Genomic DNA, 114,678 nt, shown 5'->3' on the forward strand with positions numbered 1-114,678 from the left:
AAGGCCCTCAAAGTTCGGGCGGCTAGCCAAAAAACCGGCAATCTGGGTTTCTTCGCCCCGCATGACGTCTGCCGGAGACATTTGTTTGATGCCGGGAAGGATCCGGACGTCAAGGCGCGGATCATCGGTTGCAACCGTTGTCGCATCGTGGATGCCTGGAGGGGGGCAAGGCGCGGTTTTATAAGGCGCTTCGCTCCAGCCCTGCCGGGATCCGGCCATGCCGCAGACAATGATCGGTGTTGTTCGGCCGGCTGTCAGGCAGTCTTCGACCAACTCCAGCAATGCCGCTTCGAACTGATCTGGTGTGAGTGCGCCCATTCCTTTTTCAGACGACCGGTGCACGATTGGGCAATCGTCAGCACCGAGCGCCCAAATGCGGAGATTGGTTGTTCCCCAATCCGCGGCAATCCAGGCGATGTCTGCGTTGGAGGTCATCCCGTTACCACCACTCCACCGTCAACAACGAGCGATTGGCCGGTCATGGCCTTGCTGGCATTGGAGGCAAGGAACAGCACCGGGTCGATCATGTCTTCCGGCGCCAACTCGTCCTTCATGCACTGCCGGTCGATGTGGGCGCTCAAGGCTTCTGGTGTCACCCACATATCCTTTTGTTTTTGGGTCAAAACCCAGCCCGGAGCGACAGCATTGACGCGAATCCGATCTGGTCCGAACTCGCGCGCAAGGCTGCGTGTCAGCCCGTTGATGCCGGAATTGGCCGTCGTGTAGGCAGGATAACCCGCGTTGCCCATCATGTAGGAGATGGAGGTGAAGTTGATGATCGACCCGCCACCGGCAGAGCGCATTCCGGCAACAACGTGCTGGCAGGCAAAGAAATATGCCTTCAGATTGATCGCCTGAGCCCAATCCCAGAACTCTTCATCGACTTCTTCCGTCGTGTGTCGCTTGTCATTGGCTGCATTGTTGACAAGCACGCTGATTGCTCCGTGGGCTTTTGCAGCTTCGTCCATGGTGGCTTTTAATGCCGTCATATCGGTGATGTCGCACGGCAAAAACAGCGGCTTGTTGCCGTGTTTTGTTTCCATCTCTTCGCAAAAGGCTGTGGCATCAGACCGCTGGACAAAAGCGACCTTCGCACCTTGTGCTAAAAACCCGTCCGTTAAGGACGCTCCGATACCAGAGCCACCGCCGGTGATAAAAACCGACTTGTCCTTGAGATCTGGAAAATTCGCGTACATGAGACGCTTCCTTGTCTTGTTTGGCAGAATATGTTGCCGGAATTAGCTCTTCTGGCGTCAGGCTGACACCCTTTGACCTTCAATGACCCAGATTGTCTCCGGGAACCGCCAGGGCAGCGTCAGGCCATGCGACATCAAATATTGGCCGCTGACCGACATATCCTGGCTTTTGAGTAGAGGCGCGCCGCGCGAAAGGTGGTGTGCTTCATCGCGGTTTGCCAATGAGATCCTATAAAACGCTTGGGGGTCAAGACCTGCCAGCCGCACAGGGTAGGGTAGGATCTGGTCTGACGGCCTTGCCAGGGCCGCGAAAGCAGCGAATTTTTGATCGTCCTCCGCGACCTGAATTTCGGCGATGACGGCCGGATCAACGGTATCCAGGCGCAGGATGTCTGCGCTCATCAGCCAGTCCCGATTGGCTTTCCACCACTGGGTGACAGCCTTCAACGTTTCAGCTTCCTGGGGCGTCAGTTCGCGCGGATCCATCTCAAAACCCATGTGGCGCTGGGCTGCGGTCCAGGCGCGCAGGGACATGCCAATCACTCGGCCGGAGGTGTGGCAGTGGCGCGGGCCGACATGGGAGCCAGTAACAGATGCGGGCAGGAAGAGCGCTGCATCGTGCTGGATGCGTTGGCGCTCCAATGCATCATTGCTGTCCGACAGCCAAACGCGTTGAGTGCGTTCCAGAATGCCGAAGTCGATTCGTCCGCCACCGGACGAACAGCTCTCAAATTCGATATGCGGAAACGCCACTCGTAGCCGGTCAAACAGCTCATAAACACCGTCCGTCTGGGCAGCATCTACGATGGGCAGGACGCGGTTATGATCCCACTTCACATACCCGATCTTGTGGGCACCAAGGACAGCCGACATCTGATCGAACAGGTAATCGCGTACGTCGCGGCGCGCCATGTCGAGTACAAGTTGCTGGCGGCCACGTGTCTGGTCTGCCGGACCCAAAACCCATTCCGGATGCGCCCGGTAAAGGTCGCTGTCCTCATTGATCATTTCCGGCTCGTACCAGATACCGAACTCCATGCCCAAAGAGGTGACATGATCGATGAGCGGCGTGAGGCCGTTGGGGTACTTGCGCGGGTCTATTGTCCAGTCGCCAAGGGAGGTCGTGTCGTCGTCGCGTCTACCAAACCAGCCGTCGTCCAGAACAAAGCGTTCGGCGCCAAGCTCTGCAGCGCGATCCGCAATGGATTTTAGATCCTCAAGTTTGTGGTCGAAATAGATCGCTTCCCAGCAATTGTAATGAACCGGACGGGGTGTTCGGGCATCACGAACGATCTGCGTGCGCACATGACGCTGAAACCGGACTGCGGTTCCATTGAAGCCACTGTCGGAAAAGGTGGCATAAAGTGGGGCTGTTTCAAAGGACTTGCCTTTGGCCATGCTGCTGGTGGCATGACCAAATTGAACCTGGCGGCGCCCATCAGCCAATTCCTCAGCAACCATCTTGTGGCCGCCGGACCAGCCATAGTGAAAGGCGTAGGCGTCACCGGCGGTGTTGGACGTTGCCTTGCTGCAGACAATCAATCCTGGGAAATGTGCATGGTCTGTGCGGCCGGTCCGGTTGTCGCGGACCCTTGCTCCGGGCGCGACGGGCAGGCGGCACGTCTGAAACTCCGAACACCAGCGGCCGGAGAATTCGATCATCTCATTGGTGTGCGCCGGAGCGGGCAGAACCGGGGCTGCCAGCCAATCGACGATGATGTCGTCTTTGCTTTGAAGCCGGGTTTGGAGTCTGAGGAGCGATGTTTCAGCTGTGAGGCTCAAATCAAAGATGATGGTGAGACCGCACTCAGTATCTACAAACGTCAGGATGATCTGGTTGCCTGACTGTTCTTCTGAATGGATAACGAAGTTTGGACGAAGGACCGCCCCGTCCGCGTCCCGAACCGTCAAACCTGTTTGCCCTGGAAAGGTCCGAGACGCTTCCGGGCTCAAGCTGGTAGGCGCGTTTTCATCCACCATACCGCCGGTCACATCCATGATCGCGGCAGCAGCAAGGGGCTCCAGCGCTTCGCCGTCAGGCAGCGCAAGGCCCCAATAAACCACTTCCGGCAGTCTGCCATCGTGGCTTGCAAGAACCAGGCTCTGACGGTCATCGCCAAGGTGCCAGGTTTTGATCATTTGACGGCCCCGAGCGTCAGTCCGGCTATGAAGTGCCGCTGCATCAGGAAGAACATGGCAACTGGCGGGAGTGCTGCGACAATCGAACCGGCGCTCATCAGGTGATAGGCGGCGCGGTACTGCGCATTGAAAGAGGTAATGCCAGCGGTCACTGGCTGGCTTTCGACGCCTTGGGTCAGGACAATCGCCCAGAAATAGTCGTTCCAGATGAAAGTGAAGATCAAGACCGACAGCGCGGCAATCGCCGGTTTCATCAAAGGCAGCACGACGTACCAGAAGATCCGCCATTCCGCGACACCTTCCACGCGGGCAGCCTCGATCAGCTCAAAGGGCAGGGCGCGGATGAAATTGCGCATGAAGAGCGTGCAGAAGCCGGTCTGGAAAGCGATGTGAAACAGCACCAAGCCGGTGATGGTATTATAGAGACCCATCTGCAGTGTGAGATCGCGGACCGGAACCATTAGAATCTGGAACGGCACAAAGTTGCCGGCCACGAACATGAAGAAGATCCAAATGTTGGCCTTGAACTTATAGATGCCGAGGGCAAAACCGGTCATGCAGGAGAGAGCGACAGCACCGATGACTGTCGGGATGGTGATCTTGAACGAGTTCAAGAGATACTGCGGCATGTCAGAGCCGGTAAAGACCAGCCCGTAGTTGGTGAACCCCTCAAACGACGACGGCCAACCCCAATAGTTGGCGTTTGCGAAATCGGCATCCGGTTTGACCGAGAAAATCGCGACGGCGATCAAAGGCAAAAGCCACAAGATCAGTGCCAGCGGCAACAGCATCTTGTAGGTAATTTGCCAGGAGCGAGGGGTGCGTTCGATTGGCGTTGGAAACATGTCAGTTGTCCTCCCTTTGCGGAAGGCTTGCCTGGAGTTTTTTGGTCAAACTGGCGCGAATGATGTCGTAGGACACCGCTATTCTGTGTCGGAGTTCATCTTCAGGCGCATCCCATTCCAGCCGGACCCAGCTTTTGTGGAAGTAGGGCGCTCGAATCGCGGCACCGGCGTCGATCAATACACCGGCGGTTTCGATATCCGGGCACTTCACCGAGACACCGTCTCCTTTTGACCCGATACAAGCGAACATTTTGCCGTGGACTTTCCAGGCGTCATGCCCGCCGCCCCAGGGGTCTGATTTTTCAGCGCCAGGAAGTTTCGCGCAGATTTCATTGACGAGGTTCCGGCCGGTCATCGAGCCTTCTCCTCTTTGTATATGGACCAGAGGAAGTAGGCGATGAAAGCCAGCATGATCAGGAACAGGACAACGGCAATCGCCGCGCCATAGCCCATCCGGAAACCGTATTCGGAGAGCGCGACTTCAAACATATAGAAGCTGAGCACCCGGCTGGCGCCGAACGGGCCGCCGTTGGTCATGATCGAGATGAGGTCGAAAGAGCGTAATGCGCCGATGATGGTGACAACAAAAGCGATGAAGGTTGCGGGGCGCAACTGCGGAATGATGATGTACCAGAGCATGCGCCAGCCCTTGGCGCCATCCAGGCGTCCGGCTTCAATTTGCTCCGGGTCGACGGCGTTGAGACCGGTGAGATACAAAATCATGCAATAGGCTGTTTGCGGCCAGAGACCGGCCACGATGATGCCGATCGTGACGTAATCCTCGTCACCTAGCACGTTGATTGGTGGGATGCCGACAGATCCCAGAAGAACGTTCAGGATCCCGAACGTCGGATCATAAAACCAGGTGAACACCAGGCCGACAACCACTTGCGAAATCACGAATGGAAAGAAAAACAGCGATTTATAGAGCCGGATACCGGTGACAGTCTGGTTCAGGAAAAGCGCGATGAAGAGGCCGGCCGGAATGGCCGCAAGATAAAGAAGCAGCCAGATGACGTTATTTTTGAGCGATGTGTAAAACGCATCGTCCCAATAGAGTTCTTCGTAATTGTAAAGGCCGACAAATTCGGCCTGTCCAAGCCCGTCCCATTCATAAAGGGATAGGTTGAACGACTGGAAGATCGGAAAGATCACATAAAACAGGAAAAACAGGATGCCCGGCGCCAGGAAAAGCCATGGTGTCAGCTGCTGCTGGTTCTTGTGCCACCAGGAGCTCCGGCGGGTTTGGGCGTCAATCGTGTAGGCCATTTGAAAACTCACTTGGATGTGCCACTTGCAGCAATCCGGCTGGCAAACCGATCAGGAAAGACAGGGTGCCGTAGCACCCTGCCTGGACTTTCAAGTCAGTGCGATCAGTTGTCGTAGATACGCTTTGCGGAGCGGTCCAAACGGGCCAGGATCTTGTCCAGGTTGTCCGGCTTGACCATGAATTCCTGCATGCCCTCCATGGCAACTTTCGCCATTTCGGCCGGGGCGTCGCGATCAAAGAACTGGGCAACACCACCCGGGGAATTGGTCGACAGCATTTCAAAGCCCTGCTCAAGGAACTTGTCTTTGTCGACTGACGACTTGGCATTGACCGGCAGCTGGCCAAGATTTTTGCCGTCGTTGATCCAGGTCTGAACGTCCGCAGACACGACGTACTTTAGGAACTCGCGGGCGTTTTCCTTGTTGGTGGCGTTTGCCGGAATGTGGAACGTATCCGTTGGTGCGTCTTCTGCCTTTTCAACTCCCGGGGTGATTTCGACAAACTGATAGAAGTCGAGCTGATCGTCGGAGAGACCGGCATCGCGCAACGGTGCAACTGCAAAGTTCCCCATCAAGTACGCGGCTGCATCGCCCTTGACCATGAACGGCAGAGCTTCCTGCCAGGAATAGGTCTGGTGGTTGTCGATGAAGGCGCCCATGTCGATGAGCTCGCGCCAATTGGCAAAGGTCGCACGGACTTTTTCAGAATCCCATTTTTCCTTGCCAGTCAGCAGGTCCATGTGGAAGTCGAAGCCGTTGGTGCGCATGTTCAGGTAGTCGAACCAGCCGCCGGCAGTCCAAAGGAACTTGGTGCCGATCGTGTAGCACTTCTTCCCAGCATCAATGATTTTTTGGCAGTTGGCTTTTTCTTCCGCCCATGTTGCCGGTTCCGTAAGCCCTAGCTCGTCAAAGATGTCTTTGCGGTAATAAACGCCCCACTGATAGTAGGTGTAGGGTACGCCCCACTGCTTTCCATCAATGGTCATGGCGCCTTTGGTGGACGCAAGGTTCTCTCCAATTTCTGTCCCCTCCCAGAGATCAGAAACGTCTTCGAACAGGCCTGCCGCCACATAAGGCCGCATCCGGTTGGCTGCGTACCAGGTGTTCACATCCGGGGCATTCGCCGTCAGGAAGTTGCGGATCTGCGTTTTGTAGGCTTCCCGGTCAATCACCGTGGTTTCGATGTTGAGATCAGGGTTTTGAGCCTGAAAGTCCGCAATCATCTTCTCCATGGTTGCCCGTGGAGCTGGATTGGACGTGTCCAGGAATATTTTCAGATCGCCGGTCAGGCCATCAGCAAATGCGCCGCTGGTTGCCGTTGCCAAAATGGCAAGGGCTGCCGCGGACGTCTTCAACATGGAACGCATGGTTTCCTCCCTTAAGGTTCCATTATTTGAAACTTGGTTTTGTATATTGATACCTTGAGGCCGAGCGGTTAAGTTGTCAACAGGCTCGGCGCAAAGAAACGGGTTCGTGGAGGAGAAGAATGAACAAACAGGCCACCGGAGATGGAACGGTTGGGAAGGCGCTTGATGTGCTGGATATGGTGTCAGCCAAGGGCCGCCCTGTCCGGTTTTCCGAGCTTTTGAACGAGAGTTCCCATCCCAAGGCGACACTCTACCGGCTGCTGCAGACCCTGGTGAATCAGGGCATGCTGTCTTACGACGACATGCAGCAAACCTATTCTCTTGGCATTCGTCTGGTCCGGCTGGCTCATCAGGCTTGGCGGCAAAGTTCCATTGCACCGATTGCCCGGCCATTTGTCTCCGATTTGTCTGAAGCCGTTGGCGAAACGGTGCACCTGGCGCAGCTCGACAATGGCCAAGTGCTTTATGTCGACAAGCGCAATGCCAAAGACCCGATCGATATGTTTTCCCAAGCGGGCAAAGTTGGGCCGGGATACTGCACAGGCGTCGGCAAGGCCTTGATGGCGTATCTGGAGCCGGCGGAGCTGGACCGGGCGATCGCCAAACAATCTTTCTACAGATACACACCTGCAACATTGGCCGACGAAACGTCCTTGCGGGCGGACCTTGATAAAATCCGGGCAGAGGGTGTGGCCTATGACCGGGAAGAGCACGAACCGGAAATCATCTGCATTGCCGCTCCCGTTCTGTCACCAAAGGGGCGCCCGATCGGGGCCTTGTCCGTGACCACGTCGACCCGCAGAAAGAGCCTTGAAGAACTGGAAGAAGCGCGGCCAGCGCTTCTGGAGGCTGCCTCAAAAATCGCTGCTGCCGTCGCTGACTGGCAGTTCCCGGCTTAACCCCTTTCGTAAGGAAGAAGCGTTTTATGTCTGGTGTTACCCTAAGCAAAGCCGTGAAGCAGTATGGCGACGTCCAGGTTATTCACGGTGTGGATCTTCAGATTGACCATGGTGAGTTCTGTGTGTTTGTCGGACCGTCCGGCTGCGGCAAATCCACGTTGTTGCGCATGATTGCCGGTTTGGAAGAAACCACGGACGGCACCATCGAAATCGGCAAGCGGGACGTCACCAAAGTGGACCCGGCCGAGCGCGGTGTTGCCATGGTGTTTCAGACCTATGCGCTTTATCCGCATATGACGGTCGAAGAGAATATGGGTTTTGGCCTGAAGATGAACGGCCACCCGAAAGCCGAAATCTCAGAAAAGGTTGGTGAAGCGGCTCGTATCCTGAAGCTTGATCCTTATCTGAAACGCAAGCCGAAAGCGCTGTCTGGCGGCCAGCGCCAGCGGGTCGCCATTGGCCGGGCGATCGTCCGTGGTCCGGAAGTTTTCCTGTTCGATGAGCCGCTGTCCAATCTGGATGCGGAGTTGCGTGTCGACATGCGGGTCGAGATCGCCCGACTGCATAAGGACATTGGCGCGACGATGATTTATGTGACCCACGATCAGGTCGAGGCCATGACCTTGGCCGACAAGATCGTGGTGTTGCGCGCGGGCAAGATCGAGCAGGTCGGCTCACCGATGCAGCTTTATTCCGATCCGGACAACAAGTTCGTCGCCGGGTTCATCGGCTCTCCGTCGATGAATTTCGTAGAAGGCCTCGCGGAGGAGGGCGCAGTATCCGTTCCAGCTTTTGACGGCACGAAAGTGTCCACGTCTGTTGCTCTGCCGGCGGCTGGCCAGAAGGTTTTGGTTGGACTGCGTCCGCAACATCTTTTGATCGAACCCGCATCCGAAGGTGCCAAAGTAGACCTGTCCGAACAGCTTGGTGGTGTGGCTTATTCTTACCTGGTTTGTCCGACCGGTGAACGTGTAATTGTCGAAACCAAGGGTGAAGACGTTCCCGTTTCGGATGGTACGGTGTCTGTCACCTTCGATCCAGCAAATGCGTTCTTTTTTGACGCCAACACGGAACAGCGTTTGAGATGATCTGAAACGCGATTTAGATCAATTCGTTCCGCTATCAATAGGACCGGTCAGGTAGTCAAACTTACCGGTCTTTCTCACCGTTTGATAGGCCACAAAGAAACGGTCGATGATCCAATCAGCTGTGTTTCGATTAAACGCAAAACTCACGTGGGAACTGTCGGCAAGAAAGACCCGCTCGTAGTTTGACGGGTCAGCTCCAATGTTTCGGGCTTCGAGTTCAAAAGCGGTCCACCCCGTGACGACGAAATCAATTCGACCGGCTTCCAACATCTTCATGTTGATGTCAGCACGGCTATTTCGGGTCAAATGCTTCTGAGGAACCGCATGACGTTTTGCGAACAACTCGCTGGCGTCATCTATTATGACGCCAATTTGGTATTTATGCAGGTCTTTGGACGTTTGGATCTTATAATTCCGGCTCTTTTTACCAATGAAGTAGGTGCTGTTTTTTAAGATTGGTCCGACCCATTTGAAGAGATTTTCCCGCTCTGGGGTGCGCGTGGTTGAAAACAGAACCGTGTTTGGTTCGTTTTGCACCCTTAAGTATGCGCGTGCCCAGGGAAGCACTTGAACATCTTCTCGGCCCTGTTTGGAACCTGCCGCCTTGAGGATCGCCAACAGAAAGTCGACCGTAGACCCCTTGAGTTGACCGTTTTCAGTGTACTGGTAGGGTGCCCATTCTTCTGTCACGATATTCAGGTTCGGAAAAAGGTCCTCGGCTTGGGTGGTTGAAGTAAAGGGCAATTGCACCAGAACCAAACCACACCAAACTGCGACCACAGAAGCAGCCTGATTTAGAAAGGCATTTGCTCTCCCCTTGGGGCGCTCAGCAATGGTCACAATAACTCTCTCCAGTCTTCCGTCAGGATACATAGAATTATGTGATCGTTAAAAAAGCCTGTCGATGACGTTAGGCCTCAACATAAAGAATTTGGGTATCGGGCGATCCATACATTGCTAGAAAACCTAGGCCGCGCAGTTTGGCGGCGAAGACCTTATAAATCATGGACGTACGTTAGGGGGCGCGAGAAAACGCTGCATTGAAAACTGTGTCCCCAAAAATGCGACATAGCAGGCAATTTGTGCTTTTGTATTGTAAGTTTTATTTACATCGAAGGAATAAGGCGCATGGTGAAAATGGTGAGCTTGGGGCGTGTGCTCTCATTGATGGCTTTTGTATGTGTGCTCGCCGGAGGGGCGGGGCCGGTGTTGGCAGCCGATGTTACTGTTATCGAATTTCCGAGCGCATCTGCTCCACTAAGCAAGTTTAAAATCAGAAAGGCAAAGGCGAAAGGTATCGACCTGAAGCCCAAACCTGGTTTTCCAATTTCCGGCAAACTGCGCATACCAGAGGGCGAAGGCCGCTTTCCGGCATTGGTCTTGCTGCACGACTGCCAAGGTATTCAGGACTATCAGGACGCATGGGCCGAAACCTTCCGCCTTGCAGGATTTGCGACACTTCAAGTTGATAGTTTTTCCCCGCGGGAAGTGCAGGAGACGTGTGAAAATGTCTTGGGTGAAGGCGTCAGCGGCCGGGGAGGCGAACGGATAATGGATGCGTTTGGCGCGTTGTTCTACCTCAAGCAACACCCGAAAATTGATCCAGACCGGATCGGCGCAGTGGGATGGTCTCGCAGCTCAACCACGGGAAGCGCACTAAGGGATGGGTCACGCCAATTCTTTGATCATGGCTTCAAGGCGATCATATCATTTTATCCGAACTGTAAGTCGGTCGCTTCAGCGGTGTTCGCAGACCCAATCCTGATCCTGAACGCGGGCAAGAACGATTGGACCCAGCCCAGCCTTTGTACAAGTTTGGCGAATTCGGATGAAAATGTTGAGATTGTTGAGTTTCCGGATGCGCTCCAAGGGTTCGATGACCCGAAATGGGGAACTGAAACCGTTATGCCCGGATATCAAAACACCCTGAAGAGCCCAACCTTCGGCGTGACATTCGGGTTTGACGAAGTGTCTCGGCAAAAGGCCGAGGTCGCCGCCTTGGATTTTCTGAAAGACAAAATGTAGTCGGTTCTGTCACGCTGCTCAGGGGACGAGTATTTTGCAAGGTATCCGCGCGATCAGGTTGATCGCGCGGATACACGTTTTTGATTAGAGACGTTCGAAACTGCAGGTGAAGTGACGCATCAGTTTGGGTTGCCGGGAGATCCGGAAACCCTTGAGACTGTCCTTGATATCGACAAGTTCCTCAAACACTTCAATGATGTAATCTGCGTGGCTTTGCGTGTAGGTGCGCCGGGGAATGGCCAGACGCACCAAATCCATGGCCGCAGGTGCCTCGCTTCCGTCTGGGTGAGCGCCGAACATGACGGTTCCGATTTCACAGCCGCGAATGCCGCCGAGTTCATAGAGCGCAACTGCCAGTGCTTGCCCCGGATATTCCAGAGGCGGAATGTGCTCCAGCCATTTGCGGGCATCCACAAAGACTGCATGGCCGCCGGCAGGTTTGACGACCGGCACACCTAGAGCGTCCAGCCGCTCGATGATGTATTCGTTGGTGCGGATGCGGTAATGCAGATAATTCTCATCGACGATCTCGCTCAGGCCTTGCGCCAATGCATCCAGGTCCCGGCCAGCAAGGCCACCATAAGTTGGAAAGCCTTCTGTCCGGATCAGGTGTGTTCTGGCCTGTTCGGCAAGCTCATCATCATTGAGTGCCAGCCAGCCACCGATGTTGCCAAAAGCATCCTTCTTGGCACTCATGGTCATACCGTCGGCACAGGTAAAACAGTCTCGGACGATCTCCAGAATTGAGCGGTCCTGTTGGCCAGGTTCGCGCTGCTTAATGAACCAGGCGTTTTCGGCAAAGCGGCAGCCATCGATGAAAAACGGTTTGTTGTGGCGTTTGGCAAGCGCGGATACTCCGCGGATGTTTTCAAGGCTAACCGGCTGGCCACCACCGGCATTGTTGGTGATGGTGAGCATCACACAAGGCACGCTGTCGCGGTGTTCCTGAAGGTAGGCTTCCAATCGAGCCAGATCCATGTTGCCCTTGAAAGGATGCAGAGACGCCGGGTCGTTGCCCTCCGCAATCACAAGGTCGTGGCCCATTGCACCGGAAGATTCAATGTTGCCGCGGGTGGTGTCGAAATGGGTGTTGCTTGGAATATTGCGTCCAGGGCCGCCAAAAATCGAAAACAGAATGTCTTCGGCTGCGCGCCCTTGGTGAGTGGGGATCACATGCTTGAATGGGGCAAGGTTTTTGACCGCCGCTTCAAATCGGTAGAAGGACGGCGACCCGGCATAACTCTCATCGCCGCGCATCATGGCCGCCCATTGGGCCGAGCTCATGGCGCCGGTGCCGCTGTCGGTCAGAAGGTCGATCAGGACATCGTCGGAATGCAGGGCGAACATGTTGAAATGTGCCTCTTCGAGCAATCTCTGCCGTTCCTCGCGTGTGGTCATGCGAATGGGTTCGACGGATTTGATGCGGAAGGGTTCGATGATGGTCTTCATCAAAGGGCTCCTGATGTCGGCCCTTTGGAAATCGCGGCAACATATAACACGAGAGGGCCGAAGCGCCGCGGTTGCCCTTTAGAGGACCGCGCTCAGCGCCCAATCTGTTGCAAGGCCAAGCTATAAACTCCCGAGCTGGATAACAAGGCGCAAATTGGCGCAGCGGCAGTGGGCGAACAGGCACCAGAATTTGACCTGCCCAGACCAAACGAATGAGGCCTGGGTAGGTTCATGTCTGACTGTGGTCCGGTGGAACTCTTAAAAACCTTCGAGGACGAGTTTGCCTTTGGCCTTGCCGGTTTCCAGAAACTCATGTGCACTTTTCAGATTTGTTGCAGAGATGTTTCCAAGGGACTCCGTTGCCGTGGTTTTGATTTTGCCTGCATCCGCGAGTTTCGACACCTCGGTCAAGATATCGCTTTGGCGGATTATGTCTGCGGTCGCAAAGAGCGATCTGGAATACATGAACTCCCAATGGACCGAGATTGACTTGTGCTTGAACGGCATGATGTCAAAGCTTTGGGGATCGTCTATCAGTCCGAACCGTCCCTGAGGCGCCATGAACTCGGCGGCTTGAGCGGTGTAAGCATCGGATTGGTTGGTTGCGAAAACGAACGCTGGAGATCCAAGTCCAAGATCCGTGATTTGCCCGGTCAGATCTTTTGAATGATCCACCACATGGTGGGCGCCAAGATCCTTGACCCATTGCATGGTCTCGGGCCGTGAGGCCGTTGCGATAATCGTTACACCCGTTAAGGCCTTTAGCAACTGGATGGCGATGGAGCCAACGCCGCCGGCGCCTCCAATAATCACAATTGTGTTCGCTGCGCCTGGAACCGGATCGGTCACGCGCAAACGATCGAACAGCATTTCGTACGCGGTCAGGGTTGTCAGCGGAAGGGCAGCTGCCTCGGATGCTGAAAGCGATTCTGGCGCCTGGCCCACAATCCGTTCATCAACAAGATGATATTCAGAGTTGGTTCCCGGGCGGTTTATGGCACCTGCATACCAGACTCGGTCACCGGCGTTGAACTGCGTCGCATTGGCACCAGTTTCGACGACAGTCCCCACGGCATCCCAGCCCAGAACAGCTGGAGCGTCGCTTTCTGGGGGCCGGTTTTGCCGGATCTTGTAGTCTACTGGGTTTACCGAAACAGCTTCGACCTTCACCAATAGGTCGTGTCCGGTTGGGACAGGTTTTTCTGTTTCAAAATCAATCAGTGCGTCTGCGCGGTCGATTGGACCGGCAGTTCTATACCCAACAGCTTTCATGGGTGGTTCCCTTTATCTTGGAGACGGCAATTTGCCTCTTTTGTTCCGGCGCTCTAGAGAAAATGCATCTGCCGATACAGCGCAGAGATCCGTCGGGTCTCTTCAACCGATGTGCGTCATTTCATTTACGGTGAACTCGGCAACGGCGCCTTCGGTGGCCGCGAGATAGGCTGCCAGATGCGGAGCTTTCATATGGGCCTGCCACAACTCACGGGTTTCCCAATTTTCGTAGAACAGAAATTGGGCTGGATTTTCATTGTCCTGATGAAGGTCGTAATTGATACAGCCCGCTTCTTCGCGGGTGATGTCGATCAGTTTGAGGAGTTCCGTTTTCACAAGCTCTATTTTGTCTGATTGAGCCGTGATGTTAGCGACGATGGTCAGTTTGGACATTGGGCGGTCTTTCCGGTTCAAAATGTGTGGTGTGGAAATAGGAAATTGCCATTTCCGGATAAATGACTGAGTATCGGATTGTTAATCCGGAATATCCGCATAATGCTGTTAGATAACATCGCTCTCTTTTTGCTGATCGTCGAAAAAGGCAGTCTTGCCGCCGCAGGGCGTGAAAAAGGCCTGTCGCCGACAACCGTTTCTGAACGGTTGGTCGCGCTTGAAGCGCACTACGGTGTTGGTCTGCTGAACCGAACGACCCGCTCAATAAGCATGACTGAAGAAGGGCGAGTGCTTTTCGATGGGGCCAAAACAGTCTTGGCAGAGGTCGAAGATCTCGATACGCGCATTCGCCACGGCGCAGAAACCTTGTCAGGCCCGATCCGGATCAGTGCGCCGCTCGACACCGGACGAGTTGTCATTTCTGATGTTATTGCAGAATTTCTTGCCTGCCATCCGGCAATCACGATCGATCTGTCTTTGTCGGACGGGTATGTTGATATCGTCGGCCGCGGTTTTGATATCGCGGTCCGGTATGGGACCATCACGGACAGCACGTTGCGGATCCGGCCACTTGGACCAGTTCGCCGAATTGTCTGTGCCTCTCCTGCTTATCTTGAAAGAAACGGTGTGCCTGCGGAGCCACAGGATCTCCTTGACCACAATTGTGTCCTGATGCGGTTTGGCTCAGGTGTCGACAATATTTGGCATTTAGGATCCGGCCAGAACGAATATGTGATTACAGTCCGCGGCGACCGGGTGTCCGATGATGGAGGTTTGGTTCGTCAGTGGGCATTGTCGGGATATGGCGTTGCGATGAAATCGGAAATTGATGTCGGTCCGGACATCAAATCAGGAAAGCTGGTCGAGGTTTTGGAAGCGTATCGGCCTCCGCCTGCGCCTCTTCAGATCATGTTTCCGCCTGGGCGAGCGCAGCCACGCCGGGTAAGGGCCCTTGCCAGGGAAATCCAAAGGGCGGTCACAACGCGATTGTCAGATTAGCCGGTCAAGATTTCTGCGACCATTTTAAGCCACTCCGAAAACACCGTTCAGGTACAAGTCAGCCATCAAAGTGTCCAAACATCGATGGATGTTTTCCGGCCCCTCAGTTTTATTGCTTCTTTGGCTGAAAACTCCGTGGCGGGTTCTTCGGTGTTGTCATTCATATACCCGGCGCGTTTCATCAATTCTTCGCTGACCACGCATTTGCAGCCCAATTCGCGCGTTGACGCTTCCAAACGGCTTGCGACGTTGACCGTGTCACCGACCACTGCGAACTCCAGCCGCCTGGAGGGGCCGATATCACCCAGGATTACAGGTCCGAAATGAACACCAATGGATATTTGGACCGGGGCCAGCCCTTTTGCTGCTTGTTCGATGTTGAAAGCTTCTGTTTCTTCCAGTAGCTGCCTGGCGGCTTTCAGTGCATTGGCCGCATCACCTGGTTTGGTTTCCGGTGTGCCAAAGGTCGCCATCACGCCATCCCCGAGGTATTTGTCCAGCGTGCCGCCGTTTTGAAAAATGACCCGTTCGACCAAAGCGTGATAGTTGCGCAACAAATCCATGACCTGTTTCGGAGAATGCTGTTCGGCAAATTCTGTGAAGCCAACGATGTCTGAGAACAGCACGGCCACATCTTGAGTGCGCACCGCGCCAATGTCGCGTTCGGTGGATGCCAGAACATCAACCAGGCTGGACGGGAAGTAGCGCGAAAGATTTGCGCGCTCTGCCGCAATATCTGCCTGACGTCTCAAAAGCTGATTTGACCGCCATCCTTTAAGAGCCAGAATCGCGGCGACCATCAGAAAGATGATGATTTCCTGGGCCCGGACACCTGGCTGAACACTGTTGGGATCCAGCTCTCCAGCAGTGATCGGATAGCCTTCGAGTGCGGTTGCGGTGGCGGTGCTGAGCTCCGGGACCGTGTGGCCAAGCCAGGAAACGCCAAGCACTCCGATCAGCCAAAGCACGGCCACCCAGACGCCAATTGCCCAAACTGTCCGCCACGAATAGGCAAGCGTTCCAACAGCAAGGATGATGAAAAAATAAATGAAATTGTCGAACCGGTAGACAATGGCCCCTGGCAGGTCTTCGCTAATAAACGGATTTGTCGTTGAGAAAAGCGCCGTCAGAAGTACGAGATCCAAAAAAATCAGCAAAAGTTCTGACTTTGAGTATCCGACGCGCGCCATGCGCAGCTGGAGCCAGCCGAGTGCGATGAAAAGCAGAACCCAAGCTTGGTAATAAAGGGCGCTCCAGGTTGGATTGAGAAACGGTATCAGAAGGACAACCAACCCTAACGCGATTGTTCTGGCAATCACCGCCAGCCGGTGCCCTTCCATTTTTTCCTTCTCAAGGGCTTGTGACAGGAACTGGTTCGCTTCCGCTTGTTGGTCTTCCTCTTCCCGCAATCGACGGAGTTTAGCGAAAAACCTGAAGGGTGAAGGTGTTTTGAGAGCTGGCATACTCAATCCATGACGCTGCGGTCTATGTCGCGACTATCATTCAATTTGGGTCGATATGAAACCGGTTCAATCGGGCTTTTGAGCAAATTTACGAATGAGCCTTTTGTGCTGAGGTAATGGAGATTTTCTGAGGACGCGAGATTTTCCATAGAACGTTCCTTGACATGAATACTGATTCAGGTTTCATATACGGCAGTTGCGGGGAGGCGCTGGCAGCGGATGTCGGCTGCGTGAGGATGCGTCGATCGGAAGAGAGACCCTGCACCAACGGGAGGAACTTTTTATGACGATCCGCGTTTCACGCTGGGCCGTGCCGCTTGCGGCTGGGCTCGGGCTTCTGACTGCAACGTCCTTTGCTGCAATGGCCGAGGACATCAAGATTGCGCATGTCTATGGCAAGACGGGCCCGTTTGAGGCCTATGCCAAGCAGTCGCACACCGGCCTGATGATGGGTCTGGAATATGCCACCGACGGCACAATGGAGATTGACGGCCGCAAGATCGTCGTCATCGAAAAAGACACTCAGCTGAAGCCGGATATCGGCAAGGCTGCTCTTGCAGAAGCTTATGGCGATGACGAAGTTGATGTCGCTGTTGGGCCGGTGTCTTCCGGAGTGGCGCTCGCGATGCTTCCGGTCGCAGAAGAATACGAAAAGCTGCTGATTGTTGAGCCCGCCGTGGCCGACAGCATCACCGGTGAGAACTGGAACCGATATGTGTTCCGGACATCCCGGAACTCCTCGCAGGATGCGATCGCCAACGCAGTTGCGCTTGGCAAGGAAGGTGTATCCATCGCAACGCTTGCCCAGGACTATGCCTTTGGCCGTGACGGTGTCGCAGCGTTTAAAGAGGCTTTGGCCGGCACCGGCGCCAAGCTGGTGTTTGAAGAATATGCTCCGACCGACACGAAAGACTTCACTGCAAACGCGCAGCGGGTGTTTGATGCGCTGAAAGATGAGCCAGGCCGCAAGTTCCTGTTTGTCATTTGGGCCGGTGGCGGCAACCCGATCTCCAAGATCAAAGCCATGGAGCCGGAGCGGTTCGGTGTTGAGATCGCCACGGGCGGCAACATTCTGGCGGCGATGAAGGCCTACAAAGAACTTCCGGGCATGGAAGGCGCCACCTACTACTACCATGAGATCCCGCAGAATCCGGTCAACGACTGGCTCGTTTCTGAACACCAGAAGCGCTTCAACTCCCCGCCGGACTTCTTCACCGCTGGTGGCATGACAGCAGGTCTGGCCGTGGTGGAAGCCATCAAAAAGGCGGGCTCAACGGACACCGAAGAGCTGATCGCCACCATGGAAGGCATGGAATTTGAAACGCCGAAAGGCACTATGAAGTTCCGTGCTGACGACCATCAGGCTCTGCAGTCCATGTATCACTTCAAGATCAAGGTTGATCCGGATGTTGAGTGGGGCATTCCGGAGCTGGTCCGCGAGCTGAAGATTGAGGACATGAACATCCCGGTCCGCAACAAGTAAGCTGCCTCAACAAAGCTTAAGCAAAGTTGCCTCTCCCATTGGGAGGGGCTGGAGCGAAGCTCCGGGTGAGGAGATGTATCTTATCCTGTGTGATAGGCACGATCTTCTCAACCCGCCTCTCTCTAGTTTGGGGGGAGGTTGGCCGCTGAACAAAAAATCCGAAAACCTATTCCCGAAAAAAACGGATCAGTTCCCGTGACCAAAGAACATCCAATTCTGGAAACGAAAGAGCTCACCATCCGTTTTGGCGGGCATGTTGCGGTCGATCATGTGTCCTGCGCTTTTGAGCGCGGCACGCTGACCGCCATTGTCGGGCCCAATGGTGCCGGCAAGACCACCTATTTTAACTTGATGTCCGGACAGCTGCCCGCGACCAGCGGAACGGTGCTTTTGAACGGTGAAAACATCACCCGCATGTCGGTGCCGGAGCGGACTGACAAGGGCATTGGCCGCGCATTCCAGCTGACCAACCTGTTTCCGACCCTGACTGTGCGCGAAAATGTTCGTCTGGTGGCTCAGGCCAAGGCCCGCAAGGGGTTCGACATGCTGTCGATCGCTGAAAGCCATATTGAGCTGCTTGAGCGTGCTGATCATGTTTTGAACGAAGTCCGCTTGATCGATCAGGCTGATCAGGTGGTCTCCGCATTGCCGCATGGCGATCAGCGCAAACTGGAAGTCGCTATGCTGATCGCGCTGGGGCCTCAGGTGTTGATGTTCGACGAACCAACGGCTGGCATGAGCGTCGATGAAGTGCCAGTGATCCTGGAACTGATCCAGAAGCTGAAAGCCGACATGGACCGCACGATCTTGCTCGTGGAACACAAGATGGATGTCATCCGTTCGCTGGCCGATCGGATCATTGTTCTGCACAACGGCGCATTGGTGGCAGACGGAGATCCAGCCGAAGTGATCGCCTTGCCAGTTGTTCAGGAAGCTTATCTCGGCAAGACACCGGAGGCCGCGTAATGACCAACACGCTTTTGTCTCTTGCCGGTGTTCACACCCACATCGGCCCCTACCACATTCTTCAAGGTGTGGATTTGAAGGTGCCTGAGGGCGGTGTCACGGTGCTGCTCGGCCGCAATGGTGCGGGCAAAACAACGACCTTGCGCACCATCATGGGCCTTTGGACCGCGAGCCAGGGCGAAATCCATTTCGCCGACCACGATATCACCAAACTCGACACCCCCTCCGTTTCCAGGCGCGGCATTGCCTTCGTGCCGGAAGACATGGGGATCTTCACCGATCTGACGGTGGAGGAAAACATGATCCTGGCCGCCGCCAGCGGTGCGCTGGACGAAAAGCGCCTCTCCTGGATCAAGGAGTTGTTTCCACCAATTGGCAGCTTCTGGAATTCGTCGGCCGGAACGCTCTCCGGCGGCCAGAAGCAGATGCTGTCGGTTGCCCGGGCCATCATCGAACCGCGCCGCCTGATCCTGATCGATGAGCCGACCAAGGGCCTCGCTCCGGCGATCATCAACGCGATGACCGATGCGCTCCGGGAGTTGAAAGAAACCGACACCACGATCTTGCTGGTGGAACAGAATTTTTCCATGGCCTCCAGCATCGGCGACACGGTCGCCGTAATGGATGACGGCCGGATTATCCATTCCGGCGACATGGCGGAGCTGGCTGCCAATGCCGCCTTGCAGGAGAAGCTGATGGGACTGAGTCTGGAGGCGCATCAATGAGTGACACAACGATCAAGCCGCGCATCGAAAAGGTGCCGCTCAGCGAACAACTCACACAGAAACTTCCGGTCTTCCTGGTTCCGATTCTCGCACTTGCCGGGTTGATCGCGATTGGCAATCCAGCCTCATGGCTCACATTGACCGTGGCCGGTCTGGCGATGGGCATGATGATCTTTATCATGGCCTCTGGTCTGACCGTCGTCTTTGGGTTGATGGACGTCATCAACTTCGGCCACGGGGCCTTTGTGGCCGTCGGAGCCTTTGTTGGCTTTTCAGTTCTGGCATGGCTTGCCGGCTGGACGGCGTCGCCAAGCGTGATGCTGAACCTGACCGCTGTTCTGATCGCCATTCTGGCCGCGATGCTCGTCACGGGCCTTCTCGGATATGCCTTTGAACGTGTCATCGTCATGCCGGTTTATGGCGAACACCTGAAACAGATCCTGGTGACCATGGGCGGCCTGATTGTGGCCCAGCAGATGATCCACGTGGTCTGGGGCCCCGACGAACTCCACATTTCCCGCCCTGAAGCGCTGCAGGGGGCGATTGTTCTGGGCGAAGCGGCCATTGAGAAATACCGGCTTGTGGCCGTCGGCATCGGCCTCGCGCTGTTTGTTGGCATGCGCCACATCCTGAAGAACACCAAGATTGGTCTTCTGGTTCGCGCCGGTGTCGAAAACGGAGAAATGGTCGAAGCTCTTGGCTACAAGATTCGCCGCCTGTTTCTGATTGTCTTCATGACAGGCTCGGCGCTTGCGGGTCTCGGTGGAGTGATGTGGGGGCTTTATCAGGAGACAATCACCGCGCATATGGGCTCCGAAATCATGGTGCTGGTGTTCATCGTCGTCATCATCGGTGGCCTCGGATCCGTCGAGGGCTGTTTTATCGGCGCGCTGCTGGTCGGCCTGCTCGCCAATTACACCGCCTTCCTGGCGCCCAAAGTCGCATTGGTCTCCACCATCGCGCTGATGGTGGTGGTTCTGATGTGGCGTCCGCAAGGGCTCTATCCGGTCGTCAAGGCGAAGTAGGGACAAGAACATGCTCACCAAACTTCTTTCTGGCGACACACCGCGCAGCGGTCTCCTCACAGTCCTCCTGTTGATCGTTCTGGTCTCGCTCGCCTTTGCACCGTTCCTGTTTCCAGGCACCAAGTCGCTGGAAACAGCGGCCAAGATCTGTATCTTCATCGTTCTGGTTGCCAGCTACGATCTGCTGCTCGGCTATGCCGGGATCGTCTCTTTTGCTCACACTATGTTCTTCGGCATCGGCGCATACGGCACGGCGCTTGCTCTGTCCTCATCCGGCCCGAGTTATTGGTCGATGATCTGGGGGACGGCTGCGGGCGCGGGTATTGCAGCACTGTTTGCACTTGCCATCGGGCTCTTCTCGCTGCGGGTCAAAGCCATTTTCTTTGCCATGGTAACGCTTGCGGTGGCGAGCGCATTTGCCGTTCTTGTCAGCCAGATGTCCTGGCTGACCGGCGGCGAAGATGGGCTGAACTATAAGATCCCGCGTGATCTGACACCAGCCTTCAAGCTGGTGAAGGAGAAGGTGTTTGGGGTTAGGATCAACGGCAAGCTGCTTGCCTACTACCTGATTTTCTTTGCGTCTCTCATCCTGTTCCTGGTCATGCTGCGGGTTGTGAACTCGCCGTTCGGACGGACATTGAAGGCCGTGCGGGATAATGCTTTCCGGGCGGAAGCCATTGGTTACCGGGTGGTCTGGTACCGTACGACCGCAACGGTGTTATCCGCCGTCATGGCAGCACTTGCCGGGTCTCTTCTGGCCATCTGGCTGCGCTACACGGGGCCGGCGACAACGCTGTCCATGGAGATCATGATCGACATCCTGTTGATGGTGGTGATCGGCGGCATGGGAACACTCTATGGCGCTGTCCTCGGAGCAACGCTATTCATCCTTGCCCAGACATATCTGCAAAACCTGATGGGCGTTGCAGAAGAAGCAACAAGTATGGTGCCGCTGGTGTCGACACTGGTCGCGCCGGAGCGTTGGCTGCTGTGGCTCGGCGTCTTGTTCATCCTGTCCGTCTATTTCTTCCCGACCGGCATTGTCGGGCGCTTAAGGGCAGGGCGCGCGTGACACTCAAACACTTGCATATTCGTGATGAAGGCGACGGCCGCCCATTGGTCTTCCTTCATGGCTGGACGTGTCCCGGCGTGTTTTTTGATCCGCAAGTGTCGGCCTTGAAAGGTCACGCCCGCTGCATTGTTCCAGACCTTCCAGGACATGGCAGATCGGAGGATTGCCGGCCGCTCACGATTGAGGCATCTGCTGATGCCGTCTATGCCTATTTGGAAGAGAAGGACCTGACGGACGTCGTTTTGTGTGGCTGGTCCATGGGCGCGCTGGTTGCTTATTCGATGATCGAACGGCACGGCGCGGACAGGATTTCCTCCGTGATTGCCGTTGATATGTCACCGAAGGTCCTGAACGACCCAGGCTGGTCAAACGGCACTTTGAGCGGTTTGACGGCAGGCGAAAACGATCATTTCATAACCACAATTGCAAAGGATTGGCACCGCCTGCCGGGCCGGATCGCCCGGCGTCTCTTTGCACGCGGGCAGGAGCCAGAGCTGGAAAGCTTTACGATGGCCAAAGGCGAAATCGCGTCTGCTAATCCGGTTCTTTTGACCGATATGTGGATGTCGCTAACGGCGCTCGACTTTCGCAAGCTAATCCTGAGATTCCCTGTCCCCTTGCATCTTGCAGCCGGTGGCAAGAGCCAGCTTTATGGCCCGGGTGTGCATGCGTGGTATCAAGAGAATGTGTCGGATTTCCACCTGACGATTTTTGAAAACTCCGGCCATGCGCCGCATCTGGAAGAGCCGGAAAAGTTCAATGGGCTTTTGCGGCAAGTGATCGGCGCTGAAACTGTTGCGTAAGCTGTTTACATAAACTCTAGATTTCAAATTTTACTTCAACAGCTTGACAGCAAGTCCAGTGGTCATCTCCGACTCGATCGGGGATCCAATTCACTTTTCTGCAACGGCCAGAGCTTGGTGCGTTTGGAGGGAGTGGGAAGCCTTAAGTCCAATGTCGATCCGTTGTGCGGAAAGCGGCATTGGATCCCGCATCAGGTGCGGGATGACATCTGAGGATGGTGTGCGGCTGCATTCTTTGCTGTCCCGGCCATCGAGCCGGGACCTGTTGCCGCGAAGACGGGTCTCGGATCAAGTCCGGGACAGCTCTGGCAATAAATGGGCTGGACCTTAACCTTTCCCGACATCCTCAACATAGACCAGTGCACGTCCCTGGCAGATGCGGGTGCCGTCGGGTGTCTCGCAAATGGTTTCCAGATCGACCAGATGTTTTTCCGGGCGCAGGCGGGTAATGGTGACGGAAGCGGTCAGTTCTTCGCCGACGGGGGCAGGCTGCAAAAACTCCAGGCTTTGTTTCAGATAGTTCGTGCCGCGTCCCGGCAGTTTTACGCCCAGAAGATAAGAAAACAGACCGCCAATAAGCGGACCGGGCACGGCGTCGGGTGTGCTGGCATCTGGACCGGCAAGTGCCGCGAAATCCTGCATGTCACTCTGCGTGTAGGAGCGTTTGATCTCGTCGCGTTGTCCAACTTCAAACATCAGGCAGCTCCTTTGAGTGTGCAGCTTCCAGACAAAGTGACTGTGCCGTCCTTTGTCCGGGCGACTTCGATCAGGATTTCACCCAGTTGATCCGAGTTCTCTGTGAAGGTCAGGGTCAGTTCCTCATCGGCATAGGACGGGTTCGGAAACATCAGGTTTTGCACCGCGTGGTCCTGATCCGGATAAAGGTCCTGCAAGTGACCGAACACCCGGGTGTAGAGCAGCATGCCGTGGGAGACTGTCCGGCCGAAGCGCGTGCGCGCGGAAAATTCCGGATCGACATGGATCGGATTGTCGTCACCCGACAATTTGGCAAAGGCATCGAAGTCGGCCTGCGTCGGTGTCCAGGTGAATGTTTGTGTCGTTGGCGCGTCTGCGGTCAGGCTCATGGGTCAGGCCTCCTCCGGGAGTTTTTCTAAAAAGGTGTCTTTCAAAATGTTCTTGCGGACCTTGCCGGCGGCAGTGCGCGGCAGATCATCTGAAACGGTGAAGGTTTTTGGGATTTTGTAAGGTGCCAATTGCTCGCGGCACCAGACGGGCAGTGTAGAGGTGTCGATCTGTTCTCCTGGACGCGGGACCAGGAAGGCTGCGCCAACCTCACCCCATTTGTCGTCGGGAACTCCAATCACCACAGCCTCTAGAACAGCCGGATGGCTGACCAGGACCTTTTCGACTTCCGCCGGATACACATTTTCGCCGCCGGAGATGTACATGTCCTTGATCCGGTCGACGATGTAATAATATCCGTCTTCGTCGCGCCGGGCGACGTCACCGGACTTCAGCCAGCCGTCAACGGTGAATGTGGCGATAGTGGCCTCTTTGTTGTCCATATAGCCGGGCGTGATGTTGGGACCGCGAAACTGGACTTCGCCTTCTCCAGAACCTTCAATGGTCGCGCCATTCGCATCTTGCAGGCGAACGTCAGTCAGGATCTGTGCCTTGCCGACGGAGCCGATTTTTTCAGCAGCATGATCGGGGTCCATCAAGAACACGGTTGGGCCGGTTTCGGTCATGCCCATCCCGTTGCAGATGGTCACACCGCGCTTCTGGAAATCGAGAAGCAGATGTTTGGGCACCGGAGCGCCGCCGCAGCCGAGCGATTGGACCGCTGAGAAGTTAGTATTTGTGAGGGCCTCAGACAGAGCCAGCGCTTGATAGATTGCGGGTACTCCGAAAAAGCAGGTGACTTTGCCGGTATCGATCAGGCTCAGCGCGACATCCGGGTCGAACTTCCGTAAGACTGTCGACGCGCCACCATTCAGGAAGATCGGCAGGGTCGGCAGGTTGATGCCCGCCGTATGAAACAGGGGCAAAAAGTTGATGCCCAGTTCGCCCGTGCTGAGACCTGTCGCCTGGCTGTAGTTGATCATGTTGGCGTAGGCCATTCCGGCGGTTTGGATGACGGCCTTTGGAAGACCGGTGGTGCCGGAGGTGTAAAGCAGATACCAGGGGGCGCTCGCTTTTACGGCTGAGGTGGCCGGAGATGCCGACGTTACCGTTTCAAGCAGGGGATCAAGGGCGCTGGTGCCATTTGCTGCCTGTCCAAGTGGCAATAGGTCCAAATTATCACCTGCTGCCAGTTCATTTGCCGCCTCAGAAAAGGCCCCGTCATGAAACAGCAGCTTGGCTCCGGACGCCTCGAGAATGGGTTTGAGTTCGGCAACCGGCTGGCGCCAGTTCAAAGGCACCAACAGGACACCTGATTTCTGCGCGGCGAACAGCAGCACAAAAAAATCCGGGTGATTGTGGCAAAGGACTGCCATCCGGTCGCCGTGAGATAACTCTTTGTCCAACAGCAGATTGGCAAGCCGGTTTGCACGGACGTTGATGTCATTAAAAGTATAGCTCAGGCCCGTGTCGTGGTCGGTGAACGCCACAGCATCGGGTGTCAGCTCCGCCCGTTTGGCGGCCATATCGGTTAAAAACTCCATGTGTCCTCCCAACACCTGGGGTCCAGGTCAGTTATCACGCTGAAGGTTTATGCGCTTCGTTTTGCAAAGGTGGTCATGCCCGCAAATGTCTCCGGTCTGACGATCAGTTCCAGGAATTTGGATTTCTCATGATCCAGGCGCTGCTGGACCAGTTTGCACCGGGCTGCGTCCCAGATGTTTTGCCGGGTTGCGGAATGGGTTTGTGAAAACCGTTTGGAAAATTCAGAAACCCAGCTTTCGATTATTTTGTCGAGTTCAGAGGCTGGGCACAGTTCGGTCACCAGCCCTAAGTCTCTGGCATCAGCGGCCTTGATCCGGGTGTTTAAGTATTGAATTTCGAGCGCTTTGGATGTTCCAACTTTCTCCGGGAGCAAAGCAGTCCAGCCACCATCAGGACCAAAGCCAACTTCAGAATAATAGGGCTGAACGAAGGCGTGGTCGGCCATGGCAACCATATCCGCGGCCAACAGAAGTCCAGTCGATCCGCCGGTCACTGGGCCATTGATGGCGGCCAAGACAGGTGCCGGAAAGGCTAATAGAGCCATGATGACGTCGTGCAGCGAACCAACGAGCTTGTCGGCGTAAGACAAAAGCTGGTCTTCTGAAGTAGCATTTTCCAGAAAACTGCCAACATCACCACCCGTCGAAAAACTGCGTCCGCGCGCGGACACTACCAGCGCAGTGGGTTTGTGGGCTTTTGCTCTTTCGATTGCAGTCAGCATCTCGTCGAGCAACGGCTGGACAAGGGCATTGTGGCGCGCCGGTTTGTTCAGATAGAGCCAAATGGCGCCATCTCTGTCTTCCGTTTCAATGAGGTTCATGGTTTCAAGCCATTGACGATCAAATGGTGAGCACTGTCGACCAGCTCGGGAATGGTTTTTTTGGTGTGAAAAACGACCAGCTGCTCGCCGAGAGCGCGGCCGATCCCCATAAGAGCCCACGCACGAATTTCTGCATCGCCTTCCGAAATCTGACCCTTCTTGACGGCCGCAAGCAGACCGACCCGGTATCCGGTGACGAACTTGGAGTAATACTCCTGATATGCTGCAGGATCGACAAAGAGGGCTTCTTGAACAATTTTGTAGAGATTGGGATGAGCTCTAACAAAGCGCAAAAAAGCGGTGAGGCCGGCCTTCTCGACGTCAAGCCGGTCTGTCAGTGATACGGACGATTCGGAAATCGTATGGCGGACAAGGCGGCCCATTTCCAGAACCAGCTCTGAAAACACCTGCTCTTTTGTTTTGAAGTAAATATAGAAAGTGCCTTGTGCGACTCCGGCTTCGCTGGTGATATGGCCAATGGAGGCGTCGTTATAACCTTTTTCGCCAATGACCCGTTCGGCGGCAGACAGAATTGCCCGCCGGGTCGCCTCTCCGCGGGCCGTTTTGGGCTGCGGAATCGCTGATTTTCCGGTCGATTTGTTTTGTTTTTGCGAGTTCGGCGCGGAGGTGGTCACCATCGCATCCTTCCAAATTCCTGAAACATGAACCAGTATTCATGTTTTGTGGCTGCGCGCAAGCGGTATTCTGTTTTTAAGGTTTGGCGATCGCTTGAAGAAGGAACAGAAAACGGCCTATGTCGTATCGTCGCAGCGCCACAATTGATTTTTGTCATGGCCGTAAATTTGATATTCAGTTTTGAATGAATATAAGGTGGGCTGCAGGCCAATGATGGTTTGGTTGCTTGCGAATCGATATATGCGGAGCACGGACGCGGTGCTGCGCGCGGGTTTAAAGGAACGCTGGGCTGGCCTGGCGGATTGAGGGGAGCCGCATCATGGACGTGACTGCGTACCTGGAAGAGCGCTTAAGTAAACTGCACGACAACGGTAACTACCGTGTATTTGCCGACTTGGAACGGCATTCCGGCGATTTTCCGAAAGCGACGCGCTACCGTGAAGATGGCTCTACGCAGGATGTGACCGTTTGGTGCTCCAATGACTATCTGGGCATGGGGCAGCATGAAAAGGTGACCGGAGCAATGCAGGATGTGCTGGCCAAATGCGGTGCCGGCGCTGGCGGGACCCGTAACATTTCCGGCACGAATCACTACCATGTCCTACTTGAGCGCGAATTGGCCGATCTCCACGCCAAAGATGCTGCTCTGATCTTTACATCTGGATATGTCTCCAACTGGGCGGCCCTGGGCACACTTGCTTCCCAAGTCCCGGGCATGATCGTTTATTCCGATTCCCTCAATCACGCGTCTATGATTGAAGGTATCCGCCATGCGCGTTGCGAGAAGCGGATCTTCAAACACAACGATGTTGCTGATCTCGAGCGCCTGATGGCAGCTGATGATCCCAATGCCCCGAAGATGGTGGCTTTCGAGAGCGTCTATTCCATGGACGGCGATATCGCGCCGATCGAGGAAATCTGTGATGTCGCCGACAAGTTCGGGGCGATCACCTATCTCGATGAAGTGCACGCGGTTGGCATGTATGGCCCGCGCGGCGGCGGCGTCGCTGAGCGCGAAGGACTGATGGACCGGCTGACCATCATTGAAGGCACTCTTGGCAAGGCCTTTGGCGTGATGGGCGGCTACATCACCGGTTCTAAGACGGTAATCGACTTTGTCCGCTCCTTTGCATCTGGCTTTATCTTTACAACGGCTCTACCGCCGGCGCTGGCAGCTGGTGCTGCAGCTTCCATCCGTCATCTGAAGGACAGTCAGGAAGAGCGCGCTGCCCATAAACAGCGGGTAGCGCAAGTACGCGCAGCATTGGACAAACGCGGTATCCCGCACATGGAAAACCCAAGCCACATTGTTCCGGTGATGGTGGGGGATGCTAAAAAGTGCAAGTGGATCTCTGACATCCTTCTGGATACCTATGGGATCTACGTTCAGCCGATCAACTATCCGACTGTTCCGGTCGGAACCGAGCGGTTACGCTTCACACCGACACCATTGCACAGCGATGCCGATATCGAGCATTTGGCAAACGCGATCAGCGATTTGTGGTCCCAATGCGCCCTGGCACGGGCCGTCGCCTGATCAGAAAACTGGCTTGTTACAAGAAAACCCCGCGCTTTAGCGGAAGCGCGGGATTTTCTATATCGAGCTTGGTTTGGCAGCGGTGGTGCAAATCATCTGCTGGACAGGTGGCCGCAATGATGGGGCAAGCGAGCTTTTAAAGCCCCATTGAGCTGATCATCTCATCAAATTGGCGGGCGAGAAGTTCAAGGTTCACCTCGGTGCTTGCCGTAAACGCCCGGCCGCGCGGATTTTCCGTGATTGCCGAACGATATTCAAACTCCAGCTGATGGGCCATCATGGCGTAATGCGGGGTGCCCATGGCTGGACTGAAAAGCTCCAGAACACCGGTCTTGGCTCCGGCCCTGAAAATCATGTTGGTCAAAGCAGCGCCATGGGCGCCTGCAATGATTGGGGCTTGAGAAAACCTATCGGCCTGTTCCCTGAGCGTGAGCGTTGCCGGATCAATCAGTTCAAAGCCAGCGCTTTCTGCGAGCCGGCTGACACGATCTTGATTGCGGAACATCCGGCCGTTCGCCGCATTGCCTGCGCGCAATGTAAAGACTGGTTTTCCAGTGTTTTGCGGCGCTTTTTCCCGGAAAACATCGGCAATCCAGGTCATTGTATTTCCGCGGCAGAAATAGGGCAGGGACAAGTAAGCTTCGTCGACCTGAATGATTTCATTGCGTTTTTGAACCAGAATATCCCGGCCGAAAAAGGCGCCGATCTCCTGAGCTTGCTGGAAAAACGGTCTGTTGGCTGAAATCTCGTTGATGAGAAATGGGATCGATTTAGGCAACCCGTGTTGTTCCACGAGCCAGACCTTGTTCATGATGTACATGAAGAAATGGAAGTAGTTATCGCCGTAAACATGATGCAGCAGAATCGCGTTAGGTAACTTGCGTTCCGGTAGTTTGCGATGCGGCAGAAACAGGGGGCTGCGCTCGCGCTCCGGGAGATCGCTCGTGCCCCAGAGTACGCGTCCATTGTGAAACAAAACGCCAATTCTCGGGTCGACTGTGCAGGGCGCAAGGGCTTGGTAGAGGCCCTCGGTTTCGCAAATCCCTTTGCGTTCCGCAGCCCATTCCAGCGCTTGATCCGGCATAGGTGCATCTATTTCAAAACAAAAAGGTGCACTTTTGCGTTCAACGAGGGGGGTCAGGATTTCAGAAGGCGCTTGTGTGGGTATGAAGGAATCCCGTGCGCGCAGTAATGATTTTCTTACGCGGTGATACTGGTCACGTAACGGATAGTTCATTCTGCCAGGGTCTTTTGTTGCGTGTCTGTGTTCTCGCATTTCTACTCGGAAACTTCAGAGAAATGCAGGCAAATTTGCAGAAACTCGAGGCGGGTTTTCGGTACCACACTGCGTTGTTTAAGACAATTCTCTGGTCCTTGATCGGTCACTCGTGCCTTTTTTGAAGAGCTCAAAACAGAGCTTTGTCGAAGTTTTCTAAGCAGTTCCTGACTGTGGTAAGATCCTGCTTGAGTGCTTTTCAATTAACGCTGCGTCAATAGCGTTCGCTTTAACTTTGGGCGAAAGGGTATTTGAAAATGCTCCGTGGCCTGGCCATAATTGTTTTGAGTTTTTCTTGGGCACACTCTGCCATGTCGGCCGACTGTCCGCCCATTATTGCCGCCATATCGGATGCAGAACTGAACGCCGTCATCATTCCAAAAACAGAAGCATTGTACAGGCAACTCGGTTGTGAACTCAAACTGACCAAGCTGCCCGGGCGCCGTGGCATTGTCGAATTCAATTCTGGACGCGTTGATGGAGAGCTGTTCCGGATCCCGATCATTGAGAAACTCTACCAAGTGCCGTTTGTCCGGTCACAGTTTCCGCTCCTTGAAGTACAACAAGGTGTTTGGATAAAGGCGGGGCGGACACTCAAGCAACGCTCGTTGATCGGATATGTAATTGGCCGGCGATGGCAGGAAGAATTTGCTGAAGATCATCACGATAAATACCGTTTCGTGAAATACTCCGGTACAGCTGAAATGAGAACAGACTACCGGGTCGGCCGTCTCGATGGGTTCTTGTCATCTTCGCCAACAATCGAAACCCTGATGGAAAGCAATAAACTCTCCGAGCTTCCTGAACTGGCGTTAAAGACCAAAGTCGTTTCCCTTCACCACTACGTTCATGAAACCTATGAGCCCTTCATGGCGAAGTTCAATAAGTTGCTCGAATTATGCGCAACGGATTGTCAAAAAAGCGGAAATTGCCAGAACAGCACTTGCCCGACCAATTGATGGTCGGACGGTTCGGCCATATCTTCTGAGATCGATTTAGATAGAAGGCGACAGGCCTCGAAACTTCAGGAAAAAGAGCGGCTTTTACCGCATTAATTTGCAACGTTTATTCGCGGATGAGCGTATCGATCATATCAACGATTTGATCAAAAATCGGATCGACAATATCTGTCCCCTCTTCATTTTTATGTTCAGTGCGTAAGACACTATCTGAGGTATTGTAAATGTATTTTCGTCCTTTTTTTGTTCTTTTAATGTAATCTAATTCGACCAGTTTGTTCAGCTTCCTGTTTATGGAAGTTTTGTTTAGGTCAATGAAGCTCGGAAAGCTATTTATATCTGTTTCAATATTTTTTGCATCGTGAATGTATATGATTTGCCTGATCATGACTTCGTCCAAGGTGAGTTTTGGAGAAATGTCTACAAGCATTTCTGTGATTTTTTCGTGGAGTTCCAATAGCATCGCGGCTTTCCGCTGCTGGCGTAACTCACGCGAGCTGGCAACGGCATATTGCTGTTCCATGGCCGGGTCCTAGAGCTTTTATTGATGCAAATTGCCCAGTTCGCATTGTGGGTCTATGCGGCGCGGGTTGCAAACACAGTTTTTGCCAACAAAATTAGAAAAATAACAAACGGCCGAAAGAAAATAAGAACGGCCAATAAACTGAATACTCAAATTCAGTGGCCCCATCGTAACCTTAAGATCCTGTCCGCAAGGACCGGTTCATTTGGCCCGCAACAGACGTTCAACGTCAGTTGCGGTGCTCATTTTTGTCACCAAAGAGCCGGCTAAGGTTACGTTCCTTCGATAAATCTGACTTTATTTGGCCAGAAGGCGTAGTGGTTTGCTAACTTTTGACTTGTCTCTATAGGAGACGTGTAAATCCAGCCCAGTTCCTCGCCCTCAAACGCGATGTAGCTCGCGTCGCCTTTAATTGGGCAATGTGTCGACTTTTCCAAACTGTCGAAGTCGCACTTGAGATCTGCTTCAGGCACGTAGATCACTGGATCATAGACGCTGCGGCCAATTTCTAGGACGCGCAGGGCATTTTCCGTATCAGCCAGCAGCACATCTCCGGTGAATATCCGGACACGGCGGTTGGCGGGTTTGATCACCATAAGATGGGTTGGGTTCGCCGGATTGCGGATTGCATCTTCAAATGCCGCGGACTGAAACACGCTGTCTATGGTCATCATCTACTCCCATACAGTTTCTCTATACGTGGCACCGGATTTTCGATTTGCAATGCGAGTTTGAGTACGAGAGGTGTGCTTCGTTTGGAGTGGTTTTGATAAGAAATGGTCAGATGCAATGGTGAGTCGGCTTGCAAAATGCCGAAATTTGCCGATCAAGGAGACGCGTGAAGTGACCTAACTAGGAGAAAACAATGGCCGACCGTCCCGATATCATGCTGCGATCCCTCTTTGAAAAGGCAGTTGATGTCGCTGATCCGATGAAAAGCCTTGCACGGTTTTTACCGGAAAAGCCTGCGGGCCGGGTTGTTGTCATTGGGGCCGGTAAAGCGTCTGCCAGAATGGCAGAAGCTGTAGAAGCTGAATGGGGCCCTTGCGAAGGTTTGGTGATCACCCGCTATGGCTATGGCCGGCCGACGCAAGGGATCGAGATTGTTGAGGCCGCGCATCCCGTACCGGATGCTGTCGGGCAAGCAGCGACTGAGCGCTTGCTTGATCTGCTGAAAGGCCTTGGCGGCGATGTGTTTGTCCTGGCGTTGATCTCAGGCGGAGCATCGGCTCTTCTAACGGCACCGGCCGGAGATATCAGCCTGAGCGATAAGCAAGCGGTCAATCAGGCGCTGCTCGCGTCTGGCGCCCCGATCGGGCAAATGAACGTGGTGCGCAAGCACCTCAGTAATGTGAAGGGCGGTCAACTGGCAGCAGCAGCCTATCCGGCAAAGATGCTGTCACTGCTCTTGTCTGATGTGCCTGGAGATGATCCGGCGGAGATCGGGTCCGGTCCGACGGTGGGTGATGAAAGCACGTCAGCTGACGTCAAAGCGATCCTGGATCAATGGAAAATCGAAGTTCCGGCCTCCGTGTCAGAGGTTTTGGCTGAACCAACTGGGGTGCTTTCCGCGCAAGACACAAAACTATCGGCAGTCACAAACACGATATTTGCGGCACCCTCCCAGTCCTTGGAAGCCGCAAAGATACTTGCCGAGGAGTACGGCTGCGATGTGGAACTTCTGGGCGATGCGCTGGAAGGCGAAGCCCGTGACATTGCCGCAGAACATGCGCAGATGGCGCTTCAACGGCAAAAGGAGCGTGGGCAGGTGGAAAGGCCTTTGGTGCTCCTGTCCGGCGGCGAGCTGACGGTAACGCGGCGCGGCGATGGTGTCGGAGGCCCCAACACGGAATATGCGCTTGCATTGGCGAACGAGCTCAACGGTGCTGCCGGGATCTATGCGATCGCTTGTGATACGGATGGCGTCGATGGGGCCGCGGAGGTGGCCGGGGCTGTCATTGGGCCCGATACACCTGCGAAAATCGCGGCTTTAGGCGAAACAATGGCGGGCTCTCTGGAGCGCAATGACGCCCATACGTTTTTTAACAAGATCGGCGATCAGGTTGTCACAGGACCAACGCTGACAAACGTGAATGATTTCCGCGCGATTTACATCTCCAGTGTGTGAGCTGAGGTGCCGCCGGTTGAACCCGCATGGTCGATGCTGTTGCCATGTGTTCTGCTTGCGCGAAAGACAGAGTACGATACGGAGCTCGGTCTAAGTTAAAGGCCCGTCACAGCTTTTTGCCATCTCCCGTTTTGGGTGCTAGGACAAGTTTAGCGAGTTTCGGCTGAAGGAAGCCACGTGTCAGAAGTCACCATTACCCGGGCGGTACGGATGCCGGATCAGTTCCGCATAGAGCGGTTTCTATCCAATCCAAAGTTCGGTCCGCGTCTGTTGTTCTTCAGTGGTGGGACAGCGCTGAATGACGTTGCTCGTTGTTTAAAACGATATACGCACAACTCCATCCACTTGGTGACGCCGTTCGATTCAGGCGGCAGTTCCCAAGGTCTTCGGCTTGCGTTCAACATGCCGGCGATCGGCGATTTGCGCAGCCGGTTGATGGCCTTGGCGGATGAGACGGTTCTTGGCCAGCCGGATGTCTTTCGCCTGTTTACACACCGGTTTTCTAAAGCTGCTGATTATGAGAACCTGAATGCCGAGCTTGAGGCGATGATCGCCGGAATTCATCCGCTGGTCGGTGTGATTGAGCAACCGATGCGCACACTTATTCAAAACCAGCTCGGGACCTTTCAAGATGCTTGTCCAGCTGACTTTAGTTTGCGCGGGGCAAGTGTCGGCAATCTCATTCTGGCTGGCGGTTATCTCAATCAAAACCAGCAACTCGAGCCGATCATCTTTCTTGTCGCCAAGCTTGTTGGTGTGCTTGGAACCGTAAAGGCCGTGTCTGATGACAATCTGCACTTGGCCGCAGAATTGGAAGACGGCGAGGTTGTGATTGGCCAGCACCTTCTCACGGGCAAGGAGCATGCGCCGCTTGCTTCGCCAATCCGGGACATCTTCCTCAATCACAGCTTGGCAGCCCGTGAACCGGCCATATCCGTTTTTCCTGACCGCAACAGAGCATTGGTGCAGTCAGCGGATTTGATCTGTTATTCGCCAGGAAGCTTATATACGAGCCTCATCGCGAGCTTTCTTCCACGCGGAGTTGGCCGGGCGATCGCCAACCGGACCGTGCCAAAGGTCTATGTGCCGAGCCTTGGAGAGGATCCGGAAACCAAAGGCATGTCGATTGCTGACAATGTTGACAGGTTGCTGTTTTATTTGCGCAAAGACGCCGGGAGCGACTGCCCAGTTGAGCAGCTTCTGAATGTTGTCATCGCCGATCGAAGCATGCCGGACAGTGATGTTACCGATATCGAGAAACTTGGTATTACCGTTTTGAGGTTGGATCTGATATCCAGCAAAACAGCCCCTTATTATGATCCGGTGCCTTTGTGTGAGGCACTGGTGTCCCTGACATGATTGGCAGCAATAAGCTAAGGAGACGGATATGAAACGGACACCAATGTTGAACCGTCATATGAGCAAACTGATTGCCTCTCTCGGGCACATGGACGAGATCGTCGTTGCCGACGCCGGTTTGCCAATTCCTCAGAACGTAGCTGTGCTCGATCTTGCGGTGTCTCCAGGTGTTCCCAGTTTCTTTGATGTTTTGGATGTTCTGACAAAGGAACTCATTGTCGAACAGGCGGTTTTCGCCGAAGAGGCCAGTCCGGAACTTGCAACGGAGATTGAAGTCCGACTTGCGCATTGGGCTGCAGAAACCGGAAAGCCGATTGAGCACTCCCGGGTTTCTCACGACGATTTCAAAACCCGCACCAAACAAGCGCGGGCGGTTATCCGTACGGGCGAATGTACGCCCTATGCCAATGTCATTCTGGTATCAGGTGTGCCGTTTTGATTTGTCTTTATTAGGAGCTTCCGTTTGGGTTTGAGCAGCTGTTAAGTAGCCCAAACGCTAATCTTTGCGGCGTAAAAAAGAGCTGACGAAATCGGCTGTTGTTTCGAGCTCAAGTCGTTGGAGAATGGCATTCGCTTATAAAATCCATTGCCAGCGAAGCCGCACGTTTCAAAGGAAGATAGTCAGCCTGAGCTTGTCCAGTGTGGTCATCCCCGATTTGATCGGGGATCTACTCGCTTTGCCACTTGCCGCAAGTCATGAGTGATTTTGTTGAAGCTCTGCAAGCGAGTGGTTCCCCGGTCTCCGCTGCGCTGCAACGAGGATGGCAGACGTGGGTGAGATCGGAGCTATTTTTCAGCATCCGAGTTTATTTCTAAATGTGAAGGCCTTGCGTTTGTGGGAGTGAGTCAAGGGGTGCGCTTTGCAAAAGTGCAATCCCTAGGTGTAGTGAGGCCGCGAAACAACAATTTTCCGAAACAAGAATCCAGATAAGTTTTGCTGTTGCGTCAATATCTTCCCGCTTTGCAAAATCGGTTTTGTGAATTCGCAAAACCGATTTTGTTGACTTCCGAAATCGGTTTTGGAAGCATTGTTGAAACAAGCGCCACGCCTCTTTGATGCGCGGCAAAGAACAATGACAGGGCCTAATTGGCCCACGGGAGGATAAATGCCGGGTCACCGCGGTTCCGTGACAATCGATGATGTTGCGCGCCATGTCGGCGTTGCAAAGGGAACCGTGTCCCGGGTCCTGAACAACTACACCGACATTTCTGAGGCGACCCGCAAACGGATTTTGAAAGCTGTTCAGGATCTCGGTTATCAGCCCTCGGCGACCGCACGCAATCTCAAACGCGGCCGGCAGGACACGCTCGGCATTGTAATTCCGGTCGGCCATGGCAGTGGCGCGGACCCGTTTTTAGCAGAATTCATCGATGGGATCGCTCGCGCGCTCGACGAACTCGGTTTGGATCTTCTTGTGACGACTGCCCACTCGCGGGAGCACATGATCGAGACCATTCAACGGCTGATCGCCCGCCGGAAAGTTGATGGATTTATCCTGACTCGAACCGAAGTCGAAGATCCGCGCATTGCCTTCCTGAGTGAGCAAGGGTTCCCCTTTGTCACTCATGGCCGGTCAAGTTTTCCCGACACCCATGCCTGGTTTGACATCGACAACGAGAAGGCCTTTGCCGACGGTGTGCGCCACATCTACAGCCTTGGCCACAGCCGGATCGGGTTTCTCGGTGGTTCCCTGGAACTGAATTTTGCGCAGCAGCGCCGGAACGGCTATCGCGCCGGTCTGGAAGCGCTCGGAGTGGCGCATGATCCGGCGTTGGAGACCTTGCAGGATCTCGATGAAAAAGGCGGATTTGCCGGAGCTAAAGCGCTTTTGGCAAAACTCGAGACACCGCCGACGGCGTTGCTCTGCGTCACCGACGCTCTGGCGATCGGCGCAATCCAGTTTTGCCGCAAGTACGGCCTTGAGGTCGGCAAGGATGTGACCGTCATTGGATATGACGGGTTGCCTTTTGGCGAATATCTCGATCCGCCGCTGACCACCTTTTCCCAGAGCGCACTCGATGCCGGCAGCCGTGTTGCCCGCATGCTGGTCGACGTTCTGGATGGCAAAGATCCGACAAGCCTGAAAGCGCTTGCCGAAGCAACCTTGATCCGGCGCGCCTCCGATGGCGCACCGCAAAGAACACCGGAGGCACTGGCTGACGTGCTCCGGCACCGGCTGAACCAACAGCCATGACCTGGCAGTAAGGGAGACTGATATGATTGGGAGGAGTACTTTCCTGACCTCGACCATTGCGGGTGTGCTCGCACTGGGATTGACCGCGGCTCAGGCAGAAACCTTGCGTTTCTGGACAACTGAAGAACAGCCGGAGCGCTTGGCCAAACAGGAAGAGATGGCGGCAGCGTTCAAAGAAAAAACCGGCATTGAGATTGATGTTATTCCGGTCACTGAATCGGATCTTGGAACCCGCGCGACTGCAGCCTTTGCGGCTGGTGATCTTCCGGATGTGATTTACCATCCGTTGCAGTATGCGCTGCCTTGGGCAGAAGCGGGCATCTTGGATACAGATGCTGCAACTGAGGTTCTGGAAAACCTGGGAACCGGCACCTTTGCACCCGGCGCGGTGGCCATGGCGTCGGTGGAAGGCGGCATTGCGTCAGTCCCGGTCGATGGCTGGACTCAAATGGTCGTCTACCGCAAGGACCTGTTCGAAGCGAACGGTCTTGCTGCACCGGACAGCTACGAAAGCGTCTTGGCAGCCGTTGAAAAACTGCACAATCCGCCGGAAATGTTTGCTTTTGTCGCCGCGACCAAGGTCGACGAGAACTTCATGAGCCAGGTTCTGGAGCATGTGCTTCTGGCAAACGGTGTCAGCCCGGTCGACAGTAAGGGCTTCAAGGCTCTGGACGAGAAAAAGACTGTGGAAGCGCTCGAATTCTACAAGGCCATCGCAAAAGCATCGCCTCCGGGTGATCTTTTCTGGAAGCAGTCTCGTGAGCTGTATTTTGCTGGCAAAGCTGCGATGATCATCTGGTCTCCGTTCATTCTTGATGAGCTGGCTGGTCTGCGTGACAGTGCACCGCCAACCATTACGGATGACCCGACTTCCAAGGAGCTCGCTTCCAAAACTGGGATCGTGACCACTTTGAAAGGTCCGTCCAATCCGGCTGGCGCAGCATGGGGTGACGTCCGCTACTTCGGCATCACCAACGATGCGGATACGGATGCAGCCATGCAGTTTGTCGAGTTCTCAATGGACGATGGCTATATGTCGACCTTATCAATCGCTCCGGAAGGCAAGTTCCCAATCCGGCGCGGCACCAAGGACAATGCAACAGCCTTTGTTGAAGGCTGGTCCAAGTTGCCGGTTGGTGTGGACCGTAAGGCGCCGCTCACTGAGCTTTATGATCCTGAAACCATCAGCACGATCGTATCCGGTCTCGACACCGCTGCACGTTGGGGTGTGAAGGAAGGCCAGCTGTCATTGGCGTCCAAGATCATCAACAGCCAAGTGATCAACCGTCTGGTGCGCGAGTACATCGACGGCGAACGGGATGCGGCTCAGACTGTAGCTCAGCTGAACGAAGAACTGGCCAAGATCCAGTAACCTCTCCGGCGGCCCGCGTTTTATAAGAATGCGGGCCTGCCAATCACTTCTTTGCTTAATCCGTCGGCGCCCGTTTCCGCGTCCGCAGGATGAAACGAGGATGAAGCGAAACGAATTGATTCGGCGGATTGTCCGGCGAAGCCTAGTGACCGACACACTTTTCTTCCTGTCCGCATCGAAACTTGAAGCAGAAAAATGACCGCTCAAGAGCAGACCATTGCACAGCCGCGGCCGCCGAAAGGCATAGGGCCGATGCAACGCCGGGAAATGCGGCTTGCCTATTTGATGCTGGCGCCGACCTTCCTGATCATTCTGGCGATTGTTGCCGGGCCGCTGCTGGCCAATTTCTGGATCAGCTTCAAGCCGGTGCAATTGGCCGACCTCCGGCCGCCGAGTGTCCTTGTTAACGAGCGCATGCGCGGCAAACCGGCAGCGCCGGGCGATGCGGCAACTCTTGAATACCGGCTGCGCAATTCTTCGCAGGACAAGGAAATCCGCGACGTGGTCCTGCGTGACCAGCTTCCTGCGGGTTTTGATGTTACCGCCGTGCCAGAAACATGTACGGTGCAAGGCTTAGCCATCACATGTGATATTGGCAATGTGCCGCCGAAGTGGCGTGAACGTCTACGCTTTGAAGGCACGGTGTCAGAAAGCTATCTGTCCGCCGACCGGCCGGAACGGGCTAGCGTTCCGGAGGTGTCAGGGGATGCCGATAACGTTCTGACGAACTTTGAATTCACCTTCGAAAACTTCAGCCGGATCTTTGATGCGCACGAGTTCTGGTCGGTGCTCCGGGTGACGTTCTACTACACGATTTTTGGCACCGCCGGAGCTTTGGTGCTCGGTCTGTTTGCCGCCCAGCTTTTGAACACGTCTTTCAAAGGCCGGGGTTTTCTGCGGGGGCTGTTTCTCTTCCCCTATGTGTCGCCGGTGATCGCGGTTGCCTTTACCTGGGTCGTTCTGTTCGATCCCTTTTCAGGCACTTTGAATGCGCTTTTGACCAAGATGGGCGTGGTTGCAGATCCGATCAATTTCTTCGGCCAGCGCGCTGTCGAGTTTTCGTTCTTCGGCATTCCGATGGAGTTTCCGCTGGCGCTCTCAACGGTGATCGCCTTTGAGGCCTGGCGGTATTTTCCGCTGTCTTTCCTGTTCATTCTGGCGCGGATGCAGTCTCTCAACACAGATATCTATGAAGCGGCCGAGATGGATGGTGCCACGCCGTTGCAGCAGTTCTGGTATCTGTCGCTGCCGCAGTTAATGGGCATCCTGTCGGTGTTGTTCCTGCTGCGATTCATTTGGACGTTCAACAAGTTCGACGACATCTTCCTGCTGACGGGTGGCAACGCTGGTACGCGGACACTGACCGTCGATGTTTATGAGCAAGGTTTTGCACTCTCCAACCTCGGCGCGGGTGCAGCCGTTGCTGTGGTCGTCTTTGTGGTTCTGGTGACCTTTGCAACGCTCTTCTTGCACTTCTCACCCAAGGAGGAAGGCCTATGAGACCCGGCAGCGTTCTTATTGCGGCCATCACTGGCCTGATTTGGGGTGTGACCGCCATGGTGGTCATCGGTGTTACGCTAACGCTGGTCACGGGCGAAGTTGCTCTCCCGCAAGCCACTGCCGCTGGGTTGGCTGGGCTGCTCGGAGCGTTGGTTTTTGTCTGGCGCCAGACATCGGATGCTGCAGGACTTCCGGCCTGGGCGCTGTCGGCACTGGTTACAACGCTGGTCCTGTTGGCGGGCACCTTTGCAGCTCCCTTCACCTTGCCGCTCTCAAGCGTTCCGCTCTGGCAAATGGCGGGATTGATCGCCTTTGTTGGCTGTGTAACAGCTGCAAACAAGGTCAGCCTCGACGGGGCAAGCCTAGGAGCCATGTCGCGCTACCACCGGGAAGTCATTTACATCCGGATCTTCAAGGGTATAGGCTTTGTGGTGTTCACCATCATCGTGGCGCTGCCGTTTTATGTGATGGTGATGACGTCCCTGAAAAGCCAGCAAACGTTGCTTGCCAATCCGCTGGACCTTTCCATCGACCTTTCCCAAGGGTTTGACGGTCTGTTCCGCTCCTATGTGGAGCTGTTCACGAAATTCAATTTTGGGCGTTATCTGATGGTGTCGGCCTTTGTCTCCGTCGCGACCGTGATCCTGACGCTGCTGTTTTCTGTCCCCGGGGCTTATGCAGTCTCTCGGCTGCGATTCCCAGGCCAAGCGTTTCTGTCCCGCTCGGTGCTGTTGATCTACATGGTTCCCGCGATCGTTCTAGTGATCCCGCTTTATGCGGTGTTCTCGCAGCTTGGATTGCGCAACACGCTGACCGGTCTTCTGATCGTTTATCCGGCAACGACCATTCCCGTCGCGCTCTACATGTTACAGGGCTATTTCCGCGGACTGCCATCGGAACTGGAAGAGGCGGGACTGATGGACGGCCTGTCGCGGCTGGGTGTCATCTTGAAAATCACCTTGCCGCTCTCCCTGCCGGCGCTGGCCTCCGTGTCGCTTTATGTCTTCATGATTGCCTGGAACGAATTCCTTTTTGCTTTCATGTTCCTGGACGATCCGGACATCTTCACGCTGTCACGGGGCGTCGTGTCGCTGAATTCCTCGGAGGTACCGCGCCAGCATTTGATGGCCGGTGCAGTGATCGCGACAGTTCCTGTTCTCTTCATATTCCTTTGGTTCGAACGCTTCCTTGTCCAGGGCCTGACGGCCGGCAGCGTGAAGGGCTGATCATCTTCATCAAAGAGCTCCCAAGAAGCTCAAGGAGACTTGTGTGTCACAGAACGATCTAGATCAAACCGCCCGCGACATCCTGATCGGCAATGATCAAGGCGGTTATACGGTTCCCACAAAAGGGCTTTATCCCTACCAGTGGAACTGGGATTCCGTTTTTGTCGCCCGCGGGTTCGCGACTTTCAACCCGGATCGCGCCTGGCGGGAAATCGAGCTGTTGTTCGAAGGCCAGTGGCGGGACGGCATGGTGCCGCACATCCTGTTCCGTAAGGACGATCCAAGTTATTTCCCCGGGCCGTCTGTCTGGGGAACCGATGGCGGACCGATCCCAAGCTCGGGTCATTCCCAGCCGCCGGTGGCCGCGACCATTGTGCGTGATCTGCTTGAACTGGACAGCAGTGATGCCGCAGCGGGCAGAGCCAAGGGGCTCTTTCCCAAAATCCTGCATTGGCATCGCTGGTACATGCAGTACCGGGATCCGGACGGCCTGGGTGTTGTGGCGGTTATTCATCCTTGGGAATCTGGTCGGGATAATTTGCCGGATTGGGATGACGCTTTGCGGGCGGTCGAGGTCAAGGATGTCGAGCCTTATGTGCGCAAGGATACATCTCACGTCGACCCGGAAATGCGCCCGCACAAGGAAGACTATGACCGGTATCTCTCCATCGTTGCCGCGTGCCGGAAAGTTGGCTGGGATCCGGAAAAAGTCGCCCGGACGTGTCCGTTCTTCGTAGCTGATCCCGGCATCACCTTTATCCTCTTAAGGGCCTGTCGGGACCTTCTGGCGCTTGCCGGTAAGCTGGGTCTGAAGGAACATATGGCAGAGATCGAAGGTTGGATTTCCCGTTTGGAAAGCGGTGCGGCCCGGCTTTGGAACCCGGACCTGAAAGCCCATGTTGCGCTCGATTTGCGGACGGGCAAGCTGACGGATGGTGTGTCGAGCGCGTCCTTTCTGGCGCCTTACGCAGGCCTTTCCGGCCCTGATGTTCTTCCCGCGGTGCAGGATCACTTCGACCGGATTGGTTCCAAGGTTCGGTATCTGATGCCGTCCTATGACCCGGATCACCCGAAGTTTGAGCATCTGCGGTATTGGCGGGGGCCTGTCTGGGCGATGGTCAATTTCATGATTTCCAGAGGCCTTTCGGAAGCTGGGGACGCCGTCCGCGCCGAGCGCTTGCGCGCCGATACGGCAGCCCTCATTCAATCAGGCGGTTTTGCAGAATACTTCAGTCCGGAAACCGCAGTCGCCGCGGGAGGCGGGTCCTTTTCCTGGACCGCAGCAATCTGGCTTGCCTGGGCAACGCCATCACACGCAGAACAGGCAGCTTAAGAGGGCGGGGAGAAAGACATGGGAGCGATCCAGCTCAAACGCGTCGAAAAATGGTTTGGTGACCTGCAGGTCATCAAGGGGATCGATCTCGATATTCAAGACGGCGAGTTCGTGATTTTTGTTGGCCCGTCCGGCTGTGGAAAATCGACCTTATTGCGGTTGATCTCCGGTCTGGAAGAATCCAGCCGCGGCGGAATCGAGATTGACGGTAAGGATGTCACCGCTTTGCCGCCGTCCGGCCGTGGCCTGTCGATGGTGTTTCAGTCTTATGCGCTTTATCCGCATATGTCCGTGCGCGAAAACGTCGGTTTCGGATTGAAAACAGCAGGCGTGCCAAAGGCCGAGATCGACCGCAAGGTCAATGGTGCAGCTGAAATCTTGAAGCTCGATGACTACCTTGATCGGCGCCCGAAGGCACTCTCAGGCGGCCAGCGTCAGCGGGTGGCAATCGGCCGGGCAATCGTGCGTGAACCAAGTGCGTTTTTGTTCGATGAACCCTTGTCGAACCTTGATGCTGCTCTTCGGGTAGAAATGCGTTTTGAAGTGGCCCGGCTGCACAAGAGCCTCGGCACGACGATGATATATGTGACACACGATCAGGTCGAAGCCATGACCTTGGCCGACAAGATCGTTGTGCTGCAATCCGGGGAGATTGAGCAGGTCGGTTCACCGCGCGAACTCTATGAACGGCCGGACAATCTGTTTGTCGCCCAGTTCATCGGTTCGCCGAAAATGAATGTTCTGCCGTGTTCTGTCGAAGGCGATGCATTTTCGCTGGATGGCCATGGCGGCGGCCACTATCCGCATTCCAATGCTACTCGATCCCCGGTCAAACTTGGAATCCGTCCGGAGCACATGCATGTAGTTGCACCAGAAGAGGGGCATTGCACGGGTTCGGTCGAAGTGGCCGAGTATTTGGGCGCTGACACGTTCCTTTATGTAGCGTTGGACGGTTTAGACACCATTTTGGTGCGTATCAGTGGCAGCGAAACCATTGAAGAAGGCGCGCGTATCGGACTGAAATTCGATGAAAGCCGCATGCATTTCTTTGACAAGGATGATCGGGCCATCTGGGCATAACACATCCAACTCAGATAAGCGCAAGGTGCTCAACTTAAAGGGAAAATTTCAGGAAAAGGGCCATCTGGAAGGGGCTGATCCATAATGGGGTAGCCTAAGGGTATTGGAAAAAGTACCTACTTTTCCTTTGGTTGCAGTGTTCATAAAATGGAGTGACTGCTGGAAAGGAGACGCTTTCTTTTATGACTGCAGGTAGATATTTTATATTTGTACTTGTCCTCGCAATTGCGGGTTTTGGTTCGCCTGCTTTCTCGTCCGGTTTCAAAATTACGTTTATCAATCCAGGCGGTGACGGCAGCTTTTGGGGGGAAGTCTCCAAAACCATGGCAGCGGCAGCCGGGGATCTCGATATTGATCTGGAGATCCTCAACGCAAACCGGCGCCCTTACGCGATGGAGAAACTTCTACAAGAGCGATTGGATCGAGGGGATTTGCCAGACTATTTTGTTCTTGTGAACGAACTCCAAGAAGGCACACGCCTTGCGAAGATGTTGCGCCAAAAGCCGGTTAAAATACTGTTCCTGCTCAACACGTTGTCAGCATATCAAATGCAGGTTGTCCTGCAGGAGCCTGGCATAGAGAACCAGCTTGTTGCATCGATAATTCCAGACAATGAAACTGCCGGCTATGAGATGGCCAAGTCTCTCATCTCTGCAGCCAGATCGTTACATTCGGCGTCGCCCGTGCTGCGTGTTTTGGCTTTGACAGGAGATGAAAGCACACCTGCTGCTCTGGACCGGGAGCAAGGCATGCTTCGTGGTTTGGCGGAGGAGGACAATCTCGAACTGTTGAGAGCGATCCCGGTAGAATGGAGCAGCGCACTCGCATACGCCAGGGCGAAAAATTATTTGGCGCGGACAACGGTGGACGCCATATGGGCGGCCAACGATGATATCGCTTTAGCAGCTGGGAAAGCGGCGGCAGAACTTGGACTAGTTCCAGGAAAAGACATTGCTCTGGTTGGGCTGAATTGGTCCCGTCCCGGCATGTATGCAGTATCCACCGGCGCGTTGGCGATGTCTCATGGCGGACATTTTTTTGCTGGCGCTTGGGCTGCAGTGATGTTGTACGACTTTCATCATAGCAGTTCACAGTACTCTGCCATCGCTCCAGGAAAAGCAGGCTCGGCTGTGGTCAATTTCAAGATGTCTGCGATTACTCCAGAAAACGTCGGTAAATACTTAGAAAAATTGGGTGACGGCGACTGGTCGAAAATCGACTTCGCCCAGTTTAGCAAAGTCATAACAGGACATACCGGTTATGATTTTTCAGCCCAAGCCATTCTGAATGCTGCAGGAAACTGACACTCTGGCTTTCAATTCTGGATGACAGGTTCCGTTTTGAACCGTCTTCAATACGGTTTTAGGTGGAATTTTGTCCGACCGAGCCGATTGGTCTTGCGTCTCTCCTTCAGAGCTGAAACGTTTCAGGCAGATTTGGGCGGGAGAAAACATGAGCAAAAAGAATGATACCCAGTCAGGAGCCTACAATCCGGAAGCCGAAGGCGCGGAAATGGCGTTTTCCGGCAAGATGTCTTACGGCGACTACCTGGGTCTTGAAAGGATCTTGAGTTCGCAAGCGCCGCTGTCGGACGCACCAGATGAATTGCTGTTTATCATCCAGCACCAAACATCCGAACTCTGGATGAAGCTGATGCTGCATGAATTGGAAGGGGCGCGAACCGCGATTTCCGAAGATCATATGCCGGAAGCCATGAAATTGCTGGCGCGGGTCAGCCGGATCATGGAGCAACTGAACTCGGCCTGGGATGTTCTGCGGACTATGACGCCGAGCGATTACACCCAGTTTCGCGATTCTTTAGGCCTGTCGTCCGGTTTCCAATCCCTGCAATACCGCTTGATCGAATATGCGCTGGGCAACCGCAACACAGCGATGATCCGCCCGCATGAGCATGTGCCGGAGAGCTTGGATTTGTTGAAAGAAGAGCTGGCCAAACCGAGTATTTATCAGGTGGTATTGGAGTTTGCCCGCAGGCAGGGATTGGATGTGCCGGAAGCGGTAACTGCCACACCGGCGGACCGCCCACACACGGAAGTGCCGGAAATCATGGCGCTTTGGCAGAAGGTCTATCAAGATCCGGGCAAACACTGGGCGCTCTATGAAGTTGGCGAGAAGCTGGTCGATCTGGAGGATTACTTCCGGCGCTGGCGGTTCAACCATGTCACCACGGTGGAACGGGTGATCGGTTTCAAACGTGGGACCGGCGGAACTGGTGGGGTGACCTATCTGAAGCGGATGCTGGAAGTGGAGCTCTTCCCCGAACTCTGGCACGTGCGCACGGAACTCTAACGTATTCTTCGACTGTCGAAAGAAATCTGACCAGCCGGACCAAAAATCAAGTTTCCCTCTTCTGCTCCTCTGGGTAAGCTGCGGTCCAAGGGCCAGCATAAAAAGGCCCGTATTGGTTCTTGAAGAGGGGAATTTCATATGTTGAAGAGACTTGCGGCAACAGCAAGCGTTTTGGCGATGCTGACCGGAGCAGCCGTGGCAGACCCGGTTAAGGTCGGCATGATCACGACATTGTCTGGCGGCGGTGCCGGGCTCGGTATTGATGTGCGCGATGGCTTCAATCTGGCGGTCAAACAATCCGGCAATGAAAACATCGAAGTGATCATCGAAGATGACCAGCGCAAGCCGGACATCGCAGTCCAGTTGGCGGACAAGCTGGTTCAATCTGAAAACGTCGACGTCCTGACCGGCATCATCTGGTCAAACCTTGCTATGGCCGTGGTGCCGTCGGTGACAGCTCAGGGCAAATTCTATCTGTCCCCGAACGCAGGCCCGTCGGCTCTTGCGGGCAAGGGATGCCATCCGAATTACTTCAATGTGGCTTGGCAGAACGACAACCTTCATGAAGCCGCAGGCGCTTATGCCAAGGATCAGGGATACAAAAACAGTTTCATTCTGGCGCCGAACTATCCAGCAGGTAAAGACGCTCTGACCGGCTACAAGCGCTTTTACGGCGGCGATCTTGCAGGTGAGCTCTACACCAAACTCGGCCAGACAGATTACGCGGCTGAATTGGCTCAGATCCGATCTTCTGGTGCTGATAGCATCTTCTTCTTCCTGCCTGGCGGTATGGGAATTTCGTTCCTGAAGCAGCTTGCTGGCAGCGGCATTGATCTTCCCGTTGTTGGCCCGGCCTTCTCCTTTGACCAGGGGATCCTGCAGGCTGTTGGTGATGCGGCAATGGGCGTGAAGAACACCAGCCAATGGTCCAAAGACATCGATAATCCGGCCAATAAGGCTTTTGTCGAAAGCTTCCAGGCTGAGTACGGCCGCCTGCCGTCGCTTTATGCGTCCCAAGGATTTGATACGGCCAATCTTCTGTTGTCTGCGATGGGAAAGGCTGACGTGAAAGATGCCGATGCCTTCCGCGCCGCGCTGAAAGAAGCCGATTTTGCCTCCACGCGGGGCGATTTCAAGTTTGGTGACAACCACCACCCGATCCAGGACATCTATGTCCGCGAAGTGATCAAGGAAGGCGATGTCTTCACCAACAAGATCATCGCCACCGGCTTGAGCGATCACTCAGATGCTTATGCGGCTGACTGCAAGATGTGATCATCTCATACGTTGATCAATGAAACCCGGGCAGCAATGTCCGGGTTTTTTGTTTCTCCGTATGCGTTGCAGTCCGACGCATCAGGACTGCCCTCGAAAGTTTGAGTGGTCTTCAGATCGAAAGGTTGATCTTGCTCAAAGACGTTTTCTCGGAACTCTGGGACCGTAGAGCCACCAGCAAATTGATACGTGACGCGGCGGTTTCTCATGCTTGGAAGCTCTTTCTATCTAATCGATTTAGGGGAATTTGGTTCTCCGGCTAGGGAAAAGCCAGGAGGTTGCCATGGATAACGGTGAGGGCAATCGCAACGGTGTGGCTGCACCAGCTTGTGGGATTACACCGGTTCCCGAAGGTGCCATTCAAGAAATCTGCGAAAAATATGGCAGCGACAAACATCGGATGCTGGATATCTTGCGCGAAGTGCAAGACCGTTACCGGTGCATCGCGCCCACAACAATGGACCGGATCGCTTCCCACACCGGCCTGACCAGGATCGAGGTTGAGGGCGTTGCGAGTTTCTATTCCTTTTTGTCCCTCGCTCCGAAAGGCCGGATCACCATTCGGCTCTGTGATGACATTGTCGACCGCTATTGCGGGCTGGAGGACGTAACCAAAGCCTTTGAGGAGGTCCTCGGGATCCAAGTTGGACAGACGTCCGGCGACGGCGCCTTTTCCCTCGAACATACGCCCTGCATCGGCATGTGTGATCAGGCGCCGGCTGCCATGATCAACGATGTTGTCCTGACCAACCTGACGCCGGAGAGTGCGCGGACGGCGGCGGAAGCGCTAGTGGCCGGTCATAGTCCGGAGCAACTGATCAGTGAGCGGTTTTCCAGCCTCTCTCCATATGAGCGGGCAACGCGGATGGTGGACAACAACGTCCGCCATGCTGGTGAGGTCCTGCTTGGCCCAGTGCCGGAGGAGGCGGGGCTTTCCAAGGCGGCCAGCATCACCGCCGCTCAAATCATCTCGGCGGTGGAAGAGAGCGGCCTACGCGGCTGTGGTGGAGCCGGATTTACGACAGGCAGGAAATGGCGTTTCGCCGCGGCAGAACGATCTGAGAAATCGTTTGTCATTTGCAATGCGGATGAAGGTGAACCGGGCACGTTCAAAGACCGGGTTCTTTTGACTGAGCGGCCGCACCTTCTGTTTGAAGGCATGACCATTGCCGCAAGGGCGGTCGGGGCAAATGAAGGGATCCTGTATCTTCGCGGCGAATATGTCTATTTGCGCGAGCACCTAGAACAGGTTCTTGAAGAGCGCCGACGGCGCGGACTTCTGGGCAAAGAGATTCTGGGAACGAAGCGGTTCGATTTTGACATCCGCATTCAGATGGGAGCAGGGGCCTACATCTGCGGTGAAGAAGGCGCGTTGATCAGCTCTTGCGAAGGCCTGCCAGGCGAACCAAAAACCCGCCCACCGTTCCCCGTCAACAGGGGCTATCTCGGCTATCCGACTGTGGTCAATAACGTCGAAACTTTCTGTCATGCAGCGCGCATTCTGGACAAGGGCGCCAAGTGGTTCCACGACATGGGGACGGAAGGCAGCCATGGCACAAAGCTTTTTTCGGTGTGCGGCGATTGCCTCAATCCGGGCATCTATGAACTGCCCTATGGCCATTCGGTCTGGGAGCTTCTGGAGATGGTTGGCGGTCAAGATGCCGCCGCAGTTCAGGTGGGCGGTCCAAGCGGCACGATGATTGCCCGCGACAGTTTTCACCGCAAACTCACCTTCGACGATCTGGCAACGGGCGGTGCAATCATCGTCTTCAATGGCCAGCGCAATATCTTGGAGATTGTCGACTACTACATGTCCTTTTTTGTGCATGAGAGCTGCGGCTATTGCACACCTTGCCGGGTTGGGAATGTCTTCCTGCAAAAGGCGATCCAGAAATTCCGAAAAGGGCAAGCCAATCCGGAGGACATTGATTACCTCAAGGATCTGTCTGGCACGATCATCGAGACCAGCCGTTGCGGCCTCGGCATGACATCGCCCAATCCGGTCCTGTCGACCTTGCAGAATTTTCCGCTGGTCTATTCGGCGATGACCAAACCCAGCAAGGACGGCATCCGGGACACCTTCGACATTCAGTCGGCCATTGATGGCGCGCGCAAAATCGCCAAACGCCGCTCCTACATCTTTGACAAGGATTTTACCCAATGAGCGGCACGAAGAAGGAAACCGGCTTCAGTTTTACCATCGATGGGGTCGAAGTGACCGCTTATGCCGGTCAAACCATCATGGAAGCCGCTGATGAGGCGGGTGTTTATATCCCGCGTCTGTGCGACCACGAGGGTCTGCGTCATCAAGGCAGCTGCCGGGTGTGCACGGTGAAGGCCGGCGGGCGCAGCGTGTCGGCTTGCACCCAGCCTGCCGCCCCTGGGCAAGCGGTTGAAAACGAGACGCCGCATCTCAACAAAATGCGCCGCGATCTGGTGGAGATGCTGTTTCACGAAGGCAATCATCTGTGCCCGATCTGCGAGGCGAGCGGGAAATGTGAGCTGCAGGCAATGGCCTACCGGCTCGACATGACCGAGGCGACCAAGTTCCCCTATCTGGAACCCTGCCGGGCATTGGATGCTTCGCATCCGGATATCGCGCTAGATACCAACCGCTGCATCAGCTGCGGACGCTGCATCCGGGCGTCTCAGGATGTAGATGGCAAGGGCATCTTTGGCTATGTCGGCCGTGGCATTCACCGGCGCGTCGCGGTTAATGGTGCGAACCTTGCGGACACAGATGCGGAGGTGACAGACCATGCAATTTCCAAGGAGGTCTGTCCGGTCGGCTGTATCATCCGCAAACGGATCGGCTTCGTAACGCCGATCGGCGAACGGGAGTTCGATAAGGGGCTCATCGGTCATGACATTGAGGAGAAGCGTAAATGAGTGTTTCTGCTCAAACAAAGCTTCCCAAGGCCCGGATTGCAACAGCCTCGCTGGCCGGGTGTTTTGGGTGTCACATGGCGATCCTCGACATCGATGAACGGCTGATTGCACTCATGAAACTGGTCGACGTTGACCGCTCGCCGTTGACCGACAAAAAACGGTTCACCCAGCGCTGTGACATCGGCATCATCGAAGGTGGATGCTGCAACGAAGAAAACGTGCATGTGCTGCAGGATTTCCGGCGCAATTGCGATGTGCTGATTGCGCTCGGGCAATGCGCGATCATGGGTGGCCTGCCAGCTATGCGCAACGCCATCATGCATTCTGATGCGCCTTTGCTGGAATGTCTGGACGAGGCCTATATCACCGGCCGCTACATCCGCAACAAAACCCACAATGTCCCGAATGACCCGGCATTGCCGTTGCTGCTGGATGAGGTCTATCCCTGCAATCAAGTGGTGAAGATCGACTATCAGATCCCGGGCTGCGCGCCGGGAGGGGACATCATTTTCGATACGCTGGCAAAGCTGCTCACCGGAAAATTCCGGGGCTTTGAACGCGACATGATCAAATTCGACTGACGAGAGGCGACAAAATGGGCGAACCCAGACTGATTGAAATCTCGCCGGTCACCCGCGTCGAGGGCCACGGCAAGGTCACCATTCACTTGAATGGGGACAATGAGGTCGATGAAGCCCGGTTGCATATTGTTGAATTCCGGGGTTTTGAACGGTTTATTCGCGGCCGTTTGATGTGGGAAGTGCCGGTGATCGTGCAGCGGCTGTGCGGGATTTGTCCGGTCAGCCACCATCTGGCTGCGGCAAAGGCGATGGACATGATTGCCGGGGTCGATCAACTGACACCAACTGCCGAAAAAATGCGCCGGCTGATGCACTACGGTCAGGTGATGCAGAGCCATGTGCTGCATTTCTTCCATCTGGCCGCGCCTGACCTTTTGTTCGGCTTTGGCGCACCGGCCGAAAAACGCAATATTTTTGAGGTGATCAAAGAACAGCCGGAATTGGGCAAACGTGCCGTGCTTATGCGCAAATACGGTCAGGAGATCATTGAAGCAACGGCAGGCAAGAAGATCCATGGCACCGGTGCCGTCCCGGGCGGCATCAACCGCAATCTGACCATCACTCAGCGGGATCACTTCCTCAGCAGTATTGATGACATGCTTGAGTGGGCGCTCGATGCCGTCAAACTCGCCAAGGATTATACGCTGGAGCACGAGGATCTTGTCGCCGAGTTTGGGTCTTTTCCATCGAACTACATGTCCCTGGTTCGTGAGGACGATGGCGCGTTGGACCTATATCACGGCAATATCAGAACCTTGAGTTCAACCGGCGATGTGATCTTCGATCAATTGCCCTACAGCCAGTATCATGAGCGGTTGATTGAGGATGTGCGCTCCTGGTCCTACATGAAATTTCCCTTTATCAAGGAGCTTGGACCGGACGCTGGCTGGTACCGGGTCGGGCCGCTTGCACGCATGAATACGGCGAGCTTCATCGATACGCCGCTGGCTGATGCCGCGCACAAGGAGCTCAAAGCGGTCACCGGTGGCCACCCCAACAATTCCACACTCGCCAACCACTGGGCGCGGATGATTGAGGTCGTGCATTGTGTCGAAAAGATCCGCGAGCTTCTGAACGATCCGGATCTTCAGGGTGAAGATCTGATTGTCAAAGGTGAGCGGCGCGGCGAGGGGATTGGTGTCATTGAGGCCCCGCGCGGCAATCTCATCCACCATTACCAGGTCGATGAGAACGATCAGGTGACCTACTGCAATCTGATTGTTTCTACGACGCACAACAACGAGGGCATGAATCGGGCGGTGAAAGATGTCGCGGTGAAACACTTGAGCGGACATGACCAGATCACCGAAGGCATGCTGAACCATGTTGAGGTTGCAATCCGGGCTTATGATCCATGTCTGTCATGCGCCACACACGCTCTTGGCCAGATGCCGTTGCAGGTTGAGCTGTTTGATGCAGACGGTGTCCTGGTCGACAGCAAAGCTCAGTCACTTTGAGTAGCAACAAGATGCTTCTAATTGGCTATGGCAATCCTGGGCGCGGAGACGATGGACTGGGGCCAGCGTTTTCCGAAACGATGGCGGCAAAAGGCCTGCCGTCTTGGGAGATTGATACCGACTACCAGCTCGTGGCTGAACATGCCTTCGATGTTTCCCAGCACGATCTAGTGGTATTCGCGGATGCGGAGATCGGCGCCTCTGTTCCTTATTCCTTCCGCGAAATCAAACCCGGCGCTCAAGAGGTTCTGGGCAGCCATAGCCTGGTGCCGGAAACAGTCCTTGCTCTATGCCAGACACTTTATGGCGCTGAGCCGAGGGCTTATGTGCTGGGCATTTCTGGGAAAGATTTTGGTGAGGTCAAAGAAGGTTTGTCAGCAGAGGCACAGGCGAATTTGGCCGAGGCCGAGGGCTTCTTCCTGGATTGGGCCGGCAAACTCAGTGCATGTACGGCATAGTCATGCGGGCCGTCAGACGTCGGGCGTGTCGGTCCGGCTGTCGGTCGTCGGATCGTGAGAATTGCGCAAGGATTCCAGCGTGCGCATGCGTTCTTCAGCCCGGTCCTGATTTTCCCGGGTCACTCCGGCGATCAAAACTTCTGCAATTGCCATCAACGCTAGGGATGAATCCCAGGGTGAGGGCACGGCCACTCTGGCAGGCAGAACATGTGCTGCGATCCGGCCGATGGGCGACATCCAGCTGTCGGTAACCAGTGCGACGGTTGCCCCTTGTTTCGCGGCCGCTTCGGCAAATTGGATGATTTCGGCCTGATAGCGCCGGATATCGAAGACCAGGATCACATCCTTAGGCCCAATACCAATCAGCTGATCGAGCCAATTGCCATGCTGACCAGCAACGTGCAGCACGTTTGGCCGGACAATCCGCAGGTGTGCGGCGATGTATCGGGCAAGGCTGTCGGTGAACCGGCCGCCAATGATATGAATGGTCTTACGTTCATCAGCCAAGAGTTTGATCAGGCCATCCAGCTCTCCCTTCGGCAAATGATCAAATGTCTCGCGGATGTTGTCGATTAGCTGGCCGACATGCGGATCGCCGGCAGTGTCCTGCGCCAGGCTTGTGCTGCGGGCGAGCGGCGAATTCAGTTGGCTTTCGAGCTCGCCGCGCAGTTTTTTCTGGAATTCCGCAAACCCTGGAAAGCCGAGCCTTGAGACGAATCTCAGGATCGTCGGCGAGCTGACACCGGCGGCTTTGGCGAACTCTGCAACGGTTCCCAAACCTTGAACCGGATAATTGGCCATCAAGGCGTGTGCGGCCTTTTTTTCCATTGCTGTGAATTCATCCAGCCGGTCGCGTATGTCTTCCAGAAGCGGTCGGTCCATGGGCAGTTGCCTTAATTTTTGGCGAGTTGGTCAAAACTGTTTGACAGAACCCTATTCTGTGTATCAGATATTACAGAGATTGGATTAGCCGGCAAGACTGTAACAAACATTACAAAAAATATGCTGGCGCTTTCCCGGGGGTGATGAATGGGATCAAGCCACCAAAACGGCGGAATGACCCGTGCTGTAGAAGTTTTAAATGCGGAGGGCGCAGGGGAGCTGGTGCTTCTGTGCGACCACGCGTCAAACCATTTTCCTCCCCCATATGATCAGTGCCTTGGCGTATCCGAAGACGATAAATCCGCGCATATCTCCTGGGATCCGGGCGCGCTGGGTGTCGCAAAGGCTTTATCGGAGGCGCTCGATTCGCCGCTGGTTTACACAACGGTGTCGCGTCTGGTCATCGACTGTAACCGCGAAGAGGACCGGGAAGATCTGACACCGTCCTTGAGCGAACTCACCGAGATTTCCGGGAACCGGGACCTCAGCGAAGAAGAACGTGCGTTTCGTTTGGATCTGGTCCATCGGCCGTTTCACAATGCGATCGACAAACTCTTGTCTTTACGCAAAGAACGCGGTTTGCCGTCTGCTGTTGTCTCCGTTCACACCTATACGCCGGTCTATAAAGGCAAGCAGCGGCCGTGGGAAATTGGCTTGATCTCGGAAAGTGACCGCAGCCTGGCCAATCCCGTTTTGGATGGCCTGAACGCGCGCGGTGACCTGACCGTCGGAGACAATGAGCCATACGCTCCGTCAGATGGGGTGTATTACACCGTCCGCCGTCATGGTGAGGATCGCTCCTTGCCTTGCTTGATGATTGAAATCCGCAATGATGAAGTGACAACACCGGACGAAGAGCGGCGCTGGGCAGATCTGCTTGGTCCACTGCTGAAATCCGCGGCACAGGGTGCATTGCAAACAAGCGGGGAAGAGCATGCTTAAGGTTGCCCGCTGTTATGTCCATGTGGTTGATGGTTTCAACCGCGGTCTCGGCAAGATCATCATGTGGGGCGTATTTGTCATGGCTGGGATCCTGTTGTGGTCCTCCATCTCAAAGACGTTCTTCAATCCGTCACTTTGGACCCTGGAAATCGCGCAGTTCGCCATGGTGGCCTACTACGTTTTGGGCGGTCCTTTCTCGATCCAGATGGGCTCCAATGTGCGTATGGATCTGTTCTATGCCGAGTGGAGCATAAAGAAAAAAGCCTGGTTCGATGCTTTCACGGTCCTGCTTCTCGTCTTCTATCTCTGTGTCCTTCTTTACGGCGCTTTGGGATCGACCGCTTATTCTCTTGGATATTTTGGCAAGGAATTCCCGGAGTTCTATTGGAAGCTGATCACGGCCTTTTTCACGGGCGGCCCAAGCGCGGCCGGCGAGGTGATGGGCTATATCGAACGCAGTCCAACCGCTTGGCGGCCAGTGCTCTGGCCCATCAAACTGACCATGATAATCGGCTTCTTCCTGATGCTTTTGCAGACAATTTCTGAGCTCATCAAAGACATTGCGACCATCCGGGGAGAGACCATCTGATGTCTTATGAGATGATCGCTCTCTTGATGTTCTCGTCGATGATGCTGATGCTGCTCACGGGGCAGCGGGTGTTCGGCGCGATCGGTGGTATTGCGGCTATTGCGGCCATCAGCTTGTGGGGTGTTGGTGGGCAGGACATTCCGTTCTCCGCGGCGATGAAGCTGATGAAGTGGTATCCGCTTCTGACCCTGCCGATGTTCATCTTCATGGGCTACGTGCTGTCGGAAACCAAAATCGCCGACGACCTTTACAAGATGTTCCACGTCTGGATGGGGCCGTTGAATGGCGGGCTTGCCATAGGTACGATCCTGCTCATGGTTCTGATTTCGGCGATGAATGGCCTGTCGGTCGCGGGCATGGCCATCGGCGCGACCATTGCGCTACCGGAACTCCTAAAGCGCGGTTATGACAAGCGCATGGTCACCGGTGTCATTCAGGCCGGATCTTCGCTCGGCATTCTGGTGCCGCCGTCTGTTGTTCTGGTGCTTTATGCCATGATCGCGCGCGCACCGGTCGGCCAGCTTTGGCTTGCCGGTATTGTGCCGGGTCTGATGATGGCAACCATGTTCATCATTTACATTGCGGTGCGCTGCAAGCTGCAACCAAGCCTTGGACCAGCCCTCACCATGGACGAGCGCGAGGCCTCCAAGGACGACAAATATCGTCTTTTGCTCGCCGGTCTTCTGCCACTCGTCATTTTCGCCGTGATGATGGTGCCCTTCGTCAATGGCTGGACCAGTTTGGTCGAAAGCTCTGCGATTGGAGCGCTAGCAGCGCTGCTGGCATCGATCCTGAAACGCCGGATGACCATGGACATTCTCGTCCTATGTCTGCGCAACACATTGGGCATCTCCTGCATGTTCATGTGGATCATTCTGGCAGCGCTCGGCTTCGGCGCAGTTTTTGACGGACTTGGCGCGGTCAAGGCGATCGAAAACCTCTTCACCGAACAGCTTGGCCTGTCACCCTGGATGATCCTGATCCTGATGCAGCTGTCGTTCCTGGTCATGGGAACCTTCCTGGACGACACAGCCATGCTGGTGATTGTCGCGCCGCTATATGTGCCGTTGGTCGCCACGCTCGATCTTGGTATGCCGGTTGGTCAGGTGCTGATCTGGTACGGAGTGCTTTATACGATCACCACTCAGATCGCCTATATGACGCCGCCGTTTGGCTACAATCTCTTCCTGATGCGGGCGATGGCGCCCAAGGACATCACCATGCGGGACATTTACGGATCGATTACGCCGTTTGTCCTGGTGATGGCCTTGGCGCTGGCCCTTGTCATGGCTTTCCCGCAAATCGCTCTTTGGCTGCCGGAATTGGTTTACAGCCGATGACGGGGTGCGCGGGACAACAACAAGATATCCGGAGGAAACGGATTTTACATTTGCGGTTGAATGAGACCCGGTGAACGGGCGGGCCGCTTGAACTTGAAACCGAAACTAGGGGAACAGAAATGACGAACAGACGTGATTTTCTTAAAAAAGCTGGTACCGGCACAGTTGCCGCCGCTGGCGCAGTAACTCTGGCCGCACCGGCTGTCCATGGTCAGACACCGATCAAGTGGCGTCTTCAGACCTATGCCGGTCCGGCACTGGCTGAGCACGTGATCAAGCCGCACATTGATGCCTTCAACAAGGCTGCCAATGGTGAAATGGAAATTGAACTCTACACCGCCGACCAGCTGGTCCCGACTGGTGAATTGTTCCGTGCCATGCAGCAGGGCACTATCGATGCGGTTCAGTCTGACGACGATTCCATGGCATCTCCGACCGAAGTCACTGTTTTCGGCGGTTACTTCCCGTTTGCATCCCGCTATTCCCTCGACGTGCCGGTTCTGTTCAACCAGTACGGCCTGAAGGAAATCTGGGAAGCTGAATACGCAAAAGTTGGCGTCAAGCACATCTCTGCAGGTTCCTGGGATCCGTGCCACTTCGCCACCAAAGACCCGATCCGCTCGCTGGCTGATCTTAAAGGCAAGCGCGTCTTTACTTTCCCGACAGCTGGCCGCTTCATGGCTCAGTTCGGCGTTGTTCCGGTCACCCTGCCTTGGGAAGACATCGAAGTTGCCGTTCAGACCGGCGAACTCGATGGTATCGCCTGGTCGGGCATCACCGAAGACTACACCGTCGGTTGGGCCGATGTGACCAACTACTTCCTGACCAACAACATCTCCGGTGCCTGGGCTGGTTCCTTCTTCGCCAACCAGGAACGTTGGAATGAGCTGCCGGATCACTTGAAAACCATGCTTCAGCTGGCCATGGACGCATCCCACTACTATCGCCAGTGGTGGTACTGGGGCGGCGAAGCCAACCTGCGCGTCAATGGCACTAAGATGGAACTGACCTCCATTCCGGACGAAGAGTGGGCAACTGTTGAAACAGCCGCATTGAAGTTCTGGGATGAAATCGCAGCTGAGTCTGAAACCAAGGCGAAAGTTGTCGAGATCTTCAAGAAGTACAACGCGGATATGCAGAAGGCCGGCCGGCCTTACCGCTATGGCTAATGCACGCCTGGGACTGGCCGCGTCGCTGTGCTGATGCGGTCCGTTCCTGCAACTACCGGTCCGGATCTTAGAACCGTCCGGACCGGGACTTTCTAAACTGAAACAAAACAACAAACCGCCCTACAGGGATCCGACACATGCCTGGCAATCTGACCTTTGATGCACTGAAATCTCTCGTTTCCACCGGCGAGATCGACACGGTGCTCACCTGTATCGTCGACATGCAAGGGCGGCTGATGGGCAAGCGTTTCCATGCCCAGCACTTTGTCGACAGTGCTTATGAGGAAACCCATTGCTGCAACTACCTCCTGGCGACCGACCTGGAGATGTACACGGTGGAAGGCTATGCCTCGACCAGCTGGTCAGGTGGTTATGGTGATTATGTCATGAAGCCGGATCTGTCGACGATCCGCTTAATGCCTTGGCTGGAAGGCACCGCGATGGTGATCTGCGATGTGCTGGATCATCACACACATAAAGAAGTTCCGCATTCACCACGCGCCATGCTGAAGGCACAGGTTGCCCGCATGAGCGAGCTTGGCCTGACACCTGTCATGGCAACCGAATTGGAGTTTTTCCTGTTCGAGAAGAGCTTCGACGAGCTGCGTAAGAGTGGTTACCGGGATATGGAGCCGATCTCCGGCTACAATGAAGATTACCACATCCTTCAGACGACCAAGGAAGAGGATGTGATGCGGCCGATCCGCAACGGTCTTTATGGCGCGGGCATTCCGGTTGAAAACACCAAGGGTGAAGCCGAAGCCGGTCAGGAAGAGCTGAACATAAAATACGCGCCAGCACTCGATACGGCCGAATATCACACGATCTCCAAGCATGCGGTGAAGGAAATCGCCTGGGCCAAGGGCCGCTCTGCGACGTTCTTGCCGAAATGGCGCAGCGATAAGGTTGGGTCTTCGTCCCACGTGCACCAGTCGGTGTTCGACAAAGACGGCAACAATGTCTTCTGCGATGCCAACGGCGAACACGGCATGTCCGAAATGATGCGGCACTACCTTGCCGGCCTCATCAAATACGCACCGGACTACACTTATTTTCTGGCGCCTTACATCAACAGCTACAAGCGCTTCCAAAAAGGCACCTTCGCCCCGACCAAAACGGTCTGGTCGATCGACAACCGCACCGCTGGTTTCCGCCTGTGCGGTGAAGGCACCAAGGCGCTGCGGATTGAATGCCGGATCGGCGGGTCGGATCTGAACCCTTATCTGGCGCTTGCGGTTCAGATTGCTGCAGGCCTGAAAGGTATTGAAGAAATGCTGCCGCTCGACAAGCCGACGTCCGGCGACGTTTATGAAGCAAAAAAAGCCAAGGAAATTCCGCATACCTTGCGCGATGCGCGCGACACCATGCGCAAGTCGAAATTCCTGCGGGAAGCTTTCTCCGACGCAGTGATCGATCACTATGCGCGTGCGGCGGAATGGGAAATCGAAGAGTTCGACCGGGCCGTGACCGATTATGAAATCGCCCGGGGTTTTGAAAGAGCCTAACAATGACAAACAAAGTAACCTGTGTTTCCCCGATTGACGGTTCCGTCTATGCGGAACGTCCGGTGTTGTCTCCAGAAGAAGCGCGTGCGGCCGTTGCCCGGGCCAAGTCGGCCCAGCTTGAGTGGCAGAAGCGTCCGCTGAGCGAGCGGATTTCATTGGTCTTGGCTGGTGTCGCCAAGGTTGGTGAGATGAACGATGAGATCGTTCCGGAACTTGCTCATCAAATGGGCCGTCCGGTCCGCTATGGCGGTGAATTCGGCGGCTTCAACGAGCGCGCCACCTATATGGCCGAGATCGCCGAAGAGGCTCTGGCGCCGATTGAAGTGGCCGACGATGCGTCCTTCAAACGCCTGATCAAGCGCGTTCCACATGGTGTGGTTCTGGTCGTAGCGCCTTGGAACTATCCTTACATGACGGCGATCAACACGGTCGCCCCTGCTCTGATCGCGGGTAATTCCGTTGTCTTGAAACATGCTTCCCAGACGCTGCTCGTCGGTGAGCGCATGGCGAAGGCTTTCCACGAAGCTGGTGTCCCGGCTGATGTTTTCCAGAATGTCTTCCTCGATCATGGCACAACGTCTGCACTGATTGCTGAAAAATCCTTCGGCTTTGTCAACTTCACCGGCTCCGTCGGTGGCGGTCAGGCGATGGAAAAGGCAGCGGCCGGTACCTTCACCGGCGTTGGCCTGGAACTCGGTGGCAAGGACCCGGGTTATGTCATGGAAGATGCCGATCTGGATGCTGCCGTCGACACGCTGATCGATGGCGCGATGTTCAATGCCGGCCAGTGCTGCTGCGGTATTGAGCGCATCTATGTGGTCGAAAGCCTCTATGACGCCTTTGTCGAAAAGGCGGTGAAGATCGTTGATGGCTACAAGCTCGGCAATCCGCTGGATGAAGACACAACCATCGGCCCGATGGCCCATGCCCGCTTTGCGGCTGAAGTCCGTGCTCAGACGAAAGAGGCGATTGCGGATGGCGCCAAGGCTCTTATCGATCCGGCCCAATTCCCGGAAGACGATGGCGGCGCCTATCTAATGCCGCAAATCCTGGTCAACGTCGATCATTCCATGCGCGTCATGCGCGACGAGAGCTTCGGCCCGGTTGTCGGCATCATGAAAGTCAAGGACGACGCGGAAGCTATTCGTTTGATGAACGACAGCAACTTCGGTCTGACGGCTTCACTCTGGACTAAGGATACCGCACGCGCCGAAGCGATTGGCGATCAGATCGAGACGGGAACCGTGTTCCTGAACCGCGCGGACTATTTGGACCCGGCGCTGTGCTGGACAGGCTGCAAGGACACCGGCCGCGGTGGTGGTCTTTCCATCATCGGGTTCCACAATCTGACCCGTCCGAAATCCTATCACCTCAAGAAAGCTCAATAAGATGGTGCTGACTGCCAATTGGTCATATCCAACCGCCATGCGCTTCGGCGCGGGACGCATTTCGGAAATCGCTGATGCCTGTAAGGCATCTGGCATCTCCAAGCCGCTGCTTGTGACCGACAAAGGTCTGGCAAGCATGGACATCACCACCAAGACCCTGGACCTCCTGGATGCAGCCGGTTTGGGCCGAGGCTTGTTTTCAGACGTTGATCCCAATCCGACCGACCTGAATGCGGCGGAAGGCGTTAAAGTCTATCAGGAAGGCGGCTATGACGGCGTTGTTGCTTTTGGCGGCGGCTCCGGGTTGGACCTTGCCAAAGTGATTGCCTTCATGGCGGGGCAAACCCGTCCGCTTTGGGACTTTGAAGATGTTGGTGACTGGTGGACTCGCGCCAATGCCGATGCCATCGCGCCGATTGTTGCCGTTCCAACCACAGCCGGTACCGGGTCGGAAGTTGGCCGCGCCAGCATCATCACCAAGGTTGATACGGCCGAGAAGAAAATCATCTTCCATCCGAAAATGCTGCCATCCGTGGTCATCTGCGATCCGGAACTTACGGTTGGCATGCCGAAATTCCTGACGGCTGGTACCGGGCTTGATGCCTTCGCGCATTGTGTGGAAGCCTACTCCAGCCCGCATTACCATCCGATGAGCCAGGGCATCGCTCTGGAAGGCATGCGGCTGGTCGTGGACTATCTGCCGCGGGCCTATGCGGACGGCACGGATCTTGAAGCACGCGGCCACATGATGTCGACGGCTGCCATGGGCGCAACGGCGTTCCAGAAGGGCCTCGGTGCGATCCACGCGCTCAGCCATCCGATCGGTGCGGTGCACCACACCCACCACGGCACGACGAATGCTGTGTGCATGCCGGCGGTTCTGCAGTTCAACAAGTCTGCCATCGCAGAACGGTTCGACAAGGCCGCAGGTTATCTTGGCATCGAAGGCGGTTTTGACGGCTTCTGCGCGTTCGTCGATGAGTTCAACGCATCGATGAACATTCCGAAGACCTTGACCGACCTCGGCGTCAAGGATGCGAACATCGAAGAGCTGACGGCTGCCGCCCTTCGCGACCCAAGCACCGGCGGCAACCCGATCGAAATGACGGTAGAGAACACGCGGGCGCTTTTTGAAGAGATCATGTGATTTCAGGTTTTTCGTTAGAAGATCAAAGGGCGCCATTCGGCGCCCTTTTTTAATACTAACGATGCCAGACTTCTTGTCGCCCCAGCGAAGGCTGGGGCCTAGTAACCTCATGAAATAGCTTTTTAGCGCCCATACGCGTCACGGAGTACTGGGTCCCAGCCTTCGCTGGGGCGACAAGAGATAACGGCCTCAATGCCCACCCATGTCCCCATGCACAGCGACCATGTCCAGCTCTGCCGCCTGGGGTTTGATTGCCGAAAACCCTTCGTGGATGCCTTCGTCTGACAATTCACGCTGGACGGCGAGAAGGGTGTTGTCGTCGTGTTCGGTGCACATTTCGGCCATGTAGGTGAGTTCTTCAGCTGCAACACCGCGGGCAGCGTCAACGGATGGGGCGCCGTAGATGTCGACAAAATGCTGGGCCAGCCGGGTCACCAGCGTATCGAATTCGGTTTCCTCAATTGGCGTGATGGCTACAAAGGTCACCCGGCCAAACGTCTCCAGGCCGAGCCAGCCGTTGGTGAAGGCCTGCCGGGCTTTGCCGGTCAGCTCGGCTTCGGTCCAGTCTGAAAACTCAAAGCCGCCGGAGAGGCACCATTCTCCCGTGCGGGCCGGGGAGAAATAAACATTCTGATCACTCTCATCGAGGTGGATCGCACGGGCGAGTTTCATGATGTTCCCTCAAGTAGAGTTGTCAGCGGGATGAGTTTGGTGGTGTCGCCGGTTCGAAGCAGCATTCCGAAGTCTTCATCGAGACCGACAAAGGTTCCGGCCTCTCCGCCAATTTCGATCTCTTCACCAAGATTTTGTGCCAACCCGCGCCAGTCGGAATGGATCGGGCGCGCGCCGTCCTCCTGCCAGCGGTTAATCCAATAGAGCGTGTGCCGGACCCAGCTTTCAAGGAGCTGATCAGGTGTGATCTCGCTGCAGCCTTCTTCCATCAAATAGGTGTGGTTGGGGTTCTCGCCGGGATTTCCCTCCGGGCTCTCAATATCGAGTTCCAAACCGACAACCAGCCAATCCGGCGTCGCGGAAGGTTCTGTTCCAGACGCCCGGACCCGCAACCGCCCGCAGGTGGCACCATTCACCCGGATGTTGCCATCCCACTCCAGATGGACAGCAACCTCCGGGGGAGCCAGTGCGCCGAGCGCGGCCTGAAATCCAAGGCCGCAGACGGGAAGCATGGTCATGGCCTGTTCCAAAGGAACTTCAGGCGTGAAGATCAGGGTTGCGCGCAACGTGCCGCCGTCAAGATTGTAGACGACCGTTCCCGGATCCGTCCCGATGACTGCCAGGGCAATGGCTTTGTCGAAGGGATCCGCTTGCCCTTCCAGCGGTACACCTTGGAAAAGCGGCGGAAATTGCAGCTCGCTCACGCAGGCACCTCCTCAGCTGCCAATTGGGCGTTGAGCGCATCGGCGAGCTTGATGAAAGCAGCGGACTCGGGCGCATCCGGCGACTGGATCACAGCTGGGGTGTCGCTGTCAGCTGCAGTGCGGATGGACAGGTGCAGCGGAATTTCTGCCAGAACCGGAACCCGTAATTCGGCCGCTTCTTTCGCGACGCCGCCATGACCGAAGATATGTTCTTCATGGCCGCATTTGGAGCAGATGTGCGTTGACATGTTTTCCACCATGCCGAGGATGGGCACCTTCATTTCCTGGAACATGCTGATGCCCTTGCGCGCGTCCAGCAGAGCAATGTCCTGCGGTGTTGAGATGATCACAGCACCATCGACGGCGAATTTCTGGGACAAGGTCATCTGCACATCGCCGGTGCCGGGCGGCAGATCGACAATCAAGATGTCGAGCGCTCCCCACTGAACCTGGGTCATCATTTGTTGAAGTGCGCCCATGAGCATTGGCCCGCGCCAGACGACAGCCTTGTCCGCCGGGATCATCAAACCGATCGACATCAAGGTGACGCCGTGATTGCGCAAGGGCAGGATCGTCTGCCCGTCTGGCGAAGACGGCCGTCCTTTGATCCCAAGCATTTCCGGCTGCGATGGTCCATAAACGTCGGCGTCCAGCAGGCCAATTTTCAGGCCTTGGGCAGCGAGGGCGCAAGCAAGGTTCGACGCCACCGTCGACTTGCCGACACCACCCTTGCCGGAGGCGATAGCGATAATCTTTTTGATCCCCGGAACCCGCTGCGGGCCGGAAGTTCCTGGCGCTGCCGGGATTGGCTTGATCGGTTTGAGTTCACCGGGCTGCGGCGCGGTCTCTGGTGCGGCCTGAGCACTTGGTTGATCAGAATGGGACGTGAGAATGACCTGCGCCGACTTACAGTCGGCGAGATTTTGCAGTTTGGCGGTCGCCTCTTCCCGGAGTTGCTCCATCTCATCAACCCGGCTTGGGTCGATGTTGAGCACAAAGCGGACAACACCATCGTTAACAGTGAGCCCCCGCATCATGCCGGTCGCCAGCAAGTCTTCGCCCGTTGAAGGGTCAAAAACAGTTTTCAGGGTCTCAATGACAGTTTCGCGCGATAACGGCACGTTAGCTCTGCCCCTTTATTTCGCCTTCAACGACATGCTCCATCCCGAGCTCTTCGATCGTCAACACGGCTTTGATTTTAAAGTTCTTGCCCGCCGGTCCACCTGCTTCGCGTACCGCATTTTCAATAGCTTGCTGGGAGGTGACCCCAACCTGTTTTAAAAACTTGCGCATCGACATGTTAAAATCATCGTTCATTTGGTTCTCCCGGTATTTGTAACATGCATTGACGTATCGGCACCTGCGCTCCTAGGCTGGCGTATTAATACCAGCTGCGTGAGGGAGGAGCGCGTGTGCTGCCGTTTATTTTTATTGGCTCTGATTGGAGTGGGTCTGATCGTGGGATCTCCCGCCAGAGCAATTGCGGCTGGATCTTTCCAGCTGAGCGTGCCGCAGGATCTGCGCGATAGCGGTTTTCTGAAATATCTTCTGCCGCGGTTCTCGCTCAAAACCAACACCCGTATTGAACTGGTGGATGCCGGAACACCTGCCGATGCGGACCTTTCCGATGGGGCGGATGGAACGCCCGTATTTGAAGGTCTCGGCAAAGTCTGGGTCTTAGCTGTAAAAGTGGACGCGCCAGGTGTTGTGCGGTTTGAAGAGTGGCTCACAGGGGATGTCGGCCGGCGGACGATAGATGGTTTTCCGGCTAAGAATGGTGTTTCGTTTGCCGCAGCCGCTGCCCGTGCTGTGGAAGTGGACCCGGGTCTGATTGCCGGCGATGCCGGGCGCGGTGAAAAACTGGCGGTCCTGCATTGCGGCCGTTGCCATCGGGTCAATGCAGCAAAGCGGATCTCAGGAATTGGGTCGACGCCGTCGTTTGCCATTATGCGCAGTTTCGCTGACTGGCAAGCGCGGTTTGAGGGGTTCTTTGCGATCAACCCCCATCCGTCTTTTACCGTGATCAAAGACGTCACCGAGCCCTTCGATGAAACCCGGCCGCCTGCGATCGTACCGGTGGAAATGACTATGGGCGAACTGGATGCGATCATGGCTTTTGTATCGCGTATTCCGCCGGCCGATCTTGGAGCGCCGCTCAAAGTCCAATAATCCTTCAGGCTCACGGTCAATGGTCACGCCGGATATAATCGTCGGTTGTGCGCACACGCGGGCGTTCACCAGCGGCAAACGGGTTGTTTTCGCTGTGATAAGCCGCATTGACCCGGCAGTCGTCACACATCTGAATGAGACGTGCCGCGCCACCTTCCTTGAACATGGAGTGTTTTCCAGCCAGCTTTTCGATCATCCGTTCGACTGTCGAGCGCACCCCAAACGGCTTGCCGCATTCGATGCACTCAAACGGTTGTTCTTCCTTCAGGACAATCGGCGTCAGTGCTGTGTCGCTTAAGTTGAGCTGTGGCACCAACGATAAGGCACTTTCCGGGCAGATCGTGGTGCAAATGCCGCATTGAAGGCAGGCATCTTCCTGGAACTTGAGCTGCGGCTGATCAGGATTTTCCTTAAGGGCACCAGAGGGGCACAAAGACACACAGGACAGGCACAAGGTGCAGGCATCGGCATTCGTCGAAACCGCGCCATAAGGCGCTCCTGTCGGCAACTCTATTACAGTATCTGCTTCATTCAGCGCCTTGGCCGCAAGACGCGTAACTTGTCTGCGGGACCCGAGCGGTAGGATCGGCGATTTGGCGGATGCTTCCTCTTGCTCAATATACAACTCGGCTTCCAGTTGATCCGGATCGACTGGTTCGATGAGTTTGATCTGCTGGTTTCCTGAAATTGCGGTCGCCAACTCTGCCTGGAAGGGCAGGCCATCCTTTTCGGTTTGCGGTGACAGGAGCACAGTCACCGAGGAAAATCCGCAGGCTAAAGCTGCCAGGGCCTCGGCGTGTCCGAAGGCCGCCAGGGCCGAGACTTCCATTGGAAGGACATCTGCCGGCAAGCCTTTGCCATAGCGTGCGGAGAGCCGGATCAGTTCTGCGCCATGGTTTGCGTCGTGCACCAGCAGGCGGGGCGGCTCGTTGACTGCCTTTCGCCATGTGGCGGCGAGAGTTTCTATCCGCTTGAAAATGTGCTGGGGTGCGGGCGCATCGTAAGACACGGCACCGGACGGGCAGACTGCAGAGCAGGTGCCGCAGCCGGCGCACACCATCGGATCAATCGTTATATGATCCCCAGCAGGTGTGATCGCGCCGGTCGGGCAAAGGTCCAGGCATCTGCTGCATCCCGGCTTTTGCGCCCGGGAATGGGCGCAGAGATCTTCGTTCAGCTTGACGTAAATCGGTTTTTCGAACGTGCCAATGAGCTGAGAGGCTTCAAGAAGTGCATTCGCATAGGCCTCTTTATTGCCCGGATCGGCGCGCAAATAGCCTTCACGCTTTTCAGCCGCCGGGAACAAAGGTGGCTCCCTGCGCAGATCAACGATGATATCGCAGGTGCTGCGGGCACCGCTGCGTGGATCGGTCCAGTTCAGTGGTCCGCGTCCACCGGGGACCCGTTCCTGCAATGCATCGAAGGATACATTAAATCCGCCCAACGCTCCGGTCGCCGATTTCACCCGGCCGCGCACGACATCGAAGCGGCGATCATCCCCAACCGGGATTTCGTCTTCGGGGGCGATGAGAACTGTAACACTCAGAGTTCCACAGAGGCTGCGGGCCGCCGAAAGGGCGATATCCGCTTCTCCAAAGATAAGACATGTGCCTTCAGACGTAACGTCGACAACCTTTTCGACAGGCGTGGGCATGATGGCATCGGCAATCAGAGCTGCCATCTTCGGTGTCGGAGTGGCTTCATCAGCACTCCAGCCAGCACGGTCGCGTATATCAACGAATAGTGGATCATTGACACCGAGGTCTGCTGCCAGGTCTTCGAAGGTGGTGCGCTCCTGCTGACACGCAATCAGAACATCTCCGGATTGCAAGGCTGATTCGGCATCGGCGGCCTCTGCCCGGCATAAGGCAGTATGTACTTTGGAACACGTTAAACCCGTAAGTTTTTCAATCTGTTCTGCATCGATCGACTGGCTTTTCAGGCAGTCGCACAGCAGAAGTTTGGCGTCCGTCATTATGCGCGCGTCCTCTCCCCCGGCATCTCGTTTCCGGCCTCTCCCAAGCGGAAATCAAAACACCAACTCCATAAACAAGGGCGGTGAGGGGCGTACGTCAAGTGTCCTTTAGAAGGACTTGAATTTTGCCGACGCTGCGTCAGCATAAGAGGGGAGAGAAAGTGCCGGCTTGTTCGGTGCGAGGGAGGATGCGTGTCCGTGAATACAGAAAGGACCCGGTCGATGCCGGTCGGCGTGGTCGTGCGCCGATTGCCGGGCGTGACCAAATGGCAGAAGTGGTCCTGGCGGGCGGTCTCGCTTCTTCCAGGCGCTGGAAACGCCGATTGGCAAGTGCTGCGTGAAGAAGGCGATGCCGTCGAATACCACGCTGCCACTCTTCCTCTGGAGCTTCACCGTGCGGATGCGGAAGCTTATTTGGCAGCACTCTCTGACAAGATCCCCTCCCTTTATGTTGTCATGCGACCGGCCGAACAGCTGGACCATGACGTCCCGATGGAAGTCGTGCTTGTCACCGCGTCGGCCTATGAAGGGCAAGACTATGCAGACACCAGCGAAGTTCTGGTTGAGAAGGTGCCGATGCCGCCTGGGCTGATCGCCTGGGTTCGGGACTTTGCTGAAGCACATCACGAAGAAGAGATTTTTATCAAACGTAAGCGCGACAAAAAACGGATCGACTTGGAAGAAGAAGGCATAGGCGATCCACGTATCCGCCAACTCGCAGATGTTTACAGGTCTCCTCGCGGCAAATCGAAGGATGTCTTGCAATGACATCCGGTTCTAACGATCCAACAGACTTTTGGTCCCGCCGCAAGGCTGCGGTGCGGCAGTCGGAAGAACTGGAGCGGCAAGAGCTGGAAGCGGTTGAGGCCGCTAAAGGCCGGGCTGAGCTGGAGGAAAAGAGCGATGCGGAAATCCTGGCGGAGCTGGAACTTCCCGATCCGGATACCTTGAGCGAAAAAGATGATTTCAAACCATTCTTGGCGTCTGCTGTGCCAGAGCGTTTGAAACGCCGGGCACTCAGGCGGATGTGGGGTCTCAATCCTGTTCTCGCCAACCTGGATGGCCTCGTCGAATATGCGGAAGACTACACTGATGCCGCGACAGTGATCTCCAACATGCAGACCGTTTATCAGGTCGGCAAAGGCATGTTCGATCGGTTTGCTGAAGATCTAAAGGACGAAGGTGACGGGCAGGATGTTGAAACTGGAGTAGAAGAGCCCGAAGAATACGCAAATAATGATGCAGTGCGGGAAGGTCAGAATATGGCATTGCACCAAAGTACAGGTGAAAAAGAAACAGCATTTGTGCAATTGACGCAAGGAGATGCCTTGATGCAAGATGCCAACTTGCGCGATGAGTGCGTGCCTTCGGTTGAGCCGTTGGCGGTGGAAGAGGAGGAAATACCTCCCAGGCGCCGCCGGATGCGGTTTGATTATTCTTAAATATCTAGCCGGAGGTGTAGGGGCCAACTTATCGCGTATGAGGGAGGAAACGGCGCATGGCCGCTGTTGTGACGGAATATGTAATCGACCCGGAAGACCAGGCGAGAGCAGACTTATATAATTTTTTGGGTGTTTTGCTGGTTTCGCCAGCGGATCAAGAGTTGCTGCGCCAAATCGCCAGTTTGCAAGGCGATGATACGCCCTTGGGATCTGCGCTTCGTATTCTTGCAAAGGTCTCGGCAGTCACAACTCCGGAAACCGCGGAACGCGAATTCAATGCGCTTTTCATCGGCCTTGGCCGCGGAGAGTTGCTTCCTTATGCCAGCCACTATCTCACCGGGTTTTTGAATGAGAAGCCCTTGGCGAATCTCCGCCAGGCGATGTCTGAGCGTGGAATTGAACGTGCCGAGGGCAAAAAAGAGCCGGAGGACCATATCGCATCCCTCATGGAAATCATGGGTGGTTTGATTGTGGGGCGCTTTGGAACGGTGACGTCTGTTGCCGAACAAAAAGTATTTTTCAAATCACATGTCGGCCCTTGGGCCATACACTTTTTCAGCGATCTGGAGGCTTCTGGAACATCCGTGTTCTATTCGGCGGTCGGCTCGCTGGGGCGGCAATTCATGGAGATCGAAGACCAGGCATTTGAGATGCTGCCCAACTAGGTTGCCAGCGGTTTTCTGCTGGCGGCATTGGAGTTCACGTAGGCAATTTAGGGCGGCATTTCCGCCCGCTAGGAGAGGAGGATTGCGACGATGAAACGACCCGATAAAGGGGCGCCTGAGCGAAGTTCAGGACGCCGGGATTTCTTAAAATTGGCGGCCATATCCGGGCCCGTCGCAGCAGCTGCTGTGGCGAGCGGTGGTGCTTCTGCGGAAGCAGCTGAGCCAGATCTGTCTTCGGACAAAATGCAAGATACAGCGCACACCCGCGCATATCTCGACAGCGCCCGGTTCTAACTGGACCCTGTGACACCCCGGCCGATGGTTGCGTGACGCCCGATGGCCGGTTCACTGAATAAACCCAGCCATATCGATTTCGATATTAGCAAGGTAGGGCAAGATGCTTAGGAAAAAGACCAATGGGGTTGCGCGACGCCCCCAGGGTGCAAGTATCCTTAGAGACGCTGCACATAAATCGGTAGACCGCCGGACTTTCTTGAAAGGCTCCGGTGTTGCCGCAGGCGGTCTGGCCGCCATCACCGCCATGGGCGGATCTGTTACCAAAGCCCAGGCGCAAGCCGGCTCCGGTGCCGTTCAAAACGTAAAATCTGTCTGCACACACTGTTCCGTTGGCTGTACGGTCATCGCGGAAGTGTCCAACGGCGTATGGGTCGGGCAAGAGCCCGGATGGGACAGCCCCTTCAATCTCGGTGCGCATTGCGCAAAAGGTGCTTCGGTGCGCGAACATGCGCATGGCGAACGCCGCCTGAAGTATCCGATGAAAAAGGAAGGTGGCGAGTGGAAACGCATCAGCTGGGACGAGGCGATCAACGAGATCGGCGACCAGATGATGAAAATCCGCGAAGAAAGCGGACCTGATAGTGTGTATTGGCTCGGTTCGGCCAAACACAACAACGAACAGGCCTATCTGTTCCGCAAGTTTGCTGCCTACTGGGGCACCAACAACGTGGATCACCAGGCCCGTATCTGTCACTCGACAACGGTTGCCGGCGTAGCCAACACATGGGGCTACGGCGCCATGACCAACAGCTACAACGATATCCATAATTCCAAGGCGATTTTCATCATCGGCGGAAACCCGGCTGAAGCACACCCGGTTTCGCTCTTGCATGTTCTGCGGGCCAAGGAACAGAACAACGCTCCGCTGATCGTTTGTGATCCGCGGTTTACCCGGACCGCAGCACATGCCAACGAGTATGTCCGCTTCCGTCCCGGTACGGACGTTGCCCTGATCTGGGGTATTCTCTGGCACATCTTCGACAACGGCTGGGAGGACAAAGAGTTCATCCGCACCCGTGTCTGGGGCATGGATCAGATCCGTGAAGAAGTTGCCAAGTGGAACCCGGAAGAAGTTGAACGGGTCACTGGTACGCCGGGCAGCCAGCTGAAGCGCGTTGCGCGGACGATGGCCAACAACCGGCCGGGCACCGTGATCTGGTGCATGGGTGGCACCCAGCACACCAACGGCAACAACAACACCCGCGCTTACTGCATCTTGCAGCTCGCCCTTGGCAACATGGGCACGAGCGGCGGCGGCACCAACATTTTCCGTGGCCACGACAACGTTCAGGGCGCAACAGATCTTGGTGTTCTGTCGCATACGCTGCCGGGTTACTACGGCCTGAGTGCAGGTGCATGGGGGCACTGGTCCCGCGTTTGGGAAGAGGATCTTGATTGGCTGAAAGGTCAGTTCGCAAAGACGACTGGCGCCGACGGCAAAGAAAAGAACCTGATGAACCTGACCGGTATTCCGGTGAGCCGCTGGATCGACGGTGTTCTGGAAGATCCTGCGAATATGGACAATCCGGACAAGGTTCGGGCCATGGTGCTTTGGGGCCACGCTCCGAACTCCCAGACCCGTATGTCGGAAATGAAAAAGGCAATGGAAATGCTGGACACGCTGGTCGTCATCGACCCGTATCCGACAGTTTCCGCCGTGCTTCATGACCGGACCGATGGTGTCTATCTGCTACCGGCCTGTACCCAGTTCGAAACCCGTGGGTCTGTGACTGCGTCGAACCGTTCGCTGCAGTGGCGGGACAAGATTGTCGACCCGCTGTTCGAGAGCCTGCCAGATGAAGTCATCATGGCGAAGTTTGCGAACAAGTTCGGCTGGGGCGATCGTCTCTTCCGCAACATTGAAATGGAAGATGCCGAAACACCGAATGTGGAGGACATCACCCGCGAATTGAACCGTGGTCTGTGGACGATCGGCTACACCGGTCAGTCTCCGGAACGCATCAAGTCGCATATGGAAAACCAGCACACCTTCGATCGCACGACTCTACAGGCGATCGGTGGGCCGAACGACGGCGAATACTACGGTATGCCGTGGCCGTGCTGGGGCACTCCGGAAATGAAACACCCGGGCACTCCGAACCTTTACGACATGTCCAAGCCGGTTGCCGAAGGCGGCCTGAGCTTCCGGGCAAGGTTTGGTGTGGAGCGCGATGGCCAGAACCTGCTGGCTGATGGCGTTTCGAACCCAGGTGCGGAAATCCAGGACGGTTATCCGGAATTTACCATGCAGATGCTGATGGATCTCGGATGGGATGGCGATCTGACCGATGAAGAGCGGGCGTCGATTGAGGCGGTTGCCGGTCCGAAGACCAACTGGAAGACCGACCTTTCGGGTGGTATCCAGCGGGTAGCCATCAAACATGGCTGTTCACCGTTCGGTAATGCCAAGGCACGCGCAGTGGTCTGGACCTTCCCGGATCCGATCCCGCTGCACCGCGAGCCGCTCTACACCCCGCGCCGGGATCTGGTAGCAGATTATCCGACCTATGAAGACCGGAAATTCTACCGCCTGCCGACGCTTTACGCTTCCATCCAGAAGCAGGACTTCTCCAAGGATTATCCAATCATCCTGACGTCCGGCCGACTGGTGGAATATGAAGGCGGCGGCGATGAAACCCGGTCCAATCCGTGGCTCGCGGAGCTGCAGCAAGACATGTTCGTCGAAATCAACCCAAGAGATGCCAACAATCTCGGAGTTCGTGATGGCGCGCAGGTCTGGGTTGAAGGGGCAGAAGGTGCCAAGGTCAAGGTTATGGCCATGGTGACCGAGCGGGTCGGTGAGGGCGTTGCCTTCATGCCGTTCCACTTCGGCGGCCACTACCAGGGTGAGGATCTGAGATCCAAATACCCGGCTGGCGCTGATCCGTATGTCCTTGGTGAGAGCACCAACACCGCTCAAACCTATGGCTATGACTCGGTCACACAGATGCAGGAGACCAAAGCGACTCTCTGCAAAATCTGGGCCGCGTAAGGGAGGAGAGAACGAATGGCACTTGGTGGACAAGCGAGGGCTAAGTTCCTCTGTGACGCTGAGCGGTGTATCGAATGCAACGCCTGCGTGACCGCCTGTAAAAACGAGCATGAAGTGCCCTGGGGCATCAACCGCCGCCGCGTCGTCACCATCAATGACGGCAAACCTGGCGAACGGTCGATCTCCGTGGCCTGCATGCACTGTTCGGACGCGCCCTGTATGGCGGTGTGCCCGGTCGATTGTTTCTACCAGAACGAAGAAGGTGTGGTCCTTCACTCCAAGGACCTGTGCATAGGCTGCGGCTACTGCTTCTATGCTTGCCCCTTCGGTGCTCCGCAGTTCCCGCAAGCGGGCAACTTCGGTTCACGTGGTAAGATGGACAAATGCACCTTCTGTGCAGGTGGTCCGGAAGAGAACCATTCGACCGCAGAATTCGCGAAATACGGCCGCAACCGTATCGCGGAAGGCAAACTGCCGCTGTGTGCAGAAATGTGCTCCACAAAAGCCTTGCTTGCAGGGGACGGCGACGTTGTGTCGGCGATCTACCGTGAGCGTGTGGTTGCCCGTGGCTTCGGCTCCGGCGCCTGGGGCTGGGGCTCTGCATACGGCCAAAGAGGCGGTTAAGCCAGGTCATCTGAACCCGTCTGGATGATGTGTCCAGGCGGGGACCTGTCTCACGTCCTTCTGAAGATTTCAAACATGTGCGGGGCGGCCATGCAGCCGCCCTGCGTGTCTCCGACTGATGTACTCGTGTGAGGTTCCAGACATGAAACGCCTGGCTCTGATTATGGCTGTCCTGTTTGCATTCATGACCCAAGTGGTTGCGCAGGATTCTGGCGCGGGTGACGGCGCTATGGATCGTTCGGCAACAGGGGGAGCTCAGACACTTGAAGACATCCTGAAGCGTCAGCGCGGCGAAAAAGTCGACTACGATTTCAAAAGAAATGCTACCGGCGATCCTAACTCTGCGGCTGGTATATCCTCACAAATGGGGACGCTGGGCGGTGTGTCCGACCCTGAACTCTGGCGGGCCCTGCGCTACGGGTCTGCAGACATCACCGTTTCTTCCGGCGGGAAGCCGGCAACTGTGCTGATGCAGGACGGCGGCATGCGCTGGCTGGAATGGCGCAAGGGTCCGTTGGCGACCTATGGCGGCATCCTGCTGCTGGCTACACTCGCTTTTCTCGGTTTGTTCTACCTCTTGCGCGGGAGAATCCGCATTGACGGCGAAAAAACCGGACAGACGATTACCCGATTCAAGGCAATCGAACGCTTTGGGCACTGGCTTCTTGGCGGATCTTTCATACTGCTCGGCCTGACGGGCCTGATTACCCTGTTTGGCCGGATGCTGATTATTCCGCTGATCGGCCATGATGCGTTCTATCCGATTGCCCACTTATCAAAGTGGGTCCACAACAACGTCTCCTGGGCCTTCATGCTGGGGCTGGTGATGGTCTTTGTCATGTGGGTTGCCCACAACATCCCGAACAAGACGGATCTGAAATGGATTGCCGTGGGTGGTGGCCTCCTCAAAAAAGGTGTTCACCCGCCAGCCAAGAAGTTCAATTTTGGCCAGAAAATGATTTTTTGGAGCGTGATCGTTTTTGGTGCGCTTATCTCGATCACCGGGCTGTCCTTGTTGTTCCCCTTCCAGATGCCGATGTTTGCTGCTGTATCTGATGCTTTAAACGCTACTGGCCTGCCGCAGCTTCTTGGTTTTGGAACTCTGCCAACCGAACTTGCGCCACATGAGGACATGCAATTGGCGCAGTTGTGGCACGCGATCCTGGCATTCATCCTGATGGCCATTGTGCTTGCCCATATCTACATCGGCTCGGTCGGTATGGAAGGTGCCTATGATGCCATGGGCACGGGCGAGGTGGAGTTGCAGTGGGCACGCGAACACCACGGCCTCTGGGTCAAGGAAGTCGAAGCAGCTGAAGCAAACGAAAAGGAACGGGACGCCGCCGGGGCGGTTCCGGCTGAATAGATGCGTCCGGGTTTTATCCGTGCATCCTTTCACGTTTTATCAATGCTGGAAGCGCCGTTGATTAGCTGTCTAAATAAAAATCGGATGTGGCATGGGTTTCTAGTTGCCGGGGCGGTGGTTTTCAGTGGCCAATCGCAACTGGCGGCAGCCGCCGATTTTCAAACCCTGAAAGGCCATGGCGGACCGGTGATGGATATATCGGTTGCCAAGGAAAATGGCCTTGTTGCGACTGCAAGCTTCGATAACTCTGTCGGTGTCTGGTCCGGCCGCATGCCTCAGTGGCTGGAAGGCCATGAGGCGGCCGTCAAGGCGGTGACCTTTGTTGATGAGGAACGCCTTGTCTCGGCTGGCGACGACAACGATCTGATCCTCTGGGATCTGAAAGCCGGATCTCAAACCAAGCTCGAAGGTCATACAGCAAAAGTCGTTGGGATCGCTGTTTCGCCGGACAAAAAACTTATCGCCAGTGCCAGTTGGGATTCGCGTATTGGCCTTTGGCCGGTTGCGGGCGGTGAGCCTCAATTCCTCAACGGTCATTCGTCGGGCGTGAATGCGGTCGCATTTTCCCGAGATGGGCGCTCGCTTTATTCGGGGTCGGTTGATGGCTCCGTCATCCTTTGGGACTTGGATAGAAGAGCCGAAAAACGCGTAATCGACCGCAATGGGTTTGGCATCAATGTGCTGGCCCTCGGCGGTGGGGACCAAGGACCCGCGAGCTGGCTTGCTTACGGCTCTCAAGACGGTGTCACCCGGATGATCGACTTGAACACCGGTGAGCGCCTGAACGAGTTTTCCTTGGACCGGCGGCCGATCCTCGGGCTGACGGTCAGTCCGGATGGTAGGCGGCTCGCGACAGGGGACGGGCAGGGGTATATCACCGTTTTTGATACAAAATCCTGGCGGATCGAAACCGACTTCCGGGCCGCACTTAAAGGACCGATTTGGGCCCTGGCTTTTTCCCAGGACGGCAGAATTCTTCATGCTGGCGGCATCGAAAACATCGTCTATTCGTGGCCTGTCGCAGACCTTGCCAGTTTTGATCCAATGGCTACCGAGACACCGCTTTTCCTCCGCAAGCCAGAGGAAATGAGCAACGGCGAACGGCAATTTGCCCGCAAGTGTTCGATCTGTCACTCGCTCACGGATGACGGCATTCGCAAGGCCGGTCCTACGCTCCATAAGGTCTTTGGCCGGAAAGCCGGCACCCTGCCTGGATACAGTTATTCGGAAACGCTTCTAACGTCTGATATCATCTGGTCGGACGAAACCATCGATCAGTTGTTTTTAGATGGACCCGATCACTATATTCCGGGTTCCAAGATGCCGATGCAGAGGATTGTCTTGCCGGAAGACCGCAAGGACCTCGTGGAATATTTGAAAACGGCAACGGTCTCTGACCAGGCCGGGGAAGGACACCAATGAAAGCCATGCTGACCGCCTTTGCGGCCATCGTTGTGATTGCGATTGGCGCCAATCAAGTTCTGGACCGGGCCGGCTTTTCCAGTGCCGATCAGACAACCGGCAATGCTGTTCGACTCGGGAATTAGGTCCGCTGCTTGTTGAAATCACAAGCGGTAGCGCACCTTTGACCAGTGCCAGTGTGCCTACTTTTGCCGGCTTGAGATAAGGGCCTGGAAATCCGGGTCGTTTTGAAGGGGTTGAAGCGCCCAGAAATTCTCTAGCCAGGCCGTTTGCCCCTGCCAATCGCTTTCAAGCAAAAAGCGGATGTTGTCGAGTGCCCGTTGGTTGTCACCTGCCATGACGCTTGCTCCCGCGGCGGGGAAACGGCACCAATTGATATCGGCGCTTGCCTGTTCAAAGTGAGTGGCGAGTTCTGCGCAGTATGCAGAATCCAGATCACCGATGTTTTCCGCGGGCAACCTGCAGCTATAAGCGGTGTAGCGATCCAGTTCGGTAAGGCCGATTGACTTGGCGGTTGCAATCGACCCTTTGTTGGACGCATGCGTATGCCATTCAATATCGGCAATTCCACGCTGAAGACAGGCATGAATCGTTGCGGATGCGGCAGCCTGGGCAAGTCCTAGCCGCCTATATTTTGAGGATGTTCGAACGCCAATTTCGCACCGTGATCCACACACGCTGTCTGTCAGGCAATGGCTGACGATTTGTTTGTTGTGGAGCGCGCAAACGCCGACCGCATTCTCAAAAAACGCATCTGGTGAACGCCATTCCTCGACCGCGCGTCGGAATAGGTCCAAGTTGCCAGGATTCCGGTCAAACAAGTTTCTGTCTACCGGTACAAATTCAAATCCAGCAGGCGATTGGATAAGCACAGGCTGCGGAATGCCAGATGCAAAACCGAAACGGAGCCGTGGGTGGGGCAACGAGAATTTGTTGCTCCAGACCTGATCAAGAAGCGGACACCAATTGTCTTCACAATAAAGGTAGGCCCAGTCTGGAATGATTGCCCTGATCTTTTCCAAACTGTGCTCGGCAGGCTTCGGTTCACCTGCAAGAAAAAACATATCGCCGATAACAACAATCGCCACTTCCGGATTGGTGCGGTGGTCGACCCAAATGTCTCCCTGAATGGTTCCGTTTAGAACGGAAAGAATAGCAACGTGTGTGCTGGCGAGATCAGCCAGTGTGGTTTGAGCCGCCGAAACGGCGGGTTTTTCGAGCTTGAACATGGGTGTGCGATCCTATGGCTGCAACGCATTGAAGCTGCGCAATAGGTTAAGAGAACTGGAACAATGTCAGAGATGTTCCGATGACGTCCGGTATGTGCTAGCCGGCATCCAGCGTGGTGGTATCTATCATCTTGGCACCTCGCTTTTTCTGTTCAATTCATCGCACGAGGAGTTTAGGCGCTATGGTTGGTTCTAACAAGGGTTTTGGTTTGTTGGTGTATCAGCATGTGGTGAGGAACTAGCTGGATCCCTTGTTCGCATTTGCAAAAAATAGCTGCTGGCCATCAATCTTATACGTGGATATGGCGGTTTGGCCCTCTTTCGACAGAAGCCAGGCGATAAACCGTTGTCCCATGGCGGCCTTGATATGCGGATGGGCTTCCGGGTTCACCAGGATCACGCCATACTGGTTGAACATCTTCGGATCTCCCTCAACAGCGATTTCATGCGTGCCTTTGTTGCCGAAAGCGATCCAAGTGGCCCGGTCAGTCAGAACATAAGCGCCCATGCCGGTGCCCGTATTGAGCGTTGCGCCCATTCCGGACCCGGTTTCCCGATACCAGCTGCCCGATGCCTGTGCGGGGTCGATCCCGGCAGCCGTCCAGAGCCGGAGTTCTGCCTTGTGCGTGCCGCTGTCATCGCCGCGCGAGGCGAAGGTTGCTTTGGCTTCTGCAATTTTTGTGAGGGCGGCAGAAACATCGGTTAAACCGGAAATACCGGCTGGGTCGCTGGCAGGGCCGACAATCACGAAGTCGTTGTACATGACATCGGCGCGGGACACGCCGTAACCGTCGGCAACAAACTTCTCTTCAGACGGTTTGGAATGCACAAAGAGGACATCGCCGTCTCCATTTGCGGCGTTTTTGATCGCCTGTCCGGTGCCGACCGCAACCACACGCACTTCGATCCCCGATTTTGCGGTGAACTTTGGCAAGAGGTCGTCAAAGAGGCCGGAGTTCTGTGTGGAGGTCGTTGACTGAACAATAATGAACTTGTCTTCAGCTGCTGCTGATTGAACAAAACCGACCGCGGCAGTAGCGGCGAGAACAAGTTTAAGAAACAATCGTTTGGACATGAAGTAGATCCTGAAAATCAAAAAGGGTGGAGCGGTGTTTCATTGAGAGGTGTAGAGGCGTCCATCGCGCCACGCGCGTGCGGGCTCACTTTTGGGGATCGTCAACACGCGGCCCGCAGTTCCGGTTTCTGCAACCCGGCCATCTTGCAAGAAGACGACGTCCTGCCCCAATCGGCTGGCCTGACCGGCATCATGGGTGACAAGAACGATGGTGATACCCTTGGCGTTTGCGTCGAGAATCAATTGTTCGATGGCAGCCGTCGAAGCTGGGTCGAGGCTCGCGGTGGGTTCGTCCAGAAACAACAAATCTGGCTCGCAGGCGAGGGCACGGACGGTGGCAAGGCGTTGCTGTTCCCCTCCGGACAGCACTCGTGCCGGGCGGTGTGCTAAATGCGCGAGCCCTGCCGCGTTCAACGCCTGATGGATCAGGCCTTCACATTTAGGCCTTTTGTGACCCCGCACCCGCAGAGCGAATTTCAGATTGGCTGCCGCTGATCGGCGTAGGAGGACCGGCCGCTGAAAGACCATCGCTTGAGCTTGCCGGGCCATTTTGTCGAGCTTGCGGTCCTGCCAAAAAATTTGCCCGTGAGTCGGTATGATCAAGCCGTGTAGCAAGCGCAGAAGCAGGCTCTTTCCGGCGCCGTTTGGCCCCATGATGACGGTCCGGGATCCGCGCCGGATCTGAAGGTCGATGTTGGAAAGAAGCTGATGACCGGACGTTTCAAACCCAAGACCACGCGTTTCCAGGAGGATTTCGCGAGTGTCTGGAACCGGACTTGCAGACGGGGCCGATTGAGTGTCGAGGGTCATGTTACGCATAAGCAGCCCTCACAGCTGAGGCCCGAAGGGTCATGACAAGCGCATTGACAGTAAACGCGATTGTTAAAAGCACCACGCCAAGTGCCAGAGCTAGCTCCAAATTGCCCTTAGAGGTTTCAAGCGCAATGGTCGTGGTCATCACCCGGGTGACGTGATTGATGTTGCCTCCGACAATGATAACGGCACCAACTTCCGCAACAGCCCGGCCAAAACCTGCCAGCGCGACAGTCAACAAGCTATAGCGTGCGTCCCATAAAAGAGCCGTCACCCGGTCGAACGGTCCAACACCCATCGACGCAAACTGCTCCGAGTACTCCAAATTGAGGTCTTCAACGACTTGCCGGGTCAGCGCTGCAACAATCGGTGTCACCAGAACCGTTTGAGCGATGATCATCGCGGTCGGTGTGTAGAGCAGGCGCAATGGGCCAAGCGGGCCGGAAGCTGACAGCATCAGATAGACGAGCAGGCCGACAACAACAGGCGGCAATCCCATCAAGGCATTGAGAATAATGGTTAAAAGTGTCCGGCCGGGAAACCGGAACGCGCCTGCCAATGCCCCTAGAGGGAACCCAATCAGGCAGGAAACCACGACGGCCGTCAGGGTGACCCGCATGGACAGGCCAATGATTTCGATCAGGTCTGGATTAAACGCGAATACCAAGCCAAAGGCTCCAGCCAACACGCTCCAGAAGCTGTCCATTTCCGCTATTTCCTCCCGATTTTCGGAGAAAATAACACAAAATGCATAAAACTGCACACTGTCCTTTCGTCCAGATGTTTGTCATTTGCGACATGGCCGAGGACGCTGGACTGTGATTGTTGGGCATGAAACAAAAAAGCCTTGCTTCGGGCGGAGCAAGGCTAACAGAAGGCGGCCTGGCACCGGATGGAACGCTCAGGCAATTTGTGGGCGGGCTCTTAGTCCTTGGAGGTTGAGCCTTCGTCGTATGTCCAACGGTATTCTGGTGGTGTTGGTCCTTTGTTGCGGCCGCCCTGTTCGGTTTGTTCCCAAGCATGTGCCAGAATGCCGACAGACCGGGAGAGGCCGAAGAACCCTCTTGCCAGCGGAGCAGGGCAGCCCAGCTCGGCATAGATGACGGCTGTTGCGCCATCAATGTTCATTGGAACTGGTTTGCTGCGCTCTTCTGCGAGCTTGTTTTCGATGGCACGGCCGATTGCAGCGTAGTTCCCTGAAACTTCGCCAGCAGCTGCTGCCTCCTCAACAAGGGCCAGCAATCGTGGCGCTCTCGGGTCCACGGGCTTGTGAAATCGGTGGCCGAAACCTGGAATGAACCGCCCGTGCTCTGCGCGCCAGGTATTCAGCGTTTCTTCAAGTGAATGCAGACCGGTTTCTTCAATTCTACGGTAGAGCTCGACCGCCTGCTCGCCTGCGCCGCCATGGACATTCCCCAGCATGTTCAGCCCAGTTGCCATGGCCGATTGCAGTCCGATCCCACAAGTGGCTGCCATGCGCGCGGCCGCAATAGATGGCGCTTGCGGTCCGTGGTCGACGGCCGCAACAAGGGCGGCTTCGAATAAGTGCGCCCGGTGACTGGAAATCTCCTTACCTGTGACCATCAACCAGATCATTTGGGCAAAGCCAGTGTTGCCGATCAGGTCTTCGACGGGACGACCACGCAAGGCAATCCGGCCTGGCTCCATATCGATGATGGATGTTCGCCACCAATCTGAAACGTCATTTCGATCGCTCACACCACACCCTCCTTGCGCAACTTCCTGATTTCTTCAGACGGCAAACCCAATTCGCCGAGGATTTCCTCAGTATGTGCGCCAAGCTCTGGTGGCGGGGTCGGGACGGAGGGGCGTTTGCCATCCATCATGGCGCCAATACGAACCAGGTCGATCGGCCGTCCGATCCCGGGTGGTTCTTCAAAGTGGCCAAGAAAGTCACGATCTGTGATTTGTGGGTGGGAGAGGACCTCAGGCACGGTCAGAACGGCTCCTGCGGGCACGCCCAACCTGTTGAGCTCTTTGGCCCAGGTCCGGGCCGGGCGCGTTGTCAGCACTGTTTCTAGCTCTGCTTTCAGGCGCAGCCTGCTGTGTTTGCGGTCTTCGCGTGTGGCAAATTCCGGGTTGCCGATCAGATCTTCCCTGCCGAGGTGTCTGGCCAGGATCTCCCACTGCTCGTCCTTGTTCGCAGCAATGTTGATCAGGCCGTCTGCACACTGGAACGCGCCGGATGGAGCAGACGTTGGATTTTCATTGCCGTTGGGTGTCGGGGCGACACCGCCGATCAAATGGTTGGAAACCACCCAGCCCATGGTGGCAAGCACCGATTCCAGCATGGAGACATCAATAAACGTGCCGCGGTTTTCGGCATTCAAGGCAGACGCAATCGCCATGGCCGCGGTCAGTCCGCCCACTGTGTCGGCCAGCGGATAACCGACCCGTAACGGGGCACTCTCAGCATCACCGGTGATCGACATGACCCCAGACGCGCCCTGAACAATCTGGTCATAAGCCGGGCGGTGTGCCCAGGGACCATCCTGCCCAAAGCCGGAAATCGCGCAATAGATGAGGTGCGGTGCATCTTTTTGCAGTGTTTCATAACCGACACCGAGCCGGTCCATGACCCCTGGCCGGAAGTTTTCGACCAGGACATCTGCTTGAGCGACAAGCCGTTTGAGCAAGTCTTTGCCGCGTGGATCTTTTAAATTCAGCGTCAGAGATTTCTTGCCGGCATTTTGCGCCAGAAAACTGATGCCCATGCCTTTGGCAGAGAGGTCGGGATCCGCGCCAAGATTGCGGGCGAGATCTCCCCGCCCGACTGTCTCGATCTTGATCACTTCCGCGCCCAGATGTGCCAGTTGGTGGCAGGCAAAGGGTCCAGCAAGCACATTGGTTAAGTCAAGTACCTGGATCCCTTCAAGCGGTTTGGTCATCTCCGACCTTCCGTTGCGCTGCTCATCTCAATCACCGTCAGCAACGCCTTCCGCCCGGGCACGGGCCCTGCGGGCGCGGTAACTCGGCAGGATCACGAGGATTGCCGCCAGAACCAGAAGTCCTAGTGTCATCGGCCGTTCCAAAATGAATCCAATGCCATCATAGAGCTGCATGGACCTGGAAAAATTGTCTTCCAGCATGGAGCCGAGGATGAAGCCGATCAGAAGCGGTGCCAGTGGGTAATCCGCAAAGCGCAGCACTGTCGCGCAGATGCCGAAGCCAACCAGGATCAGGAGTTCGGTCGCGTTGTTCTGACCGATGTAGGCGCCCATCAAAGTGAAGAACAAAATGAAGGGGATCAGGAAGTTCCGCGGAACTGCCAGAACCTTGGCGATGTACGGAATCAGCGGCAGATTGAGGATCAGGAGGATCACATTGCCGAGATACATGGAAATGATGACCGCCCAGAAGATTTCCGGCTGATCGACCATCAGGCGCGGACCTGGAGAGACGTTCAGGGCAATCAGAGCACCGAGCAGGATTGCGGTGGTGCCGGACCCGGGAATACCAAGCGTTAGCAGCGGCACGAAGGAGCCTGTGCAAGCGGCGTTGTTGGCGCTTTCCGGGGCTGCCAGACCTTTAACCGAGCCCTTGCCGAATTGATCCTGTTCTTCCTTGGGAGCGATGTTGCGCTCTACGGCGTAGCCGAGGAAGGATGCAATGGTTGCCCCTGCGCCCGGCAAAACCCCGATCAGGAAGCCTTGGATTGATTGGCGGCCGATGACCGGTGTGATCGCCTTGGCTTCCTCCTTGGTAATACGCAAATCCTTGATCTCACCATCGCCGCCATCTGTCTTAGACCGGCTCGGATCAAGAACGAGGTAGAGGGCTTCGGGCAAGGCAAACATGGCCATTGCAAGTGTGATAAAACCGAAACCTGATTGCAGATCCATCATCCCCATGGTGAAGCGCGGCATGTTGAACAAAGCGCCTTCACCGACGGTTGCCATGATGAGGCCGAGAATGGTCATCAAGAGAGCTTTGATTACCTGGCCGGTTCCAGCAAAAGCGGCAATGGCGGAAAGACCAACAACCATCAGCGCGAAATACTCAGCTGAATGAAATAGCAGGGCGACGGTTGCCAGAGCAGGCGCAAAGATCATCAAGAGGATGGCACCAATGGTGCCACCGGAGAAGGATGAAATTGCAGCTACGGTCAGAGCCTTGCCGGCTTTGCCTTGGCGCGCGAGCGGATAACCGTCAAAACTGGTTGCAACGGTTGAGGCAACGCCTGGTGCGTTGATCAGAATTGAAGACGTTGAACCGCCGAAGATCGCACCGTAATAAACGCCGGCGAGCAGAATGAGGGCGGCAGATGGGTCGCCGATGGAAATCGCGACCGGGATCATGATCGCGATGATCGACATCGGCCCAAGCCCAGGCAGCATTCCTATGAAGGTGCCGATCAGACACCCGCCGACAACCATCAGCAAGTTGGTGACGGAAAAGGCCGTGCTCAGCCCGATAAAGATTCCTTCGAGCATGTCAGCCTCCGTTTCTAAAGAAGAATGGCAAGGGGCTCAGGAAAATCCCAAGAACCTGGTCAACAAGGTACCAGACAACGCCTGCGGCGATGGCTGAAGCCAGTGCCATCGTAACGTAACGCCGTTCGCCGAGGATGTAGGAGCCCAGGAACAAGAAACCGACGGTCGACAGCAAGAAGCCTGCAGGGCGCAAAAGCAAAGCATAGGCCACCATCAGGACGAGCAAAGCGATTGCCTGGCCGAGTTTGTAGTCGGTCAATCGACGGTAGTTGATTTCAGATGGTTTGGGCTCGCCGCTGCTCTTTTCAAAGCCTAACAAGATCAGCAAGGAACATATGATCGCCAGAACCGACAGTATTTTCGGGAATGTCGAAGGCCAAATCGGGTTCCTGCGCATGAATGGCGCAAGAGCGTCGTCCATGGTGAAAAACGCCGTGTATCCATAAGCAAGACAGATCAACAAAATGATCATGGCGATCCATCGATCGAGCGCCATGGCGTCCTCCCCAGTGTTTTGATTTTTGAGTATGCACCGTGTCGGAGCCATTGGAAACGGAACCCGACATAATAAACAAGGCGGCGCAAGCTTATGCCGCGCCGCCAGTCAGTCTGGTTGATTAAAGGAAGCCGAGCTTCTTCATCAGATCGCCGATTTCCTTTTCCTGAAACTCCAGAAACTTGAGGAAGTCATCACCTGGCGTGTGGATGTTCACCCAGCCGTTGCGGGCACGGACTTCTTCCCAGGCATCAGTTGAGTACATCTTCGCGATTGCATACTGGTAGGCTTCAAGCTTGTCTGCCGGCAGGCCGGGGGCTGCGAAGAAACCACGCCAGTTGACAAAGTGCGTATCAATGCCCTGCTCCTTCATTGTCGGCGCATCTTTGTAAGTGTCTACGCGTTCGTTAGACGTTACGCCGATGATTTTGACTTCGCCCGCGTTTGCAAGGTCAACTGCTTCCGAGAAACCGGTCGACAGAGCAGCGATCTCACCGGAAAGCAAAGCGGCCATAGCTTTTCCGCCAGCATCATACGGGATGTATTTGAAAGCTGTCGGGTCTTCACCAGCTGCCTGCATCGCCATGGCCGCAACCAAGTGATCCATGCCGCCAGGCACAGAACCGCCGCCAATCGCTGTACCAGACGGATCAGCTTTATAGGCTGCGATCAGGTCTGTCATGGAGTTGATAGGGCTGTCTTTGCCAACAACAAGCGCAGCGTAATCACCGATGGTTCCTGCAACGAGTGTCAGGTCGCGGAAGTTCTGCGGGAAAACGCCTGTCAGGGACCGAATGACGATCGGGGTCGAGTTGACCATGAGCGTGCCATGGTTGGAGGCAGCATTTTCGATCAGGTAGCCGATGGCCTTGCCGCCGCCGCCGCCAGACATGTTTTCGTAGGAAGCTGTGCCAACGAGGCCAGACTTCGTAAGAGCTTCACCAGTTCCACGTGCAGTGCCGTCCCAACCGCCACCTGCACCACCAGGGATCAGGAAGTGAATGGAATCGACAATCTTGTGGTTGTCTGCCATCGCAGGCATAGCAAATGTCATGGAAGCTGCTGCCGCAGCCAGAACGACCCGGCGGGTCATTTTCATAAGTGTCATGTTTTCCTCCACATGGTCCGGCCCTTTGGTGGGCCGATTAGAGCCGCTGGACCGCAGGTGCGGACCCTCCCAGCGGGCTTGCTCTCAGCCTAACGCCGAACCCTGTCATCAACCTGTCACCCTATGCCGCCGCGCTTGCATGTGCCGATCAAGCGGGGCAAGAGTGAAAGAAGGAGGATGAAAAAAGTGCGTTTGCTGCTGGTTGAAGACACATTTGACATGGCCGAGGCGATTATGATCCGGCTGGACCGGAGCGGTATTGCCTGTGATCTTGCAAAGACGCTGGACGAAGCCCGGTCGCTGCTCGATGTGCAGCGCTACGATGTGATCGTTCTGGATTTGAATTTGCCGGATGGCCTCGGGACAGACCTTCTTAAAGAGATGCGCGCGAAAGCTGACCGCACACCGGTTCTGGTACTAACGGCAGAATTTTCCGTTGATGACCGGGTGTCCACGCTGAATTCCGGCGCGGATGACTATCTGGTGAAGCCGTTTGACCATCGTGAATTGGAAGCCCGTATCCAGGCCCTTTTCCGGCGCGAAAAAGGCGACAAGGCCGAAGAGATTTTGCTCGGAGATCTAACTTTTAATGCCACTGCCCGCGTCGTTCGGCACAAGGACACGCCGGTTAATCTGACACGGCGGGAATTTTCCCTTTTGGAACTTCTCATCCGCAACCGGGGCAAAATCCTAAGTAAGGAACGGCTCTTTGAGGGTGTATTCAGTTTTCAAGATACCGACGTCAGCATGAACGCTTTGGAGCTTTACATTGCGCGCTTGCGTAAAAAACTGTCTGGCAGTTCGGTGCGCATCGAAACCCAAAGAGGGCTTGGCTACAAGCTGGAAACAGATGGCTAGCCTTCTCAACAGATTGGGGGCGACCTCACTCACGGCCCGAGTTGCGCTGGGAGTGACCTTTCTGTTGGCATTCGGCGGTGTGATCGTCTCGGTCGCCGCATTTGCATACGGCCGGGAAGCCGCGCGGTCCGCCTACGACCGGCTGTTGGTGGGAGCTGCGAATGATATTGCTTCTGCGATTGCCGTTGTGGACGGCAGTCCGGTTCTGGTTTTGCCTCATTCTGCTTTTGAACTTCTCGCACTCGCCCCTGATGACCGCATCGGTTATCGGATCTTGGGACCGGATGGAGAAACGCTCACAGGTTACGATGAAATCGTACTTCCTGACGGGCTGACGGGTTTTCAGGATGTTTTCTTTGATGCGCCGTTTTTTGGTGAAAATGCCCGGTATGTTGTCGTTTCGCGTCAATTTGCAGAACGTACCTGGAGTGGGACCGTCCGGATCGTTGTCGGTCAGACGTTGCTTGCCCGGGAAGCCATGGCCTTCGATATTACCCGGAAAGCGCTCTATGTGCTGGCTGCGTCCGGGTTCGCAATGATGCTGTTGGCGGTGCTCGTTGTGCGGGCCGTCTTCAATCCCTTGAAGCGTATTGCAAGTGGCTTGGCAGCGCGGGACCCACATGATCTTACGCCTTTGGATACGGATGTCCCGCGCGAAACAGCGATTATGATCCAAGCACTGAACGGGTTCATGGGACGGCTCGACAGGCAGATGAATTCGATGAGGCATTTGATTTCCGACACCGCTCATCAACTGCGGACGCCTGTTGCAGCACTCCGGGCGCAGGCGGATCTCTTTTCTGACGAGAAGGATCCGGAGCGCAGAGAACGTGTTGTTGAACGGATTCAAACCCGGTCTTCCAGTCTCGGCCGTTTGCTCGATCAAATGCTGAGTCAGGCGCTTGTCATTCACCGCGGCGACAGTGTCCGCCGCGAACGGGTTGATTTGCGCGACGTCGTACTCGATGTTTTTGAGGATGGCGACCACACGGTGTTGATGCCGCATATGGAAGTTGTTCCGACAGTGGCGGACCATCCGATATTGGTTCTGGCGGATGCAACGTCACTTCAGGAGGCCGTCAAGAACCTACTGAGTAATGCTTTGAAATACGGGCGGGCTCCGGTGCGGATCGGGGCGACGCTTGAAGGTGATACCGCTTCAATATGGGTCGAAGACAGCGGTGGAGGCCCCGACCCTGATGTTCTTTCTGCTCTTGGGTCGCGATTCAATCAGGCAGGACCAATCCGGCAAAACAGTTCAGGCCTTGGCTTGGCAATTGCGCATGCTGTCGCAAACTCCTTTGAAGGGCGGCTCGTTTTGGAAAATCGGCAAGGGGAAACGTTTCGCGCTGCGCTCCTATTTCCGGCAATCAAAGCGGAGAGCTCATGAGACATCGATCCACGTGTTGGGCGGCCTTGTCGTTTCTGCTGAGCCTGGGCCTGGCGGTTCAGGTGACACAAGGATTTGCAAATGAGCCGGAACTGATCGAACGATTTGAAACCCCATCCGCGACACAGACACTGATCGTCCGGTCGACCGCCGATATTTCGATCTATGCACCAGTTGTCGAGGCGTTTCTCGAAACCCAGTCAGATCTTGCCATTGTTTATGAACAATGGGGGTCGAACGATCTCTACAGCCAGACACGGCAGGAATGCAGGGAAGATGCACCTGCAGCAGATGTGGTCATCAGTTCCGGCGTGCATCAGATGGTTAAGCTGGTCAATGAAGCGTGTGCGCAAAGCCATGTTTCCAGGGAGACTGAGCAGTTGCCACCCGCACTTCGCTGGCGCGATGAACTGTGGGGCATCACTCGGGAACCGGCTGTCGTCGTCTACAATCAGGAACTTGTTCCGCCCGATGAAGTGCCGAAATCTCGGTTCGACCTTTTGGATCTATTGCGGCCGACTTACACAAGATACGCGGGTAGGATCGCCACTTACGACATAGAGCGCTCCGGCTTGGGCTATCTTTTTGCATTCATTGATGCTCAGGAAGCCTCGACCTTTGGGGCGCTGCAAGAGGCTTTTGTGCGTACTCAGGCCGTCCTGTCCTGCTGTTCTTCGGACATTATCCGGGGGGTTGCAGAAGGGCGTTACCTGATCGCCTACAATGTGCTTGGATCCTATGCGCAAGGGTATCAGCAAACGGATGACCGGATCGGGATTGTTCTTCCCTCTGATTATACACTTGTTTTGTCGCGCGCACTCATGATCCCCAAAGGCGCAGATAATACCGCGGCAGCTGCCGAGTTTCTTGATTTTCAACTGTCACCGGCCGGGCAGCGCGCACTCCGCGAAGCTTTATTGATCAGTCCGCTTTTGGAAACGGAGGAAGGAGCAGAGGGAGAAACACTCAGTTCGACAGCCCTCCGGCCAATCGGCCTGTCACCTTCTTTGATGGTGGCGCGCGATCAGCTAACCCGCGAGACATTTCTGAAACGCTGGCGTGTGACGTTTCCGGTGCCATAAGGTTATGACGTTAGGAAAAACTCTTCCTTGAAGGTCTTGCGCGCTTGGATGCTTGCGCCTTGCAAACCTCCGTTGTCTGCAAATGTTCCGCGCAAGACCAGCGGAGTCTCATAGGCCGCCAAGGTCAATGCACGGGTCTTGCTGTCGATTTCCTTCAGCAATTCTTCATCCGCGCTGAGCCCGCCGCTCACCGGTATGACGTCCGGTCCGAGCAGATTGACCACCATACTGAGGGCGCGGGATAGAAGCGTCGTATAGACGTCAATTGTCTTGGTTGCGTCAAGATCACCTGCATGCCAAGCGCTGGTAATTTGAATGCTTGAAAGGTCTGTTCCGTGGAGGGCTTGGTGCAGTTTCTCCAGGCCACGGGCCGATCCATAGGCATCCAGGCAGCCGGTCTGTCCGCAGCCGCATTCAAAATGGGGAATACCTGACAGGGTGCCGGCAGCCGTTGGGTCGACAACAGGGCCGTGCCCCCATTCCCCAGCAATACCGCCATGTCCGGTTACCAACATGCCCTTATGGGTCAACCCGCCGCCAACGCCAGAGCCGAGAATGATGGCAAAGACAGTGTCTTTTCCGGCACCGGCGCCGTCCACCGCCTCAGCTAGAGCAAATGCATTGGCATCATTGATGATCTGAACCGGGACACCCAATTCTTCGCTCAAGTCTGAAGCGACGCGGCGGCCATGAAGGCATGGAATGTTGGCGACGTCAGCCAGGCCAGTCTCGGCATCAAAGGCACCGGCTAGGGAGATAACCGCAGGACCGGCAGGGTCAGGAAGACAGCTTCGAAGAGCGTCAACAAAGTCCGGCCAGGAATTGAGCGGCGTTGGCACGCGCCCTGCCTCAACAGCTAGGCCGGCCGCCAGAGGGCGAGCAAACCGGATGAAGCTGCCGCCAATATCAAATGAGGTCACCATATCGAAGTCGTCTGTCCCAGTTCGTTCAACGATCTACGGAAGTTTGCAGTGGTTTTATCCAGTTTGAATAGATGGGTTTTGGGGACCCGTCTCGGATCTTTTTGGGAAGGCGAACCGGTATGTACTGTTAAAGAGCCGTGCGCATCCTATAACCGGGTGCATACACCAGTTTCACATGCGTGATTGGTTGTTCGCCTGCCCAGGTAATGCGTTCCATTGCAAACAGAGCACTGCCCGGCGCCGTATCCAGTTTTTCGGCAGCCGCCTTATCTGCACTCATTGCAAAAAGGGAGAGGTCGCCGTGGCTGTAAGGCGCGTTTTGAACGAGCCATTCGTTGGCACTGATTTTGGTGAAATCCGCCTTGGTCGCCTCCGGCGCGGCTTGCAGGTTGATGTACCGTTCTTCGAAGGCATAGGGACGTTTGTCGGCGAAATGCAGTGTTTTTAGATAAAGAACATCGCCGCTAAGGGCGGCTTGAAAGGCGCCATGTAGCATTGGTGGCAGTGGCCGCTGATCGCGGATCAGCAGGCTGTGCCGGTAGGCCTTGCCCAGGGCTTCGACTTCTTCCCGGATGATGGGAATGGTCAAGGTTGCCCGCTGCGGCGGATTAAGCACGACGCGCGTACCGGCCCGACGTTTACGGACGACAAGGCCGCTTTCGGCAAGATCCCTGAGGGCACGGTTCACAGTGGTTCTGGCACAGCCGAATTCCTCGGCGAGATCCGCTTCATGCGGGATCAGTTCGCCGGGTTGCCAAATCCGGTCATGGATCCGCTGCAACAGTTCTTCCCGGATGCCGGTCCAGGTATGGGACTCGCCAGAAGCCACGTGGGATTACCTCCTCATAACCGGTCGCGTAAGGACGCCATAGTGGCGCGGTACTTCGCCCGGATCGCCTCGCCTTGTACATGTTTTGCGCCTTGAACAACATGGCGGCCTGCAGACCAGACATCAGTCACCATGCGGTCGTCGCCAGCAAAGATGTAGGTATCGAGGATTTCGTCGCCTTCGCGGCCGTCCAGATCGATATGCGTGCCATCAAGGGCTATCAGATCTGCATAGGCTCCTTCGGCAATTGCCCCTGACTGCCGGCCGATGGCCTGTGCGCCGCCGGCAACCACACCGTCAAACAGAACCCGGCCGGTCGATTTCTCTTCTGTAGCCACAGATGCGCGGCACTTGTCGCGCAGGCGCTGAGAGTATTCCAGCGTGCGCAATTCTTCAGACAAGGAAATCCGGATGTTAGAATCTGACCCAACACCGAACTGCCCATCCGCACCGAGATAACGCACACCATCAAAAATGCCGTCTCCAAGGCTGGATTCTGTGATTGGGCAAAGGCCTGCGACAGCACCCGTCTTGGCCAATCCCAAAGTTTCTTCCGGTGTCATTTGGGTGCAGTGGATCAGGCACCAGTTGTGCGACACCTCATGTGTATTCAAAAGCCAGTCAACGGGCCGTTTCCCCTTCGCCTCCAATACCTCTTCAACTTCAGCCACCTGTTCGGCCAAATGCATGTGCAGCGGAGCTGATCCGGCGAGTGCGATGGCGGCGGATAGGCCGGCGTCATCCACTGCACGCAAAGAGTGGGGAGCGACGCCGATCACAGCATCCTTCGGAAGTGATTTCAGTTGATCGGATGCCATTTCATGGAGTTTCTGGAAGCGCTCAAAATCATTGCCGAAACGGATCTGACCCGGCGCCAAATCCCGCTTGTCACAACCACCATAGGTGTAAAGTACCGGCAGATGTGTAAGGCCGATGCCGGTTTCGGTGGCCGCGGCCATGATCCGATCAGACATTTCGGCAAGATTATCGGACGGCGTCCCACCTGGCTGATGGTGCAAATAGTGAAACTCGCCTACGGCCGCATAACCGGCTTCCAGCATCTCCATCTGTACGAAGGCGGCAATGGCTTCGACATCATCCGGTGACAGCGCATCAAGGAAGCGGAACATGATCTGCCGCCAAGTCCAGAAACTGTCGGTCGGTTCGGATCCACGCCGTTCGCTCATGCCGGCCATGGCTCGCTGAAATGCGTGGCTGTGCAGGTTTGACGGGGCGGGTAACAGGATTTGTGTTGCTGTGCCGCTTTGGTTGGCGCCAGTTTCAACAGAGGTAATCTTTCCCTCGCGATCCAGATGAACCGCAACGTCCTTTGCCCATCCGTTCGGAAGCAGCGCCGTTTTTGCATAAACCGTTTGGGTGGAGATTTTGGTCATACAGGCTTTTCCCTCGTTGACACCTTAATATGTGCATGCATATTATCTTATAACGCAATCTAATCAAGCCGGAGTTTTAAGGGTGTCTGAGCGTTTGCTGATAAATGCCCGTCTCGCCACGATGACCGCCAACGGCGCGCCATATGGTCTGATCGAAGATGGAGCACTTGTGCTCAACGGCGACCAAATCACCTGGGTCAGCGCGCGCAAGGATTTGCCGGCGGATTACCGCGATTTGCCTGCGGAAGACCTTGGTGGGCGCCTTGTGACGCCGGGCCTGATTGATTGTCATACCCATGTTGTTTTTGGCGGCAACCGGGCCAAGGAATTCGAGATGCGGCTGGAAGGGGCATCTTATGAAGAAGTTGCTCGGGCCGGCGGTGGCATTGTTTCGACTGTAACAGCGACCCGCCAAGCGAGCGAAGAAGAGCTTTTGGTCTCCGCTCTAGCCCGTGTTGATGCCCTGATTGCTGAAGGTGTAACCGCGCTAGAAATCAAATCCGGTTATGGACTGAATATCGACACTGAACTCAGCATGCTGCGCGTTGCCCGGAAGATCTCCGAGGTCCGCCCGGTCGAAGTGCGGACCAGTTATCTCGCTGCGCACGCCGTCCCAGCGGAATACAAGGGCCGCGCCGACGCTTATCTCGACGAAGTTTGTCTTCCGGGATTGGAGCAAGCCCATGCCGATCGCCTTGTCGATGCTGTCGACGGGTTTTGTGAAGGCATTGCCTTCTCGCCGGATCAGATGAAGCAGGTCTTTGATAAGGCGACGGACCTCGGTCTATCGGTCAAACTCCATGCAGAGCAACTGTCCAATCTGGGTGGTGCCGTTTTGGCCGCATCCTATCAGGCGCTGTCCGCGGATCATCTGGAATATCTGGATGAAACGGGCGTCAAGGCGATGGCGGAAAACGGGACGGTCGCAGTGTTGTTACCTGGCGCGTTCTACACGCTTCGTGAAAAACAGCTGCCGCCGCTGGAGCTTTTGCGCCAGCACAAGGTGCCTGTGGCTTTGGCGACGGACTGTAATCCAGGCTCTTCCCCCTTGGCCTCCCTTCTTCTGACTATGAATATGGGCTGCACCTTGTTCCGCATGACACCGGAAGAGGCGTTGACCGGTGTGACGTGTATTGCAGCACAGGCGCTTGGATTTGCCGACCGCGGTACTTTGGAAGCTGGCAAACGCGCCGATCTAGCGGTCTGGAATGTCGATCATCCGGCAGAGTTATCTTACCGGATCGGCTTCAACGCTCTTGAAAAACGCATCTTTGGAGGAGCTGCATGAGCGCTCTTGTTGTTAAGCCGGGCGATGTTCGTCTTCCCGAGCTGGAACGCATTTACCGTGACAGTCTGGCTGTACAGGTGGATCGCTGTGCAGAGCCGGCGATTAAACTGGCGGCTGAGCGGGTTGCCAAAGCCGCGCAAGGGGATGAGGCCGTTTATGGCGTCAACACCGGTTTCGGTAAATTGGCAAGCGTCAAGATCGCGGCTGAAGATACGGAAACCCTGCAGCGCAATTTGATCCTATCCCACTGCTGCGGGGTCGGCGATCCGCTCGATACGGCGACCACACGCCTGATGATGGTCTTGAAGCTCCTGTCCTTGGGCCGGGGGGCTTCAGGTGTCCGCTTTGAGGTTCTGGAACTTATTGAGGGCTGCCTTGCAAAGGGCGTCACACCGATCGTCCCGTCTCAAGGATCAGTGGGTGCTTCGGGCGATCTCGCACCGCTCGCGCATATGGCAGCGGTCCTGATTGGCGAAGGTGAGGCAGAGTTTGCCGGAGAGCGGATGCAGGGCGGGACTGCGCTCAAGAAAGCCGGTCTGACACCGGTTGTTCTGGGGCCAAAGGAGGGCCTCGGGCTTATCAACGGGACACAATTTTCAACGGCCTGCGCGCTAGTTGGACTGTTTGAGGCTTGGCGGTTAGCGGAAGCCACCATATTGACCGCGAGCCTCTCAACCGATGCCATCATGGGATCGACCGCGCCGCTGTTGCCGGAAATCCATGAACTGCGCGGCCATCGGGGCCAGATCGAAGTTGCGGCAAGCATGCGCGCCGTGATGGCGGGATCGGAGATCCGGGAAAGCCACCGGGAAGATGATGCAAGGGTGCAGGATCCGTACTGCATCCGCTGTCAGCCGCAAGTGACCGGCGCCTGTGTCGATCTTCTCAGAATGGTGGCCACCACTTTGGAAGTCGAAGCCAATGCGGCGACTGACAATCCGCTGGTTTTGATCGATGCGGACCGGATTGTTTCCGGCGGCAATTTTCACGCAGAACCGGTCGCATTTGCTGCAGATCAGATTGCGCTCGCAATTGCCGAACTCGGCGCGATTGCTCAGCGGCGCATTGCCCTGATGGTTGACCCTGCGCTCTCGTTCAACCTACCACCGTTCCTGACGCCGGAACCGGGTTTGAATTCCGGATTGATGATTGCCGAAGTCACCACTGCGGCTTTGATGAGTGAAAACAAACATCTGGCCAATCCTTGTTCGACCGACAGCACGCCGACCAGCGCCAATCAGGAAGATCATGTGTCGATGGCCGCTCATGGCGCTCGCCGCCTGGAACGTATGAACAAGAACCTTGCACAGATCCTGGGTGTGGAGCTCTTGTGTGGTGCGGCCGGAATTGAGTTCCGGGCGCCGCTCAAAACCAGTCCCCTGTTGCACAGTGTGATTGAAAAGCTGCGTCAATCGGTGCTGAAACTTGGAGATGACCGGTTCCTGGCTCCGGATTTGGAAACTGCTGCCGATTTGATACGGACCCGGAAACTGGTCGAGCTTCTAGATGGCGCGGGCAACCTGACGCTCGGAGGTGACCATGCAGCCGGTTGAGGTTTTTTCGGGAGATGGCCCGATTGTTTTGGGGGTGCCGCATGCGGGCACCTATGTGCCGCCGGAAATCTGGTCGCGCTTGAATGAGACCGGCCAGAAACTTGCCGATACGGATTGGCATGTCGACCGGCTGTATTCGGACCTCCTGCCTGGCGCAGCAATGGTGAAGGCGAACTTTCATCGTTATGTCATTGATGCCAACCGGGATCCGGAGGGCGTCAGCCTTTATCCGGGACAAAACACGACAACCTTGTGCCCGGTAACAGACTTCGACGGCCGCCCGATTTATCGCGATGGCGAAGAACCGGATGCAAAAGAGATCGAAGCACGTCGCGCCAAATGGCATGCGCCCTATCATGAGGCGCTGACTGCCGAGCTGGAGCGTGTCCGGCAAAAACATGGCATCGCAATTCTCTATGATTGCCATTCCATCCGCTCTCAGGTGCCATTTCTGTTTGAGGGAACCCTGCCGGATTTCAACACCGGCACCAATGGCGGAACGACCTGCGCACCGGATATCGAACAGGCCGTCGTTGCCGAGACAACGAATTCGGTTGGCTACACCTCCGTCTTGAATGGCCGCTTTAAAGGCGGATGGACAACGCGCCATTACGGTCAGCCGGTGACCGGCATTCACGCCATTCAGATGGAGTTGGCGCAATCAACGCATCTGGCCACTGAAGATACGCCCTTTGCCTATGACGAAAGCAAAGCAGACCGCTTGCGCGTTCATTTGAAAGACATTCTGACGGCGCTGGAGGATCTCGCGCCGGAACTCAAGACAAAACGACAAGAAATCCTGGGAGAAGCCCATGACTGACCGCCGCCACAACGCTCGAGATGTTTTTCCGCCGACCGGAACAGATCTCAATACCAAGTCCTGGTTGACTGAGGCGCCCTTGCGGATGCTGATGAACAATCTCCATCCGGACGTTGCTGAAAACCCGCAGGAGCTGGTGGTTTACGGCGGCATCGGCCGGGCCGCGCGCACCTGGGAGGACTTCGACCGGATCGTTTCCAGTCTGAAGTCCTTGGAAGAGGACGAGACACTTATGGTGCAGTCCGGCAAGCCGGTCGGTATCTTCAAGACTCACAAGGATGCGCCGCGCGTCTTGATCGCCAACTCCAACCTAGTGCCGAATTGGGCGAACTGGGATCACTTCCACGAGCTCGATAAAAAGGGCTTGGCCATGTACGGCCAGATGACAGCGGGTTCGTGGATCTACATCGGCACACAAGGCATCGTTCAAGGCACCTATGAAACCTTTATGGAAGCTGGCCGCCAGCATTATGAGGGTAATCTCAAAGGCCGCTGGATCCTGACCGGTGGGCTTGGCGGCATGGGCGGCGCTCAGCCGCTGGCCGCTGTCATGGCCGGCGCCTGCTGCTTGGCCGTTGAATGCGATGAAAAGAGCGCCAACTTCCGGCTGCGCACACGATATGTCGACGAAAAGACGCACTCTCTGGACGAAGCGCTGGAGTTGATCGACCGCTGGACCAAGGCGGGTGAAGCCAAGTCAGTCGCCCTGATCGGCAATGCTGCAGATGTGTTCCCGGAACTGGTCAAGCGCGGTGTGAAGCCGGACATTGTTACCGACCAGACGTCCGCCCATGACCCGGTGAACGGTTACTTGCCGCAGGGTTGGACCGTGGCTGAGTGGCGTTCAAAAGCGGAAAGCGATCCGAAAGCGGTTGAGAAGGCCGCCCGTGCTTCAATGAAGGTCCACGTGCAGGCAATGGTCGACTTCTGGAATGCCGGTGTTCCGACCCTCGATTATGGCAACAACATTCGCCAGATGGCGTTGGAAGAGGGGCTGGAAGATGCCTTTGCCTTCCCCGGGTTCGTTCCGGCGTATATCCGTCCGCTGTTCTGCCGCGGTGTTGGCCCATTCCGTTGGTGTGCGCTCTCCGGTGATCCGGAAGACATTTACAAGACCGATGCCAAAGTGAAAGAGCTGATCCCGGATGATCCGCATTTGCACAATTGGCTGGATATGGCGCGTGAGCGGATTTCTTTCCAGGGGCTGCCAGCTCGGATCTGCTGGGTTGGCCTCGGTCAGCGTCACCGCCTGGGCCTCGCCTTCAACGAAATGGTTCGCAATGGCGAATTGAAAGCACCGGTCGTCATTGGCCGCGATCACCTAGACAGCGGTTCTGTGGCTTCGCCAAACCGCGAAACGGAGAGCATGAAGGACGGATCAGACGCAGTGTCCGACTGGCCGCTTCTTAATGCGCTTCTAAACACAGCCTCTGGCGCAACCTGGGTGTCGCTGCATCACGGCGGGGGTGTCGGCATGGGCTTTTCGCAGCACTCCGGCATGGTCATTTGCTGCGATGGTACGGATGACGCGGCCCGCCGGGTTGAACGCGTGCTTTGGAACGATCCGGCCACCGGCGTGATGCGCCATGCAGATGCCGGCTACGAGATTGCGCTGGATTGCGCAAAAGAACAGGGGCTGAACCTGCCGGGTATCCTTGGGAGATAATGACAACGGCGGACATCCCCAAAACAACCTTTCAAATAACGAGGACAGCATGAAAAGACGTGATTTTCTAAAAGCCGGTGCCATCGGCGCAACTGGGGCAGCAGCAACATCTCTGGCAGCCCCTGCGATTGCACAGGATGTTCATCAGTGGCGGATGGTCACTGCGTGGCCGAAGAACCTGCCAGGTCCGGGCGTTGCCGCTCAAATGCTGGCAGACCGCATCACCACGCTTTCCGGTGGGCGCATCGAAGTTAAACTCTTTGCTGCCGGCGAGATCGTTCCGGGCAACGGCGTTTTCGACGCGGTTGGCCAAGGCACAGCTGAGCTTTACCATGCTGTTCCGGCTTACTGGGGCTCCAAGTCCAAGGGCATTCTGCTGTTCGGTTCGCAGCCGTTTGGTCTGACAGCTCCGGAACAGGCGGGGTGGCTGATCCACGGTGGCGGTCAGGCGCTTTATGATGAGATGTATGCCCGTTTTAACCTGAAGCCATTCTTGTGTGGAAACTCTGGTCCGCAGTGGGCTGGTTGGTTCCGAAACGAGATCAACAGCGTTGATGACCTGAAAGGTCTCAAATTCCGCTCCACCGGTCTTGCCTCTGAAATGTGCACTAAGCTTGGTATGGCGGTTCAGGCGATGAGCGGCCCGGCGATGTTCCAAGCGTTGCAGTCCGGCGCATTGGATGCGGGTGAGTTCATTGGTCCGTGGACCGATAGTGCGCTTGGCTATTACCAGATCGCCAAAAACTACTACTGGCCTGGTGTTGGTGAACCGTCTTCTGCCGAAGAATGCGCGGTCAATCTGGATGCCTTCAATAAGCTGCCGGACGATCTGAAAGACGTTGTCACCCAGGCCTGTGCCAGCCTCTACAACGATGTCTTGACCGAGTACAACACCAAGCACGCTCAGGCCCTGACCAAACTGGTCGATGAGCATGGTGTGATGGTGCGCAAACTTCCGGACGATGTCATCGTCGCCATGGGCAATGCCGCGGGTGAGGTGATTGCGGATCTGCGCGCCGACAGCGATGATCTGGTCAAGAAGATCACCCAAAGCTTCCTCGGCTACCGCAAGCTGATGCGTGAGTACATGCCTTACGCCGACAACGGCCAGATGAACGCGCGTCTTCTGGACTACAAATACGACTAAGTTCAATCCGGGATGACCAATCAACGAAGTCATCCCGGACGAATTTGGTGCGATCCGGGATCGGGGAGCTGCTGCATTTTCAAAGTGCTTGGGGTTTTCCGGTTCCGGATCGTGTTCCACTTGGCCAAGATGTCATACTGAATGGAACGTCAATACTTAGACCGTCATCCCATGGCTTGACCATGGGAGCCATTCCGTTTTCCTTACCACGGGCGAATGCGCTGTCATGCCGGGGTGCGGAATGCCGGATCAAGTCCGGCAATGACCAAATGAGAATTCGCCGGGAACAGGAAGACCGCGATGGCAAGACTTGCGGACGTGTTGGAGCGCGTCAATTTGGTAATAGGCAATACGCTGTGCTGGGCGGCGCTTGGCATGTTGCTGTTGCAATTCGTGATCGTTCTCCTGCGTTATGTCTTCGGCTACAGCTTCATTTTCCTCGATGAAGGCGTGCTATATTTTCATGCCGCGATTTTCATGATCGGAGCCGGGTATACGTTTCTCGTAAACGCCCATGTCCGGGTCGATATCTTTTATGCAAAGGCAAGTGAGAGGGCTCAGGCCTGGATCGATGTCTTTGGGCATCTGTTCCTGCTGACACCGGCTCTGTTGGTCCTTTTGTGGTTCTCCTGGCCCACTGTCCGCGGCAGCTGGGCCATCTTGGAAGGACCGATTTCGGTTGGCGGAATCCCTGCGTCTTTCCTTTTGAAAACTCTCATTCCCGCCTATTGCGTGCTTCTCCTGGTGCAAGGAGCAGCAGCTTTGATCCGTGATATCGCCCGCTTGAAAGATACGCCCGCATGAGCCTGCCGCTTGACCTGATAATGTTCGGCGCGTTGATCGCCTTTATTCTGCTGGGTTATCCCGTTGCTTTCACAATTGCAGGCGTCGCCACTGGATTTGCGCTGCTTGGCTGGGGCTTGGGCGAATTCAACATTCAGCTGATGGGCGCCATGGGACAACGGTTCTTTGGTGTACTCACCAATCCGGTGCTGACGGCCATTCCGCTGTTTGTGCTGATGGGCGTGATCCTTGAAAAGAGCCGGATTGCTGAAGAGCTTCTCGAAACCATGGGCCGGCTGTTCGGCAAGATGAATGGCGGACTCGGTGTTTCTGTGGTGTTGGTCGGCGCTCTTTTAGCCGCCTCCACCGGGATCGTTGGAGCCACGGTTGTTGCGATGGGGCTGATCGCCCTGCCGACCATGCTGCGCAATGGCTATGATCCAAAACTGGCGTCCGGCATGGTTTGCACGGCCGGAACTTTGGGGCAGATCATTCCGCCATCGACCCTGCTGATTATTCTGGCTGACGTGATGTCGAACGCCTTTCAGCAGGCGCAATACGCTCAAGGCAAATTTACGATCGAGACCATCTCGGTCGGCCAGACCTTCGCTGCAGCGATGGTGCCGGGTCTGTTGCTGGTGGCTGTCTACTGCGTCTATATCATCGCCCGGGCGAAACTGTTTCCCTCCGATGCCCCAGCGATGACGGAGAGCGTTGAGAAACCGGATTTCAAGGAAATCACCTCGGCCATCGTTCCGCCAATTCTTTTGATCATCGCGGTCCTGGGCTCGATTCTCGGCGGCGTGGCCTCGCCGAATGAAGCTGCGTCAGTCGGCGCCATCGGAGCAATCCTGCTCGCGGGGCGGCGGCTTGGAGTTCCTGCCAAGCTTATCATTCTGGCCACGGTTGCCTTGTTGATCCTTGCTGTCGCCGCGGCGGTTTTTCCGGTACGTTTGCAGAGATCCGATGTGACGTTTGGCGGGTATATTCTTGCTGCGATCTATGCCGGTCTCGCGCTGTTTTCCGTTGGTGTGGTTCTAAAGATTCTGAAAGCGGCTTTTACGGACGGCCTGTTGAAGTCATCTCTCTTGTCGACCCTGACCGTGACCTCAATGATCTTTGCGACAATCCTGATGGCAAGTTTCTTCAGCTTGGTGTTTGTCGGTCTTGGGGGAGAGGAGCGGGTCCATGAGCTCTTGCAGGAAATGCCCGGTGGACCAACAGGTGCTCTGATTTTCGCAATGCTGTTTGTCTTTGTGCTCGGATTTTTCCTGGACTTCGTCGAGATCTCGGTGATCTTGCTGCCCGTCCTGATCCCGCCGCTCATCCTGATGGGCATCGATCCGATCTGGCTGACAGTGCTGATCGCGATCAATCTGCAGACCTCGTTCTTGACGCCGCCTTTTGGTTTCTCGCTGTTTTATCTGAGGGGGGCGGCGCCAAAGGAAATCACCACGGGCCAGATTTACCGAGGTGTCGTGCCGTTTATTGGTTTGCAGATTGCGGCCGTTGCGATCCTTTGGATGTTCCCGGTCATCGCAACCTGGCTGCCGCGCTGGCTTTATTGAGAACATTCAGTGGCCGTATTTGGCGCGTTGAGGCAAACCGACAAACCACCTGACCCTGAATTGCCGTCCCGGTTTGGCGTGTAAACGCCAAGACCGGGATCCAGTATTCTGCGTCGTTGGTCCTGAAAAGACAGTTTTCTCATGAGATTACTGGATCCCAACCTTCGCTGGGATGACAATATGAGATGCAAGTTTCCTTGCTGCCCGACGTTGCATTATTTCTTTCGCGAGGGGCCTTCGCGCTCAGAAGACGCAGCCCAAAGGTTGATGTTGGCGTCCTTGGCAGTTGCGTCGATTTCTGCAAGTTCAGCATCGCTGAAGTCGAGATTGTTGATCGCGCCCACACAATCGATGACCTGGGCCGCCCGGCTCGCGCCGATCAGGGCGGTGGTCACGCGGCCATGGCGCAGCACCCAGGCAAGGGCCATTTGAGCCAGCGTTTGATCGCGCCGTTCGGCGATCGCATTGAGTGACCGGACCATTTTCAGGTTCTCTTCACTCAGGAATTGTTCTTGCAAGGATTTGCCTTGAGTCGCGCGGCTGCCTTCCGGAATGTCTTTTAGGTATTTGCTGGTCAGCATACCCTGGGCCAGTGGTGAGAACGCGATGGAGCCGATCCCGTGTTCATCCAACGTATCAAGCAGGCCGTCGTCTTCCACCCAGCGGTTGATCATCGAATAACTCGGCTGATGGATCAGGCAGGGTGTTCCGAGGTCCTTCAGGATCGCGGCCGCCTCCCGCGTGCGCTTTGCATTGTATGAGGAAATGCCGACATAAAGCGCCCGACCGGAGCGGACGATGTGATCGAGCGCCATCATGGTTTCTTCCAGCGGCGTTTCCGGATCGAAGCGGTGGGAATAAAAGATATCGACGTAGTCGAGGCCCAAGCGTTTGAGTGATTGATCGCAAGAGGCAATCAGGTATTTCCGGCTGCCCCACTCGCCATAGGGGCCTGGCCACATGTCATAACCGGCTTTGGACGAAATGATCATCTCATCCCGGTAGGGCGCAAAATCTGTTCTCAGCAGCTCGCCAAAGGCGCTTTCCGCAGCGCCTTTTTTCGGTCCGTAGTTGTTGGCAAGATCAAAATGCGTGATGCCGAGGTCAAAAGCTGTTCGGGCAATTTCCTGCTTGCGCTGATGCGGTGTGTCATCGCCGAAATTGTGCCAGAGGCCGAGGGAGATCACAGGCAGTTTCAATCCCGATTTACCGCAGCGGCGATATTCCATTGAGTGGTATCGGTCAGGTGATGCGGTCCAAGTCATGGGGTGTCCCTTTTAGGCAGCACTTCTGGTCAAACTGCAGGGAGGCAGCTTAAGGCAAGAAGCAGATGTTTCGATGCTGAGTGTAGGCCGGTATCACCGGAGGTTGGACCAAATTCTTTGCATTATCTGCCGGGAATGTGAAGTTAAATGTATATTAAACGCAAAAAAAACGAAACCGTCAGCGGCTGCCTCGGCAGCCGCTGACGGTGGGTATCAGGCGCCGAAGATGTCGGTGGTAATGCCTTTATACCAGCCAACGGATTCTTCGTAAGTGGCTTGGCGCATTGCTGCGTCTTCGCCAGTCTGGCTGATGAACTTTGATGTCGACGCGATTTTTTCAGGCGACGGCGCATATTGTGCACCAACTTTCACACCGTCATTGGTTTCAATGAGGCTCCAGCAAGTGTTGGAGTATTTCGCAGGGAAGACTTTCGAGCCGGTGAGATCCCCACGGATCGCCATCGCGGCAACCTTCGCCTGACTGTTGGCCGAGAAACCAGACTTCGGCATGTCACCGGCGATTGAGGCATCGCCAATGACGAAGATGTTCGCATCCGCTTGCGAGCGCATCGATTTTGGATCGATTGGACAGAACCCACTTTCATTGGTGAGGGCCGTTTTAGCGGCGATCATGCCGGCTTTCTGGGCCGGGATGACATTCACCAGATCGCCTTTAAATGTGTCGAAATCCGTTTCCACTTCTCCCGTTGATGGGTCGACCTTGACGATGCCGCCATGCACATCCGGGCCATACCATTCGATCATGCCGGGATAATGCTTCTCCCAGCCTTCCTGGAAAAGCGCCTGTTTGGAAAATTTCGGTTTCGGATCAATGATCGTGATCTTGCTGTCGTTAAAACCTTTTTCCTTCAGGATATGGGCCATCATGGACACCCGCTCATAGGGGCCAGGAGGACAGCGGTAGGGATTGGGCGGCGTGACCATGACGATCTGCTGGCCGTTTTCGATCGCATCGAGTTTGGCTTTCAGGAGTTGGGTCTGCGGTCCAGCTTTCCAGGAATGCGGCATGATCTCAGCCGCGTCTTCAGAATATCCCGGGACACTGTCGTAAATGAGATCAATTCCCGGTGCGATGATCAGCCGGTCATAAGGCACCTTGGAGCCATCGGCCATCACGACCATTTTTGCGTCCCGGTCGACCGCGTCGGCCATACCATTGACGACGGTGATGCCGTAGTTGGAGGCGAGTGTATCGTAGCTGTGCGTGATCGATTCAAAGGTGCGGAAACCGCCGAGATAAAGATTGGAAAAGAAACAGGTCGTATATGCGGGGTTGGCTTCAATAAGCGTCACATCGAGATCTTCACCCGCATCCTTGGCCATATACCGGGCGGCCGTTGCACCACCCGCGCCACCGCCGATTACAACGGCTTTGGGTTTGCCTTGCGCGCGGGCATAATAGGGCAGGGCCAGTGACGTCGCCCCGGCGCCCACGAGAGCTCCAAAGCTGCGGCGTGATAGATTTGGCATGTCATTTCCTCCCAGATGTGCAGCCTGACCCAGGCAATCTGGCGGAGACCTATTGCGGATCAATCGTCCCGAAATAGGCGGCCAAAGCTGCGATTTCCTCGTTGCCGAGATTAACTGTCATGTTCTGCATGACTTGGTGACTTCGGATGTTGGTCTTGTATTCAAACAAGGCCCGGATGAAAGGTTTCTTCGGCCAGCCGATGATAGACGGAATGCCGTCGGCGCGCCCGGAGACTTGGTGGCAGGTTACACATTCACTTGATAGATACTCGCCATAGTCCGGGTCGCCGTCAATCTGCATGGCAACGGCACCCATCTCAGCCCGGCTTTTTGGTTCCTGACCGTTGGCGGCTGGTTCAGCCTGTGACAATTCCTGAAGATAAGCGATGATGTGGGTCCGGTCTTCCGGATTTCTCATGCCGCGGTAGGACATTCGGGTGCCAGGGACATAGTCGCGCGGTTTTTTCAAATAGAGATCTAATGTTGTCTCGTTCCAGACCAAACCTTCTTGGCCTTGCTTCTTCATCGCGCTGGAGTATTTGAACCCCTCCAAAGATCCGGCTGACCGTTCAAACAATCCATCAAGATGGGGCCCCACACCGTTCCGCGCATTGGGGCCAACTTCATGGCAGGACACACAGGCCCTGAAAAGTTTTTCTCCCTTGTCTGGATCGCCCTCCGCAGCAAGGGCTGCGGGGTTTTGCTGTATGAAGACAATGGCAACAAAAGCCAGCCATGCGGGCAAGGGCAGGTGTTTTATTTTGGACCTGCCGTCGCGTCCAGGTGTCTTTTCCAAGTCTCTGTCCATACCGGGTTCCTCCCGCAAACCGGTTGGGTCAGTCGACGGCACCAGCGCCGGCGTTGTCACCTTCGTCCGAATCTGGGGTCACGTCCAATATCCGGGCGCGCATGGTGACCTTCACTTCGTTAGCCACACAATCCGTCATGCATGGCTCTGCCTTTTCCGCGTAATGTGGCTCCTCATAGCGGTCATCTGCAATGAAGTTCGCCTCATTTGGCAAACGGATGTCCAGGAAATTCTTATCTGACAGTTCGAATTCCTCATCGTCAACCTGATCGTTCAGGTAGAGGAGGTAGGCGGTGATGGCGTAGACATCATCATCCGACAACGACCGGGCGTCGCCAAAAGGCATGGCGCGGCGCACATAATCATAAACAGTCGACAAATACGGCCAGTAGGAGCCGATTGTTTTTTCGGGGCGTTCCTCAGTTAAGGTGTCATGGCCACCGGCCAAAACAGGCCAACGGTCCACGCCTTCACCAAAGTCGCCATGACAGCTGGCGCATTTTTCAGTGAACAAGACCTCGCCATCGGCCACTGTTCCTGAGCCAACCGGCAGGCCTTGTCCATCGGGGCGGACGTCAATGTCCCAAGCTGCAATTTCCGCTTCCGTTGCCACACGTCCAAGACCGAAAACACCGCCTTCACGCGTGTTGGAGACCGGAGTTGCAACGGGCTCTGCGCTTGTGGTTTTGGTTTCTGCGGAGGTCTCTGTCGCCTCGGGTGCTGCGGCTGCATCACTGGCGGCCGGAACTGCGGTAGAAAAGGTTTCCAGATAGGCAATAATGTTTGCGACATCGGCTTCCTTGCGCAGACCTGCAAAGGCCATCTTGGTGCCTTTGATCATGCCTTTTGGCTTTTCCAGGTAGGTGCCAACTGTTGCAGCATCCCAGAAAAGGCCCTCTTGTCCTGCCTTGATCATGGCTTTCGAGTACTTGTAGCCATCAATGCCACCGGCCGTCCGTCCAAACAAATCGTTCAGATGTGGGCCGACTTTGTTCTTTGCCTTCTCACCAACCGCGTGACAGGCCTTGCATTTTTTGAAGACCTTTTCGCCCTTGGCAACGTCCCCGGCGATTGCTGTTGAGACCATTGCCGGATAAACGACCAGAGCTGAACCGAGTGCGAGCGTTTTAAGCAACTTCGACATTTTCAACGCTCCCGTCTGCTTTGACATGCCAGGTCTGGATGCCGTTGTTGTGGTAGATCGAGTTTTCACCACGGGAGATCCGCAGTTCGTTTTTGGTGGGCTGATAAAAGCCGTGTTCGTCCATGGCACGCGATTGCAGCAGCATGTCCGAGCCGTCCCATTCAATGTCGAGATAAAAGCGGTGCAGCGACTTCGACAGGCTTGGTCCGTCAATGCGCGCTGTTTTCCAATTGCGGCCACCGTCCAGCGAAACATCAACACGGGTGATGCGCCCATTGCCGGACCAGGCAAGACCTGAGATCACCATCGGGCCCTTGCCATGTGCGATCGGCATTTGCGGGCTCGGGCTGGTGATGACTGATTTCGGATCCATGACCCAGGTAAAGCGGCGGGCCTTGCCGGTTTCCAGAAGGTCTGTGTATTTGGACGTCTCTTCGCGGTGGTGCCAAGGCTGGTCGCCGACTTCTAAACGGCGGAGCCATTTGACCCACATGTTGCCTTCCCAGCCGGGAACGACAAGACGCAGCGGATACCCTTGCTCGGGGCGCAAGGCCTCACCGTTCATTTTCCAGGCTACAAGACAGTCATCCAGTGCCTTTTCCATCGGGATGGAGCGGGTCATATGGGAGGCATCAGCTCCTTCCGGCAAGACCCACTTGCCATTGGTTTTGACACCGGCTTCTTCGAGAAGCGTCTTGAGTTTCACACCGGTGTACATGACGTTGTGCACCATGCCGTGGGTGAATTGGCAGCCGTTCAATTGGGCGCCCCGCCACTCCATGCCGCCGTTGGCTGCGCACTCCAGGAAATAGACATGGTTCTCGCGCGGGAAGCGTTTCAGGTCTTCCATGGTGAAGACGAGCGGCGTGTCGACCAGGCCGTTGATCATCAACCGGTGATCCTGTGGCCGGATTTGAGCCACACCGCCATGATGACGTTCAAAACACAGACCATTCGGTGTGATGATGCCGTCGAGCTCGTGCAGAGGCGTGAAGTTGATCGAGGCAACCGCATCGGCAGTCAGCCAGGGAACGTTGCGCCGGACAACGTCGGCCTCGAACTCTGATGGCAGGCCATAGGGCGCAGCATCAACGCCATCGCCCAGGTAGCGGTTCCAGTCTTGAATTTCGGTGATCAGCGGATCGCCGCCTGCGCGGGCGGCGCCTGCTGATCCGGCAACAGCACCTGCCGCAAGACCTGCCTTGAGCAGGGACCGGCGGGAAAGATCGGGTGATTTGGAAACCTTGGTATCACTCATGATGTTGTCCTCAAGGGTGTCCTCAAGCGTATTCGTCACGATCAGCCGGCAAGTTTGACGGACTGGTTGTCCGGCAACTTGACGACTGGGTTCTTGGAGATGTGGGTTTCAACGACGTCCCAGATGGCGGGACCTTCGGTGTCTTCGTTCACGGATGCCCAACCGGCAACAACGTAATCCTTGGCCGGATCAATGGCCTCGCCGGTGGCCAGCAAGGTCATTTCGGAGATGCGCTCGCCGATCTCCTTATTGGGATCGATGGTGTAGCCCATGCCGCCGACACGAACCATGTCGCCGCCTTGCTGGTAATAGGGGTCTTTGTTGAAGAGGTTATCGCCGACGTCCTCCAGGATGTCCTTCACCATCTGGCCGCTCATGGTGGAGCGATAAGCGGCCGGATAGGTCATGGCGCAGGCGTTGTGGAGGTCTTCCAGTGTGATGTCCTGGCCAGGAAGCACGCTGGTCCCCCACCGGAAGCCGGGTGAGAGAGCGATTTGAGCGTCGCGCTCTTCCAACAGAGCCTGACAGATCAGATCGTCGAAGGTGCCGTTGAAGTTGCCACGCCGGTAGAGGAGGCTTTCCGTTTTGCCCAGAACCCGGGAAAGATCGGCTTCATAGGGGGCGCGGACTTCGTCAATCAGGGCCGCCATATCGGCGTCCGGGGTGATTACATCGGAGAAGATCGGGATCAGCCGGTAACCATATCCGGCCACCTTGCCGTCTTTCACATCAAGGTCGACCCGGGAGACGAACTTGCCATTTGAGCCTGAGGCGATCACCAGCGTGCCGTCAACAATGACCGGCTCCGGCAAGGCATCGTGCGTATGACCCGTCAGGATCACGTCAATGCCGCTGACCCTGGAGGCCAGTTTACGATCGACGTCAAAGCCGTTGTGAGAGAGGAGGACAACGACTTCGGCACCTTCGCTGCGGGCTTCTTCGACATGTTTTGCGATGTCGTCTTCACGGATACCAAATGACCAGCCCGGGATCATCCAGCGTGGATTGGCGATGGGAGTGTAAGGGAAAGCCTGGCCGATAACCGCGATCTTGGAGCCGCCGCGTTCAAACATTTTCCAGGCTTCAAAAGCGGGTTCATCCCACTCATTGTCGTAGATGTTGGAGCCAAGGAAGGAGAAGGGGAGTTCGTCAATGATTTCCTGGACACGGTCGGTGCCGTAAGTGAACTCCCAATGGCCGGTCATCGCGTCCGGCTCGAAAGAATTCATGACAGTGATCATGTCCTGGCCAAGGGTCATGTTGGAGGTGTAGCTGCCTTGCCAGGTGTCGCCGCCGTCGAGCAGCAGCACATTGTCCGCTCCGCGTTCAGCCCGGATACGCTTGATAACGGTGGCGATCCGGTCCATGCCGCCCATCTTGCCGTAGGACTTGGCCAACGCTGCAAAGTCTTCTGAGGTCAGCGCATAGGCGTCCGGAGAACCAGCTTCGATGTTGTAAAGCTTTAGAAAGTCGGCGCCGGTCACATGGGGAGGTTTGCCTGTGACGTCGCCAATGCCGAGGTTGATGGAGGGCTCGCGGAAATAAATTGGTTTCAGCTGGGCGTGAATGTCTGTGATGTGGATCAAGGTCAGAGACCCGGTTGGTTCCATCGCCAGCAGCTGGTCTTCGCTCAAAGACTGTTGCGCCATCAGCTTTGACCAGGACCCGGCCATGCCAGAGCCGATCAAGGCACTGGTGGCTGTCGCCGCCATCAAGAACTCGCGTCTTGAAAACATTCACTTAACTCCCAAAATCAGCGGAGGCTTAGGCCTCCAAAAAGCCAATGGCGAATGGCATAGTTTATCTGTTGGCGCATGAAACCCCATGCACCTGAATCACTCTATAGATCGGTGTCGGTTTGTTCAGTTTGCCGGAAACCGGCTTGTTTTGTTGGGAGCGGCAGTGAGCCGCCGCGCCCATTTCTCAGTGTATAATTACTGGCGGACAGCTGGTGTTTCGACCGATAAGCCGGACCCGCGCCAGGCCAGATACAATTCTAGTGAGGTGAATTCATCCCCGCCCGGTTTGAACGGAGTGGCCCGGATGTTTTTCATGCAGCCCTTGAACCGGCGGTGCATCGAACCAAGTCCCTGCCACTTCAGACGGTATGTCGGAAAGCCGTTGATCTGGCCCTGGCTCAAATGGTCGGCCCGGATCATGTTGCCGTAGTTGTCTTCGTGGCAATTCGAACAGGACATGTCGAGCTGTCCAACGCGGGTGTAATAAAGCTCCTTGCCCTTGTTGAACCACTCTTCAGCTGGCCCGTCGACTTTTACGTTGACCGGCATGCCGCGGGACTGCAGGCCGATAAAGGCGGTCATCGCCAGCATTTCAGCGCTTTCCCATTTCCATGGATCGGCGCCCTGATGTTCTTTTCTGGACCAGTTGATGTGGTCTTCGAGCGTCATCAGAGTTTCTTCACCGTCATGCCACTTTGGCATGGAGGCGCGCAGGCCTTTCATGCTTTCCGAGGCATCGCCATGGCAAGACGCGCAAGACTTGCCGGAAGTCCCTGCTTCTTCTTCCCAAAGTTCGGCGCCATAGTCGACAGAGGTGAATGCCGGATTGTCAAAGTCATCCGTTTGCAAAGCTTGGGTTTCATCAGACCGAAAGCGCCAGCCCGACAGGATTTCATCCAGCGGATGGCCCTCCGGTGCCGCGACTTTGGTTACGATCTTTTCGCCTTCAATACTCAATTCAGCGTTTTCATCTGCGATTGATGGAACGGCTGCAAGTGACAAGACCAAACCAGTTGCAAGGGCAACTGCGGTCGTCCGTCCGGTGTAATTCGTCATGGTCAAATCGTCTCCTCCCGATTTGTGCGACCTGATTGTCCGCAGACACTACTCAACCTTGATTTTCTTTTCGGTCTCATAGACGCTGCCGTCGTCATCGACCCACGTGAACTTGAAAGTTCCGCTGTTGTCGACCTTGGCGCTGAACTGCAGATACGGGTTGGCCGACACTGCGGGGTCGAGGTCACAAGAAAAGACCACCTGACCTTCGAACTCACAGGTGAACTTGTTGATGATTTTGCGCGGGATCAGCTCGCCGGTTTTTTTATCCTTGCGCTGGCCCGATTCCATCGGGTGGCTGATCAGCGTCTTGATGGTGATGACTTCACCCTTGTCGGCCTTCTTGGGCACTTTTACGCGGGGTTTTGGGGATGCCATGTTGCGTTTCCTCTTGTCCGGTCTTCGTCAGTTAGCCGCCGCAGCCGCCAATGGTGACCTTGACTTCTTTGGTGTCCATGAAGGTTGATCCGTCGCTCATTTTTGCGACTGCAATGACGTTCTGCGTCTTGGCCAACCGGATTCGGGTTTTAGCTTCTGCAGCTCCGCTCATTGCAGAGAAGTGGAACGTAGCAACAGCCGGGTTCGGGTTGCCATCGGCCAGGATCAGAACCGAAGCCACATAGTTGTCAGATGTCATCGGGCTGTCGACAGAAACGCCGACCGGAACGGTGTTGCCGTTTTCCGCGATTTCAGGCGTGTCGAGGGACACTGTTCCTGCAGTCGGGGAGGCTCCGCCGGTGAACGCCTTGATGGCAGCTTCCGTGTCAGAGGTCGCCGCAAAGGTGAGGCGCGGGCTTAGTGCCAGAAAGGCCGCCGTTCCTGCGGTCAGGCCGAGGGCCTGGCGTCGTGTGAGTGTCATTTTTTGCTCCTTCAATCCGGAGATCAGTTCTCTTTAAGGGTCAGCAGGTAGGCGACCACATCTTCGACTTCCTGAGCCGAAAGGATCGTCTTACCGGTGAATTTTTCCGCAATACGGTCGCCTAGGGATGTGGTGTAAAAACCTGGCATGATGGTGTGGTCGCCAAAGACCTGTTTGCTGTCGACAACGATCGCGCGCAGCTCTTCAGTGCTCCAACGGTCGGCGACGCCATTTAGTTCCGGGCCGACTTCGCCGTGGAACAGCAACTCGCCAAGATCTGCATTCACGTGGCAGGCAAGGCAATTGCCTTTCTTCCGGTTGGCGAAAGTTTCGCGTCCCGCAACCGGATCACCCGGTTTTCCGGTCAGCGATGTTTTGGCTTCCATGTCGACAATGTTGACATCAGTCGGGGCAACTGTTTCTGCGTGCAATGGGCTTGCGGAAATCGTTCCGGCCAAGCAGATTGCAAAAGCAGCGCCCCAAATTCTTGCGCCCTGGGTCATGTTATTGGCTTTCCTCCTCAGTGTGGGTACGCTCCACCGCACCCATGGTGAACCAGTGTTTCCAGTTCACCTGTCCTCCTCACATTAAAAGATATGATTTTTTGCATATATTATGCAATAGGCCTTTTTGCGAAGACCCGATTTTCTGTGTTCTCAGTTTTCCGAAAGGCGGCCTTGTTCCCGTAACTCATTGATAATACGGGCATGATACTTCTGAAAGTGCTCGTCGCTTTCATAGCCTTTTTCTTTCACCCAGCGGAACATATTCAAAAAAGTCCACTTGCCGAAGGAGCCTGGCATGGTCGCGACTGCCGATTCTGCTGTTGTTCCATCTTCCGGAGCAGTCTCGGGCAAAAAGACAATTGTGGGTGTGAAAACGTAGCCCCATTTGCGGGCGGCGGTCTTTTCGGTGAGTTCATCACCATTCAGATCAATGACCTCTTCGTCGCCGAACATGTTGTATTGGACGACCATGAAATTGGCCTTGATGTAGTCGGCCACTTCCGGATCGCTCAGGATTGTTTCATGCATTTTCCGGCAATAAATACAACCGCGCTGCTCAAAGACGATAGCCAGGCGTTTATCCTCTGCTGCAGCTGTTTCGATGTCTTCGGCCATGTCTTTGAAGGTAACTGTGAACCACGGCTGCTTGTGCAAGCCGTCTTCGCCAACCGTCGCGGCACTGCTGGAACAAATACCAGCCAAAACAAAGGCCGCCGCCAAGACCGATTTTGTAATTGCACGCATAAAGAAAATCCTCCCGGATATGTTCAGCCGATTTTCGAGAAAACTGGAAATGTCTCCAAAAGCCAGAAGGCGATGGCTGACATTTGGCCGGTGATGAAAAGGATGCCGGTTAGAACCAGCAAGCCGCCCATGATTTTTTCAATAAGCCCCATGTGTTTGCGGAACCGGCTGGCCCAGTCGAGAAAACGGCTGGCAAACGCTGCTGCCAGGATAAATGGCAGACCAAGCCCGAGCGCATATATGGCTAGAAGCCCGGCGCCGTTCCAAATAGTGTCGGAAGACCCCGCAACAAACAGGATTGCGGCTAATACGGGGCCGACACAGGGCGTCCAGCCAAAGGCGAAGGCCAGTCCCATGATGAAAGCGCCGACCAGTCCGGCAGGTTTGCTTTCCACGTGAACACGCGCCTCGCGGAACAACAGCCCAATCCGGAATACGCCCAGGAAATGTAGGCCCATCACAATGATGATGGTTCCCGCGATATAGGACAAAACATCGTAGTAGCGGGCGATGGACTGGCCAATGACGCTGGCCGTTGCCCCCAAGGCGACAAACACAACGGAAAAGCCAAAAACAAAGGCGATGGCAGCCAGAATAATCCGCCGTCCGGTATCCGATGTGGCCGCTTCGCCTTTTAACTCGTCAACACTGACGCCAGCGAGATAACACAGATATGGCGGTACGATGGGCAACACGCACGGGGAGACAAAAGATAGAAGCCCAGCCAGAAAGGCTGCACCTAATGAGACTTCCAGCATACATGTCCTCCCAGAAATGCTTTGTGTCCGGTTTAAAATATTCAAATTCTCATATATATTGCAATGACAGAAAACGCGGAGAAATGATAGTGCGCGCTTTGAATATTCCCGGGATAGTAGTCTGCTTTGCGATTGTACTAGGAATTTCAGTCGCTTCGGAAAAGTCAGAAGCTGCTGAACTTGTCATGCTGGAACAGCAAGGGTGTGCTTGGTGTGAAGTCTGGAACGAGGAAATCGGTGTTGCTTATCCCAAGACCGACGAAGGCAAGACTGCGCCCTTGCGCCGCGTTGATATTACGGACCCATGGCCGGAAGATTTGGTAAAGGTCCAAAAGGAACCGCTGACCCCGACGTTTATTCTCGTTGAAGACGGCGAGGAGGTGGCGCGCCTGCGTGGGTATCCCGGTGAGCACTTCTTTTGGCCGATGCTGAGCAAAATGCTCGACAAACTGCAAGAACATGAAAAAAGTGGCAGTTGATTGAGATAGATTATTGCATCATGTAAGCAGAATGATCACTGCTGCTGCGATGCAATATGCGTCTAATGAAGTTGGGACCGGAACCGTTCGATGAATTTGCCAGTCTTCAATAAGGATATGAGCACCGAAGACTTTGACCAGTTGATGGGACAAGCGCGTAAGGCAAGTGACCTCTTAAAAGCGCTGTCTCACGAAGTTCGGTTGGTGATCTTGTGCCTGTTGTCCGAAGGCGAAAAATCGGTGTCCGAGTTGGAAGAAATTCTCACCGTCCCGCAAGCGGCCGTCTCTCAGCAACTGGCGCGGCTCCGGCTGGAAGGCCTGGTTCAAACCCGCCGGGAAGGGCGGATGATCTTCTACAGTCTGGTCGATGACGAAGTCAGCTCGATTATCTCTACGCTCTATGATCTGTTCTGCAGGGACGTGCGGTCAGATCAGGGGTGAGATTACAGAGCTGAGACCGCTTTTCGGATTGCGCTGCAGCATGATCGGTCGTTGAAGTGGTGATATTGCCTTGCTAGATTTTGACCAATCCGCAGGTGTGCGGTTGGAGGAGACGCGGAAAGGGGCCGGAACGGGCCGCCAGCTGACATGCTTGATTTCGACATGACGATTATGTTGCCGCTGTTCGGTGTTTTCGCCGGATGTGCTTTGGGTTTTGTCGGGCGGGCGACACACTTTTGCACCCTGTCAGCATTAGAGCGGCATTGGTATGCCGGCGACAGCAGTGGCCTTCGAACCTGGGTTCTGGCCGCCATGGTTGCCTTGATTGGTACGCAGGTTCTGGTGGCGCTCGGTATCGCGAATCCTGCCGCTTCCTTTTACCTAGAGCCAGGGTTCCCCTGGACAGGTGCAATTTTGGGCGGAGCCATGTTTGGGCTCGGTATGGCCCTGGTCGGTACCTGCGGTTTTGGTGCAGTGCTGCGTTTGGGTGGCGGCAGCCTTCGAGCTCTGGTGGTGCTGACTGTAATCGGGCTGGCGGCACTTGCCGCTCAACGCGGGATCGTCGGTCTGATCCGAGTGCCGCTCGTCGACGACCACATCATCACTTTCGCAAGTGCGGGCAGCCAATCCATGGGCGATATTGTGTCCAGCTGGGCCGGGTTGGACCTGCGCTGGCTGGTTGCGTTATTGATCATTGGACTCGGCCTTGGCTGGGTGTTCCGGTCGAAGGTCTATCGCGGCGCTTTCGGCAAAATAGCATCGGCTGTTGCCATCGGGTTGGTCATACCTTTCGGCTGGTGGGCGACGACTTTTGTGGCCGCGCAGTCGTTCGAGCCGGTACAAATCGAAGCCGGCTCCTTTGTCGTGCCGGTTGGCGACAGCATATTGCAGTTGATCACGTATACCGGCGTTTGGCCGGACTATGGCGTCGGTTTGATTGCTGGCACGCTTATCGGTGCTGTAATCGCTGCACTCTGGAAACGGGACATCCGCTGGGAAGCCTGTGACGATGCTCGCGAGCTTGGCCGTCATATTTTGGGAGGCACGTTGATGGGTGTCGGCGGTGTGTTTGCGATGGGATGTACTGTTGGACAGGGCATCACCGGGTTCTCAACGATGGCGATCTCGGCGCCAATCGTCATGCTGTCGATGGCTTTTGGCGCCCGCGTTGGACTTGCTTGGCTGGTTGAAGGTTCAGCACTCGCCGCCTTCCGCCGCAACCACGATGCGGGCCATCAGCATCCAGCAGAATAGTGTCAGCAGAGTTGTGCGGATTGGTGCAGTCCCGGTCTTGAGCCGGTACCATTTTGAGGCCCCGGCTCAAGACCGGGGCGGGTTCGCAGCTTTAGCCCGCGACAAAACGATAAGCAGCTCCTGAACGCTCCACACGGCCGATACCCATGTTGGGCAAGTGGAACCCAATCAAGCGGCTCTGGTCGGTCGCCAGCCGGTCCAGGAGGGCTTTGCGGGTTTCAATGCCCTTTTGCGGATCCTGGTCTGATCCGGAATTCCACTCCGGCTTTTCAAAGGAGATCACGGAGTTGGTAATCGCATCGCCAACCACAAGAACAGACTCGCTGCCACCATGGATCAGAAAAGACATATGGCCGGGCGTGTGTCCGGATGTGTCGACAGCTTCTACGCCCGGAATCACTTCCATACCTGGTTTGATCATTTGAACCTGATCTTCCATGGTTTCAAAACGCGATTGTGCCCCGACAACAAAGCTCTTGCGGGCCTCAGGTGTTTTCGCAAGCGTGTCATCTGCACGCCAATAATCCCACTCGGCCTGCGGAACCCATAACGTGGCCTCTGAATAGAGGACGTCATCGAAGTCATCGAGAATGCCCCACAGATGATCTGGATGAGCGTGGGTGAAGACAACATCGGTGACGTCCGCCGGATCAATTCCCGCGTCATCCAGACCGGACAAAAGTTCTCCAGCGGAGGATTGGAAATTGGCTCCTGCGCCTGCATCAAACAGAACCAGCCGGTCATCCTGGCGCAGAACGGTAATGTTGCAATCCGGTGTGGCCGCATCGGTTGGCAGGCCATGCGGTTTGAACAAGGCTTCAATTTCTTCTGCACTTCGGTCCGGAAGAAGGAAATTCATCGGAAGGCTAAGGTTGCCGTCGGATATGACTGTCACCTCATTTGCCCCGAGCTTTATAGGGTCGGACATGGCAAACGATGGCCGAATGCCGGCAAAGGCAGCAACACCCAGTCCTAACCCGGTTTTGAGCAGCGTCCGGCGCGATAATTGATCCGGCGACGTGATAGCCATGAATTTCCCTCCACATATTCAAATTTATGAATTTATCTATGTTTCCTTGAGAAACGTCAA

The 114,678-nt window shown here is 55.6% G+C and carries 110 protein-coding genes (1 of these 110 only partly in view); 59 read left to right on the plus strand and 51 right to left on the minus strand.

All coding sequences use genetic code 11. The annotated features are described in order from the left end of the window. The 7 genes from FJ695_RS08290 to FJ695_RS08320 form a co-directional block, all read right to left on the minus strand. Window positions 1-435, minus strand: partial view of a 2-dehydro-3-deoxygalactonokinase gene (locus FJ695_RS08290; protein ID WP_141184994.1) — the beginning only. 486 nt of this gene lie to the left of the window's left edge; only the first 435 of its 921 coding nucleotides appear in the window; its start codon is at window positions 433-435; the stop codon falls past the left edge of the window. Then, the gene (locus FJ695_RS08295; protein ID WP_141184995.1) at window positions 432-1,196 is read right to left on the minus strand and encodes an SDR family NAD(P)-dependent oxidoreductase; all 765 of its coding nucleotides are present in this window, start codon (window positions 1,194-1,196) and stop codon (window positions 432-434) included. Before FJ695_RS08295 ends, FJ695_RS08290 begins: the two co-directional genes overlap by 4 nt. A gap of 57 nt (window positions 1,197-1,253) precedes the next feature. Continuing rightward, window positions 1,254-3,335: an alpha-galactosidase gene (locus FJ695_RS08300; RefSeq protein ID WP_141184996.1), complete on the minus strand. Its 2,082-nt coding sequence runs from the start codon at window positions 3,333-3,335 to the stop codon at window positions 1,254-1,256. Further along, entirely contained in the window at window positions 3,332-4,180 is an 849-nt protein-coding gene (locus FJ695_RS08305; protein WP_141184997.1) for a carbohydrate ABC transporter permease, read from the minus strand. The genes FJ695_RS08300 and FJ695_RS08305 overlap by 4 nt, the downstream gene beginning before the upstream one ends. Before the next feature lies 1 nt (window position 4,181). Continuing rightward, a complete protein-coding gene (locus FJ695_RS08310) occupies window positions 4,182-4,535 on the minus strand; it encodes an MmcQ/YjbR family DNA-binding protein (RefSeq protein ID WP_141184998.1) in 354 nt (117 codons plus the stop codon). After that, entirely contained in the window at window positions 4,532-5,449 is a 918-nt protein-coding gene (locus FJ695_RS08315; protein ID WP_141184999.1) for a carbohydrate ABC transporter permease, read from the minus strand. The genes FJ695_RS08310 and FJ695_RS08315 overlap by 4 nt, the downstream gene beginning before the upstream one ends. Window positions 5,450-5,553: 104 nt before the next feature. After that, window positions 5,554-6,816 carry an ABC transporter substrate-binding protein gene (locus tag FJ695_RS08320; protein WP_141185000.1) on the minus strand — a complete coding sequence of 421 codons (1,263 nt, stop codon included), beginning with the start codon at window positions 6,814-6,816 and terminating at the stop codon, window positions 5,554-5,556. Window positions 6,817-6,935: 119 nt separating this feature from the next. On the opposite strand from FJ695_RS08320, the gene FJ695_RS08325 reads away from it, so the two are divergent. Further along, window positions 6,936-7,715, plus strand: a complete 780-nt coding sequence (locus tag FJ695_RS08325) for an IclR family transcriptional regulator (protein WP_141185001.1) — start codon at window positions 6,936-6,938, stop codon at window positions 7,713-7,715. 26 nt (window positions 7,716-7,741) lie between these two features. Next, window positions 7,742-8,803: an ABC transporter ATP-binding protein gene (locus FJ695_RS08330; protein WP_141185002.1), complete on the plus strand. Its 1,062-nt coding sequence runs from the start codon at window positions 7,742-7,744 to the stop codon at window positions 8,801-8,803. A gap of 18 nt (window positions 8,804-8,821) precedes the next feature. Here the strand turns inward: FJ695_RS08330 and FJ695_RS08335 are convergent, their stop codons facing one another. Then, a complete protein-coding gene (locus FJ695_RS08335) occupies window positions 8,822-9,643 on the minus strand; it encodes an ABC transporter substrate-binding protein (protein WP_168206298.1) in 822 nt (273 codons plus the stop codon). A gap of 288 nt (window positions 9,644-9,931) precedes the next feature. On the opposite strand from FJ695_RS08335, the gene FJ695_RS08340 reads away from it, so the two are divergent. Further along, complete coding sequence (locus FJ695_RS08340) at window positions 9,932-10,828, plus strand: dienelactone hydrolase family protein (protein WP_141185004.1); 897 nt, start codon at window positions 9,932-9,934, stop codon at window positions 10,826-10,828. Window positions 10,829-10,912: 84 nt separating this feature from the next. Here FJ695_RS08340 and FJ695_RS08345 read toward each other — a convergent pair whose 3' ends face one another. From FJ695_RS08345 to FJ695_RS08355, 3 genes are all read right to left on the minus strand, one after another. Continuing rightward, entirely contained in the window at window positions 10,913-12,277 is a 1,365-nt protein-coding gene (locus FJ695_RS08345) for a tryptophanase (RefSeq protein WP_141185005.1), read from the minus strand. Between the two features lie 258 nt (window positions 12,278-12,535). Beyond that, on the minus strand, window positions 12,536-13,549 hold the full coding sequence (locus tag FJ695_RS08350) for a zinc-binding alcohol dehydrogenase family protein (RefSeq protein WP_141185006.1): 1,014 nt from the start codon (window positions 13,547-13,549) through the stop codon (window positions 12,536-12,538). Between the two features lie 102 nt (window positions 13,550-13,651). After that, window positions 13,652-13,942 carry a putative quinol monooxygenase gene (locus tag FJ695_RS08355; protein ID WP_141185007.1) on the minus strand — a complete coding sequence of 97 codons (291 nt, stop codon included), beginning with the start codon at window positions 13,940-13,942 and terminating at the stop codon, window positions 13,652-13,654. Window positions 13,943-14,044: 102 nt separating this feature from the next. Between FJ695_RS08355 and FJ695_RS08360 the strand changes: the two genes are divergently transcribed. Further along, the gene (locus FJ695_RS08360) at window positions 14,045-14,941 is read left to right on the plus strand and encodes a LysR family transcriptional regulator (RefSeq protein ID WP_141185008.1); all 897 of its coding nucleotides are present in this window, start codon (window positions 14,045-14,047) and stop codon (window positions 14,939-14,941) included. Between the two features lie 65 nt (window positions 14,942-15,006). Here the strand turns inward: FJ695_RS08360 and FJ695_RS08365 are convergent, their stop codons facing one another. Beyond that, window positions 15,007-16,404, minus strand: coding sequence for an adenylate/guanylate cyclase domain-containing protein (locus FJ695_RS08365; RefSeq protein WP_141185009.1), 1,398 nt, complete (start codon window positions 16,402-16,404; stop codon window positions 15,007-15,009). A gap of 283 nt (window positions 16,405-16,687) precedes the next feature. Between FJ695_RS08365 and FJ695_RS08370 the strand changes: the two genes are divergently transcribed. The 6 genes from FJ695_RS08370 to FJ695_RS08395 all read left to right on the plus strand — a co-directional run bounded on the left by FJ695_RS08370 (window position 16,688) and on the right by FJ695_RS08395 (window position 22,478). Then, window positions 16,688-17,887 (plus strand): substrate-binding domain-containing protein, encoded by a 1,200-nt coding sequence (locus FJ695_RS08370; RefSeq protein WP_141185010.1) that lies wholly within the window; start codon window positions 16,688-16,690, stop codon window positions 17,885-17,887. A gap of 195 nt (window positions 17,888-18,082) precedes the next feature. Continuing rightward, the gene (locus tag FJ695_RS08375; RefSeq protein ID WP_141185011.1) at window positions 18,083-18,853 is read left to right on the plus strand and encodes an ABC transporter ATP-binding protein; all 771 of its coding nucleotides are present in this window, start codon (window positions 18,083-18,085) and stop codon (window positions 18,851-18,853) included. Then, a complete protein-coding gene (locus FJ695_RS08380; protein ID WP_141185012.1) occupies window positions 18,853-19,578 on the plus strand; it encodes an ABC transporter ATP-binding protein in 726 nt (241 codons plus the stop codon). The genes FJ695_RS08375 and FJ695_RS08380 overlap by 1 nt, the downstream gene beginning before the upstream one ends. Further along, on the plus strand, window positions 19,575-20,603 hold the full coding sequence (locus FJ695_RS08385; RefSeq protein WP_141185013.1) for a branched-chain amino acid ABC transporter permease: 1,029 nt from the start codon (window positions 19,575-19,577) through the stop codon (window positions 20,601-20,603). Before FJ695_RS08380 ends, FJ695_RS08385 begins: the two co-directional genes overlap by 4 nt. A 10-nt stretch (window positions 20,604-20,613) precedes the next feature. Then, on the plus strand, window positions 20,614-21,675 hold the full coding sequence (locus FJ695_RS08390) for a branched-chain amino acid ABC transporter permease (RefSeq protein WP_141185014.1): 1,062 nt from the start codon (window positions 20,614-20,616) through the stop codon (window positions 21,673-21,675). Continuing rightward, the gene (locus FJ695_RS08395; protein WP_141185015.1) at window positions 21,672-22,478 is read left to right on the plus strand and encodes an alpha/beta fold hydrolase; all 807 of its coding nucleotides are present in this window, start codon (window positions 21,672-21,674) and stop codon (window positions 22,476-22,478) included. Before FJ695_RS08390 ends, FJ695_RS08395 begins: the two co-directional genes overlap by 4 nt. A gap of 327 nt (window positions 22,479-22,805) precedes the next feature. On the opposite strand, the gene FJ695_RS08400 is transcribed toward FJ695_RS08395, so the two are convergent. Genes FJ695_RS08400 through FJ695_RS08420 form a run of 5 tightly spaced genes read right to left on the minus strand, consistent with a single transcriptional unit; the run spans window position 22,806 to window position 26,564 of the window. Next, window positions 22,806-23,174 carry a phosphate acetyltransferase gene (locus FJ695_RS08400; protein ID WP_141185016.1) on the minus strand — a complete coding sequence of 123 codons (369 nt, stop codon included), beginning with the start codon at window positions 23,172-23,174 and terminating at the stop codon, window positions 22,806-22,808. Further along, window positions 23,174-23,563: a MaoC family dehydratase gene (locus FJ695_RS08405; RefSeq protein WP_141185017.1), complete on the minus strand. Its 390-nt coding sequence runs from the start codon at window positions 23,561-23,563 to the stop codon at window positions 23,174-23,176. The genes FJ695_RS08400 and FJ695_RS08405 overlap by 1 nt, the downstream gene beginning before the upstream one ends. A 3-nt stretch (window positions 23,564-23,566) precedes the next feature. Next, window positions 23,567-25,105: an AMP-binding protein gene (locus FJ695_RS08410; protein ID WP_141185018.1), complete on the minus strand. Its 1,539-nt coding sequence runs from the start codon at window positions 25,103-25,105 to the stop codon at window positions 23,567-23,569. 47 nt (window positions 25,106-25,152) lie between these two features. Then, window positions 25,153-25,926: an enoyl-CoA hydratase/isomerase family protein gene (locus tag FJ695_RS08415; protein ID WP_141185019.1), complete on the minus strand. Its 774-nt coding sequence runs from the start codon at window positions 25,924-25,926 to the stop codon at window positions 25,153-25,155. After that, window positions 25,923-26,564, minus strand: a complete 642-nt coding sequence (locus FJ695_RS08420; RefSeq protein WP_141185020.1) for a TetR/AcrR family transcriptional regulator — start codon at window positions 26,562-26,564, stop codon at window positions 25,923-25,925. The genes FJ695_RS08415 and FJ695_RS08420 overlap by 4 nt, the downstream gene beginning before the upstream one ends. A 317-nt stretch (window positions 26,565-26,881) precedes the next feature. Here FJ695_RS08420 and hemA point away from each other — a divergent pair, with 317 nt between their 5' ends. Continuing rightward, window positions 26,882-28,099 (plus strand): 5-aminolevulinate synthase, encoded by a 1,218-nt coding sequence (gene hemA, locus FJ695_RS08425; RefSeq protein ID WP_141185021.1) that lies wholly within the window; start codon window positions 26,882-26,884, stop codon window positions 28,097-28,099. Between the two features lie 136 nt (window positions 28,100-28,235). On the opposite strand, the gene FJ695_RS08430 is transcribed toward hemA, so the two are convergent. Beyond that, window positions 28,236-29,183: a DUF563 domain-containing protein gene (locus FJ695_RS08430; RefSeq protein ID WP_141185022.1), complete on the minus strand. Its 948-nt coding sequence runs from the start codon at window positions 29,181-29,183 to the stop codon at window positions 28,236-28,238. Window positions 29,184-29,632: 449 nt separating this feature from the next. Here FJ695_RS08430 and FJ695_RS08435 point away from each other — a divergent pair, with 449 nt between their 5' ends. Continuing rightward, window positions 29,633-30,334: an ABC transporter substrate-binding protein gene (locus FJ695_RS08435; RefSeq protein WP_141185023.1), complete on the plus strand. Its 702-nt coding sequence runs from the start codon at window positions 29,633-29,635 to the stop codon at window positions 30,332-30,334. Window positions 30,335-30,440: 106 nt separating this feature from the next. Here the strand turns inward: FJ695_RS08435 and FJ695_RS08440 are convergent, their stop codons facing one another. Both FJ695_RS08440 and FJ695_RS08445 read right to left on the minus strand, forming a co-directional pair. After that, the gene (locus FJ695_RS08440) at window positions 30,441-30,857 is read right to left on the minus strand and encodes a BlaI/MecI/CopY family transcriptional regulator (protein ID WP_141185024.1); all 417 of its coding nucleotides are present in this window, start codon (window positions 30,855-30,857) and stop codon (window positions 30,441-30,443) included. 272 nt (window positions 30,858-31,129) lie between these two features. Continuing rightward, window positions 31,130-31,531, minus strand: coding sequence for a DUF427 domain-containing protein (locus tag FJ695_RS08445; RefSeq protein ID WP_141185025.1), 402 nt, complete (start codon window positions 31,529-31,531; stop codon window positions 31,130-31,132). Window positions 31,532-31,722: 191 nt separating this feature from the next. Here FJ695_RS08445 and FJ695_RS08450 point away from each other — a divergent pair, with 191 nt between their 5' ends. The 17 genes from FJ695_RS08450 (at window position 31,723) to FJ695_RS08530 (ending at window position 52,020) form a co-directional block, all read left to right on the plus strand. Then, window positions 31,723-32,985 (plus strand): glycerate kinase, encoded by a 1,263-nt coding sequence (locus tag FJ695_RS08450; RefSeq protein ID WP_141185026.1) that lies wholly within the window; start codon window positions 31,723-31,725, stop codon window positions 32,983-32,985. Window positions 32,986-33,162: 177 nt separating this feature from the next. Continuing rightward, window positions 33,163-34,344, plus strand: a complete 1,182-nt coding sequence (locus tag FJ695_RS08455) for a GAK system CofD-like protein (RefSeq protein WP_141185027.1) — start codon at window positions 33,163-33,165, stop codon at window positions 34,342-34,344. A gap of 28 nt (window positions 34,345-34,372) precedes the next feature. Next, on the plus strand, window positions 34,373-34,783 hold the full coding sequence (gene rbsD, locus FJ695_RS08460; RefSeq protein WP_141185028.1) for a D-ribose pyranase: 411 nt from the start codon (window positions 34,373-34,375) through the stop codon (window positions 34,781-34,783). A gap of 667 nt (window positions 34,784-35,450) precedes the next feature. Beyond that, window positions 35,451-36,539, plus strand: coding sequence for a LacI family DNA-binding transcriptional regulator (locus tag FJ695_RS08465; protein WP_141185029.1), 1,089 nt, complete (start codon window positions 35,451-35,453; stop codon window positions 36,537-36,539). A 22-nt stretch (window positions 36,540-36,561) separates the two neighbouring features. Next, window positions 36,562-37,911, plus strand: a complete 1,350-nt coding sequence (locus FJ695_RS08470) for an ABC transporter substrate-binding protein (RefSeq protein WP_141185030.1) — start codon at window positions 36,562-36,564, stop codon at window positions 37,909-37,911. A gap of 195 nt (window positions 37,912-38,106) precedes the next feature. Beyond that, the gene (locus FJ695_RS08475; protein WP_141185031.1) at window positions 38,107-39,411 is read left to right on the plus strand and encodes a carbohydrate ABC transporter permease; all 1,305 of its coding nucleotides are present in this window, start codon (window positions 38,107-38,109) and stop codon (window positions 39,409-39,411) included. Continuing rightward, a complete protein-coding gene (locus tag FJ695_RS08480; RefSeq protein WP_141185032.1) occupies window positions 39,408-40,637 on the plus strand; it encodes a carbohydrate ABC transporter permease in 1,230 nt (409 codons plus the stop codon). Before FJ695_RS08475 ends, FJ695_RS08480 begins: the two co-directional genes overlap by 4 nt. A gap of 43 nt (window positions 40,638-40,680) precedes the next feature. After that, window positions 40,681-41,970 (plus strand): hypothetical protein, encoded by a 1,290-nt coding sequence (locus FJ695_RS08485; RefSeq protein ID WP_141185033.1) that lies wholly within the window; start codon window positions 40,681-40,683, stop codon window positions 41,968-41,970. 18 nt (window positions 41,971-41,988) lie between these two features. Then, window positions 41,989-43,050, plus strand: coding sequence for an ABC transporter ATP-binding protein (locus FJ695_RS08490; protein WP_141185034.1), 1,062 nt, complete (start codon window positions 41,989-41,991; stop codon window positions 43,048-43,050). Window positions 43,051-43,202: 152 nt separating this feature from the next. Next, window positions 43,203-44,354 carry an ABC transporter substrate-binding protein gene (locus FJ695_RS08495; protein ID WP_209010974.1) on the plus strand — a complete coding sequence of 384 codons (1,152 nt, stop codon included), beginning with the start codon at window positions 43,203-43,205 and terminating at the stop codon, window positions 44,352-44,354. 148 nt (window positions 44,355-44,502) lie between these two features. Beyond that, on the plus strand, window positions 44,503-45,360 hold the full coding sequence (gene kynA, locus FJ695_RS08500; RefSeq protein ID WP_141185035.1) for a tryptophan 2,3-dioxygenase: 858 nt from the start codon (window positions 44,503-44,505) through the stop codon (window positions 45,358-45,360). Between the two features lie 138 nt (window positions 45,361-45,498). Beyond that, the gene (locus FJ695_RS08505) at window positions 45,499-46,635 is read left to right on the plus strand and encodes an ABC transporter substrate-binding protein (protein WP_209010975.1); all 1,137 of its coding nucleotides are present in this window, start codon (window positions 45,499-45,501) and stop codon (window positions 46,633-46,635) included. A 283-nt stretch (window positions 46,636-46,918) separates the two neighbouring features. After that, window positions 46,919-48,799 (plus strand): NAD(P)H-dependent oxidoreductase subunit E, encoded by a 1,881-nt coding sequence (locus FJ695_RS08510; RefSeq protein ID WP_141185036.1) that lies wholly within the window; start codon window positions 46,919-46,921, stop codon window positions 48,797-48,799. Next, entirely contained in the window at window positions 48,796-49,524 is a 729-nt protein-coding gene (locus FJ695_RS08515; protein ID WP_141185037.1) for a 2Fe-2S iron-sulfur cluster-binding protein, read from the plus strand. The genes FJ695_RS08510 and FJ695_RS08515 overlap by 4 nt, the downstream gene beginning before the upstream one ends. Beyond that, a complete protein-coding gene (locus tag FJ695_RS08520) occupies window positions 49,521-50,105 on the plus strand; it encodes an NADP oxidoreductase (protein WP_141185038.1) in 585 nt (194 codons plus the stop codon). The genes FJ695_RS08515 and FJ695_RS08520 overlap by 4 nt, the downstream gene beginning before the upstream one ends. A gap of 14 nt (window positions 50,106-50,119) precedes the next feature. Then, window positions 50,120-51,562: a Ni/Fe hydrogenase subunit alpha gene (locus FJ695_RS08525; protein ID WP_141185039.1), complete on the plus strand. Its 1,443-nt coding sequence runs from the start codon at window positions 50,120-50,122 to the stop codon at window positions 51,560-51,562. Window positions 51,563-51,573: 11 nt separating this feature from the next. Continuing rightward, a complete protein-coding gene (locus FJ695_RS08530; protein WP_141185040.1) occupies window positions 51,574-52,020 on the plus strand; it encodes a hydrogenase maturation protease in 447 nt (148 codons plus the stop codon). A gap of 12 nt (window positions 52,021-52,032) precedes the next feature. Here the strand turns inward: FJ695_RS08530 and FJ695_RS08535 are convergent, their stop codons facing one another. Continuing rightward, a complete protein-coding gene (locus FJ695_RS08535; RefSeq protein WP_141185041.1) occupies window positions 52,033-52,902 on the minus strand; it encodes a MurR/RpiR family transcriptional regulator in 870 nt (289 codons plus the stop codon). A 147-nt stretch (window positions 52,903-53,049) separates the two neighbouring features. On the opposite strand from FJ695_RS08535, the gene FJ695_RS08540 reads away from it, so the two are divergent. The 7 genes from FJ695_RS08540 to FJ695_RS08570 all read left to right on the plus strand — a co-directional run bounded on the left by FJ695_RS08540 (window position 53,050) and on the right by FJ695_RS08570 (window position 60,982). Beyond that, complete coding sequence (locus FJ695_RS08540; RefSeq protein WP_209010976.1) at window positions 53,050-53,844, plus strand: N-formylglutamate amidohydrolase; 795 nt, start codon at window positions 53,050-53,052, stop codon at window positions 53,842-53,844. Continuing rightward, a complete protein-coding gene (locus FJ695_RS08545) occupies window positions 53,837-54,433 on the plus strand; it encodes a TRAP transporter small permease subunit (RefSeq protein WP_141185042.1) in 597 nt (198 codons plus the stop codon). Before FJ695_RS08540 ends, FJ695_RS08545 begins: the two co-directional genes overlap by 8 nt. After that, window positions 54,433-55,773 (plus strand): TRAP transporter large permease subunit, encoded by a 1,341-nt coding sequence (locus FJ695_RS08550; RefSeq protein WP_141185043.1) that lies wholly within the window; start codon window positions 54,433-54,435, stop codon window positions 55,771-55,773. The genes FJ695_RS08545 and FJ695_RS08550 overlap by 1 nt, the downstream gene beginning before the upstream one ends. A gap of 119 nt (window positions 55,774-55,892) precedes the next feature. After that, entirely contained in the window at window positions 55,893-56,942 is a 1,050-nt protein-coding gene (locus tag FJ695_RS08555; protein ID WP_141185044.1) for a TRAP transporter substrate-binding protein, read from the plus strand. 137 nt (window positions 56,943-57,079) lie between these two features. Beyond that, window positions 57,080-58,447 carry a glutamine synthetase family protein gene (locus tag FJ695_RS08560; protein ID WP_141185045.1) on the plus strand — a complete coding sequence of 456 codons (1,368 nt, stop codon included), beginning with the start codon at window positions 57,080-57,082 and terminating at the stop codon, window positions 58,445-58,447. A 2-nt stretch (window positions 58,448-58,449) separates the two neighbouring features. Next, entirely contained in the window at window positions 58,450-59,835 is a 1,386-nt protein-coding gene (locus tag FJ695_RS08565) for an aldehyde dehydrogenase family protein (RefSeq protein ID WP_141185046.1), read from the plus strand. Window position 59,836: 1 nt separating this feature from the next. Then, a complete protein-coding gene (locus tag FJ695_RS08570) occupies window positions 59,837-60,982 on the plus strand; it encodes an iron-containing alcohol dehydrogenase (protein WP_141185047.1) in 1,146 nt (381 codons plus the stop codon). A gap of 189 nt (window positions 60,983-61,171) precedes the next feature. On the opposite strand, the gene FJ695_RS08575 is transcribed toward FJ695_RS08570, so the two are convergent. From FJ695_RS08575 to FJ695_RS08590, 4 genes are read right to left on the minus strand one after another with little or no spacing between them, the layout of a single operon-like run. Continuing rightward, a complete protein-coding gene (locus FJ695_RS08575) occupies window positions 61,172-61,654 on the minus strand; it encodes a DUF6505 family protein (protein ID WP_141185048.1) in 483 nt (160 codons plus the stop codon). Continuing rightward, on the minus strand, window positions 61,651-62,358 hold the full coding sequence (locus tag FJ695_RS08580) for a biotin/lipoate--protein ligase family protein (protein WP_141185049.1): 708 nt from the start codon (window positions 62,356-62,358) through the stop codon (window positions 61,651-61,653). The genes FJ695_RS08575 and FJ695_RS08580 overlap by 4 nt, the downstream gene beginning before the upstream one ends. Continuing rightward, a complete protein-coding gene (locus tag FJ695_RS08585; protein WP_141185050.1) occupies window positions 62,355-63,479 on the minus strand; it encodes an Mrp/NBP35 family ATP-binding protein in 1,125 nt (374 codons plus the stop codon). Before FJ695_RS08585 ends, FJ695_RS08580 begins: the two co-directional genes overlap by 4 nt. Before the next feature lies 1 nt (window position 63,480). Further along, complete coding sequence (locus FJ695_RS08590) at window positions 63,481-63,675, minus strand: DUF6494 family protein (protein WP_141185051.1); 195 nt, start codon at window positions 63,673-63,675, stop codon at window positions 63,481-63,483. A 141-nt stretch (window positions 63,676-63,816) separates the two neighbouring features. Here FJ695_RS08590 and FJ695_RS08595 point away from each other — a divergent pair, with 141 nt between their 5' ends. Beyond that, window positions 63,817-64,527 (plus strand): c-type cytochrome, encoded by a 711-nt coding sequence (locus tag FJ695_RS08595; protein WP_209010977.1) that lies wholly within the window; start codon window positions 63,817-63,819, stop codon window positions 64,525-64,527. Window positions 64,528-64,543: 16 nt separating this feature from the next. Here FJ695_RS08595 and FJ695_RS08600 read toward each other — a convergent pair whose 3' ends face one another. Beyond that, window positions 64,544-66,502 carry a 4Fe-4S binding protein gene (locus FJ695_RS08600; protein ID WP_141185053.1) on the minus strand — a complete coding sequence of 653 codons (1,959 nt, stop codon included), beginning with the start codon at window positions 66,500-66,502 and terminating at the stop codon, window positions 64,544-64,546. 198 nt (window positions 66,503-66,700) lie between these two features. Here FJ695_RS08600 and FJ695_RS08605 point away from each other — a divergent pair, with 198 nt between their 5' ends. The 9 genes from FJ695_RS08605 to FJ695_RS28395 all read left to right on the plus strand — a co-directional run bounded on the left by FJ695_RS08605 (window position 66,701) and on the right by FJ695_RS28395 (window position 75,435). Further along, complete coding sequence (locus FJ695_RS08605) at window positions 66,701-67,270, plus strand: DUF3305 domain-containing protein (protein WP_209010978.1); 570 nt, start codon at window positions 66,701-66,703, stop codon at window positions 67,268-67,270. After that, window positions 67,267-67,944, plus strand: coding sequence for a DUF3306 domain-containing protein (locus FJ695_RS08610; RefSeq protein WP_141185054.1), 678 nt, complete (start codon window positions 67,267-67,269; stop codon window positions 67,942-67,944). The genes FJ695_RS08605 and FJ695_RS08610 overlap by 4 nt, the downstream gene beginning before the upstream one ends. Before the next feature lie 56 nt (window positions 67,945-68,000). Beyond that, window positions 68,001-68,609 carry a molecular chaperone gene (locus FJ695_RS08615; RefSeq protein WP_141185055.1) on the plus strand — a complete coding sequence of 203 codons (609 nt, stop codon included), beginning with the start codon at window positions 68,001-68,003 and terminating at the stop codon, window positions 68,607-68,609. Window positions 68,610-68,699: 90 nt separating this feature from the next. After that, window positions 68,700-68,903, plus strand: a complete 204-nt coding sequence (locus FJ695_RS08620; RefSeq protein ID WP_141185056.1) for a twin-arginine translocation pathway signal protein — start codon at window positions 68,700-68,702, stop codon at window positions 68,901-68,903. A gap of 103 nt (window positions 68,904-69,006) precedes the next feature. Then, window positions 69,007-71,898 carry a molybdopterin-dependent oxidoreductase gene (locus tag FJ695_RS08625; protein WP_141185057.1) on the plus strand — a complete coding sequence of 964 codons (2,892 nt, stop codon included), beginning with the start codon at window positions 69,007-69,009 and terminating at the stop codon, window positions 71,896-71,898. 15 nt (window positions 71,899-71,913) lie between these two features. Next, on the plus strand, window positions 71,914-72,522 hold the full coding sequence (fdh3B, locus tag FJ695_RS08630; protein ID WP_141185058.1) for a formate dehydrogenase FDH3 subunit beta: 609 nt from the start codon (window positions 71,914-71,916) through the stop codon (window positions 72,520-72,522). A gap of 142 nt (window positions 72,523-72,664) precedes the next feature. Then, window positions 72,665-73,888, plus strand: coding sequence for a formate dehydrogenase subunit gamma (locus FJ695_RS08635; RefSeq protein WP_141185059.1), 1,224 nt, complete (start codon window positions 72,665-72,667; stop codon window positions 73,886-73,888). Between the two features lie 84 nt (window positions 73,889-73,972). Continuing rightward, complete coding sequence (locus FJ695_RS08640; RefSeq protein WP_141185060.1) at window positions 73,973-75,310, plus strand: c-type cytochrome; 1,338 nt, start codon at window positions 73,973-73,975, stop codon at window positions 75,308-75,310. After that, entirely contained in the window at window positions 75,307-75,435 is a 129-nt protein-coding gene (locus FJ695_RS28395; RefSeq protein WP_256370149.1) for a hypothetical protein, read from the plus strand. Before FJ695_RS08640 ends, FJ695_RS28395 begins: the two co-directional genes overlap by 4 nt. 57 nt (window positions 75,436-75,492) lie before the next feature. Here the strand turns inward: FJ695_RS28395 and FJ695_RS08645 are convergent, their stop codons facing one another. From FJ695_RS08645 to FJ695_RS08685, 9 genes are all read right to left on the minus strand, one after another. Then, window positions 75,493-76,539, minus strand: a complete 1,047-nt coding sequence (locus FJ695_RS08645; protein ID WP_141185061.1) for a GNAT family N-acetyltransferase — start codon at window positions 76,537-76,539, stop codon at window positions 75,493-75,495. Window positions 76,540-76,777: 238 nt separating this feature from the next. Then, window positions 76,778-77,614: a substrate-binding domain-containing protein gene (locus FJ695_RS08650; protein ID WP_141185062.1), complete on the minus strand. Its 837-nt coding sequence runs from the start codon at window positions 77,612-77,614 to the stop codon at window positions 76,778-76,780. Between the two features lie 39 nt (window positions 77,615-77,653). Beyond that, window positions 77,654-78,433, minus strand: coding sequence for an ATP-binding cassette domain-containing protein (locus FJ695_RS08655; RefSeq protein WP_141185063.1), 780 nt, complete (start codon window positions 78,431-78,433; stop codon window positions 77,654-77,656). Next, a complete protein-coding gene (locus FJ695_RS08660; protein ID WP_141185064.1) occupies window positions 78,426-79,133 on the minus strand; it encodes an ABC transporter permease in 708 nt (235 codons plus the stop codon). The genes FJ695_RS08655 and FJ695_RS08660 overlap by 8 nt, the downstream gene beginning before the upstream one ends. Window positions 79,134-79,351: 218 nt before the next feature. Beyond that, on the minus strand, window positions 79,352-80,146 hold the full coding sequence (locus tag FJ695_RS08665; RefSeq protein ID WP_141185065.1) for a citryl-CoA lyase: 795 nt from the start codon (window positions 80,144-80,146) through the stop codon (window positions 79,352-79,354). Continuing rightward, window positions 80,143-81,336: a CaiB/BaiF CoA-transferase family protein gene (locus FJ695_RS08670; protein WP_141185066.1), complete on the minus strand. Its 1,194-nt coding sequence runs from the start codon at window positions 81,334-81,336 to the stop codon at window positions 80,143-80,145. The genes FJ695_RS08665 and FJ695_RS08670 overlap by 4 nt, the downstream gene beginning before the upstream one ends. Before the next feature lie 27 nt (window positions 81,337-81,363). After that, entirely contained in the window at window positions 81,364-82,881 is a 1,518-nt protein-coding gene (locus FJ695_RS08675) for a tripartite tricarboxylate transporter permease (protein WP_141185067.1), read from the minus strand. A 1-nt stretch (window position 82,882) separates the two neighbouring features. Further along, a complete protein-coding gene (locus tag FJ695_RS08680; protein WP_141185068.1) occupies window positions 82,883-83,377 on the minus strand; it encodes a tripartite tricarboxylate transporter TctB family protein in 495 nt (164 codons plus the stop codon). Window positions 83,378-83,498: 121 nt separating this feature from the next. Then, on the minus strand, window positions 83,499-84,485 hold the full coding sequence (locus FJ695_RS08685; RefSeq protein WP_141185069.1) for a tripartite tricarboxylate transporter substrate binding protein: 987 nt from the start codon (window positions 84,483-84,485) through the stop codon (window positions 83,499-83,501). Window positions 84,486-84,671: 186 nt separating this feature from the next. On the opposite strand from FJ695_RS08685, the gene FJ695_RS08690 reads away from it, so the two are divergent. From FJ695_RS08690 to FJ695_RS08700, 3 genes are read left to right on the plus strand one after another with little or no spacing between them, the layout of a single operon-like run. Continuing rightward, on the plus strand, window positions 84,672-85,343 hold the full coding sequence (locus tag FJ695_RS08690; RefSeq protein ID WP_209010979.1) for a response regulator transcription factor: 672 nt from the start codon (window positions 84,672-84,674) through the stop codon (window positions 85,341-85,343). Further along, entirely contained in the window at window positions 85,336-86,733 is a 1,398-nt protein-coding gene (locus FJ695_RS08695) for a sensor histidine kinase (RefSeq protein ID WP_141185070.1), read from the plus strand. The genes FJ695_RS08690 and FJ695_RS08695 overlap by 8 nt, the downstream gene beginning before the upstream one ends. Beyond that, window positions 86,730-87,815, plus strand: a complete 1,086-nt coding sequence (locus tag FJ695_RS08700) for an ABC transporter substrate-binding protein (RefSeq protein ID WP_141185071.1) — start codon at window positions 86,730-86,732, stop codon at window positions 87,813-87,815. Before FJ695_RS08695 ends, FJ695_RS08700 begins: the two co-directional genes overlap by 4 nt. 2 nt (window positions 87,816-87,817) lie before the next feature. Here the strand turns inward: FJ695_RS08700 and FJ695_RS08705 are convergent, their stop codons facing one another. From FJ695_RS08705 to FJ695_RS08715, 3 genes are all read right to left on the minus strand, one after another. Then, window positions 87,818-88,738, minus strand: coding sequence for an ROK family protein (locus FJ695_RS08705; RefSeq protein WP_141185072.1), 921 nt, complete (start codon window positions 88,736-88,738; stop codon window positions 87,818-87,820). 127 nt (window positions 88,739-88,865) lie between these two features. Further along, window positions 88,866-89,567: a UTRA domain-containing protein gene (locus FJ695_RS08710; protein WP_141185073.1), complete on the minus strand. Its 702-nt coding sequence runs from the start codon at window positions 89,565-89,567 to the stop codon at window positions 88,866-88,868. 14 nt (window positions 89,568-89,581) lie between these two features. Next, window positions 89,582-90,961, minus strand: coding sequence for a formimidoylglutamate deiminase (locus FJ695_RS08715; RefSeq protein WP_141185074.1), 1,380 nt, complete (start codon window positions 90,959-90,961; stop codon window positions 89,582-89,584). 121 nt (window positions 90,962-91,082) lie between these two features. Between FJ695_RS08715 and hutI the strand changes: the two genes are divergently transcribed. The 7 genes from hutI (at window position 91,083) to FJ695_RS08750 (ending at window position 99,786) form a co-directional block, all read left to right on the plus strand. After that, a complete protein-coding gene (gene hutI / locus FJ695_RS08720; RefSeq protein WP_247653855.1) occupies window positions 91,083-92,249 on the plus strand; it encodes an imidazolonepropionase in 1,167 nt (388 codons plus the stop codon). Next, window positions 92,246-93,802 (plus strand): histidine ammonia-lyase, encoded by a 1,557-nt coding sequence (gene hutH / locus FJ695_RS08725; RefSeq protein WP_141185076.1) that lies wholly within the window; start codon window positions 92,246-92,248, stop codon window positions 93,800-93,802. Before hutI ends, hutH begins: the two co-directional genes overlap by 4 nt. After that, window positions 93,789-94,622 (plus strand): N-formylglutamate deformylase, encoded by an 834-nt coding sequence (hutG, locus tag FJ695_RS08730; protein WP_141185077.1) that lies wholly within the window; start codon window positions 93,789-93,791, stop codon window positions 94,620-94,622. Before hutH ends, hutG begins: the two co-directional genes overlap by 14 nt. Next, the gene (gene hutU, locus FJ695_RS08735) at window positions 94,615-96,288 is read left to right on the plus strand and encodes a urocanate hydratase (protein ID WP_141185078.1); all 1,674 of its coding nucleotides are present in this window, start codon (window positions 94,615-94,617) and stop codon (window positions 96,286-96,288) included. The genes hutG and hutU overlap by 8 nt, the downstream gene beginning before the upstream one ends. Window positions 96,289-96,337: 49 nt before the next feature. Then, a complete protein-coding gene (locus tag FJ695_RS08740) occupies window positions 96,338-97,435 on the plus strand; it encodes a TRAP transporter substrate-binding protein (RefSeq protein WP_141185079.1) in 1,098 nt (365 codons plus the stop codon). Window positions 97,436-97,735: 300 nt separating this feature from the next. Beyond that, window positions 97,736-98,239 (plus strand): TRAP transporter small permease subunit, encoded by a 504-nt coding sequence (locus FJ695_RS08745; protein WP_141185080.1) that lies wholly within the window; start codon window positions 97,736-97,738, stop codon window positions 98,237-98,239. Beyond that, entirely contained in the window at window positions 98,236-99,786 is a 1,551-nt protein-coding gene (locus FJ695_RS08750) for a TRAP transporter large permease subunit (protein WP_141185081.1), read from the plus strand. Before FJ695_RS08745 ends, FJ695_RS08750 begins: the two co-directional genes overlap by 4 nt. Window positions 99,787-100,001: 215 nt before the next feature. Here FJ695_RS08750 and mgrA read toward each other — a convergent pair whose 3' ends face one another. From mgrA to FJ695_RS08810, 12 genes are all read right to left on the minus strand, one after another. Continuing rightward, window positions 100,002-101,051: an L-glyceraldehyde 3-phosphate reductase gene (mgrA, locus tag FJ695_RS08755; protein ID WP_141185082.1), complete on the minus strand. Its 1,050-nt coding sequence runs from the start codon at window positions 101,049-101,051 to the stop codon at window positions 100,002-100,004. 213 nt (window positions 101,052-101,264) lie between these two features. Then, window positions 101,265-102,542: an NAD(P)/FAD-dependent oxidoreductase gene (locus FJ695_RS08760; protein ID WP_141185083.1), complete on the minus strand. Its 1,278-nt coding sequence runs from the start codon at window positions 102,540-102,542 to the stop codon at window positions 101,265-101,267. 49 nt (window positions 102,543-102,591) lie between these two features. Then, a complete protein-coding gene (locus FJ695_RS08765; RefSeq protein WP_141185084.1) occupies window positions 102,592-103,350 on the minus strand; it encodes a c-type cytochrome in 759 nt (252 codons plus the stop codon). Between the two features lie 28 nt (window positions 103,351-103,378). Continuing rightward, window positions 103,379-104,494 (minus strand): c-type cytochrome, encoded by a 1,116-nt coding sequence (locus tag FJ695_RS08770; RefSeq protein ID WP_141185085.1) that lies wholly within the window; start codon window positions 104,492-104,494, stop codon window positions 103,379-103,381. Then, entirely contained in the window at window positions 104,478-105,752 is a 1,275-nt protein-coding gene (gene soxC / locus FJ695_RS08775) for a sulfite dehydrogenase (protein WP_141185086.1), read from the minus strand. Before soxC ends, FJ695_RS08770 begins: the two co-directional genes overlap by 17 nt. 41 nt (window positions 105,753-105,793) lie before the next feature. Next, entirely contained in the window at window positions 105,794-107,488 is a 1,695-nt protein-coding gene (gene soxB, locus FJ695_RS08780; RefSeq protein ID WP_141185087.1) for a thiosulfohydrolase SoxB, read from the minus strand. Window positions 107,489-107,686: 198 nt separating this feature from the next. Next, window positions 107,687-108,547 carry a sulfur oxidation c-type cytochrome SoxA gene (gene soxA, locus FJ695_RS08785; RefSeq protein ID WP_141185088.1) on the minus strand — a complete coding sequence of 287 codons (861 nt, stop codon included), beginning with the start codon at window positions 108,545-108,547 and terminating at the stop codon, window positions 107,687-107,689. Between the two features lie 48 nt (window positions 108,548-108,595). After that, window positions 108,596-108,925, minus strand: a complete 330-nt coding sequence (gene soxZ / locus FJ695_RS08790) for a thiosulfate oxidation carrier complex protein SoxZ (protein ID WP_141185089.1) — start codon at window positions 108,923-108,925, stop codon at window positions 108,596-108,598. A 31-nt stretch (window positions 108,926-108,956) separates the two neighbouring features. Continuing rightward, window positions 108,957-109,406 carry a thiosulfate oxidation carrier protein SoxY gene (gene soxY, locus FJ695_RS08795; RefSeq protein ID WP_141185090.1) on the minus strand — a complete coding sequence of 150 codons (450 nt, stop codon included), beginning with the start codon at window positions 109,404-109,406 and terminating at the stop codon, window positions 108,957-108,959. Between the two features lie 23 nt (window positions 109,407-109,429). Beyond that, window positions 109,430-109,909, minus strand: a complete 480-nt coding sequence (gene soxX / locus FJ695_RS08800; RefSeq protein ID WP_141185091.1) for a sulfur oxidation c-type cytochrome SoxX — start codon at window positions 109,907-109,909, stop codon at window positions 109,430-109,432. A 153-nt stretch (window positions 109,910-110,062) separates the two neighbouring features. Beyond that, window positions 110,063-110,656: a thioredoxin family protein gene (locus tag FJ695_RS08805; RefSeq protein WP_141185092.1), complete on the minus strand. Its 594-nt coding sequence runs from the start codon at window positions 110,654-110,656 to the stop codon at window positions 110,063-110,065. A 23-nt stretch (window positions 110,657-110,679) separates the two neighbouring features. Further along, window positions 110,680-111,414, minus strand: a complete 735-nt coding sequence (locus FJ695_RS08810) for a cytochrome c biogenesis CcdA family protein (RefSeq protein ID WP_141185093.1) — start codon at window positions 111,412-111,414, stop codon at window positions 110,680-110,682. An 83-nt stretch (window positions 111,415-111,497) separates the two neighbouring features. On the opposite strand from FJ695_RS08810, the gene FJ695_RS08815 reads away from it, so the two are divergent. The 3 genes from FJ695_RS08815 to FJ695_RS08825 all read left to right on the plus strand — a co-directional run bounded on the left by FJ695_RS08815 (window position 111,498) and on the right by FJ695_RS08825 (window position 113,588). Beyond that, the gene (locus FJ695_RS08815; protein ID WP_371708980.1) at window positions 111,498-111,893 is read left to right on the plus strand and encodes a transcriptional regulator; all 396 of its coding nucleotides are present in this window, start codon (window positions 111,498-111,500) and stop codon (window positions 111,891-111,893) included. 90 nt (window positions 111,894-111,983) lie between these two features. After that, window positions 111,984-112,334 carry a helix-turn-helix transcriptional regulator gene (locus FJ695_RS08820; RefSeq protein WP_141185094.1) on the plus strand — a complete coding sequence of 117 codons (351 nt, stop codon included), beginning with the start codon at window positions 111,984-111,986 and terminating at the stop codon, window positions 112,332-112,334. A 162-nt stretch (window positions 112,335-112,496) separates the two neighbouring features. Continuing rightward, window positions 112,497-113,588, plus strand: coding sequence for a YeeE/YedE family protein (locus FJ695_RS08825; protein ID WP_209010980.1), 1,092 nt, complete (start codon window positions 112,497-112,499; stop codon window positions 113,586-113,588). 91 nt (window positions 113,589-113,679) lie between these two features. On the opposite strand, the gene FJ695_RS08830 is transcribed toward FJ695_RS08825, so the two are convergent. Continuing rightward, window positions 113,680-114,618 carry an MBL fold metallo-hydrolase gene (locus tag FJ695_RS08830; RefSeq protein WP_141185096.1) on the minus strand — a complete coding sequence of 313 codons (939 nt, stop codon included), beginning with the start codon at window positions 114,616-114,618 and terminating at the stop codon, window positions 113,680-113,682. Window positions 114,619-114,678 lie beyond the last annotated feature (60 nt).

The organism is Labrenzia sp. PHM005, from assembly GCF_006517275.1.
Taxonomy (GTDB): domain Bacteria; phylum Pseudomonadota; class Alphaproteobacteria; order Rhizobiales; family Stappiaceae; genus Roseibium.

Bases quoted from the DNA above. Each gene is read 5' to 3' on its own strand.
- FJ695_RS08330 (WP_141185002.1), top strand. From the start codon at position 7,742: ATGTCTGGTGTTACCCTAAGCAAAGCCGTGAAGCAGTATGGCGACGTC.
- FJ695_RS08370 (WP_141185010.1), top strand. From the start codon at position 16,688: ATGACGATCCGCGTTTCACGCTGGGCCGTGCCGCTTGCGGCTGGGCTC.
- FJ695_RS08700 (WP_141185071.1), top strand. From the start codon at position 86,730: ATGAGACATCGATCCACGTGTTGGGCGGCCTTGTCGTTTCTGCTGAGC.
- FJ695_RS08355 (WP_141185007.1), bottom strand. From the start codon at position 13,942: ATGTCCAAACTGACCATCGTCGCTAACATCACGGCTCAATCAGACAAA.
- soxB (WP_141185087.1), bottom strand. From the start codon at position 107,488: ATGTTTTCAAGACGCGAGTTCTTGATGGCGGCGACAGCCACCAGTGCC.
- FJ695_RS08365 (WP_141185009.1), bottom strand. From the start codon at position 16,404: ATGCCAGCTCTCAAAACACCTTCACCCTTCAGGTTTTTCGCTAAACTC.
- FJ695_RS08435 (WP_141185023.1), top strand. From the start codon at position 29,633: ATGCTCCGTGGCCTGGCCATAATTGTTTTGAGTTTTTCTTGGGCACAC.
- soxX (WP_141185091.1), bottom strand. From the start codon at position 109,909: ATGACCCAGGGCGCAAGAATTTGGGGCGCTGCTTTTGCAATCTGCTTG.
- FJ695_RS08645 (WP_141185061.1), bottom strand. From the start codon at position 76,539: ATGTTCAAGCTCGAAAAACCCGCCGTTTCGGCGGCTCAAACCACACTG.
- hutI (WP_247653855.1), top strand. From the start codon at position 91,083: ATGACCGCCAACGGCGCGCCATATGGTCTGATCGAAGATGGAGCACTT.
- FJ695_RS08505 (WP_209010975.1), top strand. From the start codon at position 45,499: ATGTTGAAGAGACTTGCGGCAACAGCAAGCGTTTTGGCGATGCTGACC.
- FJ695_RS08830 (WP_141185096.1), bottom strand. From the start codon at position 114,618: ATGGCTATCACGTCGCCGGATCAATTATCGCGCCGGACGCTGCTCAAA.
- FJ695_RS08815 (WP_371708980.1), top strand. From the start codon at position 111,498: ATGATAGTGCGCGCTTTGAATATTCCCGGGATAGTAGTCTGCTTTGCG.
- FJ695_RS08315 (WP_141184999.1), bottom strand. From the start codon at position 5,449: ATGGCCTACACGATTGACGCCCAAACCCGCCGGAGCTCCTGGTGGCAC.
- FJ695_RS08740 (WP_141185079.1), top strand. From the start codon at position 96,338: ATGAAAAGACGTGATTTTCTAAAAGCCGGTGCCATCGGCGCAACTGGG.
- FJ695_RS08695 (WP_141185070.1), top strand. From the start codon at position 85,336: ATGGCTAGCCTTCTCAACAGATTGGGGGCGACCTCACTCACGGCCCGA.
- FJ695_RS08475 (WP_141185031.1), top strand. From the start codon at position 38,107: ATGACCGCTCAAGAGCAGACCATTGCACAGCCGCGGCCGCCGAAAGGC.
- FJ695_RS08385 (WP_141185013.1), top strand. From the start codon at position 19,575: ATGAGTGACACAACGATCAAGCCGCGCATCGAAAAGGTGCCGCTCAGC.
- FJ695_RS08745 (WP_141185080.1), top strand. From the start codon at position 97,736: ATGGCAAGACTTGCGGACGTGTTGGAGCGCGTCAATTTGGTAATAGGC.
- FJ695_RS08660 (WP_141185064.1), bottom strand. From the start codon at position 79,133: ATGGACAGCTTCTGGAGCGTGTTGGCTGGAGCCTTTGGCTTGGTATTC.
- FJ695_RS08570 (WP_141185047.1), top strand. From the start codon at position 59,837: ATGGTGCTGACTGCCAATTGGTCATATCCAACCGCCATGCGCTTCGGC.
- FJ695_RS08625 (WP_141185057.1), top strand. From the start codon at position 69,007: ATGCTTAGGAAAAAGACCAATGGGGTTGCGCGACGCCCCCAGGGTGCA.
- FJ695_RS08545 (WP_141185042.1), top strand. From the start codon at position 53,837: ATGCTTAAGGTTGCCCGCTGTTATGTCCATGTGGTTGATGGTTTCAAC.
- FJ695_RS08550 (WP_141185043.1), top strand. From the start codon at position 54,433: ATGTCTTATGAGATGATCGCTCTCTTGATGTTCTCGTCGATGATGCTG.
- FJ695_RS08325 (WP_141185001.1), top strand. From the start codon at position 6,936: ATGAACAAACAGGCCACCGGAGATGGAACGGTTGGGAAGGCGCTTGAT.
- FJ695_RS08810 (WP_141185093.1), bottom strand. From the start codon at position 111,414: ATGCTGGAAGTCTCATTAGGTGCAGCCTTTCTGGCTGGGCTTCTATCT.
- FJ695_RS08430 (WP_141185022.1), bottom strand. From the start codon at position 29,183: ATGCCGGATCAAGCGCTGGAATGGGCTGCGGAACGCAAAGGGATTTGC.
- FJ695_RS08320 (WP_141185000.1), bottom strand. From the start codon at position 6,816: ATGCGTTCCATGTTGAAGACGTCCGCGGCAGCCCTTGCCATTTTGGCA.
- FJ695_RS08685 (WP_141185069.1), bottom strand. From the start codon at position 84,485: ATGACACTTATGAAAATGACCCGCCGGGTCGTTCTGGCTGCGGCAGCA.
- hemA (WP_141185021.1), top strand. From the start codon at position 26,882: ATGGACGTGACTGCGTACCTGGAAGAGCGCTTAAGTAAACTGCACGAC.
- hutU (WP_141185078.1), top strand. From the start codon at position 94,615: ATGACTGACCGCCGCCACAACGCTCGAGATGTTTTTCCGCCGACCGGA.
- FJ695_RS08440 (WP_141185024.1), bottom strand. From the start codon at position 30,857: ATGGAACAGCAATATGCCGTTGCCAGCTCGCGTGAGTTACGCCAGCAG.
- FJ695_RS08615 (WP_141185055.1), top strand. From the start codon at position 68,001: ATGGCCGCTGTTGTGACGGAATATGTAATCGACCCGGAAGACCAGGCG.
- FJ695_RS08680 (WP_141185068.1), bottom strand. From the start codon at position 83,377: ATGGCGCTCGATCGATGGATCGCCATGATCATTTTGTTGATCTGTCTT.
- FJ695_RS08715 (WP_141185074.1), bottom strand. From the start codon at position 90,961: ATGACCAAAATCTCCACCCAAACGGTTTATGCAAAAACGGCGCTGCTT.
- FJ695_RS08410 (WP_141185018.1), bottom strand. From the start codon at position 25,105: ATGGAGTTTTTAACCGATATGGCCGCCAAACGGGCGGAGCTGACACCC.
- FJ695_RS08620 (WP_141185056.1), top strand. From the start codon at position 68,700: ATGAAACGACCCGATAAAGGGGCGCCTGAGCGAAGTTCAGGACGCCGG.
- hutG (WP_141185077.1), top strand. From the start codon at position 93,789: ATGCAGCCGGTTGAGGTTTTTTCGGGAGATGGCCCGATTGTTTTGGGG.
- FJ695_RS08650 (WP_141185062.1), bottom strand. From the start codon at position 77,614: ATGTCCAAACGATTGTTTCTTAAACTTGTTCTCGCCGCTACTGCCGCG.
- soxZ (WP_141185089.1), bottom strand. From the start codon at position 108,925: ATGGCATCCCCAAAACCCCGCGTAAAAGTGCCCAAGAAGGCCGACAAG.
- FJ695_RS08510 (WP_141185036.1), top strand. From the start codon at position 46,919: ATGGATAACGGTGAGGGCAATCGCAACGGTGTGGCTGCACCAGCTTGT.
- FJ695_RS08450 (WP_141185026.1), top strand. From the start codon at position 31,723: ATGGCCGACCGTCCCGATATCATGCTGCGATCCCTCTTTGAAAAGGCA.
- FJ695_RS08345 (WP_141185005.1), bottom strand. From the start codon at position 12,277: ATGAAGACCATCATCGAACCCTTCCGCATCAAATCCGTCGAACCCATT.
- FJ695_RS08705 (WP_141185072.1), bottom strand. From the start codon at position 88,738: ATGGTGACCTCATTTGATATTGGCGGCAGCTTCATCCGGTTTGCTCGC.
- FJ695_RS08520 (WP_141185038.1), top strand. From the start codon at position 49,521: ATGAGTGTTTCTGCTCAAACAAAGCTTCCCAAGGCCCGGATTGCAACA.
- mgrA (WP_141185082.1), bottom strand. From the start codon at position 101,051: ATGACTTGGACCGCATCACCTGACCGATACCACTCAATGGAATATCGC.
- kynA (WP_141185035.1), top strand. From the start codon at position 44,503: ATGAGCAAAAAGAATGATACCCAGTCAGGAGCCTACAATCCGGAAGCC.
- FJ695_RS08820 (WP_141185094.1), top strand. From the start codon at position 111,984: ATGAATTTGCCAGTCTTCAATAAGGATATGAGCACCGAAGACTTTGAC.
- FJ695_RS08405 (WP_141185017.1), bottom strand. From the start codon at position 23,563: ATGAGCCTGACCGCAGACGCGCCAACGACACAAACATTCACCTGGACA.
- FJ695_RS08480 (WP_141185032.1), top strand. From the start codon at position 39,408: ATGAGACCCGGCAGCGTTCTTATTGCGGCCATCACTGGCCTGATTTGG.
- FJ695_RS08470 (WP_141185030.1), top strand. From the start codon at position 36,562: ATGATTGGGAGGAGTACTTTCCTGACCTCGACCATTGCGGGTGTGCTC.
- FJ695_RS08350 (WP_141185006.1), bottom strand. From the start codon at position 13,549: ATGAAAGCTGTTGGGTATAGAACTGCCGGTCCAATCGACCGCGCAGAC.
- FJ695_RS08360 (WP_141185008.1), top strand. From the start codon at position 14,045: ATGCTGTTAGATAACATCGCTCTCTTTTTGCTGATCGTCGAAAAAGGC.
- hutH (WP_141185076.1), top strand. From the start codon at position 92,246: ATGAGCGCTCTTGTTGTTAAGCCGGGCGATGTTCGTCTTCCCGAGCTG.
- soxA (WP_141185088.1), bottom strand. From the start codon at position 108,547: ATGACGAATTACACCGGACGGACGACCGCAGTTGCCCTTGCAACTGGT.
- FJ695_RS08600 (WP_141185053.1), bottom strand. From the start codon at position 66,502: ATGACGGACGCCAAACTTCTGCTGTGCGACTGCCTGAAAAGCCAGTCG.
- FJ695_RS08555 (WP_141185044.1), top strand. From the start codon at position 55,893: ATGACGAACAGACGTGATTTTCTTAAAAAAGCTGGTACCGGCACAGTT.
- FJ695_RS08420 (WP_141185020.1), bottom strand. From the start codon at position 26,564: ATGGTGACCACCTCCGCGCCGAACTCGCAAAAACAAAACAAATCGACC.
- FJ695_RS08825 (WP_209010980.1), top strand. From the start codon at position 112,497: ATGACGATTATGTTGCCGCTGTTCGGTGTTTTCGCCGGATGTGCTTTG.
- FJ695_RS08300 (WP_141184996.1), bottom strand. From the start codon at position 3,335: ATGATCAAAACCTGGCACCTTGGCGATGACCGTCAGAGCCTGGTTCTT.
- FJ695_RS08760 (WP_141185083.1), bottom strand. From the start codon at position 102,542: ATGCCAAATCTATCACGCCGCAGCTTTGGAGCTCTCGTGGGCGCCGGG.
- FJ695_RS08575 (WP_141185048.1), bottom strand. From the start codon at position 61,654: ATGAAACTCGCCCGTGCGATCCACCTCGATGAGAGTGATCAGAATGTT.
- FJ695_RS08590 (WP_141185051.1), bottom strand. From the start codon at position 63,675: ATGAACGATGATTTTAACATGTCGATGCGCAAGTTTTTAAAACAGGTT.
- soxC (WP_141185086.1), bottom strand. From the start codon at position 105,752: ATGAGTGATACCAAGGTTTCCAAATCACCCGATCTTTCCCGCCGGTCC.
- FJ695_RS08655 (WP_141185063.1), bottom strand. From the start codon at position 78,433: ATGCGTAACATGACCCTCGACACTCAATCGGCCCCGTCTGCAAGTCCG.
- FJ695_RS08340 (WP_141185004.1), top strand. From the start codon at position 9,932: ATGGTGAAAATGGTGAGCTTGGGGCGTGTGCTCTCATTGATGGCTTTT.
- FJ695_RS08635 (WP_141185059.1), top strand. From the start codon at position 72,665: ATGAAACGCCTGGCTCTGATTATGGCTGTCCTGTTTGCATTCATGACC.
- FJ695_RS08670 (WP_141185066.1), bottom strand. From the start codon at position 81,336: ATGACCAAACCGCTTGAAGGGATCCAGGTACTTGACTTAACCAATGTG.
- FJ695_RS08415 (WP_141185019.1), bottom strand. From the start codon at position 25,926: ATGAACCTCATTGAAACGGAAGACAGAGATGGCGCCATTTGGCTCTAT.
- FJ695_RS08400 (WP_141185016.1), bottom strand. From the start codon at position 23,174: ATGTTTGAAGTTGGACAACGCGACGAGATCAAACGCTCCTACACGCAG.
- FJ695_RS08525 (WP_141185039.1), top strand. From the start codon at position 50,120: ATGGGCGAACCCAGACTGATTGAAATCTCGCCGGTCACCCGCGTCGAG.
- FJ695_RS08770 (WP_141185085.1), bottom strand. From the start codon at position 104,494: ATGTCGAAGTTGCTTAAAACGCTCGCACTCGGTTCAGCTCTGGTCGTT.
- FJ695_RS08540 (WP_209010976.1), top strand. From the start codon at position 53,050: ATGGGATCAAGCCACCAAAACGGCGGAATGACCCGTGCTGTAGAAGTT.
- FJ695_RS08805 (WP_141185092.1), bottom strand. From the start codon at position 110,656: ATGCGTGCAATTACAAAATCGGTCTTGGCGGCGGCCTTTGTTTTGGCT.
- FJ695_RS08295 (WP_141184995.1), bottom strand. From the start codon at position 1,196: ATGTACGCGAATTTTCCAGATCTCAAGGACAAGTCGGTTTTTATCACC.
- rbsD (WP_141185028.1), top strand. From the start codon at position 34,373: ATGAAACGGACACCAATGTTGAACCGTCATATGAGCAAACTGATTGCC.
- FJ695_RS08490 (WP_141185034.1), top strand. From the start codon at position 41,989: ATGGGAGCGATCCAGCTCAAACGCGTCGAAAAATGGTTTGGTGACCTG.
- FJ695_RS08750 (WP_141185081.1), top strand. From the start codon at position 98,236: ATGAGCCTGCCGCTTGACCTGATAATGTTCGGCGCGTTGATCGCCTTT.
- fdh3B (WP_141185058.1), top strand. From the start codon at position 71,914: ATGGCACTTGGTGGACAAGCGAGGGCTAAGTTCCTCTGTGACGCTGAG.
- soxY (WP_141185090.1), bottom strand. From the start codon at position 109,406: ATGACACTCACACGACGCCAGGCCCTCGGCCTGACCGCAGGAACGGCG.
- FJ695_RS08535 (WP_141185041.1), bottom strand. From the start codon at position 52,902: ATGGACCGACCGCTTCTGGAAGACATACGCGACCGGCTGGATGAATTC.
- FJ695_RS08465 (WP_141185029.1), top strand. From the start codon at position 35,451: ATGCCGGGTCACCGCGGTTCCGTGACAATCGATGATGTTGCGCGCCAT.
- FJ695_RS08765 (WP_141185084.1), bottom strand. From the start codon at position 103,350: ATGGACAGAGACTTGGAAAAGACACCTGGACGCGACGGCAGGTCCAAA.
- FJ695_RS08310 (WP_141184998.1), bottom strand. From the start codon at position 4,535: ATGACCGGCCGGAACCTCGTCAATGAAATCTGCGCGAAACTTCCTGGC.
- FJ695_RS08380 (WP_141185012.1), top strand. From the start codon at position 18,853: ATGACCAACACGCTTTTGTCTCTTGCCGGTGTTCACACCCACATCGGC.
- FJ695_RS08560 (WP_141185045.1), top strand. From the start codon at position 57,080: ATGCCTGGCAATCTGACCTTTGATGCACTGAAATCTCTCGTTTCCACC.
- FJ695_RS08530 (WP_141185040.1), top strand. From the start codon at position 51,574: ATGCTTCTAATTGGCTATGGCAATCCTGGGCGCGGAGACGATGGACTG.
- FJ695_RS08610 (WP_141185054.1), top strand. From the start codon at position 67,267: ATGACATCCGGTTCTAACGATCCAACAGACTTTTGGTCCCGCCGCAAG.
- FJ695_RS08565 (WP_141185046.1), top strand. From the start codon at position 58,450: ATGACAAACAAAGTAACCTGTGTTTCCCCGATTGACGGTTCCGTCTAT.
- FJ695_RS08515 (WP_141185037.1), top strand. From the start codon at position 48,796: ATGAGCGGCACGAAGAAGGAAACCGGCTTCAGTTTTACCATCGATGGG.
- FJ695_RS08640 (WP_141185060.1), top strand. From the start codon at position 73,973: ATGTGGCATGGGTTTCTAGTTGCCGGGGCGGTGGTTTTCAGTGGCCAA.
- FJ695_RS28395 (WP_256370149.1), top strand. From the start codon at position 75,307: ATGAAAGCCATGCTGACCGCCTTTGCGGCCATCGTTGTGATTGCGATT.
- FJ695_RS08445 (WP_141185025.1), bottom strand. From the start codon at position 31,531: ATGATGACCATAGACAGCGTGTTTCAGTCCGCGGCATTTGAAGATGCA.
- FJ695_RS08390 (WP_141185014.1), top strand. From the start codon at position 20,614: ATGCTCACCAAACTTCTTTCTGGCGACACACCGCGCAGCGGTCTCCTC.
- FJ695_RS08675 (WP_141185067.1), bottom strand. From the start codon at position 82,881: ATGCTCGAAGGAATCTTTATCGGGCTGAGCACGGCCTTTTCCGTCACC.
- FJ695_RS08305 (WP_141184997.1), bottom strand. From the start codon at position 4,180: ATGTTTCCAACGCCAATCGAACGCACCCCTCGCTCCTGGCAAATTACC.